108 protein-coding genes are annotated in these 114,716 nt (G+C 60.0%); 23 read left to right on the top strand and 85 right to left on the bottom strand.

Annotated features, from left to right (window positions below; translation table 11 throughout):
* Nucleotides 1-446 precede the first annotated feature (446 nt).
* From AC07OG_RS23300 to flhA, 14 genes are all read right to left on the bottom strand, one after another.
* Nucleotides 447-839 carry a DUF2802 domain-containing protein gene (locus AC07OG_RS23300; RefSeq protein WP_495068201.1) on the bottom strand — a complete coding sequence of 131 codons (393 nt, stop codon included), beginning with the start codon at nt 837-839 and terminating at the stop codon, nt 447-449.
* A complete protein-coding gene (locus tag AC07OG_RS23295; RefSeq protein WP_060541431.1) occupies nt 840-1,325 on the bottom strand; it encodes a chemotaxis protein CheW in 486 nt (161 codons plus the stop codon).
* 82 nt (nt 1,326-1,407) lie between these two features.
* On the bottom strand, nt 1,408-2,358 hold the full coding sequence (locus AC07OG_RS23290; RefSeq protein WP_495068200.1) for a CheW domain-containing protein: 951 nt from the start codon (nt 2,356-2,358) through the stop codon (nt 1,408-1,410).
* A gap of 141 nt (nt 2,359-2,499) precedes the next feature.
* Entirely contained in the window at nt 2,500-3,288 is a 789-nt protein-coding gene (locus tag AC07OG_RS23285) for a ParA family protein (protein ID WP_060541429.1), read from the bottom strand.
* A 43-nt stretch (nt 3,289-3,331) separates the two neighbouring features.
* Complete coding sequence (gene motD, locus AC07OG_RS23280) at nt 3,332-4,222, bottom strand: flagellar motor protein MotD (protein ID WP_060541428.1); 891 nt, start codon at nt 4,220-4,222, stop codon at nt 3,332-3,334.
* Between the two features lie 12 nt (nt 4,223-4,234).
* Nucleotides 4,235-4,975, bottom strand: a complete 741-nt coding sequence (locus AC07OG_RS23275) for a flagellar motor protein (RefSeq protein WP_060541427.1) — start codon at nt 4,973-4,975, stop codon at nt 4,235-4,237.
* A complete protein-coding gene (locus AC07OG_RS23270) occupies nt 4,975-6,105 on the bottom strand; it encodes a protein-glutamate methylesterase/protein-glutamine glutaminase (protein WP_218425175.1) in 1,131 nt (376 codons plus the stop codon). Before AC07OG_RS23270 ends, AC07OG_RS23275 begins: the two co-directional genes overlap by 1 nt.
* 49 nt (nt 6,106-6,154) lie before the next feature.
* Complete coding sequence (locus AC07OG_RS23265) at nt 6,155-8,401, bottom strand: chemotaxis protein CheA (RefSeq protein ID WP_495068199.1); 2,247 nt, start codon at nt 8,399-8,401, stop codon at nt 6,155-6,157.
* Between the two features lie 47 nt (nt 8,402-8,448).
* Nucleotides 8,449-9,237: a protein phosphatase CheZ gene (locus AC07OG_RS23260; protein ID WP_060541424.1), complete on the bottom strand. Its 789-nt coding sequence runs from the start codon at nt 9,235-9,237 to the stop codon at nt 8,449-8,451.
* Nucleotides 9,238-9,258: 21 nt separating this feature from the next.
* The gene (locus tag AC07OG_RS23255; protein ID WP_003183998.1) at nt 9,259-9,630 is read right to left on the bottom strand and encodes a chemotaxis response regulator CheY; all 372 of its coding nucleotides are present in this window, start codon (nt 9,628-9,630) and stop codon (nt 9,259-9,261) included.
* Between the two features lie 167 nt (nt 9,631-9,797).
* Nucleotides 9,798-10,538 (bottom strand): RNA polymerase sigma factor FliA, encoded by a 741-nt coding sequence (gene fliA, locus AC07OG_RS23250; protein WP_007894214.1) that lies wholly within the window; start codon nt 10,536-10,538, stop codon nt 9,798-9,800.
* The gene (gene fleN, locus AC07OG_RS23245) at nt 10,535-11,365 is read right to left on the bottom strand and encodes a flagellar synthesis regulator FleN (protein ID WP_060541423.1); all 831 of its coding nucleotides are present in this window, start codon (nt 11,363-11,365) and stop codon (nt 10,535-10,537) included. The genes fliA and fleN overlap by 4 nt, the downstream gene beginning before the upstream one ends.
* Nucleotides 11,366-11,481: 116 nt before the next feature.
* Nucleotides 11,482-12,807 (bottom strand): flagellar biosynthesis GTPase FlhF, encoded by a 1,326-nt coding sequence (gene flhF / locus AC07OG_RS23240; protein WP_495068198.1) that lies wholly within the window; start codon nt 12,805-12,807, stop codon nt 11,482-11,484.
* 11 nt (nt 12,808-12,818) lie between these two features.
* Nucleotides 12,819-14,948, bottom strand: a complete 2,130-nt coding sequence (flhA, locus tag AC07OG_RS23235; protein ID WP_060541421.1) for a flagellar biosynthesis protein FlhA — start codon at nt 14,946-14,948, stop codon at nt 12,819-12,821.
* 223 nt (nt 14,949-15,171) lie between these two features.
* On the opposite strand from flhA, the gene AC07OG_RS23230 reads away from it, so the two are divergent.
* A complete protein-coding gene (locus AC07OG_RS23230) occupies nt 15,172-16,218 on the top strand; it encodes an RHS repeat-associated core domain-containing protein (RefSeq protein WP_495068197.1) in 1,047 nt (348 codons plus the stop codon).
* Nucleotides 16,219-16,300: 82 nt separating this feature from the next.
* Here the strand turns inward: AC07OG_RS23230 and AC07OG_RS23225 are convergent, their stop codons facing one another.
* Nucleotides 16,301-17,371: an RHS repeat-associated core domain-containing protein gene (locus tag AC07OG_RS23225; protein ID WP_495068196.1), complete on the bottom strand. Its 1,071-nt coding sequence runs from the start codon at nt 17,369-17,371 to the stop codon at nt 16,301-16,303.
* A 274-nt stretch (nt 17,372-17,645) separates the two neighbouring features.
* Between AC07OG_RS23225 and AC07OG_RS23220 the strand changes: the two genes are divergently transcribed.
* On the top strand, nt 17,646-18,740 hold the full coding sequence (locus AC07OG_RS23220; protein ID WP_495068195.1) for an RHS repeat-associated core domain-containing protein: 1,095 nt from the start codon (nt 17,646-17,648) through the stop codon (nt 18,738-18,740).
* A 146-nt stretch (nt 18,741-18,886) separates the two neighbouring features.
* Here AC07OG_RS23220 and flhB read toward each other — a convergent pair whose 3' ends face one another.
* The 55 genes from flhB to AC07OG_RS22945 form a co-directional block, all read right to left on the bottom strand.
* Nucleotides 18,887-20,026, bottom strand: a complete 1,140-nt coding sequence (gene flhB / locus AC07OG_RS23215; protein WP_495068194.1) for a flagellar biosynthesis protein FlhB — start codon at nt 20,024-20,026, stop codon at nt 18,887-18,889.
* Nucleotides 20,027-20,029: 3 nt separating this feature from the next.
* The gene (gene fliR / locus AC07OG_RS23210) at nt 20,030-20,812 is read right to left on the bottom strand and encodes a flagellar biosynthetic protein FliR (RefSeq protein ID WP_060541418.1); all 783 of its coding nucleotides are present in this window, start codon (nt 20,810-20,812) and stop codon (nt 20,030-20,032) included.
* A gap of 3 nt (nt 20,813-20,815) precedes the next feature.
* Nucleotides 20,816-21,085 carry a flagellar biosynthesis protein FliQ gene (gene fliQ / locus AC07OG_RS23205; RefSeq protein WP_060541417.1) on the bottom strand — a complete coding sequence of 90 codons (270 nt, stop codon included), beginning with the start codon at nt 21,083-21,085 and terminating at the stop codon, nt 20,816-20,818.
* A complete protein-coding gene (fliP, locus tag AC07OG_RS23200; protein WP_060541416.1) occupies nt 21,082-21,840 on the bottom strand; it encodes a flagellar type III secretion system pore protein FliP in 759 nt (252 codons plus the stop codon). Before fliP ends, fliQ begins: the two co-directional genes overlap by 4 nt.
* Nucleotides 21,840-22,289 carry a flagellar biosynthetic protein FliO gene (fliO, locus tag AC07OG_RS23195; protein WP_495068193.1) on the bottom strand — a complete coding sequence of 150 codons (450 nt, stop codon included), beginning with the start codon at nt 22,287-22,289 and terminating at the stop codon, nt 21,840-21,842. Before fliO ends, fliP begins: the two co-directional genes overlap by 1 nt.
* Nucleotides 22,290-22,745, bottom strand: a complete 456-nt coding sequence (gene fliN, locus AC07OG_RS23190; protein WP_495068192.1) for a flagellar motor switch protein FliN — start codon at nt 22,743-22,745, stop codon at nt 22,290-22,292.
* Nucleotides 22,746-22,811: 66 nt separating this feature from the next.
* Nucleotides 22,812-23,780: a flagellar motor switch protein FliM gene (gene fliM / locus AC07OG_RS23185; protein ID WP_060541413.1), complete on the bottom strand. Its 969-nt coding sequence runs from the start codon at nt 23,778-23,780 to the stop codon at nt 22,812-22,814.
* Nucleotides 23,781-23,789: 9 nt separating this feature from the next.
* Entirely contained in the window at nt 23,790-24,290 is a 501-nt protein-coding gene (gene fliL / locus AC07OG_RS23180; RefSeq protein WP_060541412.1) for a flagellar basal body-associated protein FliL, read from the bottom strand.
* 238 nt (nt 24,291-24,528) lie between these two features.
* Nucleotides 24,529-25,911 (bottom strand): flagellar hook-length control protein FliK, encoded by a 1,383-nt coding sequence (locus AC07OG_RS23175; RefSeq protein WP_495068191.1) that lies wholly within the window; start codon nt 25,909-25,911, stop codon nt 24,529-24,531.
* Nucleotides 25,912-26,004: 93 nt separating this feature from the next.
* Nucleotides 26,005-26,355, bottom strand: coding sequence for an Hpt domain-containing protein (locus tag AC07OG_RS23170; protein ID WP_495068190.1), 351 nt, complete (start codon nt 26,353-26,355; stop codon nt 26,005-26,007).
* A gap of 31 nt (nt 26,356-26,386) precedes the next feature.
* Entirely contained in the window at nt 26,387-28,093 is a 1,707-nt protein-coding gene (locus tag AC07OG_RS23165) for an ATP-binding SpoIIE family protein phosphatase (protein WP_495068189.1), read from the bottom strand.
* A gap of 5 nt (nt 28,094-28,098) precedes the next feature.
* A complete protein-coding gene (locus AC07OG_RS23160; protein WP_060541408.1) occupies nt 28,099-28,398 on the bottom strand; it encodes an STAS domain-containing protein in 300 nt (99 codons plus the stop codon).
* 111 nt (nt 28,399-28,509) lie between these two features.
* Nucleotides 28,510-28,959, bottom strand: coding sequence for a flagellar export protein FliJ (gene fliJ / locus AC07OG_RS23155; RefSeq protein ID WP_060541407.1), 450 nt, complete (start codon nt 28,957-28,959; stop codon nt 28,510-28,512).
* A gap of 6 nt (nt 28,960-28,965) precedes the next feature.
* Complete coding sequence (fliI, locus tag AC07OG_RS23150) at nt 28,966-30,324, bottom strand: flagellar protein export ATPase FliI (RefSeq protein WP_060541406.1); 1,359 nt, start codon at nt 30,322-30,324, stop codon at nt 28,966-28,968.
* Nucleotides 30,314-31,111, bottom strand: coding sequence for a flagellar assembly protein FliH (gene fliH, locus AC07OG_RS23145; RefSeq protein ID WP_495068188.1), 798 nt, complete (start codon nt 31,109-31,111; stop codon nt 30,314-30,316). Before fliH ends, fliI begins: the two co-directional genes overlap by 11 nt.
* Nucleotides 31,112-31,115: 4 nt before the next feature.
* Nucleotides 31,116-32,135 (bottom strand): flagellar motor switch protein FliG, encoded by a 1,020-nt coding sequence (gene fliG / locus AC07OG_RS23140; RefSeq protein WP_060541404.1) that lies wholly within the window; start codon nt 32,133-32,135, stop codon nt 31,116-31,118.
* Entirely contained in the window at nt 32,128-33,915 is a 1,788-nt protein-coding gene (gene fliF, locus AC07OG_RS23135; protein ID WP_060541403.1) for a flagellar basal-body MS-ring/collar protein FliF, read from the bottom strand. Before fliF ends, fliG begins: the two co-directional genes overlap by 8 nt.
* 16 nt (nt 33,916-33,931) lie before the next feature.
* Complete coding sequence (fliE, locus tag AC07OG_RS23130) at nt 33,932-34,261, bottom strand: flagellar hook-basal body complex protein FliE (RefSeq protein ID WP_060541402.1); 330 nt, start codon at nt 34,259-34,261, stop codon at nt 33,932-33,934.
* A gap of 384 nt (nt 34,262-34,645) precedes the next feature.
* A complete protein-coding gene (locus tag AC07OG_RS23125) occupies nt 34,646-36,031 on the bottom strand; it encodes a sigma-54-dependent transcriptional regulator (protein WP_495068187.1) in 1,386 nt (461 codons plus the stop codon).
* Between the two features lie 5 nt (nt 36,032-36,036).
* Nucleotides 36,037-37,248 (bottom strand): sensor histidine kinase, encoded by a 1,212-nt coding sequence (locus AC07OG_RS23120; RefSeq protein ID WP_495068186.1) that lies wholly within the window; start codon nt 37,246-37,248, stop codon nt 36,037-36,039.
* 110 nt (nt 37,249-37,358) lie between these two features.
* Nucleotides 37,359-38,834, bottom strand: coding sequence for a sigma-54 dependent transcriptional regulator (locus AC07OG_RS23115; protein ID WP_060541398.1), 1,476 nt, complete (start codon nt 38,832-38,834; stop codon nt 37,359-37,361).
* 161 nt (nt 38,835-38,995) lie between these two features.
* Nucleotides 38,996-39,292, bottom strand: a complete 297-nt coding sequence (gene fliT, locus AC07OG_RS23110; RefSeq protein ID WP_218425186.1) for a flagellar protein FliT — start codon at nt 39,290-39,292, stop codon at nt 38,996-38,998.
* Nucleotides 39,293-39,302: 10 nt separating this feature from the next.
* Nucleotides 39,303-39,698, bottom strand: coding sequence for a flagellar export chaperone FliS (gene fliS / locus AC07OG_RS23105; RefSeq protein WP_495068185.1), 396 nt, complete (start codon nt 39,696-39,698; stop codon nt 39,303-39,305).
* A gap of 131 nt (nt 39,699-39,829) precedes the next feature.
* Nucleotides 39,830-41,275 (bottom strand): flagellar filament capping protein FliD, encoded by a 1,446-nt coding sequence (gene fliD / locus AC07OG_RS23100; RefSeq protein ID WP_495068184.1) that lies wholly within the window; start codon nt 41,273-41,275, stop codon nt 39,830-39,832.
* An 83-nt stretch (nt 41,276-41,358) separates the two neighbouring features.
* On the bottom strand, nt 41,359-41,727 hold the full coding sequence (locus tag AC07OG_RS23095) for a flagellar protein FlaG (protein ID WP_495068183.1): 369 nt from the start codon (nt 41,725-41,727) through the stop codon (nt 41,359-41,361).
* Between the two features lie 70 nt (nt 41,728-41,797).
* Entirely contained in the window at nt 41,798-42,649 is an 852-nt protein-coding gene (locus AC07OG_RS23090) for a flagellin domain-containing protein (protein ID WP_060541393.1), read from the bottom strand.
* 247 nt (nt 42,650-42,896) lie between these two features.
* Nucleotides 42,897-43,169: a hypothetical protein gene (locus tag AC07OG_RS23085; protein ID WP_060541392.1), complete on the bottom strand. Its 273-nt coding sequence runs from the start codon at nt 43,167-43,169 to the stop codon at nt 42,897-42,899.
* The gene (locus tag AC07OG_RS23080; protein ID WP_495068182.1) at nt 43,166-44,458 is read right to left on the bottom strand and encodes a motility associated factor glycosyltransferase family protein; all 1,293 of its coding nucleotides are present in this window, start codon (nt 44,456-44,458) and stop codon (nt 43,166-43,168) included. The genes AC07OG_RS23085 and AC07OG_RS23080 overlap by 4 nt, the downstream gene beginning before the upstream one ends.
* 78 nt (nt 44,459-44,536) lie before the next feature.
* Nucleotides 44,537-45,463, bottom strand: coding sequence for a ketoacyl-ACP synthase III (locus tag AC07OG_RS23075; RefSeq protein ID WP_060541390.1), 927 nt, complete (start codon nt 45,461-45,463; stop codon nt 44,537-44,539).
* Between the two features lie 228 nt (nt 45,464-45,691).
* Complete coding sequence (gene pseI, locus AC07OG_RS23070) at nt 45,692-46,744, bottom strand: pseudaminic acid synthase (RefSeq protein WP_495068181.1); 1,053 nt, start codon at nt 46,742-46,744, stop codon at nt 45,692-45,694.
* Nucleotides 46,741-48,240: a UDP-2,4-diacetamido-2,4,6-trideoxy-beta-L-altropyranose hydrolase gene (gene pseG / locus AC07OG_RS23065; RefSeq protein WP_495068180.1), complete on the bottom strand. Its 1,500-nt coding sequence runs from the start codon at nt 48,238-48,240 to the stop codon at nt 46,741-46,743. The genes pseI and pseG overlap by 4 nt, the downstream gene beginning before the upstream one ends.
* Nucleotides 48,237-48,932, bottom strand: coding sequence for a pseudaminic acid cytidylyltransferase (gene pseF, locus AC07OG_RS23060; protein WP_495068179.1), 696 nt, complete (start codon nt 48,930-48,932; stop codon nt 48,237-48,239). Before pseF ends, pseG begins: the two co-directional genes overlap by 4 nt.
* A 37-nt stretch (nt 48,933-48,969) precedes the next feature.
* Entirely contained in the window at nt 48,970-50,139 is a 1,170-nt protein-coding gene (gene pseC, locus AC07OG_RS23055) for a UDP-4-amino-4,6-dideoxy-N-acetyl-beta-L-altrosamine transaminase (protein WP_495068178.1), read from the bottom strand.
* An 86-nt stretch (nt 50,140-50,225) separates the two neighbouring features.
* Nucleotides 50,226-53,171: a TIGR00180 family glycosyltransferase gene (locus tag AC07OG_RS23050; protein WP_218425193.1), complete on the bottom strand. Its 2,946-nt coding sequence runs from the start codon at nt 53,169-53,171 to the stop codon at nt 50,226-50,228.
* 53 nt (nt 53,172-53,224) lie between these two features.
* Complete coding sequence (locus AC07OG_RS23045) at nt 53,225-53,962, bottom strand: cephalosporin hydroxylase family protein (RefSeq protein ID WP_495068177.1); 738 nt, start codon at nt 53,960-53,962, stop codon at nt 53,225-53,227.
* Nucleotides 53,963-53,978: 16 nt separating this feature from the next.
* On the bottom strand, nt 53,979-55,049 hold the full coding sequence (locus AC07OG_RS23040) for a class I SAM-dependent methyltransferase (RefSeq protein WP_218425195.1): 1,071 nt from the start codon (nt 55,047-55,049) through the stop codon (nt 53,979-53,981).
* Nucleotides 55,039-55,896, bottom strand: coding sequence for an NAD-dependent epimerase/dehydratase family protein (locus AC07OG_RS23035; RefSeq protein ID WP_495068176.1), 858 nt, complete (start codon nt 55,894-55,896; stop codon nt 55,039-55,041). The genes AC07OG_RS23040 and AC07OG_RS23035 overlap by 11 nt, the downstream gene beginning before the upstream one ends.
* Entirely contained in the window at nt 55,893-57,119 is a 1,227-nt protein-coding gene (locus AC07OG_RS23030; protein ID WP_495068175.1) for a methyltransferase domain-containing protein, read from the bottom strand. Before AC07OG_RS23030 ends, AC07OG_RS23035 begins: the two co-directional genes overlap by 4 nt.
* The gene (locus AC07OG_RS23025) at nt 57,116-57,676 is read right to left on the bottom strand and encodes a dTDP-4-dehydrorhamnose 3,5-epimerase family protein (RefSeq protein WP_060541381.1); all 561 of its coding nucleotides are present in this window, start codon (nt 57,674-57,676) and stop codon (nt 57,116-57,118) included. The genes AC07OG_RS23030 and AC07OG_RS23025 overlap by 4 nt, the downstream gene beginning before the upstream one ends.
* The gene (gene rfbG / locus AC07OG_RS23020) at nt 57,673-58,755 is read right to left on the bottom strand and encodes a CDP-glucose 4,6-dehydratase (RefSeq protein WP_218425198.1); all 1,083 of its coding nucleotides are present in this window, start codon (nt 58,753-58,755) and stop codon (nt 57,673-57,675) included. The genes AC07OG_RS23025 and rfbG overlap by 4 nt, the downstream gene beginning before the upstream one ends.
* Complete coding sequence (rfbF, locus tag AC07OG_RS23015; RefSeq protein WP_060541379.1) at nt 58,737-59,510, bottom strand: glucose-1-phosphate cytidylyltransferase; 774 nt, start codon at nt 59,508-59,510, stop codon at nt 58,737-58,739. The genes rfbG and rfbF overlap by 19 nt, the downstream gene beginning before the upstream one ends.
* A 213-nt stretch (nt 59,511-59,723) precedes the next feature.
* Nucleotides 59,724-63,320 (bottom strand): glycosyltransferase, encoded by a 3,597-nt coding sequence (locus AC07OG_RS23010; RefSeq protein WP_495068174.1) that lies wholly within the window; start codon nt 63,318-63,320, stop codon nt 59,724-59,726.
* A 114-nt stretch (nt 63,321-63,434) separates the two neighbouring features.
* A complete protein-coding gene (locus AC07OG_RS23005; protein WP_495068173.1) occupies nt 63,435-65,006 on the bottom strand; it encodes a flagellar hook-associated protein 3 in 1,572 nt (523 codons plus the stop codon).
* A 13-nt stretch (nt 65,007-65,019) separates the two neighbouring features.
* Entirely contained in the window at nt 65,020-67,083 is a 2,064-nt protein-coding gene (gene flgK / locus AC07OG_RS23000) for a flagellar hook-associated protein FlgK (protein WP_495068172.1), read from the bottom strand.
* Between the two features lie 17 nt (nt 67,084-67,100).
* Entirely contained in the window at nt 67,101-68,387 is a 1,287-nt protein-coding gene (flgJ, locus tag AC07OG_RS22995) for a flagellar assembly peptidoglycan hydrolase FlgJ (protein WP_495068171.1), read from the bottom strand.
* Nucleotides 68,388-68,398: 11 nt separating this feature from the next.
* Nucleotides 68,399-69,508 carry a flagellar basal body P-ring protein FlgI gene (locus tag AC07OG_RS22990; RefSeq protein WP_060541374.1) on the bottom strand — a complete coding sequence of 370 codons (1,110 nt, stop codon included), beginning with the start codon at nt 69,506-69,508 and terminating at the stop codon, nt 68,399-68,401.
* Nucleotides 69,509-69,526: 18 nt separating this feature from the next.
* The gene (gene flgH / locus AC07OG_RS22985) at nt 69,527-70,222 is read right to left on the bottom strand and encodes a flagellar basal body L-ring protein FlgH (RefSeq protein WP_060541373.1); all 696 of its coding nucleotides are present in this window, start codon (nt 70,220-70,222) and stop codon (nt 69,527-69,529) included.
* A gap of 52 nt (nt 70,223-70,274) precedes the next feature.
* Nucleotides 70,275-71,060 carry a flagellar basal-body rod protein FlgG gene (gene flgG / locus AC07OG_RS22980; protein WP_056742138.1) on the bottom strand — a complete coding sequence of 262 codons (786 nt, stop codon included), beginning with the start codon at nt 71,058-71,060 and terminating at the stop codon, nt 70,275-70,277.
* Between the two features lie 45 nt (nt 71,061-71,105).
* The gene (locus tag AC07OG_RS22975; protein WP_060541372.1) at nt 71,106-71,846 is read right to left on the bottom strand and encodes a flagellar basal body rod protein FlgF; all 741 of its coding nucleotides are present in this window, start codon (nt 71,844-71,846) and stop codon (nt 71,106-71,108) included.
* 202 nt (nt 71,847-72,048) lie between these two features.
* Entirely contained in the window at nt 72,049-72,645 is a 597-nt protein-coding gene (locus AC07OG_RS22970; protein WP_060541371.1) for a cytochrome c3 family protein, read from the bottom strand.
* A 9-nt stretch (nt 72,646-72,654) separates the two neighbouring features.
* Nucleotides 72,655-73,146, bottom strand: a complete 492-nt coding sequence (locus tag AC07OG_RS22965; RefSeq protein ID WP_495068170.1) for a nitrate reductase cytochrome c-type subunit — start codon at nt 73,144-73,146, stop codon at nt 72,655-72,657.
* 11 nt (nt 73,147-73,157) lie between these two features.
* Nucleotides 73,158-75,662: a nitrate reductase catalytic subunit NapA gene (gene napA / locus AC07OG_RS22960; protein WP_218425204.1), complete on the bottom strand. Its 2,505-nt coding sequence runs from the start codon at nt 75,660-75,662 to the stop codon at nt 73,158-73,160.
* Nucleotides 75,653-75,919 (bottom strand): chaperone NapD, encoded by a 267-nt coding sequence (locus tag AC07OG_RS22955; RefSeq protein ID WP_060541368.1) that lies wholly within the window; start codon nt 75,917-75,919, stop codon nt 75,653-75,655. The genes napA and AC07OG_RS22955 overlap by 10 nt, the downstream gene beginning before the upstream one ends.
* A 43-nt stretch (nt 75,920-75,962) precedes the next feature.
* Nucleotides 75,963-76,130 carry a periplasmic nitrate reductase, NapE protein gene (locus AC07OG_RS22950; RefSeq protein WP_060541367.1) on the bottom strand — a complete coding sequence of 56 codons (168 nt, stop codon included), beginning with the start codon at nt 76,128-76,130 and terminating at the stop codon, nt 75,963-75,965.
* Nucleotides 76,131-76,285: 155 nt separating this feature from the next.
* The gene (locus AC07OG_RS22945) at nt 76,286-77,845 is read right to left on the bottom strand and encodes a sigma-54-dependent transcriptional regulator (RefSeq protein ID WP_218425205.1); all 1,560 of its coding nucleotides are present in this window, start codon (nt 77,843-77,845) and stop codon (nt 76,286-76,288) included.
* Nucleotides 77,846-78,162: 317 nt separating this feature from the next.
* Here AC07OG_RS22945 and phhA point away from each other — a divergent pair, with 317 nt between their 5' ends.
* The 6 genes from phhA (at nt 78,163) to AC07OG_RS22915 (ending at nt 82,603) form a co-directional block, all read left to right on the top strand.
* Complete coding sequence (phhA, locus tag AC07OG_RS22940) at nt 78,163-78,954, top strand: phenylalanine 4-monooxygenase (RefSeq protein ID WP_060541365.1); 792 nt, start codon at nt 78,163-78,165, stop codon at nt 78,952-78,954.
* Nucleotides 78,955-79,058: 104 nt separating this feature from the next.
* Nucleotides 79,059-79,415, top strand: coding sequence for a 4a-hydroxytetrahydrobiopterin dehydratase (locus AC07OG_RS22935; RefSeq protein ID WP_060541364.1), 357 nt, complete (start codon nt 79,059-79,061; stop codon nt 79,413-79,415).
* The gene (locus AC07OG_RS22930; protein ID WP_495068169.1) at nt 79,415-80,608 is read left to right on the top strand and encodes an amino acid aminotransferase; all 1,194 of its coding nucleotides are present in this window, start codon (nt 79,415-79,417) and stop codon (nt 80,606-80,608) included. Before AC07OG_RS22935 ends, AC07OG_RS22930 begins: the two co-directional genes overlap by 1 nt.
* Nucleotides 80,609-80,913: 305 nt before the next feature.
* Nucleotides 80,914-81,045 carry a hypothetical protein gene (locus tag AC07OG_RS22925; protein ID WP_256352728.1) on the top strand — a complete coding sequence of 44 codons (132 nt, stop codon included), beginning with the start codon at nt 80,914-80,916 and terminating at the stop codon, nt 81,043-81,045.
* 73 nt (nt 81,046-81,118) lie between these two features.
* A complete protein-coding gene (locus AC07OG_RS22920) occupies nt 81,119-81,304 on the top strand; it encodes a hypothetical protein (protein ID WP_218425206.1) in 186 nt (61 codons plus the stop codon).
* A 99-nt stretch (nt 81,305-81,403) separates the two neighbouring features.
* Nucleotides 81,404-82,603: an MFS transporter gene (locus AC07OG_RS22915; protein WP_060541361.1), complete on the top strand. Its 1,200-nt coding sequence runs from the start codon at nt 81,404-81,406 to the stop codon at nt 82,601-82,603.
* On the opposite strand, the gene arfB is transcribed toward AC07OG_RS22915, so the two are convergent.
* The 7 genes from arfB to AC07OG_RS22880 form a co-directional block, all read right to left on the bottom strand.
* Nucleotides 82,600-83,013, bottom strand: coding sequence for an alternative ribosome rescue aminoacyl-tRNA hydrolase ArfB (gene arfB / locus AC07OG_RS22910; RefSeq protein ID WP_060541360.1), 414 nt, complete (start codon nt 83,011-83,013; stop codon nt 82,600-82,602). The two genes, AC07OG_RS22915 and arfB, sit on opposite strands and share 4 nt — an antisense overlap.
* A 223-nt stretch (nt 83,014-83,236) precedes the next feature.
* Nucleotides 83,237-84,658, bottom strand: coding sequence for an amino acid permease (locus tag AC07OG_RS22905; RefSeq protein ID WP_060541359.1), 1,422 nt, complete (start codon nt 84,656-84,658; stop codon nt 83,237-83,239).
* Nucleotides 84,659-85,424: 766 nt separating this feature from the next.
* Nucleotides 85,425-86,636 carry a 23S rRNA pseudouridine(2605) synthase RluB gene (rluB, locus tag AC07OG_RS22900; RefSeq protein WP_060541358.1) on the bottom strand — a complete coding sequence of 404 codons (1,212 nt, stop codon included), beginning with the start codon at nt 86,634-86,636 and terminating at the stop codon, nt 85,425-85,427.
* Between the two features lie 285 nt (nt 86,637-86,921).
* Nucleotides 86,922-87,917, bottom strand: a complete 996-nt coding sequence (gene scpB / locus AC07OG_RS22895; RefSeq protein ID WP_495068168.1) for an SMC-Scp complex subunit ScpB — start codon at nt 87,915-87,917, stop codon at nt 86,922-86,924.
* An 11-nt stretch (nt 87,918-87,928) separates the two neighbouring features.
* Nucleotides 87,929-88,747 carry a segregation and condensation protein A gene (locus tag AC07OG_RS22890; RefSeq protein WP_060541356.1) on the bottom strand — a complete coding sequence of 273 codons (819 nt, stop codon included), beginning with the start codon at nt 88,745-88,747 and terminating at the stop codon, nt 87,929-87,931.
* Complete coding sequence (locus AC07OG_RS22885) at nt 88,748-89,377, bottom strand: L-threonylcarbamoyladenylate synthase (RefSeq protein WP_218425209.1); 630 nt, start codon at nt 89,375-89,377, stop codon at nt 88,748-88,750.
* A 13-nt stretch (nt 89,378-89,390) separates the two neighbouring features.
* Nucleotides 89,391-90,254, bottom strand: coding sequence for a PHP domain-containing protein (locus tag AC07OG_RS22880; protein ID WP_060541354.1), 864 nt, complete (start codon nt 90,252-90,254; stop codon nt 89,391-89,393).
* A gap of 87 nt (nt 90,255-90,341) precedes the next feature.
* Here AC07OG_RS22880 and AC07OG_RS22875 point away from each other — a divergent pair, with 87 nt between their 5' ends.
* The 6 genes from AC07OG_RS22875 (at nt 90,342) to AC07OG_RS22850 (ending at nt 94,642) form a co-directional block, all read left to right on the top strand.
* Nucleotides 90,342-90,938 (top strand): septation protein A, encoded by a 597-nt coding sequence (locus AC07OG_RS22875; protein WP_060541353.1) that lies wholly within the window; start codon nt 90,342-90,344, stop codon nt 90,936-90,938.
* Between the two features lies 1 nt (nt 90,939).
* Nucleotides 90,940-91,239, top strand: coding sequence for a YciI family protein (locus tag AC07OG_RS22870; protein WP_060541352.1), 300 nt, complete (start codon nt 90,940-90,942; stop codon nt 91,237-91,239).
* A gap of 110 nt (nt 91,240-91,349) precedes the next feature.
* Complete coding sequence (locus AC07OG_RS22865; protein ID WP_060541351.1) at nt 91,350-91,763, top strand: SH3 domain-containing protein; 414 nt, start codon at nt 91,350-91,352, stop codon at nt 91,761-91,763.
* Nucleotides 91,764-91,770: 7 nt separating this feature from the next.
* On the top strand, nt 91,771-92,448 hold the full coding sequence (locus AC07OG_RS22860; protein ID WP_495068167.1) for a response regulator transcription factor: 678 nt from the start codon (nt 91,771-91,773) through the stop codon (nt 92,446-92,448).
* Between the two features lie 166 nt (nt 92,449-92,614).
* The gene (locus tag AC07OG_RS22855; RefSeq protein ID WP_060541349.1) at nt 92,615-93,052 is read left to right on the top strand and encodes a Spy/CpxP family protein refolding chaperone; all 438 of its coding nucleotides are present in this window, start codon (nt 92,615-92,617) and stop codon (nt 93,050-93,052) included.
* 255 nt (nt 93,053-93,307) lie between these two features.
* Nucleotides 93,308-94,642, top strand: a complete 1,335-nt coding sequence (locus AC07OG_RS22850) for a sensor histidine kinase (RefSeq protein ID WP_495068166.1) — start codon at nt 93,308-93,310, stop codon at nt 94,640-94,642.
* Between the two features lie 114 nt (nt 94,643-94,756).
* On the opposite strand, the gene AC07OG_RS22845 is transcribed toward AC07OG_RS22850, so the two are convergent.
* Complete coding sequence (locus tag AC07OG_RS22845) at nt 94,757-95,323, bottom strand: NAD(P)H nitroreductase (protein ID WP_495068165.1); 567 nt, start codon at nt 95,321-95,323, stop codon at nt 94,757-94,759.
* A gap of 121 nt (nt 95,324-95,444) precedes the next feature.
* Here AC07OG_RS22845 and AC07OG_RS22840 point away from each other — a divergent pair, with 121 nt between their 5' ends.
* Nucleotides 95,445-96,899, top strand: coding sequence for a TrkH family potassium uptake protein (locus tag AC07OG_RS22840; protein WP_495068164.1), 1,455 nt, complete (start codon nt 95,445-95,447; stop codon nt 96,897-96,899).
* Here AC07OG_RS22840 and AC07OG_RS22835 read toward each other — a convergent pair.
* Nucleotides 96,856-97,917, bottom strand: a complete 1,062-nt coding sequence (locus tag AC07OG_RS22835) for an AraC family transcriptional regulator (protein ID WP_495068163.1) — start codon at nt 97,915-97,917, stop codon at nt 96,856-96,858. The genes AC07OG_RS22840 and AC07OG_RS22835 overlap by 44 nt on opposite strands.
* A gap of 160 nt (nt 97,918-98,077) precedes the next feature.
* On the opposite strand from AC07OG_RS22835, the gene AC07OG_RS22830 reads away from it, so the two are divergent.
* Together AC07OG_RS22830 and AC07OG_RS22825 are read left to right on the top strand one after the other, a co-directional pair.
* On the top strand, nt 98,078-98,389 hold the full coding sequence (locus AC07OG_RS22830) for an Mpo1-like protein (RefSeq protein WP_060541344.1): 312 nt from the start codon (nt 98,078-98,080) through the stop codon (nt 98,387-98,389).
* A 27-nt stretch (nt 98,390-98,416) separates the two neighbouring features.
* Nucleotides 98,417-99,007 (top strand): HD domain-containing protein, encoded by a 591-nt coding sequence (locus AC07OG_RS22825; RefSeq protein ID WP_218425215.1) that lies wholly within the window; start codon nt 98,417-98,419, stop codon nt 99,005-99,007.
* 165 nt (nt 99,008-99,172) lie between these two features.
* On the opposite strand, the gene AC07OG_RS22820 is transcribed toward AC07OG_RS22825, so the two are convergent.
* Complete coding sequence (locus AC07OG_RS22820; RefSeq protein WP_495068162.1) at nt 99,173-99,988, bottom strand: UDP-2,3-diacylglucosamine diphosphatase; 816 nt, start codon at nt 99,986-99,988, stop codon at nt 99,173-99,175.
* A 135-nt stretch (nt 99,989-100,123) separates the two neighbouring features.
* On the opposite strand from AC07OG_RS22820, the gene AC07OG_RS22815 reads away from it, so the two are divergent.
* Entirely contained in the window at nt 100,124-100,888 is a 765-nt protein-coding gene (locus AC07OG_RS22815) for a helix-turn-helix transcriptional regulator (protein WP_218425217.1), read from the top strand.
* Nucleotides 100,889-100,959: 71 nt separating this feature from the next.
* Entirely contained in the window at nt 100,960-101,853 is an 894-nt protein-coding gene (locus AC07OG_RS22810; RefSeq protein ID WP_060541340.1) for a DMT family transporter, read from the top strand.
* On the opposite strand, the gene AC07OG_RS22805 is transcribed toward AC07OG_RS22810, so the two are convergent.
* The 4 genes from AC07OG_RS22805 to recQ all read right to left on the bottom strand — a co-directional run bounded on the left by AC07OG_RS22805 (nt 101,847) and on the right by recQ (nt 106,239).
* Nucleotides 101,847-102,134 (bottom strand): Rdx family protein, encoded by a 288-nt coding sequence (locus AC07OG_RS22805; RefSeq protein ID WP_060541339.1) that lies wholly within the window; start codon nt 102,132-102,134, stop codon nt 101,847-101,849. The two genes, AC07OG_RS22810 and AC07OG_RS22805, sit on opposite strands and share 7 nt — an antisense overlap.
* A gap of 66 nt (nt 102,135-102,200) precedes the next feature.
* On the bottom strand, nt 102,201-103,430 hold the full coding sequence (locus tag AC07OG_RS22800) for a type IV pilus assembly protein FimV (protein ID WP_495068161.1): 1,230 nt from the start codon (nt 103,428-103,430) through the stop codon (nt 102,201-102,203).
* Nucleotides 103,431-103,557: 127 nt separating this feature from the next.
* Complete coding sequence (locus AC07OG_RS22795) at nt 103,558-103,992, bottom strand: MarR family transcriptional regulator (protein WP_060541337.1); 435 nt, start codon at nt 103,990-103,992, stop codon at nt 103,558-103,560.
* A gap of 120 nt (nt 103,993-104,112) precedes the next feature.
* Nucleotides 104,113-106,239, bottom strand: coding sequence for a DNA helicase RecQ (gene recQ / locus AC07OG_RS22790; RefSeq protein ID WP_060541336.1), 2,127 nt, complete (start codon nt 106,237-106,239; stop codon nt 104,113-104,115).
* Between the two features lie 396 nt (nt 106,240-106,635).
* On the opposite strand from recQ, the gene AC07OG_RS22785 reads away from it, so the two are divergent.
* The 4 genes from AC07OG_RS22785 (at nt 106,636) to AC07OG_RS22770 (ending at nt 110,397) form a co-directional block, all read left to right on the top strand.
* Entirely contained in the window at nt 106,636-107,223 is a 588-nt protein-coding gene (locus tag AC07OG_RS22785) for a UPF0149 family protein (protein WP_056853071.1), read from the top strand.
* Nucleotides 107,224-107,233: 10 nt separating this feature from the next.
* On the top strand, nt 107,234-107,623 hold the full coding sequence (locus AC07OG_RS22780; RefSeq protein ID WP_218425220.1) for a YbaN family protein: 390 nt from the start codon (nt 107,234-107,236) through the stop codon (nt 107,621-107,623).
* Between the two features lie 103 nt (nt 107,624-107,726).
* Entirely contained in the window at nt 107,727-108,434 is a 708-nt protein-coding gene (gene lapG, locus AC07OG_RS22775; RefSeq protein ID WP_495068160.1) for a cysteine protease LapG, read from the top strand.
* 22 nt (nt 108,435-108,456) lie between these two features.
* A complete protein-coding gene (locus AC07OG_RS22770; RefSeq protein WP_495068159.1) occupies nt 108,457-110,397 on the top strand; it encodes an EAL domain-containing protein in 1,941 nt (646 codons plus the stop codon).
* Between the two features lie 956 nt (nt 110,398-111,353).
* Here AC07OG_RS22770 and AC07OG_RS22765 read toward each other — a convergent pair.
* Nucleotides 111,354-114,716: beta strand repeat-containing protein (locus AC07OG_RS22765; RefSeq protein ID WP_495068158.1), on the bottom strand; the 3,363-nt coding region annotated here is incomplete at its 5' end.

The raw sequence follows: 114,716 nt of genomic DNA, 5'->3' as shown, positions 1-114,716 counted from the left end.
CCGCGTTTCTCCAGAAGGCCCGCGTCATCGTTAACGTCCATCGCGAGCATGCTCGCTCCTACAGATTTCTATCAGTGCTTGTGCAACTTGCTCATCAACTGCGCCTCCCACAGCTAATCTGCGGTGAACACATGTTCTGTGCCGGACATAGAACCACTATAGGGGCGAGCATGCTCGCGATGGCGGTATGAGCGCCGTGTTTCTCCAGGAAGCCCGCGTCATCGTTAACGTCCATCGCGAGCAGGCTCGCTCCTACAGATTTCTATCAGTGCTTGTGCAACTTGCTCATCAACTGCGCCTCCACAGGTAATCTGCGGTGAACACATGTTCTGTGCCGGACATAGAACCACTGTAGGAGCGAGCACGCTCGCGATGGAGGTATGAGCGCCGCTTTTCTCCAGGAGACCCGCGTCATCGTTAACGTCCATCGCGAGCAGGCATTTCTATCAGTTCTTGTGCAACTTGCTCATCAACTCCGCCTCAGCCTGGGTCAAGCCACAGGACTGAGTCAGTTCATCAACGCTGGCGCCCATGCCGACCAGCCGCGCCGCCTGGGCGAACGACAGGCTGGTTGGGTCGCGCTGTTCCAGCTGGGCCAGCTTGTCCGGCAGCGGCGCGACGATCGAGCGCAGTTCGTGCAGGTCTTCGCCCATGCGCACATTGCCGTTCTGATAATCGTCAACGCGCTTGGCCAGGTCCTTGATGCGCTGTTCGCGCAGCACATCGCCCTTGGTCTGTTGTGCGGCAATCAGTTTCTGCGCGCGAATGTACGCCAGGAACATTGCCAGGGTGCCTGCCCAGAACAGGAACAGGACAATGACCGCAACCTCGAGAATCAATCAGATGTTCTCCAGTTCCGACCATTCTTCTTCGCTCATCATTTTGTCGAGTTCGACCAGGATGAGCAGTTCGTTGTTCTTGTTGCACACGCCTTGAATGAACTTGGCGGACTCTTCGTTACCGACGTTCGGCGCGGTCTCGATTTCCGACTGCCGCAGGTAAACCACCTCGGCCACGCTGTCGACCATGATCCCGACCACTTGCTTGTCGGCTTCGATGATGACGATACGGGTGTTGTCGCTGATCTCGGCATTCATCAGGCCGAAGCGCTGGCGGGTGTCGATCACGGTGACGACGTTGCCGCGCAGGTTGATGATGCCCAGCACGTAGCTCGGGGCACCGGGAACCGGGGCGATTTCGGTGTAACGCAGCACTTCCTGGACGCGCATCACGTTGATGCCGTAGGTCTCGTTGTCCAGCTTGAAGGTGACCCATTGCAGGATCGGATCTTCGGAACCCTTTGCCGCCGTTGCCTTGTCGTTCATACCCTGCCCCCTCAAAAAACCGCCCTGGCGGTGTGTGTTCCGTGCGACGCCATCGAGTGGCGTCGCTAGTCTGTTATTCGGCTTATGTGTGCTTGTGGATCGGCTTGACGCCGGCCATTTGCTTTGCCCCGCCGCTGGCGATCAATTCGGCCAGCGAGGCGACATCAAGCAAAGCGCACATGTGTTCGATCACCGTGCCGGCCAGCCATGGCCGCTGACCTCGATGACTTCTCCATTTGATTTCGTTCGGGTCCAGGCGCAATGAGCGGCTGACCTGATGCACCGCCAGACCCCACTCGTAGCCCTGGACCGAAATGACGTATTGCAGGCCCTGCCTGAAATCGTCGCGGTATCGATCCGGCATGACCCAACGCGCGGTATCCAGCACCTTCAGGTTGCCGGCCTGACTGGGCAGGATGCCCAGGAACCACTCCGGCTGGCCGAACAACGGCGTGAGCTCTTGGCCGGCCAGGGAATAGATCGATCCCAGGCACACCAACGGCACCGCCAGGGTCAACCCGGCAACATCGAACAGCAGGCATTCGAAAGGCTCTGCCGCCCAGGCCGGACGACCGTCGGTTTGCACAGGTGGCGGCGTGTTGCCCGGTGGCAGATGCACTTCGACCACCGGTGGTACCAGGGCCTGGGGCTCCTCGACCGAAGATTCCACGAGGGCTTGCGGCACTTCGACCACCGGCGCCACTAGCGCTTGCAGCAGCGGCGCGATGGTCGAAACCGGTGCCAGAACGGGAGATGCAGTTTCGGTCACTACCGGCTTGGCCACAGGAACTGCAGAAGCAACGTGCGGTACGGCGACTGCAACTTTCTGTGCGTCACGTGCCTGTTCTTCGAGTACGGCGGCCTGGAATTCATCCAGTACGCCCTGCTCTTCGATAGCCTTGACCGCGTCGACGACTTCCTCGACCACGGGGAGCGCTTCGAACGCCTCCAGGGTTGCGTCTTGCAGCAGATTGTCCAGATAAGACTGCAACGCCAGTTGCGGGCGCGATGTCGTGTTGACCAGTCGACTCATGAGCGCTCACCTGCAGAAGCGACGGAGCGACGATTCCACTTGCTCGCGAAACACTCCCGGAAAACGCGATCATTCAGACAGCCCGCGCTATCGTTGTCGTCCATCGCGAGCAAGCTTGCTCCTACAAAAGCCGAGGTCATCTCAGGCCACCTGCGGGACAAGTTGTGCGGTCAGCAGATGCTTGAGAAGCGCACGGTATGCGAGGACGCCACGGCTCTTGCCGTCGAACTGCGAAGGCGTGAGCCCGGCCCGGCTGGCGTCGCGCAGCCGCGTGTCCACGGGGATGTAGCCCTGCCAGATTTCTTCCGGGAACTTGTCGCGCAATACCCGCAGCGTCCCGAGGGAGGCTTGCGTGCGGCGGTCGAACAAGGTTGGAATGATGGTGAACGGCAACGCCTGTTTGCGTGACCGGTTGATCATCGCCAGGGTGTTGACCATGCGCTCCAGGCCTTTGACCGCCAGGTGTTCGGTCTGCACCGGGATCACCAGTTGCTGGCTCGCCGCCAGGGCATTGACCATCAACACACCGAGCAAGGGCGGGCTGTCGATCACCGCGTAATCGAAGTCCTGCCACAGCTGCGCCAGACTCTTGGCAATCACCAGCCCCAGACCACTCTGGCCCGGCGACTGACGTTCAAGGGTGGCCAGGGCGGTACTGGACGGCAACAGGGAGATGCGCTTGTCGCTGGTCGACAGCAGCAACTGGCCGGGCAAGCCTTGGGGCACGCTGCCCTTATGCAAAAACAGATCGTAGTTACTGTGTTCCAGACTGTCCGGATCGTAACCGAAATAGCTGGTCATGGAGCCGTGGGGGTCGAGGTCGACGACGACCACGCGCTTGCCCGCTTCGGCCAGCAAACCGGCTAAGGCGATAGAGGAAGTGGTTTTACCAACACCACCCTTTTGATTGGCGACTGCCCAGACTCTCATTCGGATTGTTCCTCCCGGCCCAATGAACCAACCGAGAAATAGCTCAACGTGTTAATGCGGGTGACGGAGAATTGACGGCACTCTCTCGTACCGGCGCCTTGGCCGGGGTCGGTGCAGTTTGTGTGCCAGCACGCTTCAATGCCGCATCCGGTTGCGCATGAGCGGTGCCGGTGCCCGTCAGGCTGCGGCGCACATCAAGGTTGCGCGACACCACCAACACCACCCGGCGGTTGCGTGCGCGACCTTCGGCGGTCGCGTTATTGGCCACCGGCTGGAATTGACCGTAACCCACGGAGGCCAGGCGACCGGGGTTCACCCCCTGCATCGCGAGCATGCGCACGATGCTTGCAGAACGGGCCGACGACAGCTCCCAGTTGGTCGGGTATTGCGCGGTGCGGATCGGTTGATCGTCAGTAAAGCCTTCGACGTGAATCGGGTTGTCGAAGGGTTTCAGGATCGCCGCCACCTTGTCGATGATATTGAATGCAATGTCGCTGGGCATGGCGTCGCCGCTGCCGAACAACAGGCTGGAATTGAGCTCGATCTCGACCCACAACTCATTGCCGCGCACGGTCATCTGATTGGAACTGATCAGGTCACCGAAGGCCGCACTGATGTCGTCGGCGATGCTTTTGAGCGGATCGCTGGCACCGGCGACGCCGGCATCGACCTGCTCACTGTCCTTGACCAGGGGCTTGGCCGGGGTCACGGTCTTGGGCCGCTCTTCGCCGATCGGGATCGGCTTGAGGGCGCTGTCGTTATCGGCGAAGACCCCGATCAACGCCTCGGAGATAATCTTGTACTTGCCTTCGTTGATCGACGAGATGGAGTACATCACCACGAAAAAGGCGAACAGCAAGGTGATGAAGTCGGCATAGGAAACCAGCCAACGTTCATGGTTTACATGTTCTTCATGCTGGCGACGACGGGCCATGAGGTTATTCCCTTAATCCATGAAGCCCTGGAGCTTCAACTCAATGGAGCGAGGGTTTTCACCTTCGGCGATCGACAGGATCCCTTCCAGCAACATTTCGCGATAACGTGACTGGCGCAAAGCGATGGATTTGAGCTTGGCGGCGATGGGCAGCAGCACCAGGTTGGCACTGGCCACACCGTAGATGGTAGCGACGAAGGCCACGGCAATGCCGTTACCCAATTGTGACGGATCGCCCAGGTTACCCATGACGTGAATCAGGCCCATCACCGCGCCGATAATACCGATGGTCGGCGCGTAGCCGCCCATGCTCTCGAAGACTTTGGCAGCTTCGATATCGCGGCTTTCCTGGGTGTAGAAATCAACCTCCAGAATACTGCGGATCGCTTCCGGCTCGGCACCGTCAACCAGCAGTTGCAGGCCTTTGCGCGCGTAGCTGTCGGGCTCGGCATCGGCCACACCTTCAAGGCCGAGCAAGCCTTCCTTGCGGGCGGTCAGGCTCCAGTTCACCACGCGATCGATGCCACCGGCCAGATCGACACGGGGCGGGAACAGAATCCACGCCAGAATCTGCATGGCGCGCTTGAACGCGCTCATCGGCGATTGCAGCAATGCCGCACCAATGGTCCCGCCGAGCACGATCAGCGCAGCCGGGCCGTTGGCCAGTGCGCCGAGGTGGCCGCCTTCGAGATAGTTACCGCCGATGATGGCGACGAACGCCATGATGATGCCAATCAGGCTTAGAACATCCATTAGATACACGCCTCGGCCAAATGCCTGCCAATGTCGTCCAGGCTGTACACCGCGTCGGCGAGTTCAGCTTTGACGATGGCCATCGGCATGCCATAGATCACACAACTTGCTTCGTCCTGGGCCCATACAGCACTGCCAGCCTGCTTGAGCAGGCGAGCGCCTTCGCGACCGTCGGCGCCCATGCCGGTCAGCACCACCGCCAGAACTTTGTCGCCGTACGACTTGGCCGCGGAACCGAAGGTGATGTCCACGCACGGCTTGTAGTTGAGTCGGTCGTCGCCCGGGAGGATTTTCACCGCGCCCCGGCCGTCGATCATCAATTGCTTGCCGCCCGGTGCCAACAGCGCCAGGCCCGGACGCAGAATGTCGCCGTCTTCGGCTTCCTTGACGCTGATATGGCAGAGTTTGTCCAGACGCTCGGCAAACGCCTTGGTGAAGGCCGCCGGCATGTGCTGAACCAGCACGATCGGCGCCGGAAAGCTGGCCGGCAACTGGGTCAGGACGCGCTGCAGGGCAACCGGGCCGCCGGTGGAGGTACCGATGGCAACCAGTTTGTAGGCTTTACGCTTGGGTGCCGGTGACGAATGACTGGCGGCTGGCACACGGGCCGGGATCGGAGCCGGGGCCGGTCGCACGGGCGCGTTGCTGGCATAGCTGCCGATGCTCGAAGACGCAGTTGTCGGGGCAGGTGCAGCGACAGGAGCCGGGGCGCTGTAGGAGCGGACAGGACGGTTACTGCGCGAGATGCTGAGAATCTTCTCGCACAACAGTTGCTTGACCTTCTCGGGGTTGCGCGAAATGTCTTCGAAATTCTTCGGCAGGAAGTCCACCGCACCGGCGTCCAGAGCATCAAGGGTGACGCGAGCACCTTCGTGAGTCAGCGAGGAAAACATCAGGACCGGCGTCGGGCAGCGCTGCATGATATGCCGCACTGCCGTGATGCCGTCCATCATTGGCATTTCGTAGTCCATGGTGATCACGTCGGGCTTGAGCGCCAGCGCCTGGTCGATCGCATCTTTGCCGTTGGTCGCCGTGCCGACAACCTGGATGTTCGAATCCGCCGAAAGAATTTCCGAGACGCGGCGGCGGAAAAACCCCGAATCGTCCACCACCAGGACCTTGACTGCCATAAACACTCCGTTAGACAGAGCGAGGCTCAGTCGCCCCGCTCCACCAGAATCAAATACGCCGTGTGGCGTAACGCTTGAGCATGCTCGGTACGTCGAGAATCAGCGCGATGCGGCCGTCACCGGTAATGGTGGCGCCGGACATGCCCGGGGTTCCCTGGAGCATCTTGCCCAAAGGCTTGATGACCACCTCTTCCTGGCCCACCAGTTGATCGACGACAAAGCCGATCCGCTGGGTGCCCACCGAAAGGATCACCACATGGCCTTCACGCTGCTCTTCGTGAGCGGCGGATCTGACCAGCCAGCGCTTGAGGTAGAACAATGGCAGTGCCTTGTCCCGCACGATCACCACTTCCTGGCCGTCCACCACGTTGGTGGTCGACAGGTCGAGGTGGAAAATCTCGTTGACGTTCACCAGCGGGAACGCAAACGCCTGGTTGCCTAGCATGACCATCAGGGTCGGCATGATCGCCAGGGTCAACGGCACCTTGATGACGATCTTCGAACCCTGACCCTTGGCCGAGTAGATGTTGATCGAACCGTTGAGCTGGGAGATCTTGGTTTTCACCACGTCCATGCCCACGCCACGCCCGGACACGTCGGAGATCTCGGTCTTGGTCGAAAAGCCCGGGGCGAAAATCAGGTTGTAGCACTCGGTGTCGCTCAGGCGGTCGGCGGCATCCTTGTCCATCACTCCGCGCTTGACCGCGATGGAGCGCAGGACGTTCGGGTCCATGCCCTTGCCGTCATCGGAGATCGACAACAGGATGTGATCGCCTTCCTGTTCTGCCGCCAGGATCACCTTGCCACCCCGGGATTTGCCCGAGGCTTCGCGTTCTTCCGGTGACTCGATGCCGTGGTCGACCGCGTTGCGCACCAAGTGCACCAGCGGGTCGGCCAGGGCCTCGACGAGGTTCTTGTCGAGGTCGGTTTCTTCGCCCACCAGCTCCAGGTTGATCTCTTTCTTGAGCTGGCGAGCCAGGTCGCGAACCAGCCGCGGGAAGCGCCCGAAAACCTTCTTGATCGGTTGCATCCGGGTCTTCATCACCGCGGTCTGCAGGTCGGCCGTGACCACGTCGAGGTTCGATACGGCCTTGGACATGGCCTCATCGGCACTGTTGGCACCCAGACGAACCAGACGGTTACGCACCAGCACCAACTCGCCGACCATGTTCATGATTTCGTCGAGTCGCGCGGTATCCACGCGTACGGTGGTCTCGGCTTCGCTGGCTGGCTTTTCCACTGGCGCCGCAGCGGCGGCACGAGCTGGAGCCAGTGCAGCGGCAGGCGCTGGCACTTTTGCTTCGGGCGCCTTGGCAACCGGTTTGGCTGCCACGGCCTTAACGACGGAAGTCGCAACGGCGGCATTGCCGCCATCCAGCGCCGTGGCGGTACCGACTTCGCTGAATTTGCCTTTGCCGTGCAATTCGTCGAGCAGCGCTTCGAACTCGTGATCGGAAATCAGATCGCTGCCGGCCGCCGCTGCAGTCGGCGCCGCGGGTGCAGGCACCGCAGCAATGGCCGACTCCAGGGCCTCGACAGCAAAATTACCCTTGCCATGCAACTGGTCCAGCAGTGCTTCAAATTCGTCGTCAGTAATATCGGAACTGTCGCCCGCCGCTTTCGGCGCCTCTGGCGCTGCCGCAGTCGGGACCAGCGCATCAACGGCAAACTGGCCCTTGCCGTGCAGTTGATCGAGCAACGACTCGAACTCGGCATCGGTGATTTCATCGCTGCCGGCAGCGGCGCTGACCGGCGCAGGAACAGGTGCCGGCGCCTCGGCCTGAGCCTTGACGGCGTTCAGCGAGTCCAGCAGTTGTTCGAATTCATTGTCGGTGATATCGCCCGTTTCGGCTTCAGCCAAAGGCGTTTCAACCACTGCAGTGACAGCAGCCACTTCGTCAGCCGATTGCGGCTCGGCCAGGCGGGCCAGTGCCGCAAGCAATTGTGGTGTGGCAGCGGTGATCGGGCTGCGCTCGCGGACTTCGCTGAACATGCCGTTGACCGCGTCCAGCGCTTCGAGAACCACGTCCATCAGTTCCGAGTCGACGCGACGCTCACCCTTGCGCAGGATGTCGAACACGTTCTCGGCGATGTGGCAGCACTCCACCAGTTCGTTGAGCTGGAGGAACCCGGCGCCCCCCTTTACAGTGTGGAAACCGCGAAAAATTGCATTGAGCAAGTCAGCATCATCAGGTCGGCTTTCCAGCTCGACCAGCTGTTCGGACAGCTGCTCCAGAATCTCGCCAGCCTCCACCAGGAAATCCTGAAGGATCTCTTCATCGGCGCCGAAGCTCATGTATGGGGTGCTCCTAACAGGTCTAAAAACCTAAAAAACCTAAAATTTCAAAACCCTAGGCTGGATAGCAAATCGTCCACATCGTCCTGACCGGACACAACGTCTTCTCTTTTATCGGCATGAATCTGCGGACCTTCACCCTGAGAGAGATGTTTTTGTGGATCTTTTTCGGCAAGCATCGCTTCACGGTCATGCTCGATGCCCGCAAAGCGGTCCACCTGGCTGGCCATGAGCACGAGCTTGAGCAGGTTGCTTTCAACTTCGGTGACCAGTGTGGTCACACGTTTGATCACCTGACCGGTGAGGTCCTGATAGTCCTGAGCAAGCAGGATGTCATTCAGGTTGCTCGACACCGCACGATTGTCCGTGCAGCTGCGCGCCAGGAAGCCATCGACTCGCCGCGCCAATGCACGGAACTCCTCAGCCCCGACTTCACGGCGCATGAAGCGTCCCCAGTCGGTGCTCAAGGCCTGGGCCTCATCAGCCAGGCTGTTGACCAGTGGCGTGGCGCTTTCCACCAGATCCATGGTGCGGTTGGCTGCGGCCTCGGTCAGCTTGACCACATAACCCAGACGCTCGGTGGCGTCGGTGATCTGCGAGACCTCCTTGGCCTGCGGCATGTTCGGGTCAATCTGGAAATTGACGATGGCGCTATGCAGTTCGCGGGTGAGCTTGCCCACTTCCTGATACAGGCCGCGGTCACGGGTCTGGTTGAGCTCATGGATCAATTGCACCGCTTCGCCGAACTTGCCTTTCTCAAGGCTCGCGACCAGTTCGACGGCGTGTTTTTTCAGGGTCGATTCAAAATCGCCCAATGAAGACTCGTTATTGCCCATAGCTCCCCCGTGGCGCGCTCATCAACCGATGCGTTCGAAAATCTTCTCGATTTTTTCTTTCAACGCTTGGGCCGTGAAGGGTTTGACCACATAGCCGTTGACGCCGGCCTGGGCCGCTTCGATGATCTGCTCGCGCTTGGCTTCAGCGGTCACCATCAGCACCGGCAAGTGCTTGAGCTTTTCATCGGCGCGCACGTGACGCAACAGATCGATACCGGTCATGCCAGGCATGTTCCAGTCCGTTACCAGAAAGTCGATACTTCCGCTGTTGAGCACCGGAATGGCAGTGGTGCCATCGTCGGCCTCGACGGTGTTGGTGAACCCAAGGTCACGCAGCAGGTTCTTGATGATCCGCCGCATCGTTGAGAAGTCATCAACGATGAGGATTTTCATGTTCTTGTCCAATTCGACCTCCAAGCAGTCTTAAACGCGCCCAGCACCTGGACGCGCCATTTCAATCAATCCGGCAAAGCACTCGATGACTGTCTGGAGCACAACAGATCGCGACCGGTGCCGTTCAAATCCGCACCAGTCTCGTTCGCAGTGTCCCCACACTGCCTTCAGCGCGCTCGCCACTCCCCCAAACGCCCCCGCAAACGGGCCGCGCACTGGCTGTGTAACTGGCTGACCCGAGATTCGCTGACCCCCAGGACCTCTCCGATTTCCTTGAGGTTCAGTTCTTCGTCGTAGTACAGCGCCAACACCAGTCGCTCACGCTCCGGCAAATTGGCAATCGCGTCCGCCAGCGCTGCCTGGAAGCGTTCATCTTCCAGATCGCGTGACGGCTCCAGATGAGCACTCGCGCCATCCTCGTGCAGCCCTTCGTGTTCGCCGTCCTGCAACAGATCGTCGAAACTGAATAACCGGCTGCCCAGGGTGTCGTTCAAAATCCCGTAATAATCGTCGAGACTCAATTGGAGTTCGGCCGCAACCTCGTGATCTTTAGCGTCACGGCCGGTTTTAGCTTCAATCGAGCGAATTGCGTCGCTGACCATGCGGGTATTGCGGTGGACCGAACGTGGCGCCCAGTCCCCCTTGCGCACTTCATCGAGCATCGCGCCGCGGATTCGAATGCCCGCGTACGTTTCGAAGCTCGCGCCTTTGCTGGCGTCGTATTTGGTTGAAACTTCGAGCAGGCCGATCATCCCGGCCTGGATCAGGTCTTCGACCTGGACACTGGCCGGCAGACGCGCCAGCAAGTGGTAAGCAATGCGTTTGACCAGCGGCGCGTAACGCTCGATCAGCTCGTACTGCGCGTCACGCGCCGACTTCTTGTAAAGGTTGTAACCGCTGGCTGTCATAGAACCGGACCTGCGGTTTGCTGCACCAGACGCTCGACAAAAAACTCAAGATGCCCACGGGGGTTGGCAGGCAGCGGCCAGGCATCGACCTTCTGCGCGATCGCCTTGAACGCCAGCGAACACTTGGAACGCGGGAACGCTTCGTAGACCGCACGCTGCTTCTGCACAGCCTTGCGCACGCTTTCGTCGTAGGGCACCGCGCCGACGTATTGCAAGGCAACGTCGAGGAAGCGATCGGTGACCTTGGTCAACTTGGCGAACAGGTTGCGCCCTTCCTGCGGACTCTGGGCCATGTTGGCCAGGACGCGGAAGCGGTTCATGCCGTAGTCGCGATTGAGCAACTTGATCAAGGCGTAGGCGTCGGTGATCGAGGTCGGCTCGTCGCAGACCACCAGCAACACTTCCTGGGCTGCGCGAACGAAACTGACCACCGACTCACCAATGCCCGCAGCGGTGTCGATCACCAGTACGTCGAGGTTGTCGCCGATATCACTGAAGGCCTGGATCAGGCCGGCGTGTTGCGCGGGGCTCAGATGCACCATGCTCTGAGTGCCGGATGCGGCCGGAACGATACGGATGCCGCCGGGGCCCTGCAGCAGTACATCGCGCAGTTCGCAGCGGCCTTCGATCACGTCGGCCAGGGTACGTTTGGGTGTCAGCCCCAGCAGGACGTCAACGTTCGCCAGGCCCAGGTCGGCGTCCAGCAACATAACGCGCCGGCCAAGTTCAGCCAAAGCCAGGGACAAGTTCACTGACACGTTAGTTTTCCCGACGCCACCTTTGCCGCCGGTCACCGCGATCACCTGTACAGGATGCATGCTGCCCATGTTATTTCACTACCTTGTCTTGCATAGACGGAGGCCACATTACTGGCTGCGCGTTCGCAAACGGAACAATGCATGGCAGACCATCGATGTAGGTACAAAATCTATTCATTATTACCTCAGCCAACCTGCTTGGTCGGACTGTGGTAGATATCAGCGAACATGTCAGCCATGGCTTCTTCGCTGGGCTCTTCCTGCATTTGCACACTGACGGCGCGGCTGACCAACTGGTGACGACGGGGCAGATGCAAATCATCCGGGATCCGCGGTCCATCAGTCAGGTAAGCCACCGGCAGCTCATGGCCGATCGCCAGGCTCAACACCTCGCCCAGGCTCGCCGTCTCATCCAGTTTAGTCAGAATGCAGCCAGCAAGCCCACAGCGCTTGTAACTGTGATAAGCGGCAGTTAGAACCTGTTTCTGGCTGGTGGTTGCCAGAACCAGATAATTTTTTGAACGGATGCCGCGACCGGCCAGACTTTCGAGCTGCATGCGCAACGCCGGATCGCTGGCCTGCAGGCCGGCGGTATCGATCAACACCACCCGTTTGCGCAGCAACGGCTCCAGCGCCTGCACCAGGGATTGGCCCGGATCGACGTGGGTCACCGACACATTGAGGATGCGTCCGAGGGTCTTGAGCTGCTCCTGGGCACCGATGCGGAAACTGTCCATGCTGACCAGCGCGATGTTCTGCGCGCCGTACTTGAGCACATAACGCGCCGCCAGCTTGGCCAGGGTGGTGGTCTTGCCCATGCCGGCAGGACCCACCATGGCGATCACACCGCCCTCTTCCAGAGGTTCGACTTCCGGGGTGACGATCATCCGCGCCAGGTGCGCCAGCAACATGCGCCAGGCCTGACGCGGCTCCTCGATATCCGTAATCAGCCCCAGCAGGTCGCGTGACAACGGGCCGGACAGGCCGATGCGTTGCAGGCGACGCCAGAGGTTGGCTTGATCCGGACGGCTGCCTTGCAGTTGATTCCAGGCCAGGGAGCCGAGTTGGACTTCCATCAGTTCGCGCAGGCTGTTGAGTTCAAAACGCATGGAGTCGAGCGCACGAGGATCGACACCTGCCGCCACAGCCGGGGCCGGAGCGGGACGCCGCGGCTCGGCCAGGGTCGGTTCGATCAGCGGCTCGGCGGCTGTCAGGGGCAGGCCGGCGAACAACTGGCGATTGGTTGCATTGTCGCTCTCGCCTTCGCCACGCAGGCTCAGTTCGGCCTGGGCGGTAACGATCCGCGACTGGGTCTTGCGCAGCTCGTCTTCGAGTTCCATGTTCGGAACACGAGGCGCCAGCGCCGACAATTTGTAATCGAGCGCAGCCGTCAGCTCGACACCACCGGCGATCCGGCGGTTGCCAATGATGGCGGCATCAGCGCCCAGCTCATCACGAACCAGCTTCATGGCCTGACGCATATCGGCGGCGAAAAAACGCTTAACTTGCATAAACCACTACCTCAGCCGTTGGGGCCTACTGTCGCAACGATGGTCACTTGCTTGTTGTCAGGAATTTCCTGGTAAGCCAACACATGCAAACCCGGGACTGCCAGTCGGCCGAATCGCGAGAGCATCGCGCGAACCGGACCGGCTACCAGCAGAATCACCGGCTGACCTTGCATCTCCTGACGCTGTGCCGCATCGATCAACGAGCGCTGCAGCTTTTCAGCCATGCTCGGCTCCAGCAGAACACCCTCTTCTGAGCCCTGCCCTGCCTTCTGCAGACTATTGAGCAATATTTGTTCCAACCTTGGCTCCAGGGTGATCACAGGCAGCTCGGAGTCAGTGCCTACAATGCTTTGCACGATTGCACGGGACACGCCGACGCGCACGGCGGCCACCAAAGCGGCAGTATCTTGACTCTTGGCGGCGTTGTTAGCGATGGCTTCGGCAATGCTGCGAATGTCGCGCACCGGCACCTGCTCGGCCAGCAACGCCTGCAGAACCTTGAGCAGTTGCGACAACGAAACCACACCCGGAACCAGCTCTTCGGCGAGTTTTGGCGAGCTTTTTGCCAGCAATTGCATGAGTTGCTGCACTTCTTCGTGACCGATCAGTTCACTGGAGTGCTTGTACAGAATCTGGTTCAAGTGGGTGGCCACGACCGTGCTGGCGTCGACCACGGTGTAACCCAAGGATTGCGCCTGTGCCCGCTGACTGATTTCGATCCAGACCGCCTCCAGGCCAAAAGCCGGATCTTTGGCGGTTATGCCATTGAGCGAGCCGTAGACTTGCCCCGGGTTGATGGCCAATTCGCGGTCAGGGTAAATCTCTGCTTCAGCGAGAATCACCCCCATCAAAGTCAGGCGATAGGCGCTTGGCGCCAGGTCGAGGTTGTCGCGGATGTGCACGGTCGGCATCAAAAAGCCCAGATCCTGGGACAGCTTCTTGCGCACCCCCTTGATCCGCGCCAGCAACTGGCCGCCCTGGTTGCGGTCCACCAGCGGAATCAGGCGATAACCGACTTCCAGGCCAATCATGTCGATCGGCGTGACGTCGTCCCAGCCAAGCTCCTTGGTTTCCATGGCGCGGGCCGGTGATGGCAGCAGCTCCTGCTGGCGCTTGACCTCCTGCAGTGCCTGAACCTTCACCGCATTCTGCTTTTTCCAGAACAGGTAAGCGCCACCGGCTGCGAGGGCGGCCATGGTCAGGAAGGAGAAATGCGGCATGCCGGGCACCAGGCCCATGACGGCCATCAAGCCGGCCGCCACTGCCAGCGCCTTGGGCGAGGCGAACATCTGCCGATTGATCTGTTTGCCCATGTCTTCCGAACCGGAAGCACGGGTCACCATGATCGCCGCCGCGGTCGATAACAACAGTGATGGTAATTGCGCCACCAAACCGTCACCGATGGTCAACAGCGCGTACACCCGACCGGCATCGCCGAAGCTCATGCCGTGCTGGAAAATCCCGACCGCCATGCCACCAATCAGGTTGATGAACAGAATCAACAGGCCGGCGATGGCGTCACCGCGAACGAACTTGCTGGCACCGTCCATCGAACCGTAGAACTCGGCCTCCTGGGCGACTTCCGAGCGACGGGCCTTGGCCTGGGCCTGATCGATCAATCCGGCGTTGAGGTCGGCATCGATTGCCATCTGCTTGCCGGGCATCGCATCGAGGGTAAAACGCGCGCTTACCTCGGAAATCCGCCCGGCACCCTTGGTCACCACGACGAAGTTGATGATCATCAGGATCGCGAAGACCACGATACCCACCACGTAGTTGCCGCCGATGACTACCTCACCGAAAGCCTGGATCACCTTGCCCGCGGCGGCGTGGCCGTCCTGCCCGTGGAGCATCACCACTCGCGTGGAGGCCACGTTCAACGCCAGCCGCAGCAACGTCGCCACCAGCAGAATGGTCGGGAACACCGCGAAATCCAGCGGACGCAAGGCGTACACGCAGACCAGCAGCACGACGATGGACAGGGCAATGTTGAACGTGAAGAACACGTCCAGCAGGAACGGCGGCACCGGCAACATCATCATCGCCAGCATGACCAGCAGCAACAACGGCACGCCCAGATTGCCACGACTCAAATCGGCAACGTTCGTGCGGGCTGTGTTGATTAACTGAGAGCGATCCACCGGTATTCCCCGTTCCTTTAAAGCAAACTTTTGACGCCTGAAGCGGGCGCAGGGCGGCTACTGCAAGAAGCCTTCCAACTTTGGCGGGAGGTTGAAATGGAGGTTTTTTGCAGAAAAAAAGATCGCAGCTTTCGGCGGCGAGACTATCAGTTCTGCTAGTACCCAATCCCAACTCAACGCTCAATACTGAACACCCGCACTTCGGCCCCTCGGAGCACTCACCATGCGATCACAACCTACCACCCTGCTGTGCCGTTATGGCTACGACCCTCTTGATCGACTCACCAGTCACACGCTGGTGAACACCCTTGAGCGCCAGCGCTTTTACTGCAAAAGCCTACTGGCCACCGAGATACAGGGTGCGATGCGCTATTCGATCTTCCAGCATGGTGACCAGCTCCTGGCTCAACAGCAAAGCGAAGGTAATGCCCGCGATACCACGCTACTGGCCGCCGATCAGCAGCGTTCGGTGCTGCATGCGGTCAAAACCAATCATCCACGACAACCCATTGCCTACTCGCCCTACGGAAACCGGCCCGCTGAAAACGGGTTACTCAGCCTGCTCGGTTTCAACGGCGAACGGCCGGATCCGGTGACTGGGTGTTATTTGCTGGGGAATGGGTATCGGGCGTTTAATCCGGTGTTGATGCGATTTAATAGTCCGGACAGTTGGAGTCCGTTTGGGAGTGGGGGATTGAACTCATATGCGTATTGTCTCGGGGATCCGATCAACCATCACGATCAAAATGGGCACGTCTCGCATCCGTTCAGGACTGCTATCAAAAACTATTCATATGAATTAATTCTTAATAAAATACAAAAACGCCAATCAAATATACCTGGAAAACTATTCCATAAAAAAGCGGCCGCCGAGACGCACGTCCTCCAAGAAATTGACACCTTAATAAATGAAAGCGGCTTATTGGAAAAAGTCGGAAAAATCTCTGGCGATATCAAGCCGTTAAGATTTACAGCAGCGGAAAAACTTTCCACAGCCCGATATTTCGAGCATAAAAATGGGGGAATACCATTCGACAAAAATGGTATCCCAAACCCAAAAGCTCCCATAACAATGACTAATGCGCAAGGTCAGGAAACATTACGCACCGACTTCTTCGACGATAGTTTAAGTTATTTTCATCATCAAGCCCAAGGTAACGGATCAGAACATTACAAAAAAATGATGAGTGAAGCAGCAGGCAAGACAATAATCAGAAGAGCACAATACATACGAGATCATGCGCTTCGAAATATTAAACCCCTTGGATAAATGGGGACTCGCTGCCCCCTTCCTGCTGCGCCCTTTCTGTTCTGCTGTCTTCGTTCTGACTTACGGCGCGCACACGCCCTCGCTACTTGCGGATAAATTTTACGTCGCCGCTGCTAAAACTATTGCTGCGTGAAGATGAAGCACTATTGATATTAGTGGCACTGAGACGAGCACTATTTAAATCTGTGCCCCTAGGCGATAATGGTGGTATAGCGCTTTGACCAACAGTGGGACCATTGGAAAACTTTACGGAACGGGAATGCGCATTGATCGTAACTTGTGGACCTGTCTGAGGAGAAGTAGACACGACAGAGGAAACATTTAAGTGACTGTAATCAGGTTTTGGCATAAATAGAGCCACATCATACGGAGGGGGTGGACCGCTCCCTGCAATACTGTTGGAACGAGATTCCCGGAGGGGACGGTTCCCGGCACTATTGATGCCAAGAGATCTGACTGGCCCACGAAACAACCCTATCGTCGCCGCAGCGACACCAAACGCTGCGGCGATCCACCCAGCCGTTTTGACAGTTGGATTGTCAATAATCGTCCCTACCACGGAAGTCACCACGCCAGCCGCAGCAACACTAACCCCACCCAGCAGCAGGACAAACAGGGCAGAGTGCCCAGTCGGGTCACTCCGATTGATTGGATCTGCGCCACAGTACGTATACGCGTTGAAGCCCCCCTTCCCAAACGGACTCATACTGTCCGGACTGTTAAACCGCATCAGCACCGGGTTGAACTGGCGATAGCCGTTACCCAAATGATAATGCCTGGTCACAGGGTCCGGCCGCTCACCATTGAAGCCAGGAATACTGGGCAAACTGACACCACCAAGTCGATGGCCGTAGGGTGTGTAAGCAAAGGGGTACAGCCGATTTGCGTCGAGCGCGCGCAACACCGAACGTTGTTGGTCCGTCGCCAGCAGCGTGGCGACAACCTTCCCGCCTTCGCACTGCTGTTGCGCCAATAGCTGTTCGTCGTACTGCACAATACTGCGTTGTACCGCGGATTGTATTTCGCTGCTCAGGCGCTTCTGGCAGTAATAGCTCTGTATGGCAGCCTGTTGAAAGGGTGTGCATTCGACCTGGCGATCAAGCGCGTCGTACCGATATCTGCCCAATGGGGTACCACGAGTTGAGGTAGGCATTGACTGCTCCGTGCATGATCCAAATACGAGCCTTGAGCATCTTTCTTTTTTCAGTCGTTGCCTACTATCAGAACTGTTAGTATTTTGACCTGGAAATGTGTGGAAATGGGGACAGATTTATTTAAGAGAAAATAAATCGGCCCGCATTCTGGTCGTCGGCGAAGCAGATAATCGAACAAGTCTGCAGCGGCAAGACTATCAGTTCTGCTAGTACCCAACTCCACCGCATCGATCAATACTGAGTGCCAGCATTTCGGCCCTCGGACCACTCACCATGCCATCGCAACCGCCACCCCTGCTTTGCCGTTATGGCCATGACCCCCTTGATCGACTCATCAGCCAAACACTGCTGAACACCCCTGCACGCCATCGTTTCTACTGCAAAAGCAGGCTGGTGACCGAGATACAAGGTGCGATGCACTGTTCGATCGTCCAACACGGTGACCAGTTGTTAGCGCAACAACAAAACGAGGCTGGTGCAATCGACACCTCACTACTGGCTACCGACCTGCAGCGTTCGGTGCTGCGAACGCTCAAGGGCAATCACCCACGACAATCCATTGCGTATTTGCCTTATGGCCATCGTCCCTTTGCGAGCGGAATACTCAGCCTGCTCGGCTTCAACGGCGAACGGACAGATCCGGTGACCGGGCATTATTTATTGGGGAATGGGTATCGGGCGTTTAATCCGGTGTTGATGCGGTTTAATAGCCCCGACAGCCTGAGTCCGTTTGGGGAGGGTGGACTAAATGCATATGCGTATTGCGCGGGTAACCCTATTAATACGGCGGACCCAACAGGTCACTCGCCCACAACTTTACAGACCATCAGTAATGCTCTCATCTTCAAGCTATCTGGAACAAAAGGCCTTAAACCAACACTAAAGGCTCTTGAACGTACATACATAAAGGCGGGTGGTGAGGCGAGTATCATTGCGGAGGCAGCAAAGCGCAGCCTAACGCCCAAAGCTTATTTAGTTGAAAAAACTGTAGCCAGCAGACTAGAAAAAATTGATAAACACTTTAAGCACTTTGTAAACTTCAAAGAAAACCTAACTAGCACAGACCAAATAAGCACATTAACAACTCTTACAAGAGACAAAATCTCCAAGCACGTCAATATCATGACAAACATCAAGAACCATTCCAACACATCAATAAGCAAAAGCCTGGATAAGGATGTAAGTTCAAAACTAATGCTTACCGATAGATTTGGGAGCACAGAATCCTCGCGAATCGGCCAAGAAAGGATGCGCACTTTTCACCAGAAAAAAATCGTTCACCCCCCTGACGAACAACTCGATTACTTAGACGTAATTTTTACCGACCATAGATTTCGAAGTGCTTATTTTAGCGAAATAAGAAAGTGACACTTTATCGCAAACAGGCCAACTCGAATATGGAGAGCAACAACGAAAATAGAGGGATTTTCAGGGATGTGTTTCGCCTGAACCGGCCTCATCGCGGGCAAGCCACGCTCCCACAAGTGTCGTGATCGTTTGACTGGGCCGGCTTATCAGGAATCGCGCCACAGATCCGGCGGAATCGGCAAATCATCCTTCAACGGGTCCGGACGCTTGCCCTTGCCCGCGCGGTACTGGCGAATCTGATAGACGTAAGCCAGCACCTGAGCGACAGCCAGGTACAGCCCGCCCGGGATTTCCTGCTCAAGCTCGGTCGAGTAATAAATCGACCGCGCCAGCGCCGGCGATTCCAGCAGCAGGATCTCGTTGGCCGCCGCAATCTCACGAATCTTCAGGGCCAGGAAGTCGCTGCCCTTGGCGATCAGCATGGGCGCCCCGCTCTTGTCCGGGTCGTACTTGAGGGCCACGGCGTAGTGGGTCGGGTTGGTGATGACCACGTCAGCCTCGGGAATCGCCGCCATCATCCGCCGTTGGGACATCTCGCGCTGCAACTGGCGGATCCGTTGCTTGACCTCCGGTCTCCCTTCCTGATCCTTGTGTTCGTCGCGCACTTCCTGCTTGGTCATCAGCAGTTTCTTGTGGCTTTCCCACAGCTGCACCGGCACATCCACGGCGGCGATGATGATCAGCCCGCAGGCCATCCACAAGGTGCTCCAGCCCACCAGCTGCAGGCTGTGAATGACCGCCAGCTCCAAAGGCTCATGGGCGATGCGCAGCAGGTCGTCGATGTCTGAGGACAAGACTGCCAGGGCCACGAACAACACGATGAAAAACTTCGCCAATGCCTTGAGCAGTTCCACCAGCGCCTTGGCCGAAAACATCCGTTTCAGGCCGGGGCCGGGGTTCATGCGGCTGAATTTGGGGGCCATGGTGCCCGCCGAGAACAGCCAGCCACCCAGTGCGATAGGCCCGATCAGCGCCGCCAGCAACAAGGGAATCATCACCGGCTGAATGGCCAGCAAGGCAATCTGCCCCGAATGCAGCAGGTAAGTGCCCATGGAGCGCTCATCCAGAATGACTTCGCGGGACAACGAGAAATTCAGGCGCATGAGCTCCATCATGTCCTGGGCCAGTGCGCCGCCGAACACCAGCAGCGCGCCCGCGCCGGCGAGCATGACCGCCAGAGTGTTGAGCTCCTTGGAACGGGCAATCTCACCCTTCTCACGGGCGTCCTTTTTCTTTTTGTCCGTGGGGTCTTCTGTTTTGTCCTGACCGCTCTCGCTCTCAGCCATGACTCAGCGCGCCTTTGCCAGTTCGCGTAAAAACTGCAGGGCCTCGGCGGCCAGCGGTTGATACTGATTGAGAATGTCCGCCAGGCCAACCCAGAAAATGAACAACCCCAAAACCAGGGTCAGCGGAAAGCCGATGGAGAAAATATTGAGTTGAGGCGCCGCCCGGGTCATCACGCCAAAGGCAATGTTGACCACCAGCAACGCGGTCACCGCTGGCAGCACCAGCATCAGCGCGGCGCCAAGCACCCAGCCAAGCTTGCCGGCCAGCTCCCAGAAGTGATTGACCATCAAGCCGCTACCGACCGGCAAGGTGGTGAAGCTTTCGGTGAGCACTTCGAACACTACCAGATGGCCATTCATCGACAGGAACAGCAGCGTCACCAGCATGGTGAGGAACTGCCCGATCACCGCCACCGACACACCGTTGGTAGGGTCGACCATGGAAGCGAAGCCCATGCCCATCTGAATCGCGACAATTTGCCCGGCGACCACGAAGGCCTGGAAGAGCAACTGCAAGGAAAACCCCAGGATCGCGCCGATGAGGATCTGCTCGGCAATCAGCATCAGCCCGCTCAGGTCCAGCGCATTCACCGGCGGCATGGGCGGCAGGCCAGGCGAGATGACCAAGGTAATGGCCAGCGCGAAATAGAGACGTACCCGCACGGGCACCAGGGTTGTGCCGAATACCGGCATGACCATCAGCAAGGAGCCGACGCGAAACAGTGGCAACATGAACGTCGCCACCCAGGTGCTGATCTGCGTATCGGTCAGCTGAAGCAGCGACATGGCTTAGCCGATGACCTGAGGAATGCTGCCGTACAGCTGCACGATGTATTCCATGAAAGTCTGCACCAGCCACGGCCCGGCGACGATCAGGGTCACCAGCATGACCAGCAGACGCGGCAGGAAGCTCAGGGTCTGTTCGTTGATCTGGGTGGCAGCCTGGAACATCGCCACCAGCAGGCCGATCAGCAGACTCGGGATCACCAGCACCGCCACCATCATGGTGGTCAGCCACAGCGCTTCACGGAAGATGTCGACCGCGACTTCAGGGGTCATGGCGAGACACCACCGAAGCTGCTGGCCAGCGTACCGATGATCAGCGCCCAGCCATCGACCAGCACGAACAACATGATCTTGAACGGCAGGGAAATGATCAGCGGCGAGAGCATCATCATACCCATGGCCATCAGCACACTGGCCACGACCAGGTCGATGATCAGGAACGGAATGAAGATCATGAAACCGATCTGGAAGGCGGTTTTCAACTCGGAGGTGACGAAGGCCGGCACCAGGATGGTCAATGGCGCCTGATCCGGCGTGGCAATGTCCGTGCGCTTGGACAGGCGCATGAACAACTCCAGATCACTGGTGCGCGTCTGCGCCAGCATGAAGTCCTTGATCGGAACCTGAGCCTTGGCCACGGCGTCCTGGGCCGTGAGTTTCTCCGCCAGATACGGCTGCAAGGCATCCTGGTTCACCCGGTCGAACACGGGCGCCATGATGAACAGGGTCAGGAACAGCGCCATGCCGGTGAGGATCTGGTTCGAAGGGGTCTGCTGCAAGCCCAGGGCCTGGCGCAGGATCGAGAACACGATGATGATCCGGGTGAAGCTGGTCATCAGCATGACGAAGGCTGGAATGAAGCTCAGCGCGGTCATGATCAGCAAAATCTGCAGGCTGACCGAGTATTCCTGCGCGCCCTGGGCATTGGTGCCCAGCGTAATCGCCGGGATCGACAGCGGATCGGCAGCCAGCGCCAGCGGCGCGGCCAGCATCAGGACCAGTGTCAGGACGACACGTAACGCACCCATTACTTCTTATCCTTCTGATCTTTGCCCAGAATGTCCATCAGACGCTGGGCAAACTCCGGCGTCGCTTTCTCGCTGCTCGGCACCTGCACCGGCTCCTTGAGCACATGCAATGCGGTGATGGTGCCAGGGCTCAGGCCGAGCAGAATCTGCTCGTTGCCCACTTGCACCAGCATCAACCGGTCGCGGGGGCCCAGCGCACGCGAGCCGATCAATTCGATCACCTGGCCTTTACCGGCCGGTCCCGCCTGCTGAACCCTGCGCAGCAGCCAGGCGAGGAAAAAGATCAGCCCCAGCACCAACAGCAAACCGAACACCAGTTGCGTCAACTGTCCGGCCACGCCACTACTGGCCACCGGCGCAGCGGCGGTCGTGGCAACGGCTTCAGCCGCCAGCACACTGACCGGCAACGCCAACACGGCCCCCAACAAGACTGCGAGAAGCTTTTTCACTCAGCGCAGCTTCTTGATGCGTTCGCTTGGGCTGATCACGTCGGTCAGGCGAATGCCGAACTTCTCGTTGACCACCACCACCTCGCCATGGGCGATGAGCGTGCCGTTGACCAGCACGTCCAGCGGCTCACCGGCCAGGCGATCGAGCTCGATCACCGAGCCCTGGTTCAGTTGCAGCAGGTTGCGGATGTTGATGTCGGTGCTGCCGACCTCCATGGAAATCGACACCGGGATATCAAGGATCACGTCCAGGTTCGGCCCTTGCAGGCTGACCGGCTCGTTGCTCTTCGGCACGCCGCCGAACTCTTCCATTGGCAGGCGGTTGTTCGCCGACGAGGCGGTATCGGCTGCCAGCAAAGCATCGATATCGGCCTGGGCATCTCCGGTTTCTTCCAGGGCCGCAGCCCACTCATCGGCCAGCGCCTGGTCGTCCTGGGTATTCATGTCGTTAGCCATCACTTGTCCTCGGCGGGGCAACTGTTCAATTAGAAGCAGTCAATAAAATAGGATTGGGGCACTGCTTCAACGGCGCTCGATCGGCTCGATTACCTGCAACGCGAGGTTGCCTTTGTGCGAACCCATCTTGACCTTGAAGGCCGGCACGCCGTTGGCGCGCATGATCATTTCTTCGGGCATCTCAACCGGGATCACATCCCCCGGCTGCATGTGCAGAATGTCCCGCAGGCGCAACTGGCGACGGGCGACCGTGGCACCAATCGGTACGTCGACATCCAGAACGTCCTGGCGCAGCGCGTTGACCCAGCGCTCGTCCTGGTCATCGAGGTCCGACTGGAAGCCGGCATCGAGCATTTCGCGCACCGGCTCGATCATCGAGTACGGCATGGTCACGTGCAGGTCGCCGCCACCGCCATCGAGCTCGATGTGGAAGGTCGATACCACGACCGCTTCGCTCGGGCCGACGATGTTGGCCATGGCCGGGTTCACTTCCGAGTTGATGTACTCGAAGTTCACTTCCATGATCGCCTGCCAGGCCTCCTTCAAATCGATGAAAGCCTGCTCCAGCACCATGCGCACCACGCGCAGTTCGGTCGGAGTGAATTCACGCCCTTCGATTTTTGCGTGACGGCCATCGCCACCGAAGAAGTTGTCCACCAGTTTGAACACCAGCTTGGCGTCGAGGATGAACAGCGCGGTGCCGCGCAACGGCTTGATCTTGACCAGATTGAGGCTGGTCGGCACGTACAGCGAGTGCACGTATTCGCCAAACTTCATCACCTGGACGCCACCGACCGCCACATCTGCCGAACGGCGCAGCATGTTGAACATGCTGATGCGGGTATAGCGGGCGAAACGCTCGTTGATCATCTCCAGGGTCGGCATGCGTCCACGGACGATGCGATCCTGACTGGTCAGGTCATAGCTTTTGACAGTGCCGGGTTCGGCAGCGTTTTCGGTCTGTACCAGACCATCGTCGACGCCATGCAACAGCGCATCGATCTCATCCTGGGACAGCAGGTCCTGCACGGCCATGTCGTGTTCCTACTGCAGTACGAAATTAGTGAAAAGCAACTGTTCGATGACCACTTTGCCGACCTCTTTCTGCGCCACTTCCTGGACGCTGGCCGTGGCTTTCTGGCGCAGCATTTCCTGGCCGACCGGCGAGGCGAGGGTCGCGAAATCCTGGCCGGAGAACAGCATGACCAGGTTATTGCGGATCACCGGCATGTGAACCTTGAGCGCCTCCAGATCGACCGGGTTGCGAGCGAGCATGGTGATGCTCACTTGCAGGTAGCGCTGGCGGCCGTTCTGGTTGAAATTGGCGACGAAGGCCGGGGCAATCGCCTCGAAAATCGCTGGCTGCTTGCCGAGTGGAGTTTCGGCCTCGGCGCTGGCGGGCTTGCTCTGGGCGCTGTGCATGAAGTACCAGGTCGCACCCACGGACAAACCGATCGCGAGCAGCAACGCCACTACCATCAAGATGATCAGCTTGAGCCTGCCTTTGGTTGCGGGTTCTTTTACTACTGCGTCGCTCTTCGCCATGCCAATAATCCGTCACTATTCGGGTTTTCACAGTCGCACGGCAAGGCAAGAGCAAGTGTTATGCCAGAACTGTCGGAGGGAGAAGGGGCGGTGCACCGCCAGCAATTTGAAGCACACTGCAAAACCACTGTGGGAGCGAGCCTGCTCGCGATGGCGGTGTAACAGTCAACAATTTCATCGACTGCTACACCGCCATCGCGAGCAAGCTCACTCCCACAGGATTTAGTGGCGTGTGTGGTCAGGCGTAGTAATCGACCGCGCTGGAGCCGATCACGCTAGTGGTACTGGCAGCCACTTCGGCAACGCTCGGCGCAAGATCATCATCCATCGAATCCAGCCCCCCGCCGCCAGCATTGGCGCGCCCTCGCTGAGCCTGTTGAGACTGATCCTGCCCCTGCTGCGAACCACGGGACTGGTCCGAAACGTTGACATCGACCTGGCCCATGCCCTGCTGCGCAAACATGTCACGCAGGCGATACATCTGGCCGTCCAGCGCTTCACGGACAGCTGGATGGGCACTCATGAACGTCACTTGGGTCTGCTGATCCGGCACCATGTTCACCCGAATGTCCAGGCGCCCAAGTTCAGCTGGCTGCAACTGAATGTCGGCGGCCTTGAGATTGGTGCTGGACAGGTACATGACCCGATTGACCACCTCTTGTGTCCAGCCGCTCTGATGCATTGCGATCGGCTGGTTCACCGGCAAGGCATTCGCGGTTTTCGGTGTGGCGGCCTGTGTCAGTTCCGCCAGACGGTTGGCGAAATTGTCGACACGGGTGTCGCTGCTGGCGGACGTGAGATCCTTGAGACCGGCGTCGATCAAGCCGCTGAACGCCTTGTCGCCACCCTGACTGGTACTGTCCTTGTCGGGCGGCATATCCAGCATGCTCGCCATGCCCGCTGCAAAGTTCTGTGCCGAAGTCAGCTCGCCATCAGCCTGGGCTGGTATCGGTGCTGCCTTGGCCTGGCCCTGGCTGGAAGCGGACACATGGCCACTGTGTTCCATTGCCAGACGCACTGCCGGCAATGCATCGAGTGGGTCAGCTTCGGGATTGAAGTCGTTATCCGTGGCGGTCAGCGCCGGGGCCACCGTCGTCTTGGCGGTCGCCGAAACCGGCACCGGCACCGGCACTGCAGCCTGGACAGCTTGTGCCAAGGCCGGGTCCACCACGGCTTCGGCGGCCGTTGCAATTGGCGCCGGCACTACAATCTGGACAACCTGAGCCAATGCCGGATCATAAGCCGGATCGATCGGCGCGCAGTCACCCACCGCCTTATGCTCGATATCCGTCGTTTCGTCGCTGGCGGACTTATCGTCTGCCTGCACCAGGTGATTGACTGGCAAGGATTTGCCGTCATCGGCAACAACCGGCTCTACAGCGGCAGAACTGTGTTCGCCGGAATCTTTTGGCCCGGGGCCTTCGTTGGTTTTTTTACGAGTCGGTTCGTTCGATCCGTGACCGGCGGCAGCAGATTTATCCGGGGCTTGATCGGCATACACCCGAGCGAAGCTGGACGCCTTGTCCCCTGGCTCAGGGGACGACACCGAGGCACTGGCGGGGGGCGTTTTAGCCTTGGCCTGTGTGGCGGCCTGAAGAAAAATATCGGGGGTAACGGGCATGAAACGATCTCCGCTGCACTGGATACGTAGGTACAGTTGCGGAGAGTAAAGCAAGGGTCGCGCCAGATTCACTCGAATGTCGCGTCGAACGGCTTAACGGTCCATCAGGAATCGCTGCCGCTCCTCTTCGTACAGTGGCCGGGCAATAGCAAACTCGCTGACGATTTCAGTAATCAATTGCTGAATATCGTCCTTCGATGAATGGGTTGCGCTCTTTTCCAGCCGACAGCACAACGCGGCGAGCCTTAAGGCTCCCATGTTGCTGCTGCTGCCCTTGAAGCTATGGGCGGCCTCAATCAATTGCGCCGCGCTCTGCGCCTTGTGCAACTGCTGCAAACGCGTTTCGCAATCTTGGAGAAAGGTATCCAGCAACGTCGGATACTCGCCCTCCATGATTTCCTGCAACGCATTCAACACGTCGCGATCCAGATGTGTGTCAGCCACTTGCTCACTCCTTGATCAAGAATTGTGCAGATTATGCCAGAGCCTCCCAGAAAAACTCCACGCAAGCACTTCGCCCGTCATCGCTCCATCGGGCATTTCGGCCCAACTGGCGGATCAGACTGACCCCGCGTCCCGACAGACGTATGTCGTCCACAGGTCTTTGCATCACCCGCGCAACATCGAACCCTTTGCCACTGTCCTCGACGCGGATCGTCAGGCAACCGCCCTCGCCTGTCGGCGTGACCTGCAAATGCACCCTGACATAGCCGTCCTGCAACGCATCCAGGCAAGCATTGCGCTGTTGATAGTAGCGGGCGAAACCGCCGGCATCGCGTTTGAGACTCGAATCCAGACCGAGCACACCATGCTCCAGAGCATTGGAATACAGTTCCGCCAGCACGCTGTAGAGCGCCCCGCTCTGGGCTCGCAAACCGTGGACCTCCTGCAACAACTGCAACAGATACGGCAGCGGATTGAAGCGCTTGAGCGTAGCGGCACGCAACTCGAAACTCACCGACCAATCCAGCGGGCAGGACTGCCCACTATCAGAGTAAACCAGCGCCGGCGGCGTGATCTGCGCCGGTTGCAGCAGGCTGATTTCGACCATGCTGACATCGTCGCGCGCTTGCCCGCCAAAATCGCGCAAGGCCTGCTGGACCTCTTCAAACAGCGCGTCAGGCTGACGATTGCTCTCGAACACTCGCTGCAAACCCTGTTCGCCGAACAACCGGTCGTTGGCATCTCGCGTATCGATCACACCATCGGACAGCAGAAACACCCGATCGCCGAATGCCATCGGCAGCACCTCAGTGCGATCATCAAATGCCTCCGGGCTCAGCACGCCCAGCGGCAGATGCCGCGCCGCCAGCTGCGTGCGCTCGCCGCTGGCGATACGGTGCAGGTATCCATCGGGCATGCCGCCATTCCAGACTTCCACTGAGCGCCGCTGGAAACTCAGGCACAGCAAGGTCGCACAGCAAAACATGTCCACGGGCAGGATGCGCTTGAGCTTGGCATTCATCTCGCGCAACGTCTCCGCCAGGCCGTAGCCCTTGGCGGTCATGCCATAAAAGACTTCCGCCAACGGCATGGCGCCCACCGCCGCCGGCAACCCGTGCCCCGTAAAGTCGCCCAGTAGCACGTGCATATCGCCCGATGGCGTGAATGCCGCCAGCAACAGGTCACCATTGAACAGTGCATAGGGCGACTGCAAGTATCGGATGTTGGGGGCGACATTCAGGCAACCGGAGTGCGCCACTTTGTCGAAAACGGCCTTGGCCACCCGCTGTTCGTTGAGCAAATAGTCGTGGTGCCTGGCGATCTGGTCGCGTTGCTCCAGCACCGTGGCCTGCAATCGGCGCAAGCGCTCCATCGCCTTGATTTTGGCGGCGAGTATCACCTGGTTATAGGGTTTCGCCAGAAAGTCGTCGCCACCAGCTTCCAGACAACTGGCCAGGGCTTCGTTTTCGGACAAGGACGTAAGGAAGATGATCGGCACCAGGGTTTCACCGGCCAATGCCTTGATTTGCCGGGCGGCCTCGAAGCCGTCCATGACCGGCATCATCGCGTCCATCAACACCAGATGCGGTGTTTGCCGGCGAAACGCATCGACCGCTTCAACGCCGTTGGCCGCCGTCAGTACCACATGCCCTTGTCGGCGCAGGATGCTCGACAGCAACAGGCGATCAGCGGCACTGTCCTCGGCGATCAGGATGGTCAGTTGCACCTGCGGCTGCATGGCAATCAACTGATGTCGAACAGTTTGTCGAAATTGGAAATGGCGAGGATTTTGCGCACGTCACTGCTGCTGTTGACCACGCGGATGTCGGAGTCGTCGCCACCGGCATGATCGCGCAGCAGCAGCAACATCCCCAGGGCGGAGCTGTCGAGGTAGGTCGCGTCTTTCAGGTCGACCACCACGGCGGCCAGTTCCTTGTTCTCATAGGCATCACGAAATTGCTGATGCTTGGCGAAATCGAATCGTCCCTTGATCGAAATCGTCAGCTTTTGCCCGTCCTGGGACATCTCGGAAATCACTGACATTTACCGCGTCCTAGTCTTTGGAATACGTTTAGAAGGTTTAGCATCTGAGAGAGGCAAGGTCAAAGGATCGCAGGCCCGGGCCGAGTTCGGACGATCTTTTTTCAGGCAACGCTAATACTGATCCTGGCGCGGCAACCGCTGGCACAACTCATCGAGCAGCTTCTGCTCGCGCCTGTCTTCCAGCGCCCGCGCCTCATCGGCATAACGCTGGACCAGTTTGCGCAGGCCTTCGACCCGGGTGAACGCCTGTTGCCAGGTTTCCCGCGCCTTGTTCAGATTGTTCTGATGCCAGGCCAGACTCTGGCGCTGCTGGTCGATGGCCGTGCCCAACTGCGCGAGAAAGCCCTGATACCCCAGCAGCCATTGACCCGAGACGCCGCTGCTGCCGCGTACGATCCATTGCTCCTGATAATCGAGTCGAAAGGCTTCCAGGTCACCCAGCTTGCTTTCCGCCAGCCGCACCTGCCCCTGAAAATGGCCCAACCGTTGAGAGGCGGTTTTCTCGGCCTTTTCGGCCATGTCCACCACCGGCGCCAGGCGCCCTGCCCGAGTCTGGGCCATGGCCGCTTAACCGCCAGCCGCGGGCGCAAAGATCGACGCGAGGTACGCTTCGCTTTCGCCCAGGCTGATGCTGTCGTTGAGGCCCTGGCGCAGGTATTTGACCAACTGCGGCTGCAGGGAAATCGCCAGGTCGGTCTCGCGGTCGCCACCCGCGACATAGGCGCCGACGCTGATCAGGTCGCGGCTCTGCTGATAACGCGACCACAACTGCTTGAAATACTGCGCACGCGCCATGTGTTCCGGCGACACCACCGCCGGCATCACCCGGCTGATGGACGCTTCGATATCGATGGCCGGGTAATGCCCTTCTTCGGCGAGGCGCCGGGACAACACGATGTGCCCGTCGAGCACGCCGCGCGCCGCGTCGGCAATCGGGTCCTGCTGGTCATCACCTTCGGACAGCACGGTGTAGAAAGCGGTGATCGAGCCACCCCCCTTCTCGGCGTTGCCCGCCCGCTCTACCAGTTTCGGCAGTTTGGCAAATACCGAAGGCGGATAGCCCTTGGTCGCCGGCGGTTCACCAATGGCCAACGCAATTTCCCGCTGGGCCTGGGCGAAACGGGTCAGGGAATCCATGAGCAACAGGACGTTCTTGCCCTTGTCGCGAAAATATTCGGCGATGCGCGTGCAATACATCGCGGCGCGCAGGCGCATCAACGGCGCATCATCGGCCGGGGACGCCACCACCACCGAGCGCTTGAGGCCTTCTTCACCGAGGATGTGCTCGATGAACTCCTTGACCTCACGACCCCGCTCACCGATCAGGCCAACGACGATAATGTCCGCCTCGGTGAAGCGGGTCATCATGCCCAGCAGCACCGACTTGCCAACACCGGTACCGGCGAACAGACCCAGTCGCTGACCACGGCCGACAGTGAGCATTCCGTTGATACAGCGAATGCCCACGTCCAGCGGTTCGCTGATGGGCTCACGCTTGAGCGGGTTGATGGTCGGGCCGTCCATCGGCACCCAGTCTTCGGCCTTCATGCCGCCCTTGCCGTCCAGCGCACGACCGGCGCCGTCGAGAACACGCCCAAGCATGCTCATGCCCATCGGCAGGCGACCGGTATCGGCCATGGGCACCACGCGGGCACCCGGCGCAATGCCGGCGACGCTGCCAACCGGCATCAGGAAAACTTTGCTGCCAGAAAAACCCATGACCTCGGCTTCAACCTGCACCGGATGATAGCTGTCGTCATTGATGACCATGCAACGACTGCCCATGGCAGCGCGCAGGCCTTCGGCTTCAAGGGTGAGGCCGACCATACGCAACAAGCGACCTTCGAGAATCGGCGCACCGGCCAGCTCAGTGGCCTCGGCATAACTGCCCAGGCGCTTGGCGAAACTGGTGCGATCAAGGCGCATCGGCAACGTCCGGCTCATCTGCACCCGCAGGCGTGCTTTCGATCGGCAGCTCCAGGCTCAGGTCTGGCGCGGCTGGACGCAGGGCCTGGTCATGCAACTGATCGAAGAGTTTATCCATGACCCGTGCAACCCGGGTTTCGACCGTGGCGTCGATGCGGCTGTGTTCGGTCTCCACCCGGCAACCGCCAGGCAACAGCGACTCGTCCTCGACGATGCGCCAGGTTTCTTCATGGCGCTCGCGCAGGGCTTTGACCTGTTCGAAATCCTGCGGATTGATGTACAACCGCACATTGCCCGCGCCCAGGGGTAACAGCTTGAGGGCGTCGCGCATGACGTGCTCGATCTGCGTTGAGTCGATCGCCAGTTCGCGCTGGATCACCTGACGGGTGATGTGCTGCACCAGGTCGACCAGGGACTTTTCAATCAGGGTGTCCTGCTCGGCGATGGGCTCGAACAGGTGCGCCATCAACTGTTCCAACCCGGCAATCTTGGCCGACAAGGCGACTTCGGCCTCCTGACGCACCTTAAGCGTGGTGCTGTGGAAGCCTTCCTTCTCGCCCACCGCGAAGCCTTCGTTGTAGGCTTCCTGGCGAATGCTTTCGAGTTCCTCGAGGGTCAGTGGCTGGACTTCCTCCAGCGGCACCTCCTCCATTTCCGGCGGTTCGGGCTCAGGCTCAGGTTCCGGCTCGGGTTCTGGCGGGTCGAAACTGGGCAACGCCCAGGTATCGAAGCCACTGACATCCCTGGCGCGGATCAGGTCAGTGGCTGACTCATCATTCTTGACCATGGTGTTAGATCATTTCCTCGCCGCCCTTGCCACCGAGAACGATTTCTCCGGCTTCGGCCATACGGCGGGCGATAGTGAGGATTTCTTTCTGCGCGGTTTCCACGTCGCTGACGCGCACCGGGCCTTTGGCTTCCAGGTCGTCGCGCAGCAGTTCGGCCGCACGCTTGGACATGTTCTTGAAGATCTTTTCCTTGACGCCTTCGTCCGAACCCTTGAGGGCCAGTACCAGAACGTCGGAAGACACTTCACGCAACAGCGCCTGAATACCGCGGTCGTCGACATCGGCCAGGTTGTTGAACACGAACATGAGGTCTTCGATCTGACCGGACAGGTCTTCGTCGACTTCGCGGATCGAGTCCATCAACTGGCCTTCGATCGAGCTGTCGAGGAAGTTCATGATGTCCGCTGCGCGCTTGATGCCGCCCAGGGTGGTGCGCGAGGCATTCGAGTTGCCGGAGAACTGCTTCTCGAGAATCTGGTTGAGCTCTTTCAGGGCTGCCGGCTGCACGGTATTGAGCGAAGAAACCCGCAAGATGATGTCCAGGCGTGCCTTGTGGTCGAAGTTGCCGAGCACTTCCCCGGCCTGATCCGGATCGAGATACGCCACGACGATCGCCTGGATCTGCGGGTGCTCGTAACGGATCACATCGGCCACGGCGCGCGGCTCCATCCACTTCAGGCTGTCGAGGCCGCTGGTGTTGCCACCGAGCAGGATACGGTCGATCAGACCATTGGCTTTGTCTTCGCCCAAGGCCTGGGTGAGCATCTTGCGCACATAGTCATCGGAGCCGACGCCCAGGCTGGTCTGGTCGCCGACCATGTCGACGAACTCGCTCATCACCTGCTCGACCTGCTCGCGGTGCACGTTGCCCATCTGGGCCATGGCCACACCTACGCGCTGGACCTCTTTGGGCCCCATGTGGCGCAGTACCTGGGCGGCGTCAGTAGAACCCAGCGACAGCAGCAGGATCGCGGCTTTGTCGACCTTGGTCAGTTTGGCGGCAACGGCTCGGTTATCACTCATCTGCGTTAATCCACTCTTTCACGACCTGGGCCACGCGACCCGGATCTTCTGCCACCAGACTCTTGATTGCGTTCAACTGAGCGTCATAGCCTTCGCTCGGGCTCGGCAGCAGGATGCTTTGCGGGCCGCCGAGGCTGACACGATCATTGGCCAGTTCGCCATCCAGGCCGCCCATGCCACCCAGCTCGACATCGCTGCCGATACCGGCCAGCTGCTTGCCTTTGCCGCCACCGGTGATGTTGTTGAGCACCGGACGCAGGACACCGAACACCAGCACCAGAATGAACAGCACACCCAGCACTTGCTTGACGATGTCCCAGAACCACGGCTGGGAGTAGAACGGAATATCGGCTATCACTTCGCCGCGATCGGCGGAGAACGGCATGTTGATCACGCTGACACTGTCGCCACGGCTGGCGTCGAAACCGACCGCGTCCTGAACCAGACGGGTGAAGCGTGCCAATTCGTCGGTACTCCAAGGCACCCGGGCGGTTTCACCGCTGGCCGGGTTGAGCTTGACCTGATCATCGACGACCACCGACACCGACAGGCGATTCAAACGGCCCTGCTGCTGCCTGGTGTGACTGATGGAACGGTCGAGTTCGAAGTTTTTGGTCGACTGTTGACGCTTGTCTGCCGGGTACGGTGCGAGCATCGGCTGGCCGGTGGCCGGGTCCATGATCTGCTGGCCGTTGGCATCGATCAATGGTTGCCCCGGCTGGACCATGCCAGCTTGTGCGGTGCTGCCACCGGTGGTTTGCGGGGCCGAAGCCGGCGACGGTGGCTGGTTGCTCAAGGCACCCGGCACACCCTGGGGGCCATTGCTGGCGGTGCGCTGCTCATTGACCGACTGCTCGCTGCGCAATGCCGGCTGATCGGGGTTGAATTGCTCGGAGGTCGACTCGACGGCGCTGAAATCAACGTCGGCCGACACTTCGGCCTTATAACGATCATTGCCCAACACCGGTTGCAGGATGTTATGCACACGCTGGGTGAGCATGCTTTCCATGCGACGGCTGTAATCGAATTGCTTGCCGGCCATGGTCAGTTCGGAGTTTTCCGCCTGATCGGAAAGCAGGTTGCCCTTCTGGTCGACCACGGTGATCTGCGACTTGCTCAGTTCAGGAACACTGGTCGCCACCAGATTGACGATGGCCACGACCTGGCCCGGCTCCAGGGAGCGACCGGAATACAGTTCCACCAACACCGAGGCGCTCGGCTTGCGCTCGTCGCGCACAAACACCGAACTCTTGGGAATCGCCAGATGCACCCGGGCACCCTTGACGTTGTTCAGGCTGGAAATGGTCCGCGCCAGTTCGCCTTCGAGGCCGCGACGATAACGCGTCGCTTCCATGAACTGGCTGGTCCCCAGGCCCTGTTCCTTATCGAGGATTTCGAAGCCGATGTTGCCATCGCTGGGAGTGACACCAGCGCCCGCGAGCTTGAGTCGCGCACGGGACAGATCCTCGGCCTTGACCAGCAAGGCGCCGGAGTTGGGTTCGACGGTGTACGCAATATCGGCGCTGGCCAGGGTATCCATGACCTGCTTGGCGTCCATACCGGCAAGGCTGCCGTACAGAGGCCGGTAGTCCGGCTGCTGGGACCACAACACCACGGCAAAACCAATCGCCACGCTCGCTGCCAGGCCGACCAACAGGCCCACCTGACGCAACATGGTCATCTCTGAAAGGTTTTCCAGGAACGACAATCCGAACAGCGGCGGCTTGCCGTCTATCGGGGTGGCCTTGGCCGGAACATTATCGGCGACTGCTTCTGCCATGACTCAATCTCGTCCTTTAAACAGGCATCTGCATGATGTCTTGATAGGCCTGAACCAGCTTGTTGCGCACCTGGGTCAACGCCTGGAATGACACACTGGCCTTTTGCGAGGAAACCATCACATCCGTCAGGTCGACGCCGCTTTTGCCGATTTCGAATGCACTGGCCAACTGAGTGGAAGCCTGCTGGGTGTCGTTCACTTTATTAACGGCCTGACCGAGCATGTCGGAAAAGCTGCTGCCCGCCACTTCAGGGACGCCGGCAGTCGATTTCGGCGCAGACATGGCATCCATTTGCATGGCCCGCATATCCAGCATCAATCGATTGAATTCAATACCTTGGCTCATGATCTACTCTCGTTGGCGACCCGCAATTTTTTGACGCTCACTCGGCGGGTAGTCAGGTGTTAGCAACAAGGGTGCCAGCTCCACGGCAAACTCGAACAAAAGCTCTAGCCACATGGCGCAACCGGCATCCGCCTATTGCCGACTTGTAGGAGCGAGCATGCTCGCGATGGGCCTGAGAACGCCGCGGGGTGTCAGGTTCCCAGCGTTATCGTTGACGACCATCGCGAGCATGCTCGCTCCTACAGGGGACCGTGGCGCAACCGGAATCCACCTACTGCAGGAGCGAGCATGCTCGCGATGAGCCTGAGAACGCCGCGGGGTGTCAGGTTCCCAGCGTTATCGTTGACGACCATCGCGAGCATGCTCGCTCCTACAGGAACAGATTCAAGTAGCGAATAGAAAGGCTTCCACGTCCATCCCGGCATCACGCATCTGCGCCAGCTTGTAGCGCAAGGTTCGCGGACTGATGCCCAGGCGCTCGGCCGCTTCCTTGCGACGGCCGCGTTCGGCGCGCAAGGTGTCGATGATCATCTGAAATTCGCGCCGGCGCAGGTCATCGCCCAAGGCTCCCGCCGACTCGGATTCGATTTCCACGGCGCGCGCAGCTGCGGGCGTCGATACCGGCAATGGCGCACAGGCGACTGGCCCGGCCAGGCAGAAATCCTGCGGCTGAATCAAACCGCCCTGCTGCAGAATCAAGGCGCGCTGAATCGCATTGTCCAGTTCCCGTACATTACCCGGCCACGGATACCCGACCAGGCACGCCTGCGCCTCGGGCGACAGCCTGGCGGGCGCATGCTTCATTTTATTGACGTGACGGGCCAGCAAGCGCTCGGCCAACGGCAGGATGTCGGCGGTGCGCTCGCGCAATGGCCGCCAGGCCAGGGGAAACACCGACAGACGATAGAACAGGTCTTCACGGAAACGCCCGGCCGCCACTTCTGCAGCCAGGTCGCGGTTGGTCGTGGCGACCACGCGGATGTCCAGGGTGATCGGCTTGCGCGCCCCGACCCGCTCAACCTCGCGCTCTTGCAATACGCGCAGCAGTTTGGCCTGCAGCCCGAGGGGCATTTCGGAAATTTCGTCGAGCAGGATGGTGCCACCGTCGGCCTGCTCGAATTTGCCGGCCTGGGCGGCGATAGCACCGGTGAAGGAACCTTTTTCGTGGCCGAACAGGGTCGCTTCGAGCATGTTGTCCGGGATCGCTGCACAGTTGATCGCAATGAACGGCTGGCTGGCCCGATGGGAATGCTGATGAATGTAACGCGCCAGCACTTCCTTGCCGGTCCCCGACTCACCGGAGATCAATACCGTGGAGTCGCTGCGCGCTACCCGCGCCGCCAGTTCCAGCAATTGCGCGCTGGCCGGCTCGTTGGCAATCGGTCCTTCGCACGCCGTCGTACCAAGGTTGCCCAGGGCGTGACGCGCCACCAGATCGAGCAACGCCCGGGGCTCGAATGGCTTGACCAGGTAGTCCACCGCGCCCTGGCGCATCGCATCGACTGCGCGCTCCACCGCCCCATGAGCCGTCATCAGCAGCACGGGCAATTGCGGTTGTCGCGCACGCAACAGGCCGAGCAACTGATGGCCGTCCATGCCCGGCATGTTGACGTCGCTGATCACCAGACTGAAAGACTCGCCAGCGGCAGCGGCCAATGCTTGCTCTGCCGAACCCACGGCGGCGTAATCATGCCCCGCGAGCATCAGCGTATCGGCCAGCGCTTCGCGCAACGCGCGGTCATCCTCGACCAGTAGAACCTTGATTGCCATGTCCGTCACTCCGCGCCCAAGGCGCCGCAGAACAACGGCAGGATTACCAGTGCGCACGTACCGCGACCCGGGCGCGAGTGCAAACGCAGATCCCCCTGGTGAGCACGCGCCACCGCCTTGACCACCGTCAGGCCAAGGCCGGTACCGTTGGTTTTGGTGGTAAAGAACGGCTCACCCAGACGCTCCAGCACCCCGGCATCGATACCGCTGCCACTGTCGCTGACACACAGGCGCAGATGATTGCCACGGGTGTAAAGATGAACCTTGAGGCGCAGGTCGCCGGCATTGGCCTGGATGGCATTTTCGATCAAATTCAAAATTGCTCCGACCAGGGTGTCGCGATTGCACAGCAACTCCCCAGCATGGCTGTCGCACTGCCAGCGGATCGGCAGGTCCTGCACATGGGGCAGCGCAGCCGCTTGCAGCGACTGCAACAATTGGCCAGGCGTCAGCCGGTCGGTCAACGGCAGCTCGCCACGAGCAAACACCAGCATGTCGCGCACCTGATGTTCCAGTTCGTGCAGGCGCTCCTTCAGGCGCCCGGCAAAACGTTGCTGGGTCGCGACCGGCAAAGCCTGCTCAGTCAAATGGCTGGCGTAAAGCAACGCGGCGGACAAGGGCGTACGAATCTGATGGGCCAACGAGGCCACCATGCGCCCAAGGGACGACAGCCGTTCGTGGCGCGCCAGCTGATCCTGCAGGTGACGGGTTTCGGTCAGGTCATTGAGCAACACCAGTTGACCGGGTTCGGCGTCCAGCGAGCGGGTGGCAATCGACAGGCGCCGACCATCCTTGAGTGAAACCTCATGGCCGTCGTCTTCGCGAGGCGCAAAGCAGCGGGCAATGACCAGGCGCCACAACTGGCCTTCGAGCGGCAGACCGAGCAACTCGCGGGCCGCCGGGTTGGCTTCGCGCACGATGCCCTGGGCGTCGATGACAATGACACCGCCAGGCAACAGATCAAGGAGATTTTGCAGGCGATTGGCCAGGCGCTCTTTTTCCGCCAGTTCCTGCATGCGCTGGGCGCTGACCACCGCCAGCTCACCCTTGAGCTCGGTCACCCGGGCTTGCAGCAGGCTGTAGGAATCAGTCAACTGACTGGACATCTGGTTGAACAGAGAGAACGCCTGCTCAAGACCAAGCCGGCTCGCCTGCTCTACGGACGACGGTTGCCCCGAAACGTCAGGGACAGGAGACATCTGGGCGGCTTGGGGCATCGTGCTCTCTCGCGTGGCTGACCGTCAGTTAAACGGAACGTTGCGAGGGACGTAGCAATACCCGTGCCTAAAAAAAACAGCCTGAAAATGAAGCACTTGAAAAACAGGCGTCAATCATCCGCCTGTTCGTCTCCATCACGACGGCTCATGCCGTACTTGCGCATCTTCTCCACCAGCGTGGTACGTCGAATGCGCAGCCGCTCGGCGGCACGGGCCACGATGCCATTGGCATCATCCAGCGCCTGCTGAATCAGCCCCTGCTCCAGGCTACCGAGGTAGTCCTTGAGGTCCAGGCCTTCCGGCGGCAGCATGGCGCTGGCGGTGAAGACCGGCGTATGGCCGTTGATGGCCACGCGCTCTTCAAGGTCACTGCGCAGGCTGTCGACCATTTGCTCGTCTTCATCGTCGACGTAGCGGAACTTCTTCGGCAGCTCGACCACACCGATCACCCCGTACGGATGCATGATCGCCATGCGCTCCACCAGGTTGGCCAGCTCACGGACGTTGCCCGGCCAGCCATGCCGGCACAGCGACATGATGGCGGCCGAGTTGAAACGGATCGAACCGCGTTTCTCGTGCTCCATGCGCGAGATCAATTCGTTCATCAGCAGCGGAATGTCTTCGACCCGCTCGCGCAGCGGTGCCATCTCGATCGGGAACACGTTCAGGCGATAGTACAAGTCTTCGCGGAAGGTGCCGATCTCGATCATGCTTTCGAGATTCTTGTGGGTCGCGGCAATGATGCGCACGTCGACGCTCTGGGTCTTGTTGCTGCCGACGCGCTCAAAGGTGCGCTCCTGCAACACGCGCAGCAGCTTGACCTGCATCGGCAGTGGCATGTCGCCGATTTCATCGAGGAACAACGTGCCGCCATTGGCCAGCTCGAAACGCCCGGCACGGCTGGTGATCGCCCCGGTAAAAGCGCCCTTCTCGTGACCGAACAACTCGCTCTCGAGCAACTCTGCCGGAATGGCCCCGCAATTGACCGGCACGAACGGTGCCTCACGGCGTTTGGAGTGATAATGCAGGTTGCGCGCGACCACTTCCTTGCCGGTACCGGACTCACCGAGGATCAGCACGCTGGCATCGGTGTCGGCGACTTGCTGCATCATCTGCCGCACGTGCTGGATCGCCCGGCTGGTGCCGACAAGGCTGCGGAACAGATTGGGTTCGCGATGACGCCCCCGCTCGCGCGCCTGGTCGTACATCTCGCGATAGACCTGGGCACGATGCAGGGAGTCGAGCAATTTGCTGTAGCTGGGCGGCATCTCGAGCGTCGAAAGCACTCGGCGACGCTGGTCTTCGGGCAGCTCAATGGAAGAATTATCGCCCATTAGCAAAACCGGAAGGAACTCATCCCAGGTTGACAGTGTCTTAAGCAAGCCCCCAAGTGCGCCAGGAGCATTGACCGTCCCGATGAGGACACAGATTACTTCACGACTTGATGACAAAGAGCCGACAGCCTGCTGCCAGTCATGGCTGCCGCAGGGTAAATTTTCTTCACCGAGAAAATTCAAGATCACCGCCAGGTCGCGGCGGCGGACGCTATCGTCATCAATCAGCAGAATTTTGGTTTCACGCCACATGCAATAGCAACTTCCCTAGTCAACTCAATACCCAAAATGTTGGGGCAAGCTAGACGCTTGCAGACTTGTTATGCCTGAAGACGACTGAAATCTGGAACCAGCTCTAGTTAAGTCAAAAAACCGTGCACAGTCAAATTTATGGCGCACAACTCTGAGGTTATTTAACCAAACAGATGGTAAACCTTTGCCGCGTTTTGTGCTTGATGGATCTGCGACATCTCATCGACTATCGCTTGCCTCTCCCCCGTAGCCGCCTCAAGAAGCTGCTTGTACACCCCTAGCAGCTCCTGAAGATTGTCGCGCAACGCGGCCTCGTCCACCGAAGTTTCACTCAAGACGTCTTCCATGCAGGAACGGCACGCCAGGTCCAACTCACCGATCGCTTGCCAATTGCGTTCGGCCAATGCGCCGACCAGAGCTTGGCGGGTGTGTTCGATTCGCTGCAGGACAAGACTCATGATGATCTCCTTAAAACTGCGGACCCGCAGGGGCGATACCGTCCCAGCCGTCTTTGACGGTGCGAAGCAAGTCGCCGACTTCGACAAGAATCGCTGGATCGGTCGTGATGTTCGCCTCGGCGAGACGCTTCATCATGTACATGTAGAGATTATCCAGCCTCTCCACCTCTTCAGCCTTGTTCTCGAGGTCCAGGCCCTCACGCAAGCCGCCAATGATCCCGATGGCCTTGCTGATCAACACACCTTTACCCGGAATATCGTTGCGCTCCATGGCGCCTTTGGCCTGAGCAATACGGTCCAGCCCACCCTCCATCAGCATCTGCACCAGGCGGTACGGGCTGGCTTCGGAGACTTGAGCTTGCGCTCCAACTTTCTGATATTGCCGAAGGGCCAACATCGGATTCATGTTCTTACCTCATCGCAACTTTAGGACTCACCTGACCAATATATCGTCTACGAGTCAAAGAACTTTAAACCGGAAGACAAAAACCCGGCGCGTTTAAAACGTCGCCGGGTTTTTTGTCATGGGCTCAACGCTTAACTTTTGGAAGCCTGTGCATTCAGGCTGTCGAAGAACGAGGTGATGTTGGTCGCCGTCGCCTTCATTTGCCCGACCAACAGGTCCATGGCGTTGTACTTGGCCGTCAGCGACGCGGTCAGCGACGTCACGCGCAGGTCCAATGCCATCTGCTGATCGCTCAGCTCGCTTTTCTGTTTGTTCAGACTGGTGGTGCGCTGATCAAGAATGCCACCGGTCTGAGAATAGGGTTTGATCGCCGCGCTCATGCGGGCCAGCAGGCCATTGGTACTGTTGGTACCGGTAAACAGCGTCTGGACCTCACCACCCAGCGACTTGCTGGTCATCGCCTTGGTGAATTTTGCCGAGTCAAAATTCAACGTACCGGCTTTCTGGTCGGTGGTGATACCCAATTGCGCCAGCACCGACAACTGCCCACCCGGGCCTGGTGTGGTCAACTCCTTGCGGATATCGGCAATCAACGAACGGGGCATGGCGTCACCGGTCATTGCCGCAGAGACAGTCGGCTTGCCATCAGCACCGACAGTGGCCTGAGTCAGCGAGTTAACCGTTCTCACCAGCGTGTTGTAGGCATCGACAAATGACTGGATCGAAGTCTGCAACCCCGTCGTATTGGTCGCCACGGTCACGGTCGAGGTGCCTGCTGCCACCAGGGTCATGCTCAAGCCGCTGACTGACGAGTTGACCGTGTTGGTTTTGCTGGTCACTGCCAGACCATCGATCGTCAGGCTCGCATCAGCCGCCAGCGCACCGATGGTGCCGGCACTGTTCGGATCAGGCAGGGTCGCCCCCGGATTCGCCGGATCGGGAATGGTCCCCATGATCTGGCTGCCATCGATCTCAAGGCCCGCGATGCCGCTGACGATGAGATCCGTGCCCTTGCCGGTCGTGGTCGAGCCGATCACCAGTCGCGACCCGTTGCTGTCGGTGACGATGTTGGCCGAGATACCCTGGGCACCCAGTGTTGTGTTGATAGCGTCACGGGTCGACTGCAAGGTCGCACCGCTCGGTATAGCAACGCTGTAGGCAGTGCCATTTTGACTGATGTTCAATGTACCAGTCGGAATGGCACTGGACGCACCGCCCGCGAAAGAAGCACTGGCAACCTTGGAGCCGGTAGCCAGGTTGTCGACTTTGATGGTGTAAGTACCGTTGACGGCAGTGTTGTCCGAGGTTGTCGTCAAAACCGTCGGCGCTGAGGAGGTTGCCGCGAAACCGGAAAACGCAGGGCTTGTCGCGCTGTTGAGCTTGTTCATGGCAGCCTGGTAGGCGGCCAGAGCACTTTTGAGTGTGCCTATACCAGAAATCTTGGACGTATTGATCGTGGTCTGAGTGGTGATCTGAGTCTGCTTGGCCGATTTATCGCTGTTGACCAATGCTGTAACGATCGAGTTGATATCAATACCGGACCCAAGGCCCAAACCTGGTGTAATCGGACTTGCCATGCACATTCCCCTTTATGTCCGCTGCCGGTCTTTTGACCGGTCACGCCGTCACATCAACGTACAAACACGATTCATGCCAGCTGTCAGGCTTTTGCTTCAAACAGCACGTTGCTTGCCGTCGTCAAACTTTCCGCCAGTTTCAGGGCTTCTTCGCAAGGAATCTGGCGCACCACTTCACCGGACTCCGAGGCGATCACTTTCACCACAACTGTGCCGGAAGCCTCATCGATCGAGAACTCCAGATTGCGCTTGATCGACTGAACGAATTTCTCGATCTCTTGCACGGCCAGTTTAAGCTTCTCGGGATCCGAGTCATCTCTTCCAGCCACTGACTTGACGCTATCGCGTTCGGTGCTGCTGTCGCTACGAGTGACGCCAGCCGGCTGAGCAGAAGCCGTATTTGACGGTTGAGCGGCCAGGTAAGACAAGTTCAGCTTGACGCTCATGTCCATATCCATCACCTCCTGAAGCAAAAAGCGAGAGAGCGCGACTGGCGCACTCCCCCGCTAAAACTCAACCGAATTACTGAAGCAGTTTCAGTACGGCGGAAGGCAACTGGTTGGCTTGAGCCAGAACAGCGGTGGAAGCTTGTTGCAGAGTTTGCTGTTTGGTCAGGCTGGCAGTTTCAGCAGCGAAGTCGGTGTCTTGAACGCGACCCAGTGCAGCGCTGGCGTTTTCGTTGACGTTCTGCAGGTTGGAGATGGTGCTGGTCAGACGGTTTTGCGAAGCACCCAGGTTGGCGCGAGTGGCGTTCACCGTGTCCAGAGCTTTGTCGATCGCGGTGATTGCGCCGTCGATTGCCACGAAAGCAGCAGCACTGGTAGCACCAGTCAGAACGGTAGTACCCGAACCTACGGACAGGCTGGAGGCGGCGAAGCTGGTGCTCAGAGCCAGAGTGATCTGGTTGGCGGTACCGGTGTTGGAACCCACTTGCAGGGTCATGACGCTAGCAGAACCGTCCAGCAGGTTTTTGCCGTTCAGGTTGGTGCTCTGGGCAATACGAGTCAGCTCGTCGGACAGCTGAGTGAACTCGGCGTTGGTTGCGGTACGGTCAGCAGTGATGTTGGTACCGTTACGTGCCTGGACAGCCAGTTCACGCATACGTTGCAGAATGTTGGTGGTCTCTTGCAGAGCGCCTTCAGCGGTCTGAGCCATCGAGATACCATCGTTGGCGTTCTTGATTGCCACGGTCTGACCACGAATCTGGCTGGTCATACGGGTAGCGATCTGCAGGCCGGCGGCGTCGTCTTTAGCGCTGTTGATTTTCAGGCCGGAAGACAGGCGGGTCATGGAGGTCGACAGAGCATCCGATGCACGGCCCAGGTTCTTTTGAACGTTCAGGGAGGCAACGTTAGTGTTTACGCCTAATGGCATGATGTATTCCTCGTTGGTTGGGTACTGGCTTCCGGCCCTGGCAACCGCCGGGTATGGCCTAGAGAACCTTCGTAATAGTTATCGTCGCTATTGCAGGTTGCTTGAGGGCTTTTTTGAAAAAAAATGCCATCACACTGCCACCCCTACGAAAACAAAGGCTTGCAAGACACCCACGCGAGAAAAATGGCGCCAGAAAGTCGCCCACAACACAATTACGAATGAATCACGCCGGCAGACGGAGTAACGCTCAGAGGTGAGCGTCCCCCGCTTCCAGCAAATCGACCAACTCATACTCCATCGAATCCGCCAGCCCCAGCCAGTCCATTGCTTCTTGAGCGGCGAACATCGACATGAGCAATTGCGCCCATTGCTGCTGGATCGTTTGAGGCGTTTGACTGAACAACGCCTGCGAGTTTTCGAAGATATCGACCATGTTCAGCGCCGCCTCGACATCACGCCCAAGTCGAAACAACTGCGCGCACTGGCGGCAATCAATGACACATTGCGCAAACCCGCTCATTGCACGAACTCCTGATTGAACGTCGTACCGACAATCATTGCGCCTGCCCGGCTGCTGTTGAAAAACCGTACCTGCGGGTGCCCGGCAATGTAGCGCTCCAGCTCGCACAGGTAACTGCGAAAATTCAACTGCGTGCTGACACGCTCGCCATTGCCGTCGAGCACCCAGTACCTGGCCTGACTCAGTGCCGGCCCCAGGTCGCCATCGTTCCAGCCGGCGTGGGTTTTGTTCATGGGGAACGCAAAGTCGGCGCCGAACAGCGTAATCCGCTGCGCGCCCATCTTCACCGCCAAGTCCACTGCCGGATGAATCACACTGCCGCCGACATACAGTTCAGCCCGGCTGACCTGCTGGCGCAAAGCGGCATAGACCGGACTGGCGGAATACCCGACATAACGGGCACCCTGCCAGGCCGCCAACACCCGCGGATCGCTCAAGGGCAGATAGACCAGCGGGATGTCGCCAGTGTCCTCGGGCGGCAGATGCCTGAAGCCGATGCGCTGATCGATACTGACCACCACGTCCGGTTTGATGCCATGCTCGCGCAGTGGTTTGTAGGCGGTATCGACGCTGATGAACAACGGTCGCGGCACCTGTTCGCGCACAGCCCTGAGCTGCTCGAAATGCTGCTCAAGGCTAGGCCCGGTGGCGATCACGTAAACCTCCCGCCCCGGGCATGTCGCGAACAACTCGGCAACATCGGCATCCTGACTGACGAGCCCGAAACTCTCTTGCAGCCGCTGGACAATCTCCGGGGATTGCGGATCGAACTCGCGATTATTGAACGTCAGGTGCACTTCACTGAGCAGGCGGTCGCGAATTTTGGCATTGAAGTCATCGGCCAGCAGCATCTCGGAAGGCAAGGCAAAAAATGGCTGGCAAATTTCCGGCGAATCACCGGCATACCTCAATTCGACGCGCGGGTCGTCGAGCCAATGCCGCTGATCGAGTAACTGTAGCGTCAGCATGAAAATCGCACCGTTGAGGATATGCACGTACAAACGCTGAAGGTCTGCGCCTTCGAGCAGCACTGTCGGCAAATCACCCAGCCCTGTGCCGTAGACATGCACCACCGGGCTGCCCGGGGGCAAGCTGGCGGCCTGCAGTCGTGCTTCACGGGTGCGATCATGGCGACTGGTAAGCTGAATACCGCCAATACTCAGCGTCGAGCCCAAGCCTTGCACCAGCTCAGCCTGCTCTTGCATGCCGGGTTCGGTACTCAACCGCGCAAACAGTGCCGGCCAGCGTCGCTCTATCACCTGAGCATTGTGGTCAAAGCTGTCGCTCATATCGCCTCGCGCACCAACGAAAAAAATAGCGCTCAAGGTTACACCCGGAGCGCTATTTTTTATGCCACAAAGTTCGTGTCAGGGGCGATAAATAATCGCCGAACCCCACGACAAGCCAACACCGAAACCACTCAGCGCAACACGCTTCCAGCTGGAATCGAGCACGTGCTTTTCCAGCAGCAACGGAATGCTCGACGACACGGTATTGCCGGTCTCGACCATGTCCTTGATGAATTTCGCAGGGTCCCCTTCGAAGCGGCGTGCCACGGCATCGACAATGGCCGCACTGCCCTGGTGAATGCAGAAGGCATCGACATCGTCAGCCGTCAGTTGCGCCTCGGCCAGCAGTTCATGCAAATGCGCCGGGACTTTGAGCAAGGCAAAGTTGAACACCTGACGACCGTTCATGAAAAACACGCCATCGCTGACTTTCAGGTGCGGCGCGCCGGAACCGTCGGTGCCGAACTTGGCTTTGCCCAGCTGCCACGGTGCGTTTTCGCCCATCCAGGTCGCGGTGGCGGCATCGCCGAACAGCATGGTGGTATTGCGATCTTCCGGGTCGACGATCTTCGAATACGGATCGGCAGTGATCAGCAAGCCATTCTTCAGGCCCGCAGCTTCCATGAAGCCCTTGATGGCGTAAATGCCGTAGACGTAGCCGGAGCAGCCCAGGGAAATATCGAACGCCGCCACGTTGGTTGGCAGGCCCAGCTTGTCCTGAACGATGGCAGCGGTGTGAGGCAGACCTTCTTCGTCACCGTTCTGGGTGACCACGATCAGCACGTCGATGGCTTCACGTTTCAAATCAGGGTTGTTGGCGAACAGCGCATTGGCCGCTTCGACACACAGGTCCGAAGTTTCCTCGCCCTCGCCTTTACGAGGCAGGAAGGCCGAACCGATCTTGCCAAGGATGAACTCTTCATCCTTGTCGAATTTTGCACCTTGTGCGTAATTGTCCAAGCCGGCTACAGGAACGTAGCTCGCAATGCTCTTTATGCCAATCATTACGGCTTCCCAATAATAAACAGCCCAATACCACCGCTCGTAATGATTCGAGGGGCGCCGACAAACAGAGAAATACGTCGCCCCGAAGCGGCGACCACGGGAAGAATAAAAGGCTATCACTGGGCCAGACAGAAGCCAGGCGCCACCTTCCCGATCAATACAATACAGTGAAGATGCGCGTAATGACTCACAGGTCACTCTATTTTGCCGAATCCGCCCGACAAGACGTTATTCGACCAATGACCAATCCAGCGGTGTACCGCGTTTGAGGTCCTGCCGGGCGCGCCGGCCCATAAGGCTTTCAGCGTGCCGGGGAGCCAACCCCAAGCCCGGGCGAATGGCCCGCAGATTGTCGGCGCAAAACAGCTCGCCGGCCGCCATGTCCCGGGTGACATACAGCGAACGCCGGTACACCAGTGACTTGCGTTCGGCCTCGGTCACGCCGTAATGCACCTGGCCCATGGCCTGCCAGGCACGCTCGGTTTCGATTACCAGGCTGGCCAGTTCGGCCGGTTCCAGGGAGAAACTGGCGTCGACGCCACCGGCAGCTCGATCCAGGGTGAAGTGCTTTTCAATCACCGAGGCGCCTAGCGCAACCGCCGCCACGGACACCCCGACGCCCATCGAGTGATCGGACAGGCCGACTTCGCAGCCGAACAATTGGCGCAAATGCGGGATGGTACGCACGTTGCTGTTGGCCGGCGTTGCCGGATAGGTACTGGTGCACTTGAGCAACACCAGATCCCTGCAACCGGCCTCACGGGCGGCTCGCACGGTTTCGTCGAGTTCGGCGATGCTGGCCATGCCGGTGGAGATAATCAGCGGCTTGCCGGTGGCCGCGACCCGCCGGATCAGCGGCAGGTCGGTGTTCTCGAAACTGGCGATCTTGTAGGCCGGCACCTCAAGGCTTTCGAGGAAGTCCACCGCCGTGTCATCGAATGGCGTGGAGAACGCCAGCATGCCCAGTTCCCTGGCCCGGGCAAAGATTGGCGCATGCCATTCCCATGGCGTATGAGCCTTCTCATACAGCGCGTACAACGAGGAACCGGCCCAGAGACTATTGGGATCCTTAATGAAGAACTCGCCCTCGGACAGGTCCAGGGTCATGGTGTCGGCCGTATAGGTTTGCAGCTTCAAGGCATGCGCACCGGCCTTGGCCGCGGCTTCGACAATCTGCAGTGCCACATCCAGCGACTGGTTATGGTTGCCACTCATTTCAGCGATGATGAACGGCGGCGCATCGGCCCCGATGCAACGGTTGCCAATCTTGAAACCAGTCATTTGTGATCCTTCAATACGCGCGTGAACTGGCAGGTACCCTGAGTGAAACCTGCCTCACGAAAGACTTTCAGTGACGGCTGATTGGCCGGCAATACCTGCGCAGTGATAGCCAGCAGCTGCGGCCAGTGGGCGCTCACGAAGTCTTCGCCCCGCGCCAGCAACGCCCTGCCCCAGCCCAGGCGGAAGCGTTCTTCGAACAGATAAATCGAGACTTCGGCTTCAAAACCGTGCAGGTCATAACGCAACACACCCACTGGGCCGTCATCGGTTTCGGCGATCAACAACAAGCGCTGGGAATTACTCAAACTGGCGGCCAGCCAGTTTTGATGGGACGGCCATTCAACTACACCGGTTTGCAACGACCAGCGCCGTACCGCCTCGGCATTGCGCCCGTCGAACAACAGCTGCGCATCCTCTTTGGTTGCAGGTCGGATGCGCAAAACTGCTCCAGCCAGGGCTGCCGCCACCCGTTGCGCCCCCCGACCATCGACCAATTGCCGTGAACGATCGGCAAGGCTCTGGCGTATGCCCTGATTGTCCGCCACAAAACCGATAGCCAGACGCAACTGCTCGACGCTGACCTGCTCGCGAACGCCAAGATAGACGTGCGCACCTGCAGCCGCCATCACCTCGCCGTTGGCTTGCTGATTATTGGACACAGCGATGCAGATCGTCGGCAACCCCATCGCTGCCCGTTCCCAGCTGGTACCGCCACCGGCGCCGACAAACAGGTCCGCCTCGGTCATCAAGCGGTAGAAGTCGCTGACAAAGCTGTGCAAGCGCCAGTTCGGATGCCCCGCCGCGAGCGCCTGCATCTGGTTCCAGGCGGGGTTGTCGGCCCCGGCGACGAAGTCGACCTCCAGTTCATGGAAGTCCGCCAGCGCCAGCATCGCGTGTTGTGTCTGCATGGCTGCATCAAAGCCGCCAAAGTTCACCAGTACTCGCCTGGCCCGGGGTTTGATCTCGATGGCCGGGCAGCAAAACTCTTCGCGCAGCATGGCAAATCGTGGGCCGAACAGCGTCTGGCAGTCCGGCGGCAGCAGCGAGGCATAAGCCTGGGGCGTGCCAGACAAGTTCTGATTGAGCAGCAGATCGACGCGGTACTGTCGGGTTGCGAGGTCATCCACCGCTGCGATCCGTGGTGCCCAGCGGCGAGCCGCCGTTTGCCAGTGATGGTCGAGGCCGTAGTGATCGACGATGATCCAGTCGAACGCCGGATGACCTTCCAGCACCAGCGCCAGCGCGTCGATATCCGCCTGCCACGGCAGCATGGACTCGATGGCCTGCAACGGGTCTTCACCGGCATAACGATCCGGCAGCGCGAAGGTTTCGAAGCCTTCGCCCGCCAGGGTATCGAGCCGATGCCCCGGCAACCGTCGACAGGCAAATGCGACGTGCGATCCCTGCTTGCGCAGGGTTCTGGCCAGCGGCAACAAACGAGCGATATGGCCGCTGCCAATGGCTGGCGACGAGTCGGAACGAATCAGCACCCTCATTGCAATTCCCCGCCGGCCTTGAGCGCGGCGTAAAGGTATTCGGCACGCGTCCAGTCCTCAAGCGTGTCTATGTCCTGCACCAGATGCCGAGGCAGAATCACCGGCAGGCTTGCCGGCGAGAACAGCGCATCACCACGCAACCAGGCTTCGCTGCGCCCCCAGTAGAACTGGCCGGCATCCTGGAAGGCTGCGGGCAAGTCCTGGGAGCGGGTCTGGCGAAACTCCGGGTAGAGCGGGGTCAAGGCGCCCTGCTCGTCGAGGGTCAAGGCCCTTTGCACCGGGAATCCGAAACTGCCTACGGAAAAGGCGAAGGCCTTGTCTGCATGCTGTTCAAGCAACTCGAAGCCCTGATGCAGATATCGCGCCTGCAACAGCGGCGCGGTCGCGTAGATGCAACACGCATAGTCGAACGCAGGCAGTTCACCAAGGGCATGGACGATCACTGCCGCCGTGCCGGTGAAATCATCGGCCAACGACGCCGGACGCATGAACGGCACCCGCGCCCCGTGACCCCGTGCGACTTCGGCAATTTCTTCATCGTCGGTGCTGACGATCACCTCGTCGAACAGATTCGATTGCAGCGCCGTAGCAATCGAACGGACGATCATCGGCACGCCGTCGAACAGCTTGAGGTTCTTGCGCGCGATTCGCTTGCTGCCGCCACGCGCAGGAATGATCGCGACGCTGCTCACCGTCGCCGCCCCGATACAAGACGATAAATCATGATGTTCAACCCAAAACCCGTCTCAAATGCTCCACCACTTCATCCTGTTCTTCATCCGTCAGGTCCGGGTACAACGGCAAGCTGATGGCTTCGGAAAAATAGCGCTCGGCCTGCGGAAAATCGCCGTCCTTGAAACCCTGCTCACGGTAGTACGGCTGCAAATGCACCGGAATGTAATGCAGGTTCACACCCAACCCGGCTGCGCGCAAGGCTTCGAACACCTGAGTCTGGTCGAGTTTGATCTGCGACAACTGCAACCTGACCACATACAGGTGCCAGGCTGACTCGGCACCTTGTTGAACCGCCGGCAATGTCACCGCCAGGCCCGCCAACAGCGTTTCATAACGGGCGGCCAATTGACGACGCCTGGCGACAAACCCGTCCAGCCGCGCCAGTTGCGACAATCCCAGCGCCGCATGCAGATCGGTCATGCGGTAATTGAAGCCCAGTTCCAGTTGCTGGTAGTACCACAATCCCGTGTCCGGCACGTTCATCTGTGCCGGATCACCAGTGATCCCATGGCTGCGCAGGCGTCGCAAGCGCTCGGCAAACTCCGGGCGATTGGTCAGCACCATGCCACCCTCGGCGCTGGTGATGATCTTGACCGGGTGAAAACTGAAAATCGTCATTGCCGCGTGTTGGCCACAACCCACCGGCCGCCCAAGGTACGAAGCACCCACTGCATGGGAGGCGTCCTCGATCAGCGTAAAACCATAGCGCTCGGATAGCTGCGCGATCGCGCGCATGTCACAACTCTGACCGGCGAACGCAACCGCCACCACCACTTTGGGTAACTTGCCGCAGGCTTGGGCGATCTCGAGTTTCTGCGCGAGTAACCGCGCATCCAGGTTCAAGGTGCCCGGGTCAATGTCGACAAAATCGACTTCAGCGCCGCAATAGCGACCACAGTTGGCCGACGCGACAAAGGTATTCGGACTCGTCCACAGCACGTCGCCCGGCCCCAGCCCGGCGACCAGGCAGGCAATGTGCAGCGCCGCCGTGGCATTGCACACCGCTACCGCATACTCAGCCTCGCAACGTTGGGCCAAGGCCCGTTCAAAGCGCTCGATGGTTGGCCCCTGGGTCAACCAGGGGGACTTGAGCACCTCCATCACGGCATCGATGTCTGCCTGGTCGATGTTCTGCCGGCCGTAGGGAATCCGGTAGGGCATCATGACCATGACTCGACACAACGCCCAACCAGCGGGCAGACACGCGTGGCCTCGAACATCATTTCGCCGTTGAGCATGTGAGCGTCCTTTTATTGATCAGACAGTTGAGCGAGCAACTGCGCCCAGTTCACACTGCGCGCGGTGCCGAGGGTAAAGCCCTTGCCGGTCATGGCCAGGTTCTGGTTGTACGCCAGATCGTGGCTCAATGCCCCGGGCCACTTTTCCCGCAAGGCTTCAAGGGCCTGCGGTGCCTCGGGCAAGGTGCCCGGGTGGATGACCTGAACCTGTGGCGTCCACACCACCAGATAGCCCGCCTGGCCGGTTTTCAGACAAAGGTCGACGTCGCTGAAGGCGTCCGCGAACACGCCCTCGTCCAATCCGCCAACCTCGTCAAACAACGCTTTGCCGATCATCAGACACACGGCCGAGACAGCTGAGTAATTTTGCTCAAGCACCAGGCGATCAAGGTAACCCCTGGCCTCTTTCGGTTCGCCGGCAAAGGCGCAACCGACACCGTCGTTCATGCCCAGAATCAGCCCGGCCTGCGTGACGTTGCCATCACGGTCCTGCAGCTTGGCACCCACCACGCCCACTTCCGGGCGCTGGGCCTGGTTGAGCAGCGATTCGAGCCAGGTCGGGTTGACCACTTCACTGTCCGGCGCCAACAGCACCAGGTATTCACCCTGGGCCTGCCGACAGGCTTCGTTGTACAAGGCCGACGCGCTGAGAGGCTCGTGTGCCCGCAGGACACGGGCCCTGTCGCCTGGCTGTCCCAGACCGTCCAGCCATTGCAGCATGTCGGGGGACTGGCTGGCGTTATCGGCAATCAGCACTTCGTAACGGGTGTAGCGGGTACGTTGCACAATTGCGGTCAGGCAACGTTGAACCTGCGCCAGGTTGTCCTGGCTCGGCACAATGATCGACACCAGCGGGCGCTCAGCGTGCCGGTAGTCGATGCGGTAAGTGCCCGGCGTGTCCGAGGTGACTTGCGCCTTGTAGCCGCGGGTGGCGAGGTGACGGATCAACGTCTGGCGCTCGTGGGCATTTTCTTCGCGTACGGCTGCAGGGGCGATCAACAGAGGCTCGTCCAGATGAGCCAGCCAGGCCATGCCGCCCTGTTCGATGACACGCAGCAGCAGGTCGAACTCCAGCGCCTTGCTGAAGTCGGCCTGGTAACCGCCGGCGTCCAACCAGACATCCTTGCGGATCAGCCAGTGCCGCGCCATCAGCGCTGGAAGGCTGAGCAGCAAGTCAAGGTTGAAGCCCGGACGAAACACGTCAACCAGCGCGCCATGGGCGTCGCGATGAATTTCGTCCATTGCCACCGCTCGGCAGTCAGGTGCGGCGTGCAATTCCAGACCGGCGCGCAACAGGCCACCGGCGGTGAACTCGTCACCCGCCTCGGTCAGCAGCAACCAGTCGCAGGTAGACAGACGCGCGACTTGATTGAGCTTGTCGACAAAGTTGGCCTGGGTCACTCGAACAAAGTGCAGCGTGTTCTGCTCCGTCGTCGCCGTCAGCGGCTCACCCGTGGTGAACACCACGATTTTGAAGGCGTGGTTGTGACCTTCCAGCAAGCTATCGAGGGTGATCTGCAGCTTGGCCGCGTCGTTGTCAAGGTCCAGTATCAGAATGCCGAATTGCGGACCACCGTTGTGGGCCGCCAGGTGACGCGAAGTCGCGGCGACTTCGTCTGCGTCCGGCGTACGCGCTGCCAGCCACTTGAGCAGGCGACCGGAACGCATGGCACCGAATGCTTCTGTATGGTCTTGGGTCGATACGGCGTCCAGGCGCTCGCTCCAGGCGAACATATCCTGTGCCTCTTGGGCTGTACCCAGAAGTTCCAGCTGTTGCGCCAGACGCGTGACCACCCTACGGTTGAATGGGCCGCTGTCAAATGCGTGCCACAGCCGATCGACGACGCTTTGGGCGGTGTCGTTGTTGCGTGGCCGCATCATGTTTTCCTGGTCCGCCCAAATACCTTCAAGCCCTTGTAGCTGAAGACGACCGGCCGGCATGGCATGCAGCAAAAATTCGATTTGAGTCAACAGGTCGAAGAATGCCTGATTGTAGTAAGGCATCTCGACGTATTGTAAAAGGCCGAATTTACGGTCTGGCCCATTCTGCACATTGCTCCAGCGCGATTCGAAAATGGGTTCGATGGTCAACGATCTGGAAGTGCGCAGGCACTGACCCATTGCCTCAAAACTGTCCAGAGCCAACTGCCTGCCCTGTGCCGGATCCAGTCCGGTTTGCACACTTGGCAGTGTCGACAGCAACTCGGCGAAAGCCTCACGCTCCGACACCGATTTGGCATCGCTGGCGCTGAGGGTGGTCATGACCTCGGTATTGTGCTCCGAGGTCATGTAATTGGCCTCTCGCACGACATAAGGAATGGGTAGCAGCCGCGCCTTTGACCTTGCCAGCATGTAGTACGCATGGCCGATTTCCTGCCATTCGAAACTGGTGTTTTCCGGCATGACTGCGTACCAGTCGCGCAACAGTTCGACACGGTGGACGGCATAAAACGGCGGAATGTACTGCTGCATGAAATCGATGACCCGGTCCTGCGCACGCTCGGACGAATAGTCTTCGCAGACCTTCTTGTCCCGACGGTAGTAGCACACGCTGCTCGCCAGGGTCAGGTACATCAGGCAATAGCCGTGGCACATGCCGTAATCCGGGTTCGACTCCAGAAACGAAACCGAAGCCTGGATCGCGTCATGCACGATGAAGTCATCGTCGGCGGCGAATATCATGTACGGCGTGGTGACCTGTTGCACGCCGTAGTCGAGCTTGGCCCGCAGGCCCTGATAGCCAAACTGCGGCACATGCCGGTAGTCGACCGACGGGAACACGCCGTCGATGCCATCGGTGACCCGTGTCGAAGAGTCCAGCAGCAAAATCCTGCAAGGCAAGGTGCTGTAAAACTTGATTGCCCGGCGCACAAAGGCCGGACGGTTATGGGTGACCAGCACCACCGTCAACAACTCGTTCAGTGGTAATCCGCTTTCAGAACCGTACTTGCCTTGCATTTTCTTCCCCGCCACTGGCTATCGCCCGATGAACTCAACAATGATGCTGTTGCTTAACGAACCCGACGCAGATAGCCGTCCGGCGCCACGGTAATCAGCAGTTTGTTCTGCAACTGACGGTCGACTTCAAAATCAGCGTTTTCTTCCAGGTACTTCCATACGGCGGTCTTCGGGTTGTCGCCCGGGCCCCATGGACGGTCCGGGAAGAAATCGGCCGGCATGTCTTCAACCACGGTGTCCATGACCACGCAGTAGCTGTCCACCGAGACCAGCGGCGCGTACAGACGCAGCTCTTCGAGCACGTGGTCGTGGGTGTGGTTGGAGTCCAGGACCAGAATGACCTTCTTGCCTGCGGCGGCAGCACGCACTTGGGCCGCGATGCCCGCGTCAATGCTCGAACCTTCGATCATCTTGATGCGCTTGCTCATCGGGTGGCTTTCGATGGCTTCGCGATTGTGCGGACGAATGTCCAGGTCGATGCCCAGCACTTCACCGTGGCCTTGCAGCTCCAGCAGGGACGCGTAGTAAATGATCGAACCGCCGTGGGCGATGCCGCACTCGATCACCAGGTCCGGTTTGACCTGCCAGATGATCTCCTGCATTGCCATCATGTCTTGCGGCAACTGAATGATCGGACGGCCCATCCACGAGAAGTGGTAGCTGTACTTGTGTCGGGCCGACTCGTTGAAAAAATCCTGCGCCAGGCCGGTAAGTTTCTGGTTGTCACCCTGCTGGGCGATCTGTTCCTGGCATTCGGCTTCGAAGGCTTTATTGATGGTGTTGTCGGTCATTTTAGAATCTCAATAGTCACTGGAACGAAGCGCTGTCGACGGCGTGATAGACGTAGCGTCCATCGGTCATCCGCTTGATTTCTTCGAGGTAATTGGAGTTCATCACAAACACATTGGCGCCTTCTGGCAGCGCATCCATGGCTTCTTGCGGCGAGCAAACCCGCGCGCCGCTCAGGGGCAGGTACCGCCCCTGCTTGGCCGGGTTGATATCCACCACACGATCTACCGTTACGCCCGCCCGTTGCAGGAACAGCGAATAGATCACGCCTTTGGATGAAGCGCCCCAGATCGCCGAGCCCTGCCCGGGCGCGGCCTGAATGATCTGCACCGCGCGCTCCAGGCTGCTGGTGAAACCGTCGGGCAGGTCCAGGCGCGGCACCGGTTGCTCCGGGGTCAGGCGCAAGGTCGCAAGGTCGGCAACGATGTACAGGTATTGGCCACCGAACAGGTGACCGGCCTCATGCACCGTGCCGAACATCCGGCGCAGGTCATCGAGGCGGAAGTAATTGACGTGCTCGTAGAACAGGTCGAACCAGGCTTTGTGATCGAGGATCCAGTCGAAGCACGGCACTTCGATGTAGATCTGCCCGCCCTGGTTGGCATCGGCCATTTCGGCGAGAAAGCTCACCGGGTCCTGAATGTGCTCCAGCACATGGCGCAGCACGATGGCGTCCGCCGCCAGCCCCAGGCCGCGCGTGAACGGCGCCTTGATCACATCGGCATTATCGCCTTCGTAAGCAGGGTCGATGCCGGTAATGGCGTAGCCGAGGCCTTTCAACAGTTCGAGAAAGTAGCCCTTGCCACAGCCGACTTCGATCAGTTCCCGGCCCTTGAAGTGACGGGCAATGATGCCCTCGACATCGCTCAAGTGTTTCTGGAACTGGCCGGAGTGCGCTTGCTCGTTCTGATAATCGGCGTCGTAGCTAAGCTTGTCGGCATCGAAGGCCTGGTTGAAGATCAACCCGCTCTTGTGGTCTTGCACCAGCACCATGTCGGCGCAGGCAGAGGCCCTGGCCGACGCGGGGTCGGCAAAGGTGCGGTTCTGCAACACCGGCAGGTCGGCGACCCGATACAACTCATGCCTCATGCGATGCTCCCAGTAGCTGTTGCAGACGGTCCGCCACACCCCAGAACGCCATCGGTTCGTGGATCGGATATGGGTAGTGACCGAGGTTCAATTGGATCGATGCACCGCGCGCGCGCAGCCGCTGCTCGACCAGGGCTCGCACCGAAATCGGCTGGCCGCTGGAGCAATTGATGACACCATCGAAGTCGCGCTGATGCAGGATCGCGGCGAGGTAGCCGGCAGCCGTTTCAATCGATAGGTAATCACGCAACTGTTCGCCAGCGGACATGTTGAAGCTGTCATCCCCGGCATCGATGGCCCGGTCCAGTGCGGCCAGCAGACTGTTCGGGTTTTGCCCCTCGCCGTGCAGGTAAAACAACCGCGCCCATTGCAGGGTGAACGGCTGAACCCGCTGCAGATTCTGTAAAAACACACGCAGCGTATTTTTTGCCAAACCGTAAGGGTTGCCTGGCTGCGGCTCGGTCTGCTCACTGAGCGGACCACTTTGCATGCCGTATTCGAAACAGGTGCCAGTAACCAGTACCTGTGAGACGCCCGCCTCCACCACGCCTTTGATGAACCGGTAGTCGGCCATCAGGTTGTGCTCGAAGTGAAACAGCGCCTGATAGTTCGGCAAGCCTGGCCACGCCAGATGCACCAGGGCGTCGATGCCATCGGTCAGCGCGTCGAGGTTCAGCGTCGGGGCGTGAATATCCGCAGCGATGAACTCCACTGCATTGATCCACGGCACACTCGCGGCGGTCTCGGCGCTGCGTGCCACGGCCCGGACTTCACAGCCACGGGCGAGCAAGGCGGCGACCAGATGACGGCCGACGAACCCGGTGGCACCGGTCACGAGCACTTTCACAGGACAGTCAACTCGGGTACGGCGATCACGAAGCGGCCGTCCCACTGACGCACCTGCGCCAGTTGTTGACTGACTTCGTGCAGCAGGTTCCACGGCAGGACCAACACGTAGTCCGGCTTCTCTATATCGATCTGCCCAGGCGCCACAATCGGAATGCGACTGCCCGGCAAATACTTGCCCTGCTTGTGCGGATTGGCATCGGCCACCCAGGCCAACAGGTCCGGCTTGACCCCGGCGTAGTTGAGCAAGGTGTTGCCTTTGGCGGCGGCGCCGTAACCGACCACACGCTTGCCGTCCGCCTTGGCCTGCAACAGGAAGCGCAGCAGTTCGTGCTTGATGCGCTCGGCGGCAGGCGCGAGGGTCGCGTAGTACCCGGCAGTTTTCACCCCGGCGGCAAGCTCGGCCTGCAGTTGTTGTTGAACCGCCGGCTGCACGTCGCGGCGAACGCCGTCGGCGCGCTGGACGAACACCCGCAACGAACCGCCATGGGTCGACAACTGACTGACGTCGAACACTTCCAGGCCATTGCGCGCGCACAAGGCCTGCACGGCGGTCAGCGACAAGTAGGAATAGTGCTCGTGATACAGCGTGTCGAACTGCTGCCCGGCCATCAGTGTCAGCAACTGCGGAAACTCGAACGTCGCTACACCGGTCGGTTTGAGCAGGGTCGCGAAACCGCCGAGGAAATCATTGATGTCCGGCACATGGGCCAGCACGTTGTTGGCCGCCATCAGGTCGGCAGACCAGCCCTCGGCGATCAACTGCGCAGCGGTTTCGCGGCCAAAGAACAGCTCACGAATTTCCAGGCCTTTTTCCCGCGCCGCTTGCGCGGTGCTGCGGGTCGGCTCGACGCCCAGGCAGGGGATGCCGCACCCGGCCACGTACTGCAACAGGTAACCGTCGTTGGCGGCGATTTCCACCACGCGGCTGTCGGCGCTCAGGCCAAAGCGCTCGACCATCTCGGCCACATAGCGTTCGGCATGGGTCAGCCAGGTACTGGAGAACGAACTGAAATAAGCGTATTCGGCGTCAAACAGGCTGTCGGCGCTGGTGTAATCCTCGGTCTGTACCAGCCAGCACTGCTGACACACTGCAACCTTCAGCGGCACCCATTGTTCGGCGTGCTCCAGCTGATCGGCGCGCACGTAGGCATTGGACGGCGGCGAAGTGCCCAGGTCGATCAGCGGCAAAGCCAGAGCAGTACCGCAACCACGGCAGTTCATAGAGTCACTCCGGCGAAGTGTTCATCGAGCAAAGGATGGTTGGCATCCCTGGCCGACAGATTATTGACAGGTAACGGCCAGGTAATCGCCAGCCGTGGATCGTTCACCGACAAGCCACCCTCGTGAGCGGGCGTGTAATCGGCGCTGTGCAAATAGAGCAACTCGGCGTCGGCGGTCAGGGTCTGGAAGCCATGGGCAAAACCGGCCGGGATCAGCAGGCTGCGACCGTCACCGGCACGCAGGTGCTCGGCGTGCCAGTGCAGGAAGGTGGCGGAATCGGGGCGCAAATCCACCGCCACGTCCCAGACTTCACCGCGCAGGCAGGTGATCAACTTGGCCTCCGGCGCACTGGCGTTCTGATAATGCAGACCGCGCACAGTGCCGCGTTCACGCGTGCAGGAATGATTGATCTGACGAATATGAAACGGCTCGCCGAACGCGCTCAGGCTGCCCTCGCAAAACAGCCGGGCAAAGTGTCCGCGCTCGTCTTCGAAGCGTTTGTGCTGCACGCTGAACAGTCCGCCCAAGGGCAATGGCTTCAACACAAACTCACTCACAGCGCGCCTCGGTACAGGTTCAACTGAGCCTGGGAGATTGCGCGCATGTCGTCGCCGTTTTGCCAGGCCAGGTGCCAATCGAGGGTCTGGGTCAGGCACTGCTGCAACGACCAGCGCGGTTGCCAGCCCAGCAACTGACGGGCGCGGCTGCTGTCCAGGCGCAACAGGCCCGCCTCGTGCAGTTCACTCGGTTCGATGCGCAAGCCACGCGCTTGCGGCCAGCGGCTGGAGAGCAACTTGACCACCTCGCCAACGCTGCACATGTCGGCTTCGCTCGGGCCGAAGTTCCATGCACCGGCAAATTCGGGGCCTTTTTCATAAAGGCTGGCGGCCAGTTGCAGGTAACCCGCCAGCGGCTCCAGCGCGTGTTGCCACGGGCGTACGGCGTGCGGGTAGCGCAAGGTCACCGGTTCGTCGGCGGTCCAGGCCCTGAGCACATCGGGGATCAAACGCTCCGGTGCAAAATCACCGCCACCCAGAACGTTGCCGGCGCGCGCGGTGGCCAGGGCCAGACCGTGTTCTGCGTATTTGTGCGCAGGGAAGAAAGAAGCGGCATAGGACTGCGCCAACAATTCACAGCAAGCCTTGCTGCTGCTGTAAGGGTCGTGCCCGCCCAGCGCTTCGTTTTCGCGATACGGCCACGCCCATTCCTGGTTGGCGTACACCTTGTCGGTAGTTACCAGCACGCACGCGCGCACGCCGCCGACCTGACGGATCGCCTCAAGCAGATTGAGTGTGCCCATGACGTTGCTGGAGTAAGTCCCCAGCGGGTCGCGATAGCCTTCACGCACCAGCGGTTGAGCCGCCAGGTGCAGGACGATTTGCGGTCGGGTCTCGGCGATCAGCTCCAGCAACGCGCCCAGGTCACGCAGGTCGCCGCGCTGATCGTTGATGCCCTCGTGCACCCGCGCCAGTTCGAACAGGCTCGGTTCGGTCGACGGATCGAGCGAGAACCCGCTGACCTCGGCTCCGAGGCTTTGCAGCCACAGCGTCAACCAACTGCCCTTGAAGCCGGTATGGCCAGTCAGCAGAACCCGCTTGCCGCGCCAGAACTCCGGGCTCAGTCCCATTGCTTCCATGGGGCCTCCCCGCTCTGCCACAGGTGCTCAAGGTGGTTTTTGTCCCGCAGGGTATCCATCGGGTGCCAGAAACCATCGTGCTGGAACGCTTGCAGCTGTTGCTCGTTGGCCAGTGCGGCCAAAGGTTCGGATTCCCACGAAGTCTGATCATCGGCGATATACGGCAGCACCTTGGGCGACAGCACAAAGAAGCCGCCATTGATCCAGCCACCGTCGCCGCGCGGCTTCTCGACGAAGCCTTTGACGCTGTCACCGTCACGCTCCAGCGCGCCGTAACGCCCCGGTGGCTGTACGGCGGTCACGGTCGCGAGCTTGCCGTGGGTCAGGTGGAAGTCCACCAGGGCGCCAATGTTCAGGTCCGAGACACCGTCACCGTAGGTGAAGCAGAACGCCTGCTCGCCCTCCAGATAGCGCGCGGCACGACGCAGGCGGCCACCGGTCATGGTGTCCTCGCCGGTATCGATCAGGGTCACGCGCCACGGCTCGCTGTAGTTCTGGTGAACGTCCATGCGGTTGTTGGACATGTCGAACGTGACGTCAGAGGTGTGCAGGAAGTAATTGGCGAAGAAGTCCTTGATCGCGTAACCCTTGTAGCCAAGGCAAATCACGAAGTCGTGAATTCCATGAGCGGAATATTGCTTCATGATGTGCCAGAGAATTGGCTTGCCACCGATCTCGATCATTGGCTTGGGCTTGAGGTGCGACTCTTCGCTGATACGCGTGCCCAGACCACCCGCCAGAATAACTGCCTTCATCTGTTCCCCTCTTGTTCTTCACAGCGCCAGCCCAAGCCTGAAAAGGCTTTTCGAGCATCTGGATAAATCGCACAAGGCCGCATCCATAGCTTCTGACTGCGTCGCACATGCTAGATTTATGGCGATTTTCAGGGGACTTGCAGGAAACGCGCCAGCTCGAACGGCGGCGCCGTGTAGCCGCTACCGTTGGGCAGCGACTACATCAGGGATGGATCAATCGGCCAGCCAGCCATTCTCCCAATAGCGCACGTTGTCGCCACGCAGCATGAAGTCACGCAGTACCGCCTCGCGCAATTCATCGCCCATGCGGTAGCTGGCATCCGGGTCTGCCAGGTGCATGCGGATGGCTTGCAACCACTCATCGGTAGTGTTGCTGATCACCCGCGTACAAGGCAGATAACCGCGATATGCCTCGGTATCGGTACAGACCACCGGGTAGCCGCACGCGCCGTACTCCAGCAAACGCAGGTTGCTCTTGCAGTCGTTGAAGATATGGAACTCCAGCGGCGCCAAAGCCAGGTCCAGGTTCAGGCTGGCCAGCTTCGCCGGGTAGATGCTCAGGTCGATCACCCCATGGAACTCATAGACGTAGGGCAGTAACTCTTCGGGGCACATGCCGAAGAATACCCAATCCACCTCGTTGGCCAGTTCACGAACCACATCGGCAATGATCGCCAGGTCGCCTGAGTGACTGGTGCCGCCACCCCAGCCAACCCGCGGTTTTTTCGAGGTGCGACGCTGACTGCGCAGATCACTCCAAAGGTCAGTGGCGAGCATGTTCGGCACCACCCGAATGTCGTGATGCATGGATGACAACGCTTCGGCCAGCGGCTGCGTCGATACCACCACCCGATCACACAGGCCGATGGCGCGACGAACCAGACGCTCCATTTCGACATTGTCCGGCATGTTGCGAATGTGCAGGTTCTTCTTCGGCGCCTTGATGACGTAGTCATCGAGCTCATAAATCATTCGGGCATTGGTGTGGGGCCGAATGGCGGCGATGTCGCTGATTGGTCCTTCGCTGTAGCGCCCCTGCAGGATGATGACGTCAGGTAATTCGCGCTCGATCTCGATAATCGATGGCAGATCGTAGTAGACGCGCCCGGTTGCCCGGCCCGCTTTCTCCAGTTCGATCAGTGGCTGGAGCGCCCGGTAGTGTCCAACCGCCGAGGAGTTGACCGGCAACGCCATGACTTTCGGTACTTGGCGCGCGGAAAACGGGCTCCAGCCTGCGCATAAGCCTGGCTCCAGACTGAAGCTGGAGCCCCCCGGCGTATTCAGCGTCAGGTTAGGGTTGTAAGCCGGGTCGCGGGCAATGACGGGCAGCCAGCGCCGGTAAAACGTTTGCTGCTCCTGACTGCGAAGTGCCGCCTCGGCCGCGCTTGCCTCGACCGCAGGCGATGTCCCGAGGACCAGTTGGGCATACGGCGTCCAGACCACCAGATAGTCGTTTTGCCGGATCCGCAGACACAGATCCACCTCGTTGAGGGTCAAGGCAAAGTCCTGGGCCTGGAACCCCCCTACACTGTCGAACAGCGCTTTGCGCACCATCAGGCAATCGGCACCGACTGCGCTCATGTCCTGAACCACCTGCAAACGCTGCATATAACCCTGTGAATTCAGCGGGTCGCCGACAAATGGCGAGCCTGCCGGCCCCTGCAACCCGAGGATCAAGCCCGCATGCTGCACACGGCCGTCCGCGTTGAACAGCTTGGCCCCGACCACACCGACCTCAGGACGCTGGGCATGGTTGAGCATCTCATCCAGCCAGTCACCCCGGGTGATCACCGCGTACGGGTCGAGCATCAGCAAGTATTCGCCACGGGCCTGCTGCGCCGCAAAATTGCGCGTTGCCGCGATATTTCCCTGCGGCGCAAACGACTTCACCCGCAACCGCTCACTGCCCATTTCGGCCATGCCACTGAGCCACTCACGTGTATGCGGTGACTCACTGCCATTGTCGATCAGCAGCAACTCGTACTCGCTGTAAGTGGTTTTTTCCAGGAGCGTTTCGACGCAACGCTGCACGGCAGCCAACTGGTCTTTACAGACAATGATGATCGACACCAGCGGCCGGGTCGCGTGCAAGTAATCGACACGATTGAGCGAGGTGAAACTGCCCTCGCGAATCTCATGATCAATGCCCAGTCGTTGCAGATGCGCCTCCAGCACCAGCGGATTGAGTTCGATGACATCGGGCAACACCAACCACTGCGCCAGGCCTAATGCCGACTCAAGCATGACCTCGGCGATATGCTCGACAACCTTGATGCCGTCATTTTCAACCATGCGCCATAGCACATCGTGGGGCGCCAATTCGCCGTAGTTCGAATTGAAGCCGCCAAGCTTGAGGAAACTCTCGCGCTGAAATGCCAGGGAGCGCCCGACATAAGGGTAACTGCGCATCAGGTCCAGATTGAAATCCGGCTTGAAGACCGGGTCTTGCGACTCACCGTCACATAATCTGCCTTCATCGGCGTAGATACACAAAGCATCCGACGAGACACTGATGCGCTCGGCCAGCAGCAATAGCGCCGGTTCTACCAGACGATCGCCGGCACGCAGCATGTAAAACCAGTCAGCCCCGTCGAGTTGTGCCAGCAACCCGTTGATCTGCTCAAACCCGTCGTCCTGCAACGGTAAATTGAACACCCGCTCGTCAAGATAGGCTTCAGTGCAGGCGCTGGATAACACCAGGGTCAGTTCCGGCGCATAGAGCTGCTGGGCGAGGCTCTGAAGGGTGAGATCCAGAGCGGCACGACTTGCCTGGTCATCGATGATGATCGGGACGATTTTCGGTTGCCGCGCCCAACCGGCCAGGGTTTCCGGCAAGTGACGGCGCGCGGTTTCGCTGAGCGTGCGACACGCCAGCCACTGAGTGTAAAGCTGGGGAAAACTCTCGCTGGCCACCCCCACCCGAAACTCTTGGTGGGCCTGGCTGGCACCCAGGTTTCGACTCACAGCCACCTCATCCCAGACCCGCGGCTCTTCCTTGCTGCGGCTCAATGGCAAGTAACGAACCCAGCCCCCGGCAGGCGCATCTTCGCCGCCGCGAACCTTGAGCATCTGCACCAGCCAGTCCTTTTCCACCTCGGCCGCGTCCTTGATCGGTTGTTGGCGGCTCAATCGCTCCGGATGCAGGCGTTCGACGCTCAGCACGTAGTTTAGCTGCGCCATATTGCCCCGACGCATCAGGCAGATGTACAGGGCCAGATCGAGAGAGGCGACAAAGCAATGGCCGGGTTGAGTCAGGGCCGGCAGCAACTCCAGGACATCCTCGCGGCGAAACAGTGCATTACTGAAGCCACCGAGGAAGTTGATGGGAAACCTTTCAAAAATCGCCAGCAGGTCATCGCCCTTGTAGATCCCGCAAGCCGGCGACAACGTGCTGTTCTCCAGCCGGGACGGCAACGGATGGTTGTCGGCATCCCAGAAGGTGCGCTGAGCCAGTACCAGATTGATGTCCGCATTCTCGACCAGCACCTGCGCCTGGTACTCGATGCACGCAGGAGACAGCTGATCATCGTCGCAGAGGAACTTGATGTAATCGCCTTTTGCTTCGTCGAGACACGCCAGCAGGTTGCCGACAAACCCCAATGTCTGCGGGTTTCGTACATAACGCACGCGCAGCGCTGCATCACCCGTCAGCGACTCGACAACCTGCGCAATCTCATCGCCGCGGCTGTCGTCGCACACAATGATCTCAAGGTTGGCGTATTGCTGGATCAAGGCACTGTGCAGGGCCCGGGAAAAAAAGCGCGGGTTGAAGGCGGGAATGACGAGGCTGACTAACGAGACTGGATTCACGGCGGGACTCTCAAGCGATAGACGCTCACCCGTGCGGGTGAGCACCTGAAACCGCTGAAAAAAGACGATAGATATTCGGCGATTTGTGGCCGGGTGCTTTCGCGCCCGACACCTTTAGATCTTGTTGAACAGACCCAACTGACTGATTTTGCTGAACGCCAGTTGCGAGGCCTGCAACATGGTTTGCTGCAGGGTCAGACGCGTCATCACTTCCGCCGGATCGGAATCGCGGATGGCCGACTGGGTCTGCTTGTTGGCCATGGTCAGGCTCTGGTTGATCGCCGATTGAGTATCCAGAGCCGAACCACGCCCACCCACCGAACTCAGTGCACTGGACAATTGATCGTTGCCACTGGCGAGGTTGGCGATGCCTGAGGACACGGCGGCCAACTGCTTCTGGATCAGGACCTGGTTGCCGTTGGTGGGCGTGTTCAACGCGCTCTTCAATTGGCTCACGGTATCCAGGATGTTCTGGGTCTGGTGAGCATTGACGGCAATACTGAACTGATCATTGGCAGACGGGCCCGGCGGGCCTGTCAGGGTGAAACTCACACCCGATGCGGTGGCGACGTTGCCCGCCATGGTCCCGGTGGAAACCGGCTTGCTGCTGGCGGTCAAGGGCGCCGCGTACAGTTCGAAGGCGGTGGCACTGGTAAACTTCAGGACGGCCGAGCCAGACGGGAAACTGGCGTGATAATCGGTCGGGTTGCTGATGGTGGCCGCAGTAACCTGCGCTGTCGATGCGTTGCCAGGGCTGCGGGTTGTCGTGAACGTATCGGGCTTGGAACCTAGTGTGAAGCTGTGGCCAGGCAGCACTGCCGCGGCGCTATCACCGCTTTGCAGATTGATGTTGAGGTTAAGTTCGACACCGCGAAAACTGACAGCCTGCCCAGCGGTGGTGCTCGGATCGAAAACGCCCACCCGAGAGGCTTCGGCAGTGACGTCGGTACCGCTGGCATCGGTGATTTTCAGCTGGGTACCGCTAACGAAAGACACGGTATACGGCTCGCCGCTGCGGAACTTGCTGTCGTAGGCGACGTTCGACGATACCTGTCCGTTGGACAGTGTCACGCGACCATCATCAATGGCCGGCGCGGTCATGGTGACCTGGCTGCGGCTGGTATTGATCGCCTGCTGGAACACCTCCCAGCCGGTGCTGTTGGTGGCCATGGACATGGTGTCGCCAACCTGCAGGTCGAGGGTCACCTGATCGCCGTTATAGCTGTAGGTGCCGTCGTTATTGCGCGAGAACGGTGGGGTATCGCCCTTGGAACCGGCGAAAATGTAGGTACCGTTTTCGTCCTTGGCGTTCATCAGGCTCAACAGTTGTTCTTCGATCTGGCCCAGCTCCGAGGCATTGGCCTGGCGGTCGGCGTCGGTGAGGTTGCCGTTACCGGAACCAATAGCCAGTTCCTTGGCGCGCTGCAGCACGTTGTTGATACTGGTCATTACCGACTCGGTCTGCCCCAGGGAGGCCTTGATCGTGTTGGTGTTGGCGTTGAACTGATCGAGCATCGACGCTTGCTGACCCAGTTGCAGCAGACGCGAAGCGCCGACCGGATCATCGGCGGCGGTATTGACGCGAACCAGGCTGCTGGCCTCTTCGCTGCTCTTGACCGCATTAGCGAAGTTCTTCTGATAATTCGCCGCGGTGGACTCGTAAAACTGGCCAGTGGAAATGCGCATGGGCTACGACTCCTTAGAGACTGTTGATCAGTGTGCTGAAAGTTTCCTGCGCAGCCTTGATGATCTGCGAAGAGGCGGTGTAGTACTGCTGATACTTGACCAGATTGCCGGTTTCCTCATCGAGGTCGACACCCGAGAGCGAGTCGCGAGCACCCTTGGCGTTGGCCAGGATGGCGCCGGTTGCGGCGCTGTCGAGCTTGCCCTGGGCGGTTTTGGCACCCACGCCTTCGACCAGTTTGCCGTAGGCGTCGGTCAGGGAAATGCCCTTGTTGGCCGTACCGGTTTCCACCACCTGCCTGGTTTGCAAGCCCGCCAGTGCGGTGCCGTTACGGTTGTCCAGGGTGCCCGGCTGCGCGATGCTGATGTCGATCGCTGTGCCCTTGCCCGGCGAACCGGCCACGGTCATCTCGAAGGTCGCGGTACGCTGCACGGCAGGCGGCCCCGGATCCATGATCGGCGCACCCGAGGCGTCCTTGAGCGGCACACTCAGGCTCAGGGTGTTGTTCGCGTTTGGCTTGATCGTGCCATTGCTGATTTCGACACCTTTGGCGTCGAGCAACTGATAGGTCTGGGTGCTGCCGTCGGCAGACGGTGAGCCGAACACGAGCTTGACCGGCGTCGAATTCTTGAGGCCGTTCTGCATGGCCGTGGCGGTGGCCGCGTCGTAAATGTCGAACCTGGTGGTCAGGGCCGGCTGGCCGCTGGACGGGATCGTCAGGGTGCCGCTGCCGCCCGGTGCAATGGCCGCGCTCAGGGGTGCGGCGATGGCCAGGCGCTTGGGGTCGGTCATCTCGGTCTGGATGGTTGCGGCCGCGTTGCGGGTCGGGGTGATCCTGAACGTATCGCCGGTGGCAGCACCACCGCTGAACGACATCGCGAAGCCGTCGATGACTGGCGCAGGCGTGGTCGCGGTGCTGAAGCTACCCATCGACGTATTGTCTGGCAGGCGCTGGACCGTGTAGTTGGTGGCGCTGGTGAAGGTGACCTTGTAATCGTTGATCGTCAGCTTGCCAGTGTCCTTGACCGCCACATTGAAATTGCCTGAACCGGCACTGTTGCCAGTCGAGGCAATACTGCGCTGAGACATCTGCGCGGCGCTATTAAGACCGTTGAACAGGTTCGAACCGAAACTGCCGTTCTTGTCGATACCCTGAGCCTGAAGGCTGTTCATCTGATCGGCGACGACCAGGGCGACACGGCCCAATTCATTCAAGGCGGGGTCGAGGACTTCGCTGCGATAGCGCAACAGGCCGCCGATTTCGCCCCCGGTCATGATCGAGGTGATTTCGATAGTGCTCGCACCACGATTGAGCTGCAGCGCCAGACGACCCGGGTCATCCTTGCCCGGCACCGCCTCCAGCTTGTTGACGGTGTCGCCAATCACCAAGGGCTGCCCGCTGCCCAGGTAAATGTCTATGTTGCCGTCACGCTCGATATACTGCGCCCCGGTGAAAGAGGACAGCTGGCGCATGGTCTCGTTGCGCGCGTCGAGCAGCTCGTTCGGCGTACCGCCGGCGCTGGTCACTTCGCCGATTTTCCTGTTCAACTGCGCCATGGTACTGGCCAGGTTGTTGACCTGGCCAACCATGTCCGTCAGGTTGCCGTTGATGGTCGAGTTCTGCGAGTTCAACTGCCCGGCCACCGAGTTGAAGCGATTGCTCAGGGCCTGCGCATCGCTGAGCAACAACTGCCGGGAAGCGTCGTCACCGGGTTTGGCATTGACGTTCTGTACCGAGGCGAAGAACTTGGTCAGCGCACCGCTGAGGCCGGTGGCACTGTCTGACAAAAGCGTGTCGAGCGGCGTGATCTGCCCCTGGTAGGCGGCCGCATCACTGTTGAGCGAAGTCGTCGTCTGCAATTGTGCATCGAGGTAGCTGTTGTACACCCGGCGCACATCGGCCAGGGTCGTGCCGGTGCCGATGTACACATTGCCGTACTGAATGGAGTTTTTGCTGCTCTGTACCGTCTGCTGGCGCGAGTAGCCGGCGGTGTCGGCGTTGGCAATGTTATTGCCGGTGGTCGCCAAGGCGTTATGGCTGGCACTCAGCCCCGACATCCCGATGTTTAGCAAACTCATGGTTCAGACCCTTATGCCTATAAAGGCGTGGTGGAAGCGCCCGCCGCAGCGTAGTTCTGGTAACTGGTCATCTGCTTGGCTATCTGCGAAATCTTGCTTGCGTAGTCCGGGTCGGTTGCGTAACCGGCCTTCTGCAACTCGCGTACAAACTGTTCTGGGTTATCGGCCGACTTGACGACTTCTTGATAGCGATTGTTGCTCTGCAGCAAGGTGACAAGGTCATGGAAACTGTCTTTGTAGGAGTCGTAGGAACGGAACTCGGCCGTCTCCTTGACCATCGCGCCGTTGCGGAACTCGCTGGTGATCGCCCGCGCCGAACCGCCGTTCCAGCTGCTGCCGGCCTTGATGCCGAACAGGTTATGGCTGCTACTGCCATCCTGGGCGCGCATGACCGATTTGCCCCAACCGGTTTCCAGTGCGGCCTGGGCCACCAGGTAACGTGGGTCGACGCCGATGCGATCGGCAGCTTCCTTGGCCATTGGCAGCATGGTGTTGACGAAATCGTCGGCGGAATTGAAGGCTTTCTTCGCCGGCGCCAGGGGAATCTGCACCATCGCGCGACCATAAATCTGCAAGCGAGCGCCCGACGCCTGCTGCTGCGCAGTCGCCAGCCAGTCGCCGTTGTACAACGGCCCCGAGCCGGTCGTGCCGATACGTTCCGGCAATGGCGTCTTGCTGACTGTCGCCGCGGGCGTCGCTGAGGGCACCAAGCCTGCCAGCAGACGATCCGCCAGCTTGGGCGGCAGAGCCAGGCGTCGCTGATTGATCAGCGCCATGTCATTGCGATGGGCACCCTCGCCCGCCTCTTGCGGCGCATGCACCGAGCGCGAAGCCCACAATGGACGCTGACCATTGATCCGCGACAGCGGCCCGTTGAGCGCCACCGTACCGGCAGCCACCGGCGTCTGCACGGCAGCTTTGGCCGCCTCCTGTTTGGCCAGCGATGCAGCGGCCGCTTCACCCGGCGCCAGCGGTTTGTCCTTCGACATCTGCCGCATCAGGACGTCCGCCAGGCCAATGCCACCGCCTTCGCGGGACATGGAAACGGCCAACTGCTGGTCGTACATTTCCTGATACTGCTTGGCCGCCGGCGTATTGAGCGGATTGTCCTGGCCCAGCGCGTCGGTGGCCGAACGCATGGACTTGAGCATTTCCCCCAGGAACAGCGACTCGAATTCCTGCGCGACCTTGCGCAGGTTGCCGTCGCTGTTCTTGTCACCGACCTTGAGCTGATTCAGACGATTGAGGTCCGAATAGGAACCCGAATCGCTACTGCTGACCAGACCGCTCTTGCGCATATCCACGATGGCCGTCCTCAGATCACGATCAGGTCGGCTTGCAACGCACCGGCCTGCTTCAGAGCTTCGAGGATCGCCATCAAGTCACCCGGTGCCGCGCCGACCTGGTTCACCGCACGGACGATTTCGTCGAGGGTGGTACCCGGGCCGAACTTGAACATCGGCTTGGCTTCCTGCTGGGCGTTAACCCGCGAGCGGGGCACGACGGCCGTCTGACCGTTGGACAGAGGGCCGGGCTGGCTGACGATCGGGTCTTCGGTGATGGTCACGGTCAGGCTGCCGTGGGTCACGGCGGCCGGGGATACCTTGACGTTCTGGCCGATCACGATGGTACCGGTGCGGGAGTTGATGATGACTTTCGCCACCGCCTGGCCCGGATCGACTTCAAGGTTCTCGAGAATCGACAGATAGTCGACCCGCTGGCTAGGATCGAGCGGCGCGCTGACGCGAATCGAGCCACCGTCGATGGCCTGGGCCACGCCTGGGCCGAGCATGTTGTTGATCTTGTCGACAATGCGCTTGGCCGTGGTGAAATCGGAGCGGTTGAGGTTCAGGGTCAGGCTATTGCCCTGGTTGAACCCGCTCGGTACCGCCCGTTCGACCGAGGCACCGCCAGGGATGCGACCGGCCGACGGAACGTTGACGGTGATCTTCGATCCGTCGCGGCCTTCGGCGTCGAAACCGCCGACCACCAGGTTACCCTGGGCCACCGCATAGACGTTGCCGTCGATACCCTTGAGCGGCGTCAACAGCAAGGTACCGCCGCGAAGGCTCTTGGAGTTGCCGATGGAGGAAACCGTGATGTCGACCTGCTGCCCAGGCTTGGCGAACGGCGGCAAGTCGGCGCTGATCGACACCGCCGCGACGTTCTTCAACTGTACGTTGCCCGAACCCGGCGGCACCTTGATGCCGAACTGCGAAAGCATGTTGTTGAATGTCTGCAGGGTGAACGGGGTTTGCGTCGTCTGGTCTCCGGTGCCGTTAAGCCCGACCACCAGGCCATAACCGATCAATTGGTTGGAACGCACGCCGGAAATGCTGGCGATGTCCTTCAGGCGCTCGGCTTGAGCACTGAAGGCGACCGGCAACATCAGGGCGGCAACGATGAGACTTCTGAAGTTCAACATGCTCAACTGGAAAGCCACCTAGAAAGGAAACAGCGGGCTGAGGAAGAAACGGTCGAACCAGCCTGGCTGACTCGCATCGGCAAAGGAACCTGTACCCGAGTAGGTGATGCGCGCATCGGCGACACGGGTCGACGACACGGTATTGTCGGTGGCGATGTCATCGGCGCGAACCAGTCCGGCGATCCGCACCAGCTCGTCGCCGGTGTTGAGGGTCATCCACTTCTCGCCACGAACCGCGATGATGCCGTTGGGCAATACATCGGCAACAGTCACCGTGATCGAACCGGTCAGGGTATTGCCCTGTGCGGCCTTGCTGTCACCCTTGGTCGCGCGATCGCCTTCGTAGCTGGCATCCAGACTCAGGTCACCACTGCCAAACGGGTTGTTGGTGCTGGGCGTGGCGCCGAACAACGAAGTCAAGCCTATGCTCGCCTGGCTGTTCTTGCCGATTTGCGAGTTGGCATTTTTGCTGGCCTGGGTCCTCTCGTTCAAGGTGATGGTGATGATGTCGCCCACCCGGAACGCCTTGCGGTCGCTGTAAAGGTTCTGTTCAAACCCGGCCTGATAAATCGAGCCATTGTTCGCTGCAGCCGGCAACGGCGTACGCGGCAACACCGGCGCGTAATAAGGGTCGTTGGGCTTGGGCGTCGAAGGAACGCAGCCGGCGAGCACAACAGCCCCACTCAGTGCCAGAACAGATACAAAGCGATTCATGACCCTACCTCACGGTGTTGCAGGCGGCCTCATGACCGCCTCATAGACTTGATTACAGATTCTGCGTTACGAACGAGAGCATCTGGTCGGCGGTGGAGATCACCTTGGAGTTCATCTCGTAGGCGCGCTGAGTGGTGATCATGTTGACCATCTCCTCAACGGTGCTGACGTTGGAAGTTTCCAGGGTGTTCTGCAGCGTGGTGCCGAAGCCAGCCAGGCCCGGAGTGCCGACTTGCGGCGCGCCACTGGCAGCGGTTTCCAGGAACAGGTTGTTGCCCACTGCCTGCAGACCGGCCGGGTTGATGAAGTCGGCGGTTTGCAGGTTGCCGATCACCTGGGAAGCCGGGTTGCCGGCAACGGTGATGGACACGGTGCCGTCACGACCGACGGTGAAGGTTTGCGCGTCGTTCGGAATGACAATGGCCGGTTCCAGGGCGAAGCCGCTGGCGTTGACGATCTGGCCGTTGGAGTCCAGGTGGAACGTACCGTCACGGGTGTAGGACGTGGTGCCGTCCGGTTGCAGGATCTGGAAGAAACCGCGACCGTCGATGGCCATGTCCAGCGGCTGCTCGGTGGTTTGCAAGCTGCCGGCGGTGAAGTTTTTCTGGGTGCCGACGATGCGCACACCGGTACCCAATTGCAGACCCGACGGCAGTTCGCTGTCCTGGGTCGACTGGGCGCCTGGCTGACGCTTGATCTGATAGAGCAGGTCCTGGAACTCGGCGCGATCACGTTTGAAGCCCGTGGTCGATACGTTGGCCAGGTTGTTGGAAATGGTGGTGAGGTTGGTGTCCTGGGCGGACAGACCTGTTTTGGCAACCCATAGAGCCGGAAGCATTCGATTCTCCTCGTGCGCCTGTTTTACGGCGCGACGTTCTGATAATTAGCTGATCTGCAAGACCCGAGCCATGGCCTGGTCATCGTCTTTGGCGGTGTTCATCATCTTGATGTGCAGTTCGAATTGCTTGGCCAGGGCCAGTACCGAGGTCATCTCGTCCACGGCATTGACGTTGCTCGACTCAAGGAACCCGGACACCAGCTTGACGTTGGCATCGGCTTGCGCCGGCTGGCCGTCCCGGGTGTGAATCGAACCGTCCAGGCCTTTGGTCATGTTCTTGATGTCCGGGTTGACCAGCTTGATGCGGTCGACCTCCGCCATGACGCGAGGGCCTTCGCCCATCGCGCGAATGCTGATGGTGCCGTCCTCGCCCACTTCGATTTGTTGCTCGGGCGGCACGGCAATCGGCCCGCCATTGCCGATCACCGGCATGCCATTGCCAGCGCGCAGCACGCCCAGGGCGTCGACCACCAGGCTGCCGGTACGCACGTAGCTTTCGCCGCCATCGGGGTTCTGCACCGCCAGCCAGCCATTGCCTTGCACGGCAACATCGAGGTCGCGGCCGGTTTCCACCAGGCTGCCAGGGGAGAAGTCGGTGGCCGGGCGTTCAGACATGGCAAACGCACGCGCCGGAAAGCTGTCACCGAACACCGGCATCGAACGCGCCTGTTCCAGGTCCTTCTGGAAGCCGTTGGTGGAGATGTTCGCGAGGTTGTTGGCATGAGCCTTTTGCGCCAGTGCATTCTGGCTGGCGCCGGTCATTGCCACATAAAGGTACTTGTCCACAATCTTTCCTCTGCATGCCGGACGGTTGCCGCCCACCGCTGTGTTGCGCAGGTTGTAGCAATTTGCAGACCAACTTGCGCGCAGCGGCGCCAACCCCCTTTAAACAGGGGGCTGGGGCTGATCGGAAGGTAATTGAACGATGTATCGAAGACGAAAAACCGGCGCGCTGATGCCGCTTGGCGGCAACGCCGTGAAAAGCCGGCTACCAGCCTTTCACGCCGCTCATGTCGGGCAACTTGTGAGCAATGCCTTTATGGCAGTCGATACAGGTTGCCTGGCCGCTGGCCAGCGAGGTGGAGTGCATGTTGGCGGCGCGCTTGCCCTGGCGTGTGAAGTCCATGAACTCGAAGTTATGGCAGTTGCGACACTCCCGCGAATCGTTGGCCTTGAGCCGTGCCCACTCGTGTTCGGCCAGCTCCCGGCGCATGTCCAGGAACTTGTCCCGGGTGCTGATAGTGCCGAACAGCTTGCCCCAGACCTCCTTGGAAGCCTGCATCTTGCGGGCGATCTTGTGCGTCCACTCGTGAGGGACGTGACAGTCCGGGCACGTGGCGCGCACGCCCGAACGGTTGGTGTAGTGGATGGTTTCCTGCAACTCGACGAAAACGTTGTCGCGCATTTCATGGCAGGACGTGCAGAACTGCTCGGTGTTGGTCGCTTCCAGCGCGGTGTTGAATCCACCCCAGAAAATCACCCCGGCGATGAACCCGCCGAGGGTCAGAAAACCCAGGCTGTAATGCACGCTGGGCCGACGCAGCACACCCCAATAATCCTTGAACAAGGCAAGCAAAGATTTCATGGCCTCTCCTCAAGGTTTCGGCTGCTGGTGTATTTCATCTTGCAAGACCTGGTCGATGTTCTTGAAGCTGTTGTTCACCAGTGGCTTCACATCCTTTTGCGGCACGTGACACTGGTTGCAGAAGTAGCGGCGCGGCGACACCGCCGCCAGAGCCTGGCCGTCACGGTCCATGTAGTGAGTGATGCTGATCATCGGCGCCTGGGTACGCGCACTGTTGGCGCGACTGTGGCAGGTCAGGCACTTATTGCTGTTCATGTCGATGGCATACCCGCGAATACTGTGGGGTATGGTGGGCGGTTGCTCGGGGTAATTGCGCTCACGCTTGAGGTCCTTGTTCTCGTCTTCTGCGATAGGCGGTGCCGGCAGCTCCTGGGTCAGGGTCCCGCCGGCTCTGCGACCATCCGGTGCCGGTGCATCCAGGGGGTAAGCGGGCTCTGCTGCAAATGTCGTGGGCAGCCACGTCAGCAGCACGACAAGCAAGGACAGCGAACGATAATTCATGAAAGCTCTCCTTATGCCGTCGCGATCAACTCAATCCTGATCGCGCATTTCTTGTAATCGGTCTGTTTTGAGATCGGGTCCGTTGCATCAAGCGTGACTTTGTTGATCAGCTTGTTGGCATCGAAAAACGGCACGAACACCAGGCCTTGGGGCGGCTTGTTGCGCCCCCGGGTTTCAATCCGCGCACGCATCTCGCCGCGCCGACTGATCAGCTTCACTTCGCTGCCACGCCGGGCATTCAAGGCCCTGGCATCGGCCGGGTGCATGTAGACCAGCGCATCGGGGATCGCTTTATGGAGCTCCTCGACACGCTGGGTCATGGTCCCGGTGTGCCAATGTTCAAGCACCCGACCGGTGCTCAGCCAGAACGGGAAGTCCGCGTCCGGGGCTTCTGCAGGAGGCTCGTAAGGCAGTGCGAAGATGATCGCTCTCTTGTCGGGGTAGCCGTAGAACTGCACGCCACTGCCCTTCTCGACATACGGGTCGTAGCCTTCGCGGAAGCGCCAGAGCGTTTCCTTGCCTTCGACGACGGGCCAGCGCAAGCCGCGCTCGGAGTGATAACGATCAAAAGGCGCCAGGTCATGACCATGTCCACGGCCGAACTGGGCATATTCTTCGAACAGGCCTTTTTGCAGGTAGAAACCGAAATCCCGGGCCTCGTCGTTCTGGTAGCCCTGCGCCATTTGTTCCACCGGGAACTGATCGACCTGGCCATTCTTGAACAGCACCTCATACAGGGTCTTGCCCTGGTATTGCGGTGAACTGGCCAACAGCTCCTGCGGCCAGACTTCGTCGGTTTTAAAGCGTTTGGAAAACTCGACCAATTGCCAGAGGTCCGACTTGGCGTCACCCGGCGCCGAGACCAGTTGATGCCAGAACTGCGTACGCCGCTCTGCGTTGCCGTACGCGCCCTCTTTCTCCACCCACATTGCCGTTGGCAAAATCAGATCGGCCGCCTGTGCCGAGACGGTGGGATACACATCCGACACCACCACGAAGTTCTCCGGGTTGCGCCAACCCGGCAATACTTCCTGCATGATGTTGGGCCCGGCCTGCATGTTATTGCTGGCCATGGTCCAGTACACATTGAGCACGCCGTCCTTGAGCATGCGACTTTGCTGCACGGCGTGGAACCCGACCTTTTCCTTGATGGTGCCCGCCGGGAGTTTCCAGATTTTTTCCGCGGTGGCGCGGTGCGCCGGGTTGGTGACCACCAGGTCGGCCGGCAAGCGATGGGAGAACGTGCCCACTTCACGTGCCGTCCCGCAGGCCGAAGGCTGGCCCGTCAGGGAGAACGGACTGTTGCCAGGCTCGCTGATTTTCCCGGTCAGCAGGTGGATGTTGTAGATCAGGTTGTTGGCCCAAACACCCCGGGTGTGCTGGTTGAAACCCATGGTCCAGAACGAAACCACCTTGCGCTTGGGGTCGGCGTACAGTTCGGCCAATGCCTTGAGGCGCTCGGCTGGTACGCCGGTTTCCTTCGCGGTGCGCTCAAGGGTGTAGGGCTTTACGAAAGCAGCGAACTGCTCGAAGTCGATGTCGGTCCAGGTGTTCGCCTTGTCGGCATTCTTGGCTTTCATCTCCAGCGGATTATCGGCACGCAATCCGTAGCCGATGTCATCGGTGCCTTTGGCGAACTTGGTGTGTTTGCTGACGAAGTCTTTGTTGACCGAACCGCTTTCAATGATGTGATTGGCGATGTAATTGAGGATGAGCAGGTCCGTCTGCGGCTTGAACACCATCGGAATGTCGGCCAGTTCAAAACTGCGGTGTTCGAAGGTGGAAAGCACGGCCACTTTCACATTCGGCTGGCTCAACCGCCGATCGGTCACCCGACTCCAAAGAATCGGATGCATCTCCGCCATGTTTGAGCCCCACAAGACGAATGCATCAGTGACTTCGATGTCGTCATAACAGCCCATCGGCTCATCCATACCGAAAGTGCGCATGAACCCCATGACCGCCGAGGCCATGCAATGGCGTGCATTGGGGTCGATGTTGTTGGAGCGAAAGCCCGCCTTCATCAACTTGTTAGCCGCGTAGCCTTCCCAGACCGTCCACTGTCCGGAACCGAACATGGCGACAGATTCCCCGCCCTTGTTCTTCAGCGCCTCCTTGTACTTCAACTCCATTACATCGAACGCCTGTTCCCAGGACACCGGGTGAAACTCGCCTTGTTTGTCATATTGCCCATTGGTCATGCGCAACAGCGGCTGGGTCAGCCGATCCACGCCGTACATGATCTTGGATAAAAAGTAGCCTTTGACGCAGTTCAACCCGCGATTGACCTCGGCTTTTACGTCACCGTGGGTTGCAACAACCTTATTGTCCTTGGTCGCCACCATGACGCTGCAACCGGTGCCGCAAAATCGACAGGGCGCTTTGTTCCAGTCCAGGGTCGCCATGTCTTGTTCGGTGATCAGGTTGCTGGCAGAGGTAAACACCGGGAGGCCCGCAGCCGCAGCCGCGATCCCGGCCGCCTGGACTTTGACAAACTCTCGCCGCGTCATAGGCATGTGCTTTCTCCCGTTATATCGAGAATCTCGTGATAAACCAGGGCCGCATTGAGCACGCCTGGCAAGCGATTGATCTGGTCGATTCGCTGAAGAATCTGGCTTTCGTGTTCGGTTTCCAGCACTACCACCAATTTGCCGGCGGGGCTTTCCTGGTGAAGCTCGACGCCCGTGAGCAAACGCAGGTTGGCTTTCACTGCTTCGAACAGGGCCGGACGGGCATGTACTACCAGACTGGCAATGTGCAGCGTCTTTTCCATGACCCGGACTCCCTGCTGAATTAGAGATAGATGACGATCAGTTTCAGTTTGGGGGGCCTGGCGGACCGAGGAGCATTTGCAGAAACCAGACGAAAAAGCCGTAACCACCGACTATCGCCACCGATAACAGTGGAAACAGGACAATGATCAGGAAATAGAACAGGCGAGTTTCTTTGCGAACTCGCCGGGTAGAGTCATCCATTGATGACATGGTCAGCGCTCCTGCCAAACGTTGAGAAGAGCGTAGATGGCCTATTGGGTAACTTCCATGATTTGGATCAATGGCAGGGGGTAACTGCTTAAATAGGAACTTGAATCACTAGTGAATCACTAGCATCTAGTAACGGCTCTTAATTAAATATTTCCTCAACGCTCAAGTTTGCCTATTTCATATTCGCGCAACTTGTTGGCAATCGTTGTATGAGAGACGCCCAGTCGCTTGCCGAGCAAGCGGCTACTGGCATGTTCCGAATACAGCCGTTCCAGCACCGCCTTCTCGAAACGCCCGACGATCTCGTCCAGCCCACCCTCCAGCGAAAAATCGCCAAGGGGCTGGCGCACACCATAATCCGGCAAACGAATGTGCTCGGCCTTGACCGTGCCGCCGTCGCACAGGGAAACCGCCTGGAACAACACGTTCTCCAGCTGCCGCACGTTACCTGGCCAGTGGTAGTGACTGAGCCGCTCCATGGCCGCCGGGGCGAGCTTGGGCAGCGGGCAGCCAATCTGCCGGCTGGCCTGGTCGAGGAAGTGCTCGACCAGAGGTGGCAAACCGTCGAGGCACTCGCGCAACGGTGGGATGTGCAGCGACAACACGTTCAAACGGTGATACAGGTCCTGACGAAATTCGCCCCGGGCGCACAATTCGGACAGGTCGACCTGGGTCGCGCAGATCACGCGCACATCGAGGTAGACCTCTTCATCACTGCCCACCCGACGGAAGCAACCGTCCTGCAGGAAGCGCAGCAGTTTCACCTGCAGGCGCGGGCTCATTTCCCCCACGCCATCGAGAAACAGTGTGCCGCCCGCCGTCAGCTCCAGCAGCCCGAGCTTGCCTTCGGCACGCGCGCCCTCGAAGGCACCAGGCCCGTATCCGAACAGCTCGGTCTCGGCCATGGACTCCGGCAGTCCGGCGCAATTGAGCGCCATCAAGGGTGACTGTCCGCGCGGGCTGGCCAGATGACAGGCACGCGCGAGCAATTCCTTGCCGGTGCCGGTTTCGCCTTCTATCAATAGCGGCGCATCCAGCGGTGCCATCCGCCGCGCCTCGCGCACCACTGCGGCCATGACTTTCGAACTCTGAAAAATACTGTCGAAGCCGCGCAGCTCCTGCTTGCGCACGTTATAAATACGCTCGCCGACGCGGTCGGCACGGTGCAAGGTCAGCACCGCACCCGCCATGGCTTCGCTGTCGTCATGCTCTGACTGCAGTGGCGCGATATCGGCGAGAAACACATCGCCCCTGACCTTGACCCGCAGCCCGTTGATCCGCGATTTATTGGCGCGCACCAGCTCCGGCAAATCGAAGTCTTCGGCATAGCGCGACAGGGGAATCCCCGGCACTTCGTCGACCCGCACCCCGAGCAGTTGCGCCGCCGCACGGTTGGCCGCAACGATGGAGCCGCCCATGTCGATCGACAGCACCGGAAACTCCAGGGCGCCGAGCAGCGCATTGAGCTCCATGTGTCGGCGTTCGCTGGGCATCAGGCCTACGCGCTTGACGCCGAAGACCCCGGCGATCGCTTCGAACTTGGGGCGCAACGCCTGAAACTGGATGTTGATCAGGTTCGGGCAATGCAGATAGATGGCGTTGCCATGCTCTCCGCCCACCTCGCCGCGAGCGACGTTGATGCCGTATTCCACCAGCAGGTTGAGAATGTCGCGCAGGATGCCGATGCGGTTCTGGCAGTGGACTTTGATACGCATATAAAAGGCCCGAAAAAGCGGTGATGGAGTTGATGCCTGGCGCAGCCCCCTGTGGGAGCGGCGGCGCCTTTGAGGCGGAGATTTCTGCAGAAGCACCCAAATAGTCGTCAAGATTATGTGACAGACAAAGCGTTTTTCAAACTAGAAACACTCAATAGCTGCGCGACCCCGGCTGATTCGTAACGAAAACTTTACAAATATCAGCGAATTTTCCTACGCACACCACGAATCACCTGCTGCAACAACGCAATCCTTGGGGTATTCCTAGGTCCATAGCAGCACATAACAAGAACGAAATCCCCTAGCAGGAGAGCAGCATGAAGCAGACGCAATACGTGGCTCGCGAGCCCGATGCGCATGGTTTTATCGACTACCCCGCCGAAGAACACGCGGTGTGGAACACGCTGATCACTCGTCAACTGAAAGTGATCGAAGGGCGTGCGTGCCAGGAATACCTGGACGGTATCGAAAAACTCGGTCTGCCCCACGACCGCATTCCTCAACTCGGCGAAATCAACAAAGTCCTCGGTGAAACCACCGGCTGGCAGGTTGCCCGGGTACCGGCACTGATTCCCTTCCAGACTTTCTTCGAATTGCTGGCCAGCAAGCAGTTTCCAGTGGCGACCTTTATTCGTACCCGCCAAGAGCTGGATTACCTGCAGGAACCGGATATTTTCCACGAGATTTTTGGCCACTGCCCGCTGCTGACCAACCCGTGGTTCGCCGAGTTCACCCACACCTACGGCAAACTGGGTCTGAAGGCCTCCAAAGAGGAGCGCGTCTACCTGGCGCGCCTGTACTGGATGACCATCGAGTTCGGCCTGGTCGACACCCCGCAAGGCCAGCGCATCTACGGCGGCGGCATTCTGTCTTCACCGAAAGAAACCGTGTACTGCCTCTCGGACGAGCCTGAGCATCAGGCGTTCAATCCGCTGGAATGCATGCGCACGCCCTATCGCATCGACATCCTGCAGCCGTTGTATTTCGTTCTGCCGAACCTCAAGCGCCTGTTCGACCTGGCCCACGAAGACATCATGGGCATGGTCAAGCAAGCGATGCAGATGGGTCTGCACGCACCTAAATTTCCGCCAAAACCAAAAGCGGCGTGATCCGCTGCTTTTAAAATCAAGTGAACCTGTCAGGAACCGACGCTTTGCTTTAGCGTGGTGTTACTGATGGCCGATTTCCCATTATTCGATTTCAGGAAAACATCATGTCCACATTGAACCAAGCCCATTGCGAAGCCTGCCGCGCCGACGCCCCACAAGTCAGCGACGAAGAACTGCCGGTACTGATCAAACAGATCCCGGACTGGAACATCGAAGTACGCGATGGCGTGATGCAGCTCGAAAAGGTTTTTCTGTTCAAGAATTTCAAGCACGCGCTGGCGTTCACCAACGCCGTCGGTGAAATCTCCGAGGCCGAAGGTCACCACCCGGGCCTGCTGACCGAGTGGGGCAAAGTCACCGTCACCTGGTGGAGCCACTCGATCAAGGGCCTGCACCGCAACGACTTCATCATGGCCGCGCGCACCGACGAAGTGGCCAAGGACGCCGAGGGCCGCAAATAATGCATTTCGACGCCATCGGTCGAGTACCTGGCGACCCGATTCTGGGGTTGATGGAGGCGTATGCGCAGGACACAAACCCGCGCAAGTTTGACCTTGGCGTGGGCGTCTACAAAGACGCCCTGGGCCTGACGCCGATTCCCCAGGCGGTGAAGATTGCCGAACAGCGTCTGGTTGATCGTCAGGCCACCAAGACCTACATCGGCGGTCACGGAGAGCCGGCGTTTGGCAAAGTCATCAATGAGTTGGTGCTTGGCGCCGACTCTGCGCTGATCGCCGAACAACGGGCCGGCGCCACCCAGACGCCGGGCGGTACCGGTGCGCTGCGCCTGAGCGCGGATTTCATCGCCCAGTGCCTGCCGGGGCGTGGTGTGTGGCTGAGCAATCCGACCTGGCCGATTCACGAAACCATTTTCGCCACGGCCGGGCTCAAGGTTAACCACTACCCCTATGTCGGCAGTGACAACCGCCTCGACGTTGAAGCCATGCTGGCAGCGCTCAACGAAGCGCCCAAAGGCGATGTGGTGTTGCTGCACGCCTGCTGCCACAACCCGACCGGTTTCGATTTGTCCCATGACGACTGGCGCCGGGTGCTGGAAGTGGTGCGCCATCGGGATCTGGTGCCGCTGATCGACTTCGCGTACCAGGGTTTCGGCGATGGCCTGGAACAGGACGCCTGGTCGACCCGGTTGTTCGCCGCCGAACTACCGGAAGTGCTGATCACCAGTTCCTGCTCGAAGAACTTCGGGCTCTACCGTGATCGCACCGGCGCATTGATTGTCTGCGCGAAAACCGCCGAGAAACTGCTGGATATCCGCAGCCAACTGGCCAACATCGCCCGCAACCTGTGGTCGACGCCGCCGGATCACGGGGCTGCGGTAGTCGCAACCATCCTCGGCGACCCGGAGCTGAAAAGTCTCTGGGCTGACGAAGTGGAAGCCATGCGCTTGCGTATCGCCCAATTGCGCAGCGGTCTGGTCGAAGCACTGAAACCTCACGGCTTGCGCGAGCGCTTTGCGCATATTGGTGTGCAGCGCGGAATGTTCTCCTACACCGGTTTGTCGCCGGAGCAGGTCAAACAGCTGCGCGATCATCACAGCGTGTACATGGTCGGCACTGGCCGTGCAAACGTGGCCGGGATAGATGCGACGCGCCTGGATCTGCTGGCCGAAGCAATCGCCGAAGTCTGCAAGTAATTTGAAGCACTGGCCGGCCCCCTCTGTGGCGAGGGGGCTTGCCCCCGTTGGGCTGCGCAGCAGCCCCACCTCCAGCAGCCGATACCTGTCGGGTAAAACGGCGGCCGCTTCGCGACCGAACGGGGGCAAGCCCCCTCGCCACAGTGGGTGAGCGTTGCTCCTGCTGACCTGTCTAGACAATCCCATCCGTCGAAACTAATGGATATAAAAGTCCGTTTGTCATTTTTACTGCTGTATCCTGCCCATGCTTTTTTCAAAGCGCGGATCTACCAGATCTATCAACAGACTTAGCGAGGAGCGCGACTATGCACGAGATCCCTAATCTCCCCTTCCCAAGCCTGCACGAAACTGAGCAGACAACCACGCAACAAGCCGGCGCCCAACAGCCCGAGCCGAAACAAGCCACTGACAGTCGCCAGGCTGACAGCGAAGACTGAGTAACGCGCCGTACAGACCGTGTGGAAAGCGCTAACATGCGCTTTCCACACTGCCTGAACCATGAGCCCCACCATGACCGAAGACTTCAGCGAAGCTCAAGCCAGCGTTCTGATCGGCACCGCCGAGAAAATGATCGAGATCTGGAATCGCCTCTCCCCTGAGAAACAGGCCGCATTGCTCGCACGTTTCGGCACTGAAGAAAATGCCCTGGCCGCCCTGGTCACCACGCAACTGGTCGCTCCCGCCAAACCCGACTGATGCCATCCGGTAAATAGTTATACTTTTGCAGGACCGGTAAGCGTTCACGCCGTTATCATAAGCAGCCTATCTATCCTGCTGTCCCGTGGACCTTTACCCATGTCAGAAACCCGGCGCCCCCTGGCGGTCACGCTGCAAGTCGTCTCCATCGTCCTGTTCACCTTTATCGGTTACCTGAATATCGGCATTCCCCTGGCTGTACTGCCAGGCTACGTCCACAGCGACCTGGGTTTCGGTGCGGTGATCGCTGGCCTTGTGATCAGCGTGCAATACCTGGCCACCCTGCTCAGCCGCCCGTATGCCGGGAAAATCATCGACAACAAGGGCAGCAAGCTGGCGGTGATGTATGGCCTGGCCGGTTGCGGCCTGAGCGGTGTGTTCATGCTGCTGTCAGCCTGGACCCAAAGCTTGCCGACCCTGAGCCTGATCAGCCTGCTGATTGGCCGCCTGGTATTGGGCAGCGCGGAAAGCCTGGTGGGCTCGGGCTCGATCGGCTGGGGCATCGGCAGGGTCGGCGCGGCGAATACCGCCAAGGTGATTTCCTGGAACGGCATCGCCAGCTATGGCGCACTGGCCGTGGGCGCGCCTTTGGGCGTGCTGATCGTCCATCAACTGGGCTTGTGGAGCATGGGCGTGAGCATTGTCTTGCTGGCCGTGCTCGGCCTGCTGCTGGCCTGGCCGAAAACCGCCGCACCGATCGTGGCCGGTGAACGCCTGCCGTTCATGCACGTGCTCGGGCGGGTCTTCCCCCACGGTTGCGGCCTGGCCCTGGGTTCCATCGGATTTGGCACCATCGCCACTTTCATCACCCTGTATTACGCCACGCAACACTGGGACAACGCGGTGCTGTGCCTGAGCCTGTTCGGCGCCAGTTTTATCGGCGCGCGCCTGCTGTTCGGCAGCTTGATCAACCGCCTCGGCGGCTTTCGCGTCGCCATTGCCTGCCTGTCAGTGGAAACCCTGGGACTGCTGTTGCTGTGGCTGGCACCGGACGCGCATTGGGCGCTGGCGGGCGCGGCGCTGAGCGGTTTCGGCTTTTCGCTGGTGTTTCCGGCGCTGGGGGTGGAAGCCGTCAACCTGGTCCCGGCCTCCAGCCGTGGTGCCGCCGTCGGCGCGTACTCGCTGTTCATCGACTTGTCGCTGGGGATCACCGGGCCACTGGCCGGGGCCATTGCAGCCGGGTTCGGTTTCGCTTCGATCTTCCTGTTCGCCGCCCTCGCCGCGTTTTGCGGCTTGATGCTGAGCGTATATCTGTACCGACAGGCGCCAAGCCAGCGTGAAGCGCGCGCGTCGCGCTAGAAGTCGACCTTGCCGCGCCCGGCCTTGATGTTGCCGCGCTTGCTCTTGGATTCGAGCCTGCGGGTCTTCGAGCCGAGGGTCGGCTTGGTCGGACGGCGTTTTTTCTCGACCTTGGTGGCGCTGAGAATCAGCTCGGTCAGCCGCTCCAGGGCATCGGCCCGGTTCTGCTCCTGGGTCCGATACTGCTGGGCCTTGATGATCAGCACCCCTTCGCTGGTGATGCGACTGTCACGCAGCGCCAGCAGGCGCTCCTTGTAGAACTCGGGCAAGGACGAGGCCGGAATATCGAAACGCAGGTGTACGGCGCTGGAGACCTTGTTGACGTTCTGCCCACCGGCACCTTGGGCGCGAATGGCGGTCAACTCGATCTCGGCATCGGGCAGATGCACGTTGTTGGAAATCACCAGCATGGAAAAGCGTCCGTATTCAGAGCGTGCAGGATACCGCGAATGGCCTAACGTTGATGCAGACCGATGTGGGAGCGGGCTTGCTCGCGAATGCAGAGTGTCAGTCGACTTGAACGCTGGGGGTTAAACCGCTTTCGCGAGCAAGCCCGCTGCCACAGGGTTATGCATGTATCCCATAAATGACAAACCCGGCACATGGCCGGGTTTGTCGTTTATGCATCAAGCGTTACTTGGCGATGGCAGCCGAAGTCTGCAACGCACGCTCTGCACTGCGCTTGTTCTTGAACCAGTAGCAGACCCACATGAATACCAGCCACACCGGAATCGCGTACACCGATGTCTGGATCCCCGGAATCAGCAGCATCACGCCAAGGATGAACAACACGAACACCAGGCAGACGTAGTTGCCGTACGGGTACCACAGGGCCTTGAACAGCGGCGTCTGTTTGGTCTTGTTCATGTGCTGGCGGAACTTGAAGTGCGAGTAGCTGATCATCGCCCAGTTGATCACCAGGGTAGCCACCACCAGCGACATCAACAGTTCCAGCGCGCTGTGCGGGATCAGATAGTTCAGCAACACCGCGATCAGGGTCACGGCAGCCGAAGCCAGGATCGAACGCACCGGCACGCCGCGCTTGTCGATCTTCGCCAACGCTTTCGGCGCGTCGCCCTGCTCGGCCATGCCCAGGAGCATCCGGCTGTTGCAGTAGGTGCCGCTGTTGTACACCGACAAGGCAGCGGTCAGGACCACGAAGTTGAGGATGTGCGCGGCGGTGTTGCTGCCCAGCATCGAGAACACTTGCACGAACGGGCTGCCGCTATAGGAATCACCGGAGGCGTTCAGGGTGGCCAGCAAGCTGTCCCACGGGGTCAACGACAGCAGGATGACCAGGGCACCGATGTAGAAAATCAGAATCCGGTAGATCACCTGGTTGATGGCTTTGGGGATCACGGTTTTCGGCTTGTCAGCTTCGGCAGCGGTGAAACCGAGCATTTCCAGGCCACCAAAGGAAAACATGATGAAAGCCATGGCCATCACCAGCCCCGAGACACCGTTGGGGAAGAAACCACCGTGGGACCACAGGTTGCTGACCGCTGCCTGCGGGCCGCCATTGCCGCTGACCAGCAGGTAGCTACCCAGTGCAATCATGCCGACGATCGCCACGACCTTGATGATCGCGAACCAGAACTCGGCCTCGCCAAAGACTTTGACGTTCGCCAGGTTGACCAAGTTGATCAGCACGAAGAAAGCCGCTGCGGAGGCCCAGGTCGGGATATCCGGCGCCCAGTAATGGATGTATTTGCCGACCGCGGTCAGTTCGGACATGCCCACCAGAATGTACAGAATCCAGCAGTTCCAGCCCGACAGGAAGCCGGCGAAACCGCCCCAGTACTTGTGCGCGAAGTGGCTGAAGGAACCGGCCACCGGATCTTCGACGATCATTTCGCCCAGCTGGCGCATGATCAGGAAGGCGATGAAGCCGCAGATGGCGTAGCCGAGGATCATCGACGGGCCGGCGGATTTCAGTACCCCGGCCGAGCCGAGGAACAGGCCGGTACCGATCGCGCCACCGAGGGCGATCAATTGAATGTGGCGATTTTTCAGGCCGCGTTTCAGCTCACCTGATTGCGAGTTTTGGCCAGTCATTAAAGGGGCCTCACGTTCAACGTATTTACAACGGTCATGCGTCACCTGTTTGTTTTTATCTGTGACGAAATCGAACCCGACGCGCTCGTGACGCGACGGAGTGAAAAAGGCGGATAGCCTCGATGTTTGCGCAGGTGCGCAGGAGGTCACAGGTAAAACGCGGCGCATTGTACACCGGTAACCCCCTGCTGCCAGAGCCGCTGGATCAGCGTATCTGTTACCGGGATTGCCTGTGTCCGCCACGAGAGGCTCGGGCGGCTGCAAAAACTGAGTCTGACCCTTGCGGATCATGGACGGCGACGCCAGAAAACACGCGCCCCGAAGAGAGATTTAGATAGGTTACGGCGTTCATTGCGCCTCCTTTTTGTTATGCACCTGCACGACAGGCATGACGCGCATGACACCTTGCATGGAGCGGGGAAACAAGCGGGTTAGAGCGGCGGGAGATGGACGCAAGACAATGAAGCGTAAGAGTTTTCTTACAGTATTGAGTGGTCGGCGAATTCATGGGGTTAATCAGTGAATTTCGTCATGAATTATTTACAGTATGTAATTTTGGCTTTCCACTTCGGGATCTCTGGTGCTGCGACTGGCGCTTTCGCGAGCAAGCCCGCTCCCACAGGAGCCCTGGTCGGCACGGATAAATGCGATCCACTGTGGGAGCGGGCTTGCTCGCGAAGGCGCCCTCAAAAACACTACCGGACTAAAACCAGCCCAAAAAAAACGCCAACCCGAAGGTTGGCGTTTTTCATCAAGCGCTTACCGATTACTCTGGCTTGCGACGACCAAAGCCCGGACGCTGGCCGGAACCTGCCGGTGCGCCACGACGGCTGCCCGACGGCTTGTCACCGTCGACCAGCTTGATCCCCGGGCGCTTCGGCGCAGGCTTGGCCGGACGCTTGGTGTCGGCTGGACGATCCGCCACTGGCGTGCCACGACCTTCACCACGCTCGGTACGGCCATTGGCCGGACGCGGCGTACGCGGGCCGCGCTCACCGTCCTGACGGGCCGCTGGCTTGCGACCCGGGCGCTCGCCTTCGATCTGCGGCTCACGGTTTGCACGTGGCGCGGCAGGAGCGCCGGCAGCCGGACGCAGGGTGCGCACGCGCTCGGTCTTGGCCATTGGACGCGACGACTTGCGCTGCATCCGGTCAAGCTTGTCTTTGCTCTTGGCGTTCATCTGCGGCATCGCGACCGGCGTCAGGCCGACCTCGGCACTCAGAATGTCGACTTCGTACTGGCTCATTTCGCGCCAGCGGCCCATTGGCAGGTCGGAGTTGAGGAACACCGGGCCGAAACGCACGCGCTTCAGGCGGCTGACCACCAGGCCCTGGGATTCCCACAGGCGACGAACTTCGCGGTTACGACCTTCCATCACCACGCAGTGATACCAGTGGTTGAAACCTTCACCACCTGGCGCCTGCTTGATGTCGGTGAACTTGGCCGGGCCGTCTTCGAGGACCACGCCGGCTTTGAGGCGCTCGATCATCTCGTCATCGACTTCGCCACGCACACGTACCGCGTATTCACGGTCCATTTCGTAGGAAGGGTGCATCAGGCGGTTGGCCAGCTCACCGTCGGTGGTGAACATCAGCAGACCGGTGGTGTTGATGTCGAGGCGGCCGATGTTGATCCAGCGGCCTTCTTTCGGCTTTGGCATCTTGTCGAACACGGTCGGACGACCTTCCGGGTCGACACGGGTGCAGATCTCGCCATCGGGCTTGTTGTACATGATCACGCGGCGCACCGACTCGGCGGCCTCTTCGCGCTTGATCACCTTGCCATCGATGGTGATGGCGTCGTGCATGTCGACGCGCTGGCCAAGGGTGGCGTCTTTGCCATTGACCTTGATGCGGCCGTGGCTGATCCAGGCTTCCACGTCACGGCGCGAGCCGACGCCGATACGGGCGAGGACTTTCTGCAGCTTTTCGCCTGCTGGGCCGATTTCCTGGTCGTCTTTCTGGTCGTTGATACTCATCTGGGCACCTCCCGGTGTGGTCTGAAAACTGGGTACTTGGGCGAAGGGATCGCCGAAGGGTCGCGAATCATACGCTCATGCGGGCGTTTGCGCATCAGAGACTAGTTGATCAAACGGGACTTAACGGTTTTTCCGCCGACCGGTGATCGTGATGGCCAATCACACCCCCTGTGTGCGGGCTTGCTCGCGAAGAGGCCGTGCCAGTCGCCATCGTCGCTGTCTGACCCACCGCCTTCGCGAGCAAGCCCGCTCCCACAGGGATCTTCTAAGCCGCAAACTTTGCAATCAGTCTTCGAACTGGCGGCGTTCGGCTTCGATGGCTTCGGCGAGTGCCAGGGCTTCAGCCTCTTCATCGCTTAGCTCTGGTTTGGGCTGTTCAAGAGCAGCAACAGCAGCGAGCAGTTTTTCTCGGGCCTCGGCCACGCCAAGGATGTCGTCTTCTGGCTCTGGCTCTGGCTCTGGCTCTGGCTCTGGCTCGTTTTCAAGTTCCGGCTCGGCCTCGATTGGCGCAACCCCGGTTTCCGGCTGAATATCAGCACGCTCCGAATCCGCTCCGGACTCCACCCCATCACGCAACAAATCATCGAAATCGGTCTTGATCCCCTCCTCCATGCTGTCCAGTTCCAGCAACAGCGTATGGAAACTGGTTTCTTCCTTGGGCTCTTCCGGTTCGGCGCTGGCGTCCGCCAATTCTTGCAGCGCTGCCGGCACCGGCGCGTCGTCGAAATCGAGCACCGGATCAGGCTCCAACTCGCGCAGTTCGGCCAGCGGCGGCAGATCGTCGAGGTTTTTCAGGTTGAAGTGATCGAGAAACGCCTTGGTGGTGGCAAACATCGCCGGTTTGCCGGGCACATCGCGGTAGCCGACGATGCGGATCCATTCGCGCTCCATCAGGGTTTTGACGATGTTGCTGTTGACCGCCACACCGCGCACGTCTTCGATCTCGCCCCGGGTGATCGGCTGGCGATAGGCAATCAGGGCCATGGTTTCGAGCATGGCGCGCGAATATCGCTGCGGGCGCTCCTCCCACAGGCGTCCGACCCAGGGTGAAAACTTCTCGCGAATCTGCAGGCGATAACCCGAGGCCACCTCCTTGAGTTCAAAAGCGCGGCCATCGCAGGACTTGGCCAGAATCGTCAGGGCCTTCTTGAAAACCGGCGGCTCCGGCCGTTCGCCTTCTTCGAAGAGTTCGAACAGGCTTTCCAGGGATTGCGGCTTTCCCGAGGCCAACAGAAAGGCTTCAAGCAATGGCGCCAGCTCGCGGGGTTCAGTCAGGTTCATGATTCAACTCGTTATTCGGCTCGGGCTCGCACATGGATCGCCGCGAACGGCTCATTCTGCACCAGTTCGACCAGGGATTCCTTGACCAGCTCGAGGACCGCCATGAAGGTGACCACCACCCCCAGCCGCCCCTCTTCAGCGGTGAACAGCTCGACGAAGGGCACAAAACCGCCGCCCTTGAGCCGCTCCAGCACGTCACTCATGCGTTCGCGCGTCGACAGTGCCTCGCGGCTGACCTGATGGCTTTCAAACATGTCGCCACGGCGCAGTACCTCGGCCATGGACAGCAACAGTTCGGACAGACGTACATCCGGCAACAGCTTGCGCACCCGGGCTTCGGGGGCATCGAGCTTGGGCACCACCACGTCGCGACCAACCCGGCTCAGGCCATCAATGCCTTCGGCAGCGGCCTTGAAGCGCTCGTATTCCTGCAAGCGGCGGATCAATTCGGCGCGCGGGTCGTCCTCTTCTTCCTCGACGGTTTCGGCCCGGGGCAGCAGCATGCGCGACTTGATCTCGGCCAGCATCGCGGCCATCACCAGGTACTCGGCGGCCAGCTCCAGGCGCACCGACTGCATCAGCTCGACATAGCCCATGTACTGACGGGTGATTTCCGCCACCGGGATGTCGAGGATATTGATGTTCTGTTTGCGGATCAGATACAGCAGCAAGTCCAGCGGGCCTTCGAAGGCTTCGAGGAAAACCTCCAGCGCATCCGGCGGGATGTACAGGTCCAGCGGCATTTCCAGGACTGCCTGGCCATAGACCATGGCGAAGGGCAGCTCTTGCTGGGCTCCGGCCTGACTGTCGACGGGTTCTACTGCGGACATCTAGGCCTCGGCCATGAACGGCGCAGGGTCGCCGCAACCGACGCGAATCACTTGCGGCTCGCCATCGGCGAGGTTGATCACGGTGGACGCCTTGATCCCGCCGTAACCGCCGTCGATGATCAGGTCGACCTGATGCTCGAGCAACTGACGCATCTCGTACGGGTCCGTCAGCGGCTCGCTATCACCGGGCAGGATCAGGGTCACGCTCATCAGCGGTTCGCCGAGCTGTTCGAGCAGCGCCAGGGCAATTGGATGGCTTGGCACCCGCAGGCCGATGGTACGTTTTTTCGGGTGCAGCAACAGCCGCGGGACTTCGCGGGTGGCGTTGAGAATGAAGGTGTAGGGGCCAGGCAGGTGAGCCTTGAGCAAGCGAAAGGTGCCGGTGTCGATCTTGGCGAACAACCCCAGTTGCGACAGGTCGCTGCAAATCAGCGTGAAGTTGTGCTTTTCATCCAGCCCGCGCAAACGGCGCACGCGATCCACGGCGTTCTTGTCGCCGATCTGGCAACCAATGGCGTAGGAAGAGTCGGTGGGATAAATCACCACCCCGCCGTTGCGGATGATCTCAACCGCCTGTTTGATCAGGCGCGCTTGCGGGTTTTCCGGATGAATCTGGAAAAATTGACTCACATTCTCTACCTGTTCAGACGGCGGCAATAATTGGGTCATGTTTGAATCGACACCACAAAGGTGGCAGATCCTCCGGGAGCGGGCGGTATTCACCGATCTCCGACCAGCCCCCTGGGCCATGAAAATCACTGCCGGCGCTGACCAGCAGACCGAACTCGCGAGCAAGAATGGCCAGGCTGCCCACTTGCTCGGCGGGCTGATGACCATTGACCACTTCGATCGCGTGGCCCCCTGCTTGAATATAGTCGGCAATCAGGCGGCGACGCTTGCTGCGAGTGAAATCGTAATGCCACGGGTGCGCCAGGCTGACCCAGGCTTTCGCCGCGCGCAGGGTTTCGACGGTTTCCTCCAGGGTCGGCCAGTGCTGCTTGACGTCGCCCAGTTTGCCGGCACCCAGCCATTTGCGGAACGCTTCGGCGCGATCCTTGACGAAACCTTCACGCACCATCCAGTCGGCGAAGTGCGGGCGCGCCGGTGCATTTCCACTGTCGCCCAGCGCCTGCTGGATCTGTCGGGCGCCGTCGAGCGCACCCGGCATGCCCTTGAGCGCCAGTTTGCGGCTTATCTCTTCCGACCGTAGCCAGCGGCCATCGTGCAATTTGCCGATTGCCTCGACCAACGGTTCGGCGTTGACGTCAAAACCGTAACCCAGCACATGGATGGTCGCGCCGCCCCAGGTGCAGGACAGTTCGACGCCGTTGACCAGTTGCATCCCCAGCCCGATCGCGGCGCAGCGCGCCTCGGCAAGGCCTTCCAGGGTGTCGTGATCGGTCAAGGCCAGGACTCGCACGCCTTTCTCGAACGCACGCGCAACCAGTACCGCAGGCGCCAAGGCGCCGTCGGAGGCCGTGCTATGGCAGTGCAAATCAACATTCACGGGGCTTTGTAACCTCAAATCAGCTGGCGCTATCGCGCGCCCATATGTTTGTTATTATGCCGACACATCCTGCTTCTGGCTGCCACTGTGAAACAATTCATCGATTTCATCCCGCTCCTGCTGTTTTTCATCGTTTTCAAAACCGATCCACGCGTCGTCGACATTGCCGGTCACGAGGTCACTGTAGGCGGTATCTACAGTGCCACGGCGATGCTCATCATCAGCTCACTGGTGGTCTACGGCGCCCTGTTCTTCAAGCAGCGCAAGCTGGAGAAGAGCCAGTGGCTGACCCTCATCGCCTGCCTGGTCTTCGGTAGCCTGACCCTGGCGTTCCACAGCGAGACTTTCCTGAAATGGAAAGCCCCGGTGGTCAACTGGCTGTTTGCCCTGGGCTTCATCGGCAGTCACTTCATCGGTGATCAACTGCTGATCAAGCGCATCATGGGCCACGCCCTGACCCTGCCGGAGCCGGTGTGGACGCGCCTGAACATCGCCTGGATCGTGTTTTTCCTGTTTTGCGGTGCCGCCAATCTGTTCGTCGCGTTCACCTTCCAGAGCTACTGGGTCGACTTCAAGGTCTTCGGCAGCCTGGGCATGACCCTGCTGTTCCTGATCGGCCAGGGCATCTACCTGTCCCGTCATCTGCACGATAGCGAAACCACCACGCCAAAAACCGAGGACTGACATGCTTTACGCAATTATTGCCACAGACGTCGCCAACTCCCTGGAAGCCCGCCTGGCCGCACGACCTGCGCACCTTGAGCGTCTGCAGGTTCTCAAGGGCGAAGGCCGCATTGTACTGGCCGGCCCGCACCCGGCGGTCGACAGCAATGATCCAGGCGCAGCGGGTTTCACCGGCAGCCTGATCGTTGCCGAGTTCGATTCCCTGAGCGCCGCAAAGGACTGGGCCGACGCCGACCCGTATATCGCTGCAGGCGTCTACGCCAATGTTCTGGTCAAGCCGTTCAAGCAAGTCCTGCCGTAATTTTTCCCCTCGCGATGAACCTTATGGGTTCATCGCGCTCTCAATCGCTCATCATTCCCGTTTGCCGGCCGACAAACTGCCCAATACTTGTATTGGAACCAGGAGTCGCGATGCGCAAAGGTCCGTTGTGTCTGATGTTGGTCACGTTGTCGGTCGTGGCGCCCGCCCACGGTGAAGAAAGCGACGAAGGCGGCAATTCAACGCCGCTGTCTCTGAGCGCTGGCAGCCAGATCAACGAGTTGCAACAGCGCTTGAAAGAAAGCGAACGGCAACGAGAAGATCTGAGCAAACAATTGCAAACTGCCGATGGTGAACGTGAAAGCGCCCTGCTGGCCCGGTTGCGCCAGGACAATCAGCGCCTGAAACTGCAACTCAAGGAAATCCAGGCCAGCAACCCGCTGCCACGCTTGTTGACCGACCAGCAACAATGGTTCGTCATCGGCGCCGCAGTAGCACTGACAGCTCTGCTGTGCGGTATTTTCGCCAGTGGGGCCAATCGAAGACGTCGACAATGGCTAAATTGAGTGAGTCATGAGCGAGCTGTTACTTATTGATGATGACCAGGAGCTGTGCGAGCTTCTGGTCAGTTGGCTGAGCCAGGAAGGTTTTCAGGTACGCGCCTGCCATGACGGCCAGAGCGCCCGTCGGGCGCTGGCCGAAACCTCCCCGGCGGCAGTGGTGCTGGACGTGATGCTGCCCGACGGCAGCGGCCTGGAACTGCTCAAGCAACTGCGCAGCGATCACCCGGACTTGCCGGTGTTGATGCTTTCCGCCCGGGGCGAACCCCTGGACCGTATCCTCGGCCTGGAACTTGGTGCCGACGATTACCTGGCAAAACCCTGCGACCCGCGGGAACTGACTGCTCGCTTGCGTGCGGTGCTGCGCCGCAGTCACCCCGCGGCGGTGTCCAGCCAGATCGAACTGGGCGACTTGTGCTTCAGCCCGGTGCGCGGCGTAGTCAGTATCGACAACCAGGAATTCACCCTCACCGTCTCCGAAAGCCGTATTCTGGAAGCTTTGCTCAAGCAGCCCGGCGAGCCCCTGGACAAACAGGAACTGGCGCAAATCGCCCTCGGCCGCAAGCTGACCCTGTACGACCGCAGCCTGGACATGCACGTCAGCAACCTGCGCAAAAAGATCGGCCCGCACCCTGACGGGCGTGCGCGTATCGTCGCCTTGCGTAGCCGTGGTTACTACTACAGCCTCTAAAACCTGACTCTGACACTACGCGGTCCCTACAGGATTCGTCAGTTTTGTCAGCTCGATGGAAAGCCGTCTTTACCTAAGCTTTACGCTTCGCTGACCGCGGCTGACCTTGATCTGCGTAATCTGAACTCATCCGGAACGTACCGGGAATGAGACAAGGAGATACACCATGCGCAAGACTCTTATCGCTCTGATGTTCGCTGCTGCCCTGCCGACCGTTGCCATGGCCATGCCTGAAGGCGCGGGCCCGATGGATGGTGCGCACCACGGCGGTCAGATGCACGGCATGCACGGTAAAGGCCCGTACAGCCAACTGGACCTGAGCCGCGAACAGCGCGAGCAGATCCGCAAGATCATGGGCGAGCAGATGCATGAGCGTAAGCAACTGGTCGACAAGTACCTGGAAAAACTCTCGCCGGCCGACCAGAAAGCCCTGAAAGACGAGATGGCGGCCAAGCACCAGAAAGCCGAAGCCGACGTCCGTGCCCTGTTGAAACCGGATCAACAGAAGAAATTCGACGAAATCCAGAAAAAACGGGCTGAACGTCGCGCAGAATGGGCCGAATTCAAAGCGTGGAAAGCGCAACAGCCGCAAAAAGCGCAATAATGCATTAACACCGGACCCGACGGTTCACACCTTGGGGTCTGACGCCATTTAAAATGTCCAAGCAAGCCAGTGTGGCGAGGGGGCTTGCCCCCGTTCGATTGCGCAGCAATCGCAAAAATCTGCCAACATTTTGCGATTCAAGGCTGACGACTTTTGTGGGGGGGCTACGCCCCCCAACGGGGGCAAGCCCCCTCGCCACACAAGCTCGCTCCACACTGGTCTCCAACATAGATCCGGTTTTTTCGAGGATTTTCTGTGCGTTCACTGTTCTGGCGAATCCTGGCCAGCTTCTGGCTGGCCATCGCTCTGGTCGCAGGGCTTTCCATACTGCTCGGGCACATGCTCAACCAGGACGCGTGGATCCTCAGTCGCCACCCCGGCCTCAACACCCTGGCCGAACAATGGACGCAAACCTATGAATCCCAGGGCGAGGAAGCCGCCCAGGCCATTCTTGAGCAGCGCAAGCGCGATTATCACTTCGACGTTCAGGTGCTCAACGAAAGCGGCGACCCGGTGGTGCGCGGCACCTTCCCACGGCGCGCTGCGGCATTTGAAGCCAGGCAGAACAGCGACGACCGGCGCCTGCCCTGGCGGCGTCTGACCGATGAGTACACCAGCGAAAAAACCGGTGACACCTACCTGCTGATCTATCGCATCCGCCATCCGGAACTGGATGCATGGCACCGTGAAAGCCTGCTGTGGCCGCTCAGTGCACTGGGGATCGCCTTGGTGGTACTGACCCTGTTCAGTCTGCTGGTGACCTTTTCCATCACCCGCCCGCTCAGCCGCCTGCGCGGTGCGGTGCACGACCTCGGGCAAACCACCTATCAACAGAACAGTCTGGTCAAACTGGCCAGTCGCCGGGACGAGTTCGGCGTCCTGGCCAACGACTTCAACCGCATGGGCGCACGCCTGCAAAGTCTGATCGGCAGCCAGCGGCAATTGCTGCGCGATGTGTCCCATGAACTGCGCTCGCCCCTCGCCCGTCTGCGCATTGCCCTGGCCCTGGCGGAACGGGCCGGTCCGCAGGAACGGGAACAACTCTGGCCGCGCCTGACCCGCGAATGCGACCGGCTGGAGGCGCTGATCAGCGAAATCCTGGTGCTGGCACGGGTCGATTCCGATAATGCCAGTGCTGAACCGGTCGACCTCAATGCGCTGCTGGGCAACCTGCAAAAGGATTCACAACTGGGTTCGCCGGAGCAAAGCGTCGAACTGAAGGCCGAGCCGCAGCTGAATCTCACCGGCTGGCCGACCATGATTGAGCGGGCGGTCGACAACCTGCTGCGCAACGCCCAGCGCTTCAACCCGGTGGGGCAGGCAATTGAGATGCAGGCTTCGCGGCAGGGCGAGCGAATTGTGGTCAGCGTGCGCGACCATGGGCCTGGCGTCGGGAAAGAGTATTTGAATCAGCTAGGGGAGCCGTTCTATCGAGCCCCCGGCCAGACAACCGCAGGGCATGGCCTGGGCCTGGCCATCGCCCGGCGGGCGGCGGAGCGCCATGGCGGCAGCCTGGTGCTGGCCAATCATCCGGAAGGCGGCTTCATCGCCAGCCTGGAATTGCCATTGGTACCTGGCACTATCGTTTAACCCTGATCCCTTGTGGGAGCGGGCTTGCTCGCGAATGCGGTGTGTCAGCCGCATTCATCGTTATCTGACACACCGCATTCGCGAGCAAGCCCGCTCTCACAGGGAATTGTGGGCTTAGCGACTACCTGGCCAGGCGCTGACAAACTCGGCCAGATCAACCTTCTCCGCCACCCGCGGTTCTTTCTGCGGCGTGCCAAGGTACAGAAACGCAATCACCTCTTCCCCTTCGGCCAGTCCCAACCCCTTGGCCACGTGCGGCGAATAGGCCAGATCACCGGTACGCCACACCGCGCCGATACCCTGCGCATAGGCGGCCAGCAAAATCCCGTGGGCCGCACAGCCGGCTGCCAACAGTTGCTCGGACTTCGGATACTTGACGTGCTCCTGCACCCGCGCGATCACGACCACCACCAGCGGTGCCCGCAGAGGGCCGTTTCGCGCCTTGTCGATCGCCGCTTCAGTGACTTCGCCGTCCTGCAACTTCGCCGCTTGGGCGAGCAACTCGCCCATTTGCTCGCGCGCTGCGCCTTCTACAGTGAGGAAACGCCAGGGCTGCAAGTGGCCGTGATCCGGTGCACGCATGGCAGCGGCAAACAGCACTTCGCGCTGCTCGGCGGTGGGGGCCGGATCGAGCAGTCGGGGAACGGAAACACGGTTGAGCAAAGCGTCGAGAGCCTGCATCGGCCACCTCCAGAAAAAATTGTGCAGCTATTCTAGCTGTAACTACCGTTGCAGTGCGGTTTACATGGCCTGCCTCGCGGGTAGAATGGCGCCCTTCCCTATTTCAGCCCGAGCGGACTTCATGGCGTTGCCGACCTTACGGATCATTGGTTTCATCATCGGCATCTTCCTGATCACCCTGGCGATCGCCATGGTCGTGCCCATGGCCACGCTGGTCGTTTTTGACCGCACCAGCGACCTGCCTTCGTTCCTCTGGGCGAGCATGTTTACCTTTGTTGCCGGGCTTGCGCTGGTCATACCGGGGCGTCCCGACCATGTGCACCTGCGTCCGCGGGACATGTACCTGCTGACCGTCAGCAGTTGGCTGGTGGTGTGTATCTTCGCCGCGCTGCCGTTCCTGTTGACCCAGCACATCAGCTACACCGACTCTTTCTTTGAAAGCATGTCCGGCATCACCGCCACGGGGGCGACCGTGCTCACGGGCCTGGACAATATGTCCCCGGGCATTCTGATGTGGCGCTCATTGTTGCACTGGATCGGCGGCATCGGCTTTATCGGCATGGCGGTCGCGATCCTGCCACTGCTGCGCATCGGCGGCATGCGGCTGTTTCAGACCGAGTCGTCGGACCGCTCGGAAAAGGTCATGCCCCGCTCACACATGGTGGCGCGCCTGATCGTGGTGGCCTACGTCGGCATCACCATTCTCGGCAGCCTGGCGCTCTGGTGGGCCGGGATGAGCCCCTTCGATGCCATCAACCACGCGATGTCAGCCATTTCCACCGGCGGCTTTTCCACCTCCGACCAGTCCATGGCCAAGTGGACTCAACCCGCCGTGCACTGGGTGGCGATCGTCATCATGATTCTTGGCAGCCTGCCGTTCACCCTGTACGTGGCGACCATGCGTGGCAACCGGCGTGCTCTGATCAAGGACCAGCAGGTACAAGGCTTGCTCGGCATGCTGCTGGTCACCTGGCTGGTGCTCGGCACCTGGTACTGGTGGACCACCCAGCTGCACTGGCTGGAGGCTCTGCGGCACGTGGCGTTCAACGTGACTTCGGTGGTCACCACCACCGGCTTCGCCCTGGGGGACTACAGCCTGTGGGGTAACTTCTCGCTGATGTTGTTCTTTTATCTGGGTTTTGTCGGTGGTTGTTCCGGTTCGACAGCCGGTGGTATCAAGATTTTCCGTTTCCAGGTCGCTTATATCCTGCTCAAGGCCAACCTTAACCAGCTGATTCACCCCCGCGCGGTGATCAAGCAGAAGTACAACGGGCACCGCCTCGATGAAGAGATCGTGCGCTCGATCCTGACCTTTTCATTTTTCTTCGCCATCACCATCTGCGTGATCGCATTGTTGCTTTCGCTGCTTGGCGTCGACTGGATGACCGCACTCACGGGCGCGGCCAGTACCGTTTCCGGTGTCGGCCCCGGGCTGGGCGAGACGATAGGCCCGGCGGGCAATTTCGCCACTCTGCCGGATGCCGCCAAGTGGATTCTCTCGTTCGGCATGCTGCTCGGCCGACTGGAGATCATTACGGTGTTCGTGCTGTGTATTCCGGCGTTTTGGCGTCACTGACAACCGCTGGCGCCTGCATCAGCCGCATCCGGAACTCACCGGGTGTGGCGTCGAACCAGCGCCGGAATGCACGAAAGAAATTGCTCGGATCGGCAAACCCCAGCAAATAGGCGATCTCCAGCAGGGTCATACTCGGCTGTGCGAGGTATTGCTCGGCCAGTTCACGTCGGGTGTCGTCGAGCAGGATCTGAAAACTCGTGCCCTCTTCCTGCAAGCGGCGCTGCAAGGTGCGCTGGGACAGGTGCAACGTCTGTGCCACGGTGTCGCGCTTGGGCTCGCCCTGGGGCAACAGTCGACACAGCACCTGTCGCGCCTTGTGGGTCACCCGGCTTTCGGAAAAGCGTGCCAGGTATTCACCGGCAAACCGGTCATGCAGCAACGCCATGGCCTCGTTTGCAGTCGGTAGCGGTGCTTCCATGTCCGCACGTTCGAAAATCAGCGCATCGTAAGGCGCACTGAACACCAGCGGCGCATGGAAGGCAAGTTTGTACGGTTCCGGATTGGCCGGTTCGCTGCCCTGAAACATGACTTTTCGCGGTTGCAGCGTACGCCCCGTCAACCAGCCGCACAGCGCCAAGGCACAGGCCAGCGACGCTTCGGCGCTTTGTCGGGTGGGCGGCAGGTGATCGCCGTGGACCGTCAGAATCAGCGCGTAACCCTCATCCACCAGGCGAAAACTCAAATCGGCGCTTTCAGCAATGATCCGCTGATAGCGCACCAGCCGCTCGAAACCTGCGGCCAGGGTCTGGCTGGACATCAATGCATAACCGGCCACATGGAAAGAGGCCGGGCGCACTACCTTGCCCATGTTCAGGCCAATGGCCGGGTTGCCGGACAACTCGACCGCACGTTGCCACAGCCGCGTCATGGAATCTTGCGTGAAGCGCGCATCCGGATCGTCCAGTGCCGCGTAGTCGAGCCCTAGCTGTCTAAACAGAACCCGGCAGTCCAGGCCCTCCATCTCCAGCGCTTTTACAATCCCCATCGCCCAGCTTGCAGAAGTCGTTCGTTCGCTCATGGCGGTTACTGTCTGGTTGTGCCGTCTGACGCGGCTGATTTGCGAAGGATACTAAAGTGGCGCCTATTGTCACTGGCTGGCACCAATGATCACTCTAGACTCAAATAAGCTTCCCGCAGAACAACTTGCCGTCAGAACAATAACCACAGAGATCGCAGTCGTGGAAAACATCAAACGATTCAACAGCTTCGCTGAGTTCTACCCGTACTACCTCAGCGAACACAGCAACAGTACCTGCCGACGATTGCACTTTATCGGCACCACCCTGGTCATATTTATTCTGGCGCTGACCATTGGCCGTGGTGCATGGACGCTGTTGTGGATCTTGCCAGTGGCAGGCTACAGCTTTGCCTGGGTCGGACATTTCTTCTTCGAGAAAAACCGCCCGGCAACCTTTCAACATCCCCTCTACAGCCTGCTCGGTGATTTCGTCATGTACCGGGACATGATTCTGGGGCGTGTTCCGTTCTAGTCACCCTGCGTCACAAGAGAACTGCCGATGAATGCCACCGCCGGTTTCACCCACATGAAGGATGGCACGCAGGAAGACTGGGCGATCATCGCCGCAGACTTCAGTGCCTACGCCCGACAATTGCCGACGCGGATTGTCGCGCACCTGAAGCTGCTGGAGGGTGATTTTGGCGGTTTCCCGGTCGATCGTCTGACCCACTCCCTGCAAACAGCCACCCGTGCCTGGCGCGATGGCCGCGACGAGGAATATGTGGTCTGCGCCCTGCTCCACGACATTGGCGATACCCTGGGTTCCTACAACCATCCGGACATTGCGGCGGCGATCCTCAAGCCGTTCGTCAGTGCCGAGAACCTATGGATGGTGGAGAAACACGGGATTTTCCAGGGCTACTACTTCTTTCATCACCTGGGCATGGACCGGCATCTGCGTGAGCAATTCAAGGATCACCCGCAGTATCAGGCGACCGTCGAGTTTTGTGCGAAGTACGATGCGGCGGCGTTTGATCCGGCGTACGACACACTGGCGTTGAGTTTCTTCGAGCCGATGATGGAACGCGTGTTTGCGCAGCCGAAGAATTCGATCTACAAGGCGGCGATGGAAGAACACGCGCCGGCGTGATTCGTTCAAACGGTCCGACAGGTTTTGCGATGTCGACTGTGCTGCCGTCTTCGCGGGCAAGCCCGCTCCCACAGTGATTTGTGTCGTATGCAGATTTTGAGTTCAACACGCAACCCTGTGGGAGCGGGCTTGCTCGCGAAGAGGCCCGCCGAAACACAACACCCCTCAAACCGGTTCTGCAACGTTCCCTGTTTTCAACTGCACCTCCCGCGCCTGGGCATCCGCCAACCGATACAACTCGATCGATCCATCCCAGTGCTCGATCAACGCCGTGCAGGACTCCACCCAATCCCCGCAGTTGAGGTAGTCCACCTCGCCGACCTTGCGGATCTCGGCATGGTGAATATGCCCGCACACTACCCCGTGCAGTTCGCGCTTGACGCATTCGTGGGCGATGGCTTCCTCGAAGTCGCTGATAAAGCTCACCGCCGTTTTCACCTTGTGCTTGAGGTACGCCGACAGCGACCAGTAGCCGTAGCCATACCGGGCGCGCCAATGGTTCAGCCAGCGATTGAGGGTCAGGGTGAATTCGTAGGCTGAGTCGCCGAGAAAGGCCAGCCAGCGATGGTAGCGGGTGATTACATCAAACTGGTCGCCGTGGATGACCAGGAGATGACGACCATCGGCGGTGACGTGCACGGCTTCGTCCACCAACTGGATATTGCCCAGAATCAGCTTCGAATAACGGCGCAGGAATTCGTCGTGGTTGCCGGTGACGTAGATCACCTCGGTGCCGCGCTTGCTCATGGTCAACAGGCGGCGGATCACGTTGGTGTGAGCCTGGGGCCAGTACATGCCGCCACGCAGTTTCCAGCCGTCGATGATGTCGCCGACCAGATAGATCCTGTCGGCGTGATAACCCTTGAGAAACTGCGACAGGTGTTCCGCCTGACAATCCCGGGTGCCCAGGTGCACGTCGGAAATCCATAAGGTCCGCACACGTTGCTTACGGGTGGGTTTGGCGAGCTCGGCGCTGGTCATGGGCAACCCTCTGGGCAAGTTTCGCCAATTTTGCTGCGACCCGGTTAATGCGCCATGACAGCGTCAAGTCAGTCTTGTGACAGCGATTTCGGCCGAGCCCGGTGTAGACTGGCAACCTGATCCGGGAGAGCTTCGATGAGACCGATCCTCACGCTACGCCAATACAGCCAGGACCTGATCGTCCACAGCCACGACCACGCGCAATTGGTGTTCGGGTTGTCGGGTGCGCTGGATTTCGAGGTCGACGGCCGGGGCAGTCAGGTGGTCCAGCAGAGTTTTTTGGTGGTGCCGTCCGGTGCTCACCATGCGTGCGGCAGCGCCAATGGCAGCCGTTGCCTGGTGCTGGATGTGCCCGATGATCAATGGGTTGCCGAGTCATTGGGCGATCACGCTGAATCGAGCCGCCGCTTGCTCGACACCGCCGGCCGGCTGGCCCTGGATGCCGGGCAAAATCAATTGGTCAATTGGCTGGCGAGCAGCCCGGTCGATGATCCGCTGATTGCGCAACAAGGTGCGGTGCTGCTGCTGGCCAGCCTCAACCATGCCAGGCCCGACGCCATCGGCGGTCGACGCTTGCCCTATGCGGCATTGAATGCGCACATCGACCAGTACGCGGCGTATCCATTGCAAGTGGCTGACCTGGCCCGTGTCGCAGGCCTCTCCAGCGCTCGTCTGCATGCACGATTCATGGCCGAATGCGGGCAGACACCGATGGATTACATCCGCAGTCGGCGCCTGCACCGGGCCGTGGAAATGTTGCGTGACTCAGCGCTGCCCATCGGCGAGATCGCCGTTCGCGTCGGATACAGCTCGCAAAGTGCCTTTGCAGCGGCTGTGCTTCGCGAATTCGGGGCATCGCCGGGCAAACTGCGACGCGAGGCTGGCGACAAAAAGCGCTAGTTTGCCGACAGACTTGGTGATTGGTTACGCGCTTCAATGATGCATCTGTTCGTTTGTCATCAAGGAATGCAATGACTCCCCGTACCGCCCTCGGCGCCCTGCACATCGGCGCACTCATGTTCGGCCTGACCGGAGTGTTCGGCAAGCTCGCCGCCGCTTCGCCGGCGATCATCGTTTTCGGCCGTGCCGCCTTCGCGGTGCTGGCGCTGGCGTTTTTCGCCCGGTTCGCCAGCCAGACTCGCTGGCAGCCCCTTGCCGCCGTGGACAGGCGCCGCCTGTTGCTCAGCGGTTTGTTGCTGGCCGGGCACTGGGTGAGCTTCTTCATAGCCGTGAAGGTTGCGGGCGTGGCGATTGCGACCCTGGGCTTTGCCAGCTTCCCGGCGTTCACGGTGATCCTCGAAGGCTTGATCTTCCGCGAGCGGATTCGCGCCAACGAAATACTGCTGGTAGTACTGGTGAGCGTCGGGCTGGTGCTGGTCACACCTGACTTTGACCTGGCCAGCGGTGCCACCACCGGCCTGCTATGGGCGATAGCCTCCGGCCTGCTGTTCGCCTTGCTGTCGCTGACCAACCGCGCCAGCTCCGGGAGAATCCCGCCGGTGCAGGCAGCCCTGTGCCAGAACGTGGTAGTCGCCCTGTGCCTGCTGCCGGTCGCGGCCCCCCAATTGAGCGAAGTGCGCGCCCTCGACTGGCTGTGGATCGGCCTTCTCGGCGTGTTCTGCACCGGGGTTGCCCATAGTTTATTCGTCGCCAGCCTCGCCGTGATCAAGGCGCGCACCGCCGCCGTGGTGTTTGCCCTGGAGCCGGTTTACGGCATCACCGTGGCTTGGCTGCTGTTCGATGAAAACCCGACCGTACGCATGTTGATCGGCGGTGCATTGATCATTGTGGCGATCGTGGTCTCCAGCAGGCTCGCCGGCAGCTCCAGCAAAAAGGCCGTTGCCGCGGAAGCAGCTTCTCACTGAGTACGGTCGTTGTGCCCCAGGTCGCGGTCCGGATCGATTTGATCGCGGACCCGCTGCTTGAGCACCTTGGCTTCAGGAAAACCGCCGTCGGCCTTGCGCTCCCAGATCTGCACACCGTCACAGAAAACATGAAAAACCCCGCCAGTGCCCGGCACGAGGGAGACTTTACCCAGATCGTCAGTGAAGGTACTGAGCAGTTCCTGGGCCAGCCAGGCCGCGCGCAATAACCATTGGCATTGCGAGCAATAGGTGATGACGATTTCCGGTTTGCTTGCAGTCATGATGAGGTCAGATTCCAGAATCCCAGGACGCGACCATGATAGCCCGGCCAGCAGCGCTTGAGCGGTTCACCTGCGGGCATCGCCTGCTGCGCCCGGTTCAAGGTTCAGTGAGTCCAGGCTTAAAGGTTCAAGGCTCAGCGACAGGCCGGCAATGTCGACTCGGCCAACCTTGGGTGACTGCTGGGCAGATTCAGGGCTCTGACTGGTATGCATGGACAGGTCATCCAGGTTCAATTGATATTCTTCGTCCGGGCACGTATCGGGTATTGCCACCGGGGTCGCAGCGACCACCGTCGTAACCACCGGGCTGCAAAGGCCCTGCTTCGCAATGCTGCTGCGAATGTCCTGCAGGCTCTGCTCGTTGAACGCCGTTTCGGTAAAACCCCGGTCATTGTCTGCATGGTTTGAAGCATCCCCCCATAGCAATGGTGCCGCTGGTTCAGGGTGAGTTCGTTGGCGCTGACGACGAATCAACCAGGCCAGCATCAGCAACGCCACAATTGCCGGCATGCCGACCATCAGCCGCCAGTCCGTCGAGGGGGGTTGAGCGATGACAGTAGCGGCTCCCGCCGCCTCCCTGAGTTCCAGCCATTGGGTGTGCAGTTCGGCCAGCTGCTTTTTCTGCTCGACGATTTGCTCGTCCTGACCCTCAAGCCTGGCATTGAGCTTATCGATGGAGGCTTGCAGCTGCCGGTTGTGCAGATCAATTTCGGCCAGTTGTCCGGCAGAGGAGTCGGCCATGGAGGCTTGCGTCGATGGAACGGGGCCCGCACTCGTGGTCGCAGTCTTTGTCCTCGCCGGCGGGACAGTGGCAGGTTGCACGCTCGGGAAGGCGGACGACGGGGTAACCGGTTCCTCATCGGCCGGAACAATGTCCGCAGAGCCCGGCGGATCAATCAGGACCGTGTATTCACGCAGCAACCGCCCGTTGGGTTGGTTGAGCTGCACAAGGAAATTCAGGAAAGGTTCATTGACCGGTTTGCTCGATGTCACCTGGATCAGGCGGCGATTGCCCCTCAGGATCGGGGTGAACTTCAGGCTGCTGAGGAAGGCCGCCCGCTCGACGCCCGCGCGGCTGAACTCCTCTGCGGACGCGAGACTGACCGTCAGCTCACTCTGCTCAAGGCCGGCGGCATCCACCAGGGCAATATCGGCGCGAAATGGCTGGTTCAGCGCCGAATGCAGGGTGATCTCACCCAGGCCCAGCGCGGGCGCCAACGCCGAATAAGTGACAACGCCTCCAGCCAGAAAAAACCGCGCACAACTGCGCAATACCAACTGCCAACTCTTGAGCATGAGCATCCCTTGGAGAACCAGAACCAACCGGCACGTGTTTGTGCATCCGGTACGAACACGTTTTTGCCGAGTAGTTCTTATAGTCCGCCCAACAGACCTTCTCAAAAGCCTGGCGGTTGGTTATGCCTCAAGGTTTTTCAAGGTTGCCCAGGATGTGCCCGTGAACTCGCATGCAGACCGCCAGATCCGCCTCGTCGACGCCGGCGAACAGTTCGAGGCGCAACTGCGTGGCAATGGTTTCAATTTGTTCGATCAGGGGGCGCGCCGGAGCACAGAGGACGATTTTCTTCGCCCGGCGATCTTCCAGCACCGATTGGCGTTGCACCAGGCCCTGGCCTTCAAGGCTATCGAGCAAACGAGCCAGGGTCGGCCCTTCGACGCCCACGCTTTGTGCCAGCTCGCGTTGGGTCGGTGCTTCGTCGAAGCGCGCCAGGTGCAACAGCACCAGCCAGCGCGCCTGGGACAGCCCGAGGCCGGCCAGACGACGGTCCAGTTCGGCACGCCAGCCGCGCGACATCTGGGCCAGTTGCATGCCAAAGCGGTGTTGATCGGTTAACGGCATAAAACACTCATGGTTAGACTGAAAATAGAGAAATACTAATTATTAGTCAGCTAAGCATGAGCCTTGCCTGTAGGCAAGGCTTGATCTGTACTGAATCGTTACATCATCAGCACAGTTTTCTCAAATCTCGAACTCCGACTGCAAGGCAGCCCGCACGCAATACAAAACCCCTTCCGGCACCCGGCCCGCGAACTGCGCGGCGATCTCGGAAACCGGAGGCAATTCGCCTTCGCCGTCGAGGAAGGCGTCCTGGACTTCGCCCAGCAAGTCTTCGGGCAGATCCAGGGCCTGTTCGAGCGACAATTGCTGCTTGCCGATCGCCTCCGCAAGCATGGTGTAGACGTTCTTTTCCGAGCATTGCAACTGCCCGGCGATCTGCAGCGGAGTCATGCCGGCCCGAGCCAGGGTGATCATCTCGTGGCGCACATCGGCCACCACTTTCGGCGCTTCGACCTGACCACCGAGGACTTCGAGGAAGGCCTGGCCATAACGTTCCAGCTTGCGTGCGCCGACGCCACTGACCCGGGCCATTTCCGCCAGCGAGGTCGGCTGGCTGCGCAACATTTCAAGCAGGGTCGAGTCGGGAAAAATGACGTACGGCGGCACGCCATGTTCCTCGGCGAGTTTGCGCCGCAGGGCGCGCAAGGCTTCCCACTGTTCGCGCTCTTCGCCACGGACCAGTTGGCTGGCCTGGCTCTTGCTGCTTTTCACCGAGGTCTGCGCCTTGAGGTCGCGTCGCAGTTCCAGGGTAACTTCGCCTTTGAGCAGCGGCCGGCAGCTGTCGCTCAAGCGCAAGCCGCCGTAGCCTTCCAGATCGATGTCGGCCAGGCCACGCGCCACCAACTGACGGAACAATGAGCGCCATTCGCCCTCGGCCATGGCCTTGCCAACACCAAAGACCGACAGGTGCTGATGGCCGATGCCGCGCACCTTCTCGTTGTCCTTGCCCAGCAATACATCCACCAGATGGCCGACGCCATAGCGCTGGCCGGTGCGGTAGATCGCCGAAAGCGCCTGGCGCGCAGGCTCGGTGGCGTCCCAGGTCTGCACGCCATCGACGCAGTTGTCGCAGTGGCCGCAGGGCTCGGGCATGTCTTCGTCGAAATAGGCCAGCAGGGTCTGACGGCGGCAGCGTGTCTCTTCGCACAGCGAGAGCATGGCATCGAGCTTGTGCTGCTCCAGACGTTTGTGGCGCTCATCGCCTTCGGAGTTCTGCAACATTTGCTTGAGCATCACCACGTCCTGAAGGCCATAGGCCATCCAGGCATCCGCCGGCAGGCCGTCACGGCCACCACGCCCGGTTTCCTGGTAATAGGCTTCCAGGGATTTGGGCAGGTCGAGGTGGGCGACGAAGCGTACGTTGGGCTTGTCGATGCCCATGCCGAACGCCACGGTGGCGACCATGATCAGGCCTTCCTCGTTGAGGAAGCGCTTCTGGTGGTAGGCACGCAGATCATTAGGCAGCCCGGCGTGGTACGGCAGCGCCGGGAAACCCTGCTCGCTGAGGAATGCTGCGACCTCCTCGACTTTTTTGCGCGACAGGCAATAAACAATGCCGGCATCGCTGCGCCGTTCGGCGAGGAAAGCCAGCAACTGCTTGCGTGGCTGTTCCTTGGGCACGATGCGATAAAAGATGTTCGGCCGGTCAAAGCTCGACAGGAAACGCTCGGCATCCTGCAGGTGCAGACGGGTGACGATTTCCTCGCGGGTGCGCTTGTCGGCGGTGGCGGTCAGGGCGATGCGCGGCACGTCGGGGAACATTTCCGCCAACTGGCCCAACTGCAGGTATTCCGGGCGGAAATCATGCCCCCATTGCGACACGCAGTGCGCTTCATCGATGGCGAACAAGGCAATATTCAGCCCCTGCAGGAAGGCCAGCATGCGTGGCTGAACCAGGCGCTCGGGGGCGAGGTAAAGCATTTTGACTTCGCCGCGCTTGATGCGGGCCGCAAGGTCGCGCTGTTGCTCGGCGCTGAGGGTGGAGTTCAATGCAGCGGCAGCCACCCCCAGCTCTTCGAGGGTGGCGACCTGGTCGTCCATCAACGCGATCAACGGCGACACCACCACCGCCAGGCCATCGCGCAGCAGCGCCGGGACCTGGAAGCACAGGGACTTGCCGCCGCCGGTAGGCATCAGCACCAGGGCATCGCCGCCACTGGCCACGCGCTCAATGATTGCACCCTGGCGGCCACGGAAACTGTCGTAGCCGAAGATGTCCTTGAGGACGCGTTGAGCCTGTTCGAGCATAAAAACTCCAAAAATCACCGAAACATCCCTGCAAGGCTGGTTCAGAACCCGCAACACTGCACCGACAAATCGTAAGTGCACATTGCATGACGCTTCACATTTCAGCCGTGAAGCCAGCAGGGCATCACAAAACGCGCGAGTATACCCGAGGCCTCCCTTGCGCAGGGCACCGCTGATAAGACACAGCCCATGGAACACCAAAACTGTGGGAACGAGCCTGCTCGCGATGGACGGCAACGATGACGCGGGCTGTCTGAAGGCCCGCGGTGTCTGGACGTTTTTCGCGAGCAGGCTCGCTGCTACAGGGAATACGCTGCAAATATGCCGCGCGGCTGGCCTGAGCGCTCAAGAAGGCCTAGAATTCCCGCATCGAACATTCCCCAAGGTAGTCCTTTAATGTCCTTCGCTGAGCAACTAACCCGCCTGCAAGTCTTCCTCGACGCCGACGAACTGCATGACGAGGCGCTGGACTACGTGGCCGCCCACGGTTACCTCACCGCCCTGTCGATCTGTTCCGAAGTCGTTCCGGACCGTGAATGGATCGATGCGCTCTTCGCCGAAGAGCCGCACTACAGCAGCGAAGCCCAGCGCGAAGAAATCGAAGCCACGCTGATCGGCCTCAAGGCTCACATCGCCCGCCAACTGGCCTCCGATGAAGAGTTCGAGCTGCCGTGCGACCTGGACCTGGGCGAAGACCCGGATGATTCGGAACTGCGCGGCTGGTGCATCGGTTTCATGGAAGGCGTGTTCCTGCGCGAAGAAGCCTGGTTCGAAACCGCCGAAGACGAAGTCAGCGAAATGCTGCTGCCGATCATGGTCGGCTCGGGTCTGTTCGACGAGCAGCCAGAGTTCTCCGACATCGCCGCAGACGCCAATCTGATGGACGACATGATCGTGCAGATCCCGGAAGCCCTGACCGCGCTGTACCTGCTGTGCAATGCGCCAGACGAAAAACCGGCGATCCTCAAGCCACGTCACCACTAAGGTTCTGCCTATGGACAACCCCATAGGCAACCGCTCCCTGATGTTGCGCTACGTGCTGCTGGCCATCGGCTGGCTGAGCGTGGCATTGGGGGTGATCGGAATTTTCCTGCCGGTGCTGCCCACCACCCCCTTCCTGCTGCTGGCGGCCGCTTGTTTCGCCCGCAGTTCGCCACGTTTCTATCAATGGCTGGTGGGTCATCCACGACTTGGCCCGTGGATACGCGACTATCTCGACGGTCATGGCATTCCGCTCAAAGGCAAGGTCTACGCCATTGGCCTGATGTGGCTGAGCATTCTGTTTTCCTGCTATCTGGTGCCGTTGCCATGGGCACGGGGCTTCATGCTGACCAGTGCGGTGCTGGTAACCCTCTACATCCTGCGGCAGAAAACCCTGCGTTAGGAGCTTCCGCTGGAGGCGATCTTTTGCCTTGTTGCCGACGATCTGCCCTGCCCCGCTTCAAACACCACCTAGACTTCACCAATCCGCACTCGAGCAGCCAGGCATGTTCCGCAGTCCGCGTAGTCCAGGAAGGTCAACGCCCCGACTTCGGCTCGGCGGATCGCTGTTGCTGGCGGGATTGCTGTTGTTCGGGCTTGGCACTGTCCGGGCCAACTGGGACTTTGCGCAGATTCTGCTATCGGCCGAAAAACGCTACGGCTCCCTGGGTCCGGCGCGCGCGCGGATCGAAGCCTGGAGTCATATGCTCAATGAAGAACGCAGCGCGGATGAGCGCGAACAACTCAATGCGGTCAATCGCTTCTTCAATCAGCAACTGAATTTTCAGGACGATACTCGCATCTGGCGCCAGACCGACTACTGGGCCACCCCAGTGGAAGCCCTGGTCCGGGGTGCCGCCGACTGCGAGGATTATGCGCTGGCGAAATACTTCAGCCTGCGCCAGCTCGGTATCCCCAGTGAAAAACTGCGTATCACCTACGTCAAGGCGCTGGCTCAGAACCAGGCGCACATGGTGCTGACCTTCTACAGCAGCCCCACGGCCGACCCTCTGGTTTTGGATAACCTGATCGGCGACATCCGCCCCGCCTCCCAACGTAAAGACCTGCTGCCGGTATATGCCTTCAACGCCGAAGGCTTGTACCTGCCAGGCAAGAACGGCGGTCAACGCAGCAGCGACTCGAAAAAACTGTCGCGCTGGCAGGACGTGCTGAAAAAAATGCAAGCCGAAGGGTTCGATGTAGGCGACGGTTAGTCGCACCTGCAAGGAGCGTTTCATGACTTTGCGCAATCAACTGTTTCTGGCCATCTGCCTGTTTTTGCTGGTGGCCTTCAGCGGCAGCTTTTTTGTCAGCCTGGAAAGCTCTCGCGAGCAGACGCTCAGCCAATTGCGTGCCCACGCCCAGGATGCCGCTACCGCGCTGGGCCTGTCATTGTCCGCGCAGCCCGATGATCCGGCCAGGATGGAATCGATGGTCAGCGCGTTCTTCGACAGTGGCTACTTCAGCAGCATCCGCATCATCGACATCGCGAATGAGCAAACGCTGCTGGAGCGCAGTGCACCGGCGAAATCGGCCCATGTGCCGCGCTGGTTTATCCGCCTGGTCAAGCTGCGCCCCGAAGGTGGTGATGCCCTGATCATGCGCGGCTGGCAACAGGCTGCACGCATCGAGGTGGTGAGCAATCCGCAATTTGCCCTGGACAAACTCTGGGACAGCACCGTCGGCAGCCTGATTTGGTTGCTGTTGTGCGGTCTGCTCAGCGCGGTGATCGGCGGCTGGATGTTGCGCCGACAATTTCGCCCGCTCGACAAAATGGTCCGTCAGGCCGAAGCCATCAGCAAACGCGAGTTCCTCAGCCAGTCCAAGCTGCCGCGCACTCCGGAGTTGAAACGGGTGGTGCTGGCCATGAATCAGATGGTGGAAAAGCTCAAGGGGCTGTTTGCCGAAGAGGCCGTTCGCAGTGAACAACTGCGCGCCGAATCCTACCTGGACAGCCTGACCCAACTGGCTAACCGGCGCTTGCTGGATGAGCAACTTGCCGACCAATTGCAGGTATGCGAACAGAGCCGCGACGGTCATTTGCTGATGCTGCGGATCAACGATTTGGCCGGCCTGAACCAGCGTCTGGGTGGCCAAGGCACCGACGAGTTGATCGGCGCAGTCGCAGAGTTGCTCAAGCGTCTAACCCAGTTGCCTGAGCGCCGTACCTGGCTGGCGGCGCGAAACCGGGGGGGTGAGTTCAGCCTGCTGGCGCCGGGCCTGGACATCCCGGGCGCCGCTCGCCTAGTGGCCGAGATCAGCGTCACCCTGGAAAACATGCGCCTGACCGGTGCCAGCGACTGCATGCCGGTCGCCCATCTGGGCATCGTTGCCTACCATCCAGGTGAAGCTGCCGGCGATGTATTGCTGCGCCTCGACCAGTCGCTGACCGAGGCCGCGCAGCACCCCGAGCGGCCCTGGGTTCAACTGCGCCACAGCGACAGTATGGTCAACCATTCACAGCACGAATGGCGGACCTGGATCGATGACGCGCTGACCCAAGGCAAACTGCAGCTGTATTTCCAACCGGTGGTGCAATGCTCGGATACCCGCCAGGTACTGCATCACAAAGTACTCGCGCGCCTGCTCGATCCCGAGGGCGAGGCAATTGCAGCCGGACATTTCCTGCCCTGGATCGAGCGCCTCGGCTGGTCAGCGCGTTTCGATCTGGCGATGCTCGAGGCGACACTGGATTACCTGGTGATCAACCGCTGGCCGCTGGCTTTGAGCCTGTCCGGCAGCACGCTGCGCGATCAGGCGCAAGTACGGCAAATCGTCGACCTGCTGCAATCGCTTCCGGAACTGGCGCCGTTGCTGACGCTGGAAATCGACGAGCGCCAACTGCCGTCCCCACAAGAGCTGCAACGTCTGACCCATAGCGTGCTCGACACGGGTTACAGCATTGGTCTGCAACACTTCGGTGGGCGTTTCAGCCAGATCGGCAACATCACCCAACTGGGACTGGCTTACCTGAAAATCGATGGTGCCTACGTTCGCAGCATTGACCAGCAACCGGACAAGCGATTGTTTATCGATGCCATCTTTCGCGCGACCCACAGTATCGATCTACCGCTGATTGCGGAGATGGTCGAGACCCAGGGCGAATTGGAGGTCATTCGGGAACTGGGCATATTCGGCGCGATGGGACGCCTGATCGGAGCGCCGGAGCCGATGTGATTCTTGCAGGTTAATCGCGTCAGCGCTCATCGAAGGCAAGCCACACTCCTGCAGATCTACGCCATCTTGTGTGCGTGGCTGGCCCGCGAAAGCGATTTGATATTCAACGGCGACAGTGACTGCCCCCAGCTTTCGCGAGCAAGCCGGCACACTGATGAACTGCGTACACCAGCAGGAGATGGGTTGGCTGTCAGGCCGCCTTCGCTAGCAAGCCAGCTCCCACCATTGGATCCTGGTGTATCCGAGAGAGATTGGTCGGCTGGCAGGCCGCCATCGCAGGCAAGCCAGCTCCTACAATTTGAACTGTGTGCATCAGCAAGAGATTGGTCGGCTCGTAGGCCGCCTTCGCTGGCAGGCCAGCTCCCACAGGGATTGGGGGCAACCTGGAGCTTAGGTCGGCTGTCAGGCCGCCATCACTGTCAGGCCAGTTCTCACAGAAGAGCAAAAGCAAAGTTGCGCACACCCGCCGCCGCTCTTCACCACTCAACAGGCCGAGCGTTAGCTCGCCTGCAGCTTTTGATCTTGATCCACCCGCCCCTTCGGGAGGCTGAGTGGAGGTGTTCATCCGGGGGGTAGGCGCGCAGCGCCGTTCGACGAAGTCGAACACATCGAGAGGAGGTCGAAGCGAAGCCGACCGGAGGCGATGCCCCCGAATGGACACCGGAGCGAAGGAACGCCGAGCCTAAGCGAGGGGCCGGACGCTGGGGCAAGCATTTTTGGTTACTTTTAAGGCGTTTGTTAAAAGTGACTCGCCGTAAGGGCGAAACCATAAGCCGCCGTTACCGCAGCAACGGATATGTACTCAGTCAGTTGAGGGATTGCCCTCAACCATAGAATCTCCCACAGTTGAACCGGGCACAACTGGAAGGGATTGGTTGGCTGAGTCCCACAGTTGAGATCGCAACCTGCCGCAACGTTGCAACAGGCTGCGATTCTTTGCGCTTAGCCCCCCTTATTCACACCGTATCCACCTTCAACGAATGATCATTGAGCATGCCGTTGATGATGGTCGCGGTATCCGCCCCGGCCACCACTCCACCTGCCCCCGGCGTCACGCCGTAGTAGCTGGCCAGGTTGACGCCGGTCAGGTCGATGGTCTGGTTCGACGCGGCGCCGGCCATGGCGCTGACATCGATACTGGTGGTCACGGCTGCGCCGCTGCCAGTGACCGTGAAGTGCAGATAGTCATCCAGCGAGGCCGATGTGCCGTTCTCCCCTTGCAGCAGTTGCGACAGGTCGAGCTTATCGGTGCCAGGGGTGAAGTCGGAGATGACGTCATGGCCGCTGTTGCCCTTGAGCCACTGGAAGGTATCTGCCCCGGCCCCACCGGACAGGCTATTGTTGCCCAGACCACCAATCAGCAGGTCATCGCCACCGCCGCCACTGAGCACATCGTTGCCCAGGCCTCCGGTAATCACGTTGTTACTGTTATTGCCGGTCAGGGTGTCATTGAAGTTGGAACCGGCAAGGTTTTCGATACCCGTCAGGATGTCTGTACCCGCGCCGAGCGTATTTTGCGCAACAAGCGTACCGAGGTTCACCGTCACGGCGGCGGTGGCATGGGCATAGCTGGCAGTGTCGCTGCCGGTTCCGCCGTCGAGTACGTCGTTGCCCGGGCCGCTGTAGAGCAAGTCGTTGCCGGCATCGCCGTGCATTTCATTGTTGCCCGAGCCGCCGGTCAGCACATCGTTGCCGTCCCCGGCATTGATGATATTGGTGCCAGTGCCCGCCACCAGCACGTCATCTCCACCGGTGCCAGTGAGCGTCTGGCCTTCCTGATAGCTGATGGTCACAGCCGCACTGTCACTGCCGCCGTGGCTGTCGTTGGCGGTGTAAGTGCCGTGATAATCCGGCGTGGTCTGGGCTCCGGCGTAGTTGACTGTCATGGTCAATACATAGTCTTCGGCATCGTTGACACCACTACCACTCGAGCCATTGGGCGTATTGATGAGATGGATCTGGTAGATCCCATCCGCAGCCGCGGTAATGGTCTGGCCGTCGGCGATGCCAATGTAGCTCCCGCCGTCGATCGAATACTCCATGCCGATCTGCCCGGTCGCCTGGTCGTGATTCAGGTTGAGAGTTTCGCCCTTCTTCAGGTGGACGGTGATGCGGTCTTCATCGTTGGCATTAGAGCCGGAGATCTGGCCAAGGTAACCGGTGACCAACAATACCGCCGTCATGGTCGAGCCATTGACCTTGAAAGAATTGCGGACATTGGCGAGGTTCTGGTTGAGCGGGTTATTGGCGTTGCTGCCAGTGAAAGAGACAGCACCGGAGCCCGTGAAGTCCGCGCCTTTGGCTTTCCATCCGGTGTCGAAGCTGGTTGGTGATGCATTGAGCGGGTCGCCATTGGCGTCGGTGTCGTTGGCCAGCAGCAGTTCACCCGGCACCACGATGTTGCCCGACAGCACGTTGGTGATGATGTTATCGTCCATCGCCACAGGTGGTGCGTTAGGAATCACTTTGATGGTCAGGTTCGAGCTGGCGAGATCGCCGTCATTGTCGCTGACGGTGTAGCCGATGTTCTCGGTGAGCACTACCGATGTGGTTTTCTGCGAGATGTAGGTGTAGTCGCCGGTGTCGAGGTTGATCAGCAAGGTGCCGCTGTTGTTGGTAGCGATACTGAGGGAGTTGCTGGCGGTAATGAAGGTGCCGTTGTTGGCGCCGCCGCTGAAACTCAGGGAGCCCTGATTGCTGTTGCCGTGCGGGTCATAGGTGTACGTGGTGCCGTCCACCGTGATGGTCTTGATGAAACCACCGTCGGCACCGAATGTACCGCCCTGGCCCAGCAGCGAACCGGTGACCGGCGCGCCGACCACGGTACCGGACAGTACCGAGTTGAGCTGATTGAGGTCGGTGACCACCACGCCATTGGTATTGGTGTGGCTGATGCCGTCATAGGACAGCGGATCAAGGTTGGCGTTGCTCACGCCGCTGCCCAGGCCGATCGCGTAGTTCTTGATGTTGTTGGCATCGAGGAAGGTTTTGAGCGAGGCCTCGTCAGTGGTGCCAATCTCCTGTCCGCTGGTGGGTTTGCCGTCGGAGAAGAAGTAGCCGACGTTCTGCGCTCCGGTGAGTTTGCCCGAGGTGTTGAACGCCGTTTTCATCATCGCCACGGCCGCGTCGTAGTTGGTACCGCCGTCCGCTATGAGGCCGGCGAGCAGCGATTTGGCGGTTGCCACATCGGTCCACACCGAAGTCCTGTCAGTGGCGCTGCTGCTGAAGGTGACGAGCTGCACTTTCACATCGCCGAGGTCGTCGTACTTGTCGAGCAAGGCGCTGATCGCCTGCTTGGCCAGGGCCAGCCGCGACAGGCCCGGTACGCCGGAAGGGTCGACCATACTGCCGGAGACATCGAGCACGATCAGCAGATTGGAGTCGATCTCCACCGCCGTCACCGAACGATCCGAAGCCACTGCCTTGGGCACGTCGTCGACGATGTTGACCACTATGGTGCTGGTGGTGCTGTTGCCTGCCGCATCGGTGGCTTTGTAGGTGAAACTTTCGCTGAGGGTGTTTGGGCCGTCGTTGGCGTTTGGCGAAGTGCTCGCTGGTTTGGTCAGGGTGTAGGTGTAGCTGCCGTCGGCGTTGAGCAGGATTTGCCCGTAACTGCCGGTTGCGCTGCCGACCAGGGTATAGGTGATCGCCCCGCTGGCACCGGTGACCGAGCCAACCAGCGTGCCGGACGCGGTTTCTCCGGTGTTGCCCGGATCGCTGCCGATGACTGTGCCGGCCGCCAGGTCCAGGCCGCCCTTGCTCAGGTCCAGGGCTTTTTCGTAAACGGTCACGTCAGTGTCCACAACGGCTTTGATATTGCTGTTGGCCACATCGATGGTGATGGTGGTGGTGCTTTCGTCGCCGTCACCGTCACGAATGGTGTACGTGAAGGTATCCGTAGCCCCCGCAGCCCCGACCGAGTTCGGGTTGCTGTGATAGACCGCGTTACCCGCCGCATCCAGCGTCAAGTAACCGTAAGTACCGTTGATGTTGCTGTTGAGTCCGCCTATGGCTGATGTCGAGGTGTTGGCGCCGGCACGCACGCCGACCACCGCTCCACTGGCAGCAGCGCCGTCTGCACCGGTGGCGTCGTTGAGCAACACGTTGCTGCTGACGATATTACCTTCGATTACCGAGCTCGTGTCGGCTTTGGCCAGCGGCAAGTCGTCGACGATGTTGACGTTGATCTGCCCGGTCGCACTGTCGCCGTCGGTGTCGGTAGCGACGACGCTGAAGTTCTCTACGACGCTGTTGGCGCCATTGGCGTTCGGGTGGGTTTCGTTATCGACCAGGGTGTAGCTGTAGCTGATCACGCCCGT

The sequence above is a fragment of the Pseudomonas sp. GW821-FHT09H03 genome (assembly GCF_059415945.1).
This window is presented reverse-complemented; position numbering and strand designations above follow the sequence as displayed.

Bases quoted from the DNA above. Each gene is read 5' to 3' on its own strand.
- AC07OG_RS23295 (WP_060541431.1), bottom strand. From the start codon at position 1,325: ATGAACGACAAGGCAACGGCGGCAAAGGGTTCCGAAGATCCGATCCTG.
- AC07OG_RS23290 (WP_495068200.1), bottom strand. From the start codon at position 2,358: ATGAGTCGACTGGTCAACACGACATCGCGCCCGCAACTGGCGTTGCAG.
- AC07OG_RS23285 (WP_060541429.1), bottom strand. From the start codon at position 3,288: ATGAGAGTCTGGGCAGTCGCCAATCAAAAGGGTGGTGTTGGTAAAACC.
- motD (WP_060541428.1), bottom strand. From the start codon at position 4,222: ATGGCCCGTCGTCGCCAGCATGAAGAACATGTAAACCATGAACGTTGG.
- AC07OG_RS23275 (WP_060541427.1), bottom strand. From the start codon at position 4,975: ATGGATGTTCTAAGCCTGATTGGCATCATCATGGCGTTCGTCGCCATC.
- AC07OG_RS23270 (WP_218425175.1), bottom strand. From the start codon at position 6,105: ATGGCAGTCAAGGTCCTGGTGGTGGACGATTCGGGGTTTTTCCGCCGC.
- AC07OG_RS23265 (WP_495068199.1), bottom strand. From the start codon at position 8,401: ATGAGCTTCGGCGCCGATGAAGAGATCCTTCAGGATTTCCTGGTGGAG.
- AC07OG_RS23260 (WP_060541424.1), bottom strand. From the start codon at position 9,237: ATGGGCAATAACGAGTCTTCATTGGGCGATTTTGAATCGACCCTGAAA.
- AC07OG_RS23255 (WP_003183998.1), bottom strand. From the start codon at position 9,630: ATGAAAATCCTCATCGTTGATGACTTCTCAACGATGCGGCGGATCATC.
- fliA (WP_007894214.1), bottom strand. From the start codon at position 10,538: ATGACAGCCAGCGGTTACAACCTTTACAAGAAGTCGGCGCGTGACGCG.
- fleN (WP_060541423.1), bottom strand. From the start codon at position 11,365: ATGGGCAGCATGCATCCTGTACAGGTGATCGCGGTGACCGGCGGCAAA.
- flhF (WP_495068198.1), bottom strand. From the start codon at position 12,807: ATGCAAGTTAAGCGTTTTTTCGCCGCCGATATGCGTCAGGCCATGAAG.
- AC07OG_RS23230 (WP_495068197.1), top strand. From the start codon at position 15,172: ATGCGATCACAACCTACCACCCTGCTGTGCCGTTATGGCTACGACCCT.
- AC07OG_RS23225 (WP_495068196.1), bottom strand. From the start codon at position 17,371: ATGCCTACCTCAACTCGTGGTACCCCATTGGGCAGATATCGGTACGAC.
- AC07OG_RS23220 (WP_495068195.1), top strand. From the start codon at position 17,646: ATGCCATCGCAACCGCCACCCCTGCTTTGCCGTTATGGCCATGACCCC.
- flhB (WP_495068194.1), bottom strand. From the start codon at position 20,026: ATGGCTGAGAGCGAGAGCGGTCAGGACAAAACAGAAGACCCCACGGAC.
- fliR (WP_060541418.1), bottom strand. From the start codon at position 20,812: ATGTCGCTGCTTCAGCTGACCGATACGCAGATCAGCACCTGGGTGGCG.
- fliQ (WP_060541417.1), bottom strand. From the start codon at position 21,085: ATGACCCCTGAAGTCGCGGTCGACATCTTCCGTGAAGCGCTGTGGCTG.
- fliP (WP_060541416.1), bottom strand. From the start codon at position 21,840: ATGGGTGCGTTACGTGTCGTCCTGACACTGGTCCTGATGCTGGCCGCG.
- fliN (WP_495068192.1), bottom strand. From the start codon at position 22,745: ATGGCTAACGACATGAATACCCAGGACGACCAGGCGCTGGCCGATGAG.
- fliM (WP_060541413.1), bottom strand. From the start codon at position 23,780: ATGGCCGTGCAGGACCTGCTGTCCCAGGATGAGATCGATGCGCTGTTG.
- fliL (WP_060541412.1), bottom strand. From the start codon at position 24,290: ATGGCGAAGAGCGACGCAGTAGTAAAAGAACCCGCAACCAAAGGCAGG.
- AC07OG_RS23175 (WP_495068191.1), bottom strand. From the start codon at position 25,911: ATGCCCGTTACCCCCGATATTTTTCTTCAGGCCGCCACACAGGCCAAG.
- AC07OG_RS23165 (WP_495068189.1), bottom strand. From the start codon at position 28,093: ATGCAGCCGCAGGTGCAACTGACCATCCTGATCGCCGAGGACAGTGCC.
- AC07OG_RS23160 (WP_060541408.1), bottom strand. From the start codon at position 28,398: ATGTCAGTGATTTCCGAGATGTCCCAGGACGGGCAAAAGCTGACGATT.
- fliJ (WP_060541407.1), bottom strand. From the start codon at position 28,959: ATGGCCCAGACTCGGGCAGGGCGCCTGGCGCCGGTGGTGGACATGGCC.
- fliI (WP_060541406.1), bottom strand. From the start codon at position 30,324: ATGCGCCTTGATCGCACCAGTTTCGCCAAGCGCCTGGGCAGTTATGCC.
- fliH (WP_495068188.1), bottom strand. From the start codon at position 31,111: ATGGTCAAGAATGATGAGTCAGCCACTGACCTGATCCGCGCCAGGGAT.
- fliG (WP_060541404.1), bottom strand. From the start codon at position 32,135: ATGAGTGATAACCGAGCCGTTGCCGCCAAACTGACCAAGGTCGACAAA.
- fliF (WP_060541403.1), bottom strand. From the start codon at position 33,915: ATGGCAGAAGCAGTCGCCGATAATGTTCCGGCCAAGGCCACCCCGATA.
- fliE (WP_060541402.1), bottom strand. From the start codon at position 34,261: ATGAGCCAAGGTATTGAATTCAATCGATTGATGCTGGATATGCGGGCC.
- AC07OG_RS23125 (WP_495068187.1), bottom strand. From the start codon at position 36,031: ATGGCAATCAAGGTTCTACTGGTCGAGGATGACCGCGCGTTGCGCGAA.
- AC07OG_RS23120 (WP_495068186.1), bottom strand. From the start codon at position 37,248: ATGCCCCAAGCCGCCCAGATGTCTCCTGTCCCTGACGTTTCGGGGCAA.
- AC07OG_RS23115 (WP_060541398.1), bottom strand. From the start codon at position 38,834: ATGTGGCGTGAAACCAAAATTCTGCTGATTGATGACGATAGCGTCCGC.
- fliT (WP_218425186.1), bottom strand. From the start codon at position 39,292: ATGAGTCTTGTCCTGCAGCGAATCGAACACACCCGCCAAGCTCTGGTC.
- fliS (WP_495068185.1), bottom strand. From the start codon at position 39,698: ATGAATCCGATGTTGGCCCTTCGGCAATATCAGAAAGTTGGAGCGCAA.
- fliD (WP_495068184.1), bottom strand. From the start codon at position 41,275: ATGGCAAGTCCGATTACACCAGGTTTGGGCCTTGGGTCCGGTATTGAT.
- AC07OG_RS23095 (WP_495068183.1), bottom strand. From the start codon at position 41,727: ATGGACATGAGCGTCAAGCTGAACTTGTCTTACCTGGCCGCTCAACCG.
- AC07OG_RS23090 (WP_060541393.1), bottom strand. From the start codon at position 42,649: ATGCCATTAGGCGTAAACACTAACGTTGCCTCCCTGAACGTTCAAAAG.
- AC07OG_RS23085 (WP_060541392.1), bottom strand. From the start codon at position 43,169: ATGAGCGGGTTTGCGCAATGTGTCATTGATTGCCGCCAGTGCGCGCAG.
- AC07OG_RS23080 (WP_495068182.1), bottom strand. From the start codon at position 44,458: ATGAGCGACAGCTTTGACCACAATGCTCAGGTGATAGAGCGACGCTGG.
- AC07OG_RS23075 (WP_060541390.1), bottom strand. From the start codon at position 45,463: ATGATTGGCATAAAGAGCATTGCGAGCTACGTTCCTGTAGCCGGCTTG.
- pseI (WP_495068181.1), bottom strand. From the start codon at position 46,744: ATGACTGGTTTCAAGATTGGCAACCGTTGCATCGGGGCCGATGCGCCG.
- pseG (WP_495068180.1), bottom strand. From the start codon at position 48,240: ATGAGGGTGCTGATTCGTTCCGACTCGTCGCCAGCCATTGGCAGCGGC.
- pseC (WP_495068178.1), bottom strand. From the start codon at position 50,139: ATGATGCCCTACCGGATTCCCTACGGCCGGCAGAACATCGACCAGGCA.
- AC07OG_RS23050 (WP_218425193.1), bottom strand. From the start codon at position 53,171: ATGCAAGGCAAGTACGGTTCTGAAAGCGGATTACCACTGAACGAGTTG.
- AC07OG_RS23045 (WP_495068177.1), bottom strand. From the start codon at position 53,962: ATGACCGACAACACCATCAATAAAGCCTTCGAAGCCGAATGCCAGGAA.
- AC07OG_RS23040 (WP_218425195.1), bottom strand. From the start codon at position 55,049: ATGAGGCATGAGTTGTATCGGGTCGCCGACCTGCCGGTGTTGCAGAAC.
- AC07OG_RS23030 (WP_495068175.1), bottom strand. From the start codon at position 57,119: ATGAACTGCCGTGGTTGCGGTACTGCTCTGGCTTTGCCGCTGATCGAC.
- rfbG (WP_218425198.1), bottom strand. From the start codon at position 58,755: ATGGAAGCAATGGGACTGAGCCCGGAGTTCTGGCGCGGCAAGCGGGTT.
- rfbF (WP_060541379.1), bottom strand. From the start codon at position 59,510: ATGAAGGCAGTTATTCTGGCGGGTGGTCTGGGCACGCGTATCAGCGAA.
- AC07OG_RS23005 (WP_495068173.1), bottom strand. From the start codon at position 65,006: ATGCGCATTTCCACTGGCCAGTTTTACGAGTCCACCGCGGCGAATTAT.
- flgK (WP_495068172.1), bottom strand. From the start codon at position 67,083: ATGAGTTTGCTAAACATCGGGATGTCGGGGCTGAGTGCCAGCCATAAC.
- AC07OG_RS22990 (WP_060541374.1), bottom strand. From the start codon at position 69,508: ATGTTGAACTTCAGAAGTCTCATCGTTGCCGCCCTGATGTTGCCGGTC.
- flgH (WP_060541373.1), bottom strand. From the start codon at position 70,222: ATGAATCGCTTTGTATCTGTTCTGGCACTGAGTGGGGCTGTTGTGCTC.
- flgG (WP_056742138.1), bottom strand. From the start codon at position 71,060: ATGCTTCCGGCTCTATGGGTTGCCAAAACAGGTCTGTCCGCCCAGGAC.
- AC07OG_RS22970 (WP_060541371.1), bottom strand. From the start codon at position 72,645: ATGAAATCTTTGCTTGCCTTGTTCAAGGATTATTGGGGTGTGCTGCGT.
- AC07OG_RS22965 (WP_495068170.1), bottom strand. From the start codon at position 73,146: ATGAATTATCGTTCGCTGTCCTTGCTTGTCGTGCTGCTGACGTGGCTG.
- napA (WP_218425204.1), bottom strand. From the start codon at position 75,662: ATGCCTATGACGCGGCGAGAGTTTGTCAAAGTCCAGGCGGCCGGGATC.
- AC07OG_RS22955 (WP_060541368.1), bottom strand. From the start codon at position 75,919: ATGGAAAAGACGCTGCACATTGCCAGTCTGGTAGTACATGCCCGTCCG.
- AC07OG_RS22950 (WP_060541367.1), bottom strand. From the start codon at position 76,130: ATGTCATCAATGGATGACTCTACCCGGCGAGTTCGCAAAGAAACTCGC.
- AC07OG_RS22945 (WP_218425205.1), bottom strand. From the start codon at position 77,845: ATGCGTATCAAAGTCCACTGCCAGAACCGCATCGGCATCCTGCGCGAC.
- phhA (WP_060541365.1), top strand. From the start codon at position 78,163: ATGAAGCAGACGCAATACGTGGCTCGCGAGCCCGATGCGCATGGTTTT.
- AC07OG_RS22935 (WP_060541364.1), top strand. From the start codon at position 79,059: ATGTCCACATTGAACCAAGCCCATTGCGAAGCCTGCCGCGCCGACGCC.
- AC07OG_RS22930 (WP_495068169.1), top strand. From the start codon at position 79,415: ATGCATTTCGACGCCATCGGTCGAGTACCTGGCGACCCGATTCTGGGG.
- AC07OG_RS22925 (WP_256352728.1), top strand. From the start codon at position 80,914: ATGCACGAGATCCCTAATCTCCCCTTCCCAAGCCTGCACGAAACTGAG.
- AC07OG_RS22920 (WP_218425206.1), top strand. From the start codon at position 81,119: ATGACCGAAGACTTCAGCGAAGCTCAAGCCAGCGTTCTGATCGGCACC.
- AC07OG_RS22915 (WP_060541361.1), top strand. From the start codon at position 81,404: ATGTCAGAAACCCGGCGCCCCCTGGCGGTCACGCTGCAAGTCGTCTCC.
- arfB (WP_060541360.1), bottom strand. From the start codon at position 83,013: ATGCTGGTGATTTCCAACAACGTGCATCTGCCCGATGCCGAGATCGAG.
- AC07OG_RS22905 (WP_060541359.1), bottom strand. From the start codon at position 84,658: ATGACTGGCCAAAACTCGCAATCAGGTGAGCTGAAACGCGGCCTGAAA.
- rluB (WP_060541358.1), bottom strand. From the start codon at position 86,636: ATGAGTATCAACGACCAGAAAGACGACCAGGAAATCGGCCCAGCAGGC.
- scpB (WP_495068168.1), bottom strand. From the start codon at position 87,917: ATGAACCTGACTGAACCCCGCGAGCTGGCGCCATTGCTTGAAGCCTTT.
- AC07OG_RS22890 (WP_060541356.1), bottom strand. From the start codon at position 88,747: ATGTCCGCAGTAGAACCCGTCGACAGTCAGGCCGGAGCCCAGCAAGAG.
- AC07OG_RS22870 (WP_060541352.1), top strand. From the start codon at position 90,940: ATGCTTTACGCAATTATTGCCACAGACGTCGCCAACTCCCTGGAAGCC.
- AC07OG_RS22865 (WP_060541351.1), top strand. From the start codon at position 91,350: ATGCGCAAAGGTCCGTTGTGTCTGATGTTGGTCACGTTGTCGGTCGTG.
- AC07OG_RS22860 (WP_495068167.1), top strand. From the start codon at position 91,771: ATGAGCGAGCTGTTACTTATTGATGATGACCAGGAGCTGTGCGAGCTT.
- AC07OG_RS22855 (WP_060541349.1), top strand. From the start codon at position 92,615: ATGCGCAAGACTCTTATCGCTCTGATGTTCGCTGCTGCCCTGCCGACC.
- AC07OG_RS22845 (WP_495068165.1), bottom strand. From the start codon at position 95,323: ATGCAGGCTCTCGACGCTTTGCTCAACCGTGTTTCCGTTCCCCGACTG.
- AC07OG_RS22840 (WP_495068164.1), top strand. From the start codon at position 95,445: ATGGCGTTGCCGACCTTACGGATCATTGGTTTCATCATCGGCATCTTC.
- AC07OG_RS22835 (WP_495068163.1), bottom strand. From the start codon at position 97,917: ATGAGCGAACGAACGACTTCTGCAAGCTGGGCGATGGGGATTGTAAAA.
- AC07OG_RS22825 (WP_218425215.1), top strand. From the start codon at position 98,417: ATGAATGCCACCGCCGGTTTCACCCACATGAAGGATGGCACGCAGGAA.
- AC07OG_RS22820 (WP_495068162.1), bottom strand. From the start codon at position 99,988: ATGACCAGCGCCGAGCTCGCCAAACCCACCCGTAAGCAACGTGTGCGG.
- AC07OG_RS22815 (WP_218425217.1), top strand. From the start codon at position 100,124: ATGAGACCGATCCTCACGCTACGCCAATACAGCCAGGACCTGATCGTC.
- AC07OG_RS22810 (WP_060541340.1), top strand. From the start codon at position 100,960: ATGACTCCCCGTACCGCCCTCGGCGCCCTGCACATCGGCGCACTCATG.
- AC07OG_RS22805 (WP_060541339.1), bottom strand. From the start codon at position 102,134: ATGACTGCAAGCAAACCGGAAATCGTCATCACCTATTGCTCGCAATGC.
- AC07OG_RS22800 (WP_495068161.1), bottom strand. From the start codon at position 103,430: ATGCTCAAGAGTTGGCAGTTGGTATTGCGCAGTTGTGCGCGGTTTTTT.
- AC07OG_RS22795 (WP_060541337.1), bottom strand. From the start codon at position 103,992: ATGCCGTTAACCGATCAACACCGCTTTGGCATGCAACTGGCCCAGATG.
- recQ (WP_060541336.1), bottom strand. From the start codon at position 106,239: ATGCTCGAACAGGCTCAACGCGTCCTCAAGGACATCTTCGGCTACGAC.
- AC07OG_RS22785 (WP_056853071.1), top strand. From the start codon at position 106,636: ATGTCCTTCGCTGAGCAACTAACCCGCCTGCAAGTCTTCCTCGACGCC.
- AC07OG_RS22780 (WP_218425220.1), top strand. From the start codon at position 107,234: ATGGACAACCCCATAGGCAACCGCTCCCTGATGTTGCGCTACGTGCTG.
- lapG (WP_495068160.1), top strand. From the start codon at position 107,727: ATGTTCCGCAGTCCGCGTAGTCCAGGAAGGTCAACGCCCCGACTTCGG.
- AC07OG_RS22770 (WP_495068159.1), top strand. From the start codon at position 108,457: ATGACTTTGCGCAATCAACTGTTTCTGGCCATCTGCCTGTTTTTGCTG.